Source organism: Geosporobacter ferrireducens, from assembly GCF_001750685.1.
In the GTDB taxonomy this organism is placed as follows: Bacteria; Bacillota; Clostridia; order Peptostreptococcales; family Thermotaleaceae; genus Geosporobacter; species Geosporobacter ferrireducens.
In genome coordinates this window covers 3,747,289-3,862,631 of record NZ_CP017269.1, presented here as the reverse complement: position 1 = coordinate 3,862,631, position 115,343 = coordinate 3,747,289, and the positions used below count along the sequence as shown (strand labels likewise).

General features: G+C 38.0%; 113 protein-coding genes (2 of these 113 only partly in view). 12 read left to right on the top strand and 101 right to left on the bottom strand.

Going from position 1 to position 115,343, the window contains the following annotated elements:
* The 3 genes from Gferi_RS18165 to Gferi_RS18155 form a co-directional block, all read right to left on the bottom strand.
* A protein-coding gene (locus Gferi_RS18165) for a 2-hydroxyacyl-CoA dehydratase subunit D (RefSeq protein ID WP_069978999.1) crosses the window boundary here: on the bottom strand, window positions 1-295 show its 5' end (the start). The gene continues 836 nt to the left of window position 1, outside the view; only the first 295 of its 1,131 coding nucleotides appear in the window; the start codon lies at window positions 293-295; its stop codon lies beyond the left edge, outside the window.
* Window positions 292-1,545, bottom strand: coding sequence for a 2-hydroxyacyl-CoA dehydratase subunit D (locus Gferi_RS18160; protein WP_069978997.1), 1,254 nt, complete (start codon window positions 1,543-1,545; stop codon window positions 292-294). The genes Gferi_RS18165 and Gferi_RS18160 overlap by 4 nt, the downstream gene beginning before the upstream one ends.
* Before the next feature lie 272 nt (window positions 1,546-1,817).
* Complete coding sequence (locus tag Gferi_RS18155; RefSeq protein WP_069978995.1) at window positions 1,818-3,215, bottom strand: sigma-54 interaction domain-containing protein; 1,398 nt, start codon at window positions 3,213-3,215, stop codon at window positions 1,818-1,820.
* Between the two features lie 206 nt (window positions 3,216-3,421).
* Between Gferi_RS18155 and Gferi_RS18150 the strand changes: the two genes are divergently transcribed.
* Window positions 3,422-4,195 (top strand): acyl-CoA dehydratase activase, encoded by a 774-nt coding sequence (locus Gferi_RS18150; RefSeq protein ID WP_069978993.1) that lies wholly within the window; start codon window positions 3,422-3,424, stop codon window positions 4,193-4,195.
* Window positions 4,196-4,350: 155 nt separating this feature from the next.
* Here the strand turns inward: Gferi_RS18150 and Gferi_RS18145 are convergent, their stop codons facing one another.
* Window positions 4,351-5,310: an alpha/beta hydrolase gene (locus tag Gferi_RS18145; RefSeq protein WP_069978991.1), complete on the bottom strand. Its 960-nt coding sequence runs from the start codon at window positions 5,308-5,310 to the stop codon at window positions 4,351-4,353.
* Window positions 5,311-5,811: 501 nt separating this feature from the next.
* On the opposite strand from Gferi_RS18145, the gene Gferi_RS18140 reads away from it, so the two are divergent.
* From Gferi_RS18140 to Gferi_RS18130, 3 genes are all read left to right on the top strand, one after another.
* Entirely contained in the window at window positions 5,812-6,396 is a 585-nt protein-coding gene (locus tag Gferi_RS18140; protein WP_069978989.1) for a TetR/AcrR family transcriptional regulator, read from the top strand.
* Window positions 6,383-7,048 (top strand): CatA-like O-acetyltransferase, encoded by a 666-nt coding sequence (locus Gferi_RS18135; protein WP_069978987.1) that lies wholly within the window; start codon window positions 6,383-6,385, stop codon window positions 7,046-7,048. Before Gferi_RS18140 ends, Gferi_RS18135 begins: the two co-directional genes overlap by 14 nt.
* Window positions 7,049-7,642: 594 nt before the next feature.
* Window positions 7,643-8,002 (top strand): RNA polymerase sigma factor, encoded by a 360-nt coding sequence (locus Gferi_RS18130; RefSeq protein WP_083273628.1) that lies wholly within the window; start codon window positions 7,643-7,645, stop codon window positions 8,000-8,002.
* 275 nt (window positions 8,003-8,277) lie between these two features.
* Here Gferi_RS18130 and Gferi_RS18125 read toward each other — a convergent pair whose 3' ends face one another.
* Window positions 8,278-8,907 (bottom strand): CatA-like O-acetyltransferase, encoded by a 630-nt coding sequence (locus Gferi_RS18125; RefSeq protein ID WP_069978985.1) that lies wholly within the window; start codon window positions 8,905-8,907, stop codon window positions 8,278-8,280.
* A gap of 438 nt (window positions 8,908-9,345) precedes the next feature.
* On the opposite strand from Gferi_RS18125, the gene Gferi_RS28630 reads away from it, so the two are divergent.
* Complete coding sequence (locus Gferi_RS28630; RefSeq protein WP_069978981.1) at window positions 9,346-10,875, top strand: recombinase family protein; 1,530 nt, start codon at window positions 9,346-9,348, stop codon at window positions 10,873-10,875.
* A 598-nt stretch (window positions 10,876-11,473) separates the two neighbouring features.
* On the opposite strand, the gene Gferi_RS18110 is transcribed toward Gferi_RS28630, so the two are convergent.
* From Gferi_RS18110 to Gferi_RS18030, 17 genes are all read right to left on the bottom strand, one after another.
* The gene (locus Gferi_RS18110) at window positions 11,474-12,661 is read right to left on the bottom strand and encodes an IS91 family transposase (RefSeq protein WP_069978979.1); all 1,188 of its coding nucleotides are present in this window, start codon (window positions 12,659-12,661) and stop codon (window positions 11,474-11,476) included.
* Window positions 12,654-13,166, bottom strand: coding sequence for a tyrosine-type recombinase/integrase (locus tag Gferi_RS18105; RefSeq protein ID WP_069978978.1), 513 nt, complete (start codon window positions 13,164-13,166; stop codon window positions 12,654-12,656). Before Gferi_RS18105 ends, Gferi_RS18110 begins: the two co-directional genes overlap by 8 nt.
* Before the next feature lie 216 nt (window positions 13,167-13,382).
* Complete coding sequence (locus Gferi_RS18100) at window positions 13,383-13,775, bottom strand: GNAT family N-acetyltransferase (protein WP_069978976.1); 393 nt, start codon at window positions 13,773-13,775, stop codon at window positions 13,383-13,385.
* 143 nt (window positions 13,776-13,918) lie between these two features.
* The gene (locus Gferi_RS18095; RefSeq protein WP_069978974.1) at window positions 13,919-14,365 is read right to left on the bottom strand and encodes a hypothetical protein; all 447 of its coding nucleotides are present in this window, start codon (window positions 14,363-14,365) and stop codon (window positions 13,919-13,921) included.
* A 174-nt stretch (window positions 14,366-14,539) separates the two neighbouring features.
* Window positions 14,540-16,129, bottom strand: coding sequence for an NAD(P)/FAD-dependent oxidoreductase (locus Gferi_RS18090; RefSeq protein WP_069981503.1), 1,590 nt, complete (start codon window positions 16,127-16,129; stop codon window positions 14,540-14,542).
* A gap of 112 nt (window positions 16,130-16,241) precedes the next feature.
* Window positions 16,242-17,594 carry a sodium-dependent transporter gene (locus Gferi_RS18085; RefSeq protein WP_069978972.1) on the bottom strand — a complete coding sequence of 451 codons (1,353 nt, stop codon included), beginning with the start codon at window positions 17,592-17,594 and terminating at the stop codon, window positions 16,242-16,244.
* A 217-nt stretch (window positions 17,595-17,811) separates the two neighbouring features.
* Window positions 17,812-18,624, bottom strand: coding sequence for a TPM domain-containing protein (locus Gferi_RS18080; protein ID WP_069978970.1), 813 nt, complete (start codon window positions 18,622-18,624; stop codon window positions 17,812-17,814).
* A gap of 130 nt (window positions 18,625-18,754) precedes the next feature.
* A complete protein-coding gene (locus Gferi_RS18075) occupies window positions 18,755-19,318 on the bottom strand; it encodes a LemA family protein (protein ID WP_069978968.1) in 564 nt (187 codons plus the stop codon).
* A gap of 166 nt (window positions 19,319-19,484) precedes the next feature.
* On the bottom strand, window positions 19,485-19,934 hold the full coding sequence (locus Gferi_RS18070; RefSeq protein WP_069978967.1) for an RpiB/LacA/LacB family sugar-phosphate isomerase: 450 nt from the start codon (window positions 19,932-19,934) through the stop codon (window positions 19,485-19,487).
* A 15-nt stretch (window positions 19,935-19,949) separates the two neighbouring features.
* Complete coding sequence (gene tpiA, locus Gferi_RS18065) at window positions 19,950-20,723, bottom strand: triose-phosphate isomerase (RefSeq protein ID WP_069978966.1); 774 nt, start codon at window positions 20,721-20,723, stop codon at window positions 19,950-19,952.
* Between the two features lie 66 nt (window positions 20,724-20,789).
* Window positions 20,790-21,434, bottom strand: a complete 645-nt coding sequence (gene dhaL, locus Gferi_RS18060) for a dihydroxyacetone kinase subunit DhaL (protein ID WP_069978965.1) — start codon at window positions 21,432-21,434, stop codon at window positions 20,790-20,792.
* A gap of 44 nt (window positions 21,435-21,478) precedes the next feature.
* Window positions 21,479-22,474, bottom strand: coding sequence for a dihydroxyacetone kinase subunit DhaK (locus Gferi_RS18055; RefSeq protein WP_069978963.1), 996 nt, complete (start codon window positions 22,472-22,474; stop codon window positions 21,479-21,481).
* Between the two features lie 117 nt (window positions 22,475-22,591).
* The gene (locus tag Gferi_RS18050; protein ID WP_069978961.1) at window positions 22,592-22,927 is read right to left on the bottom strand and encodes a Lin0368 family putative glycerol transporter subunit; all 336 of its coding nucleotides are present in this window, start codon (window positions 22,925-22,927) and stop codon (window positions 22,592-22,594) included.
* 41 nt (window positions 22,928-22,968) lie between these two features.
* Window positions 22,969-23,343 carry a Lin0368 family putative glycerol transporter subunit gene (locus Gferi_RS18045; RefSeq protein ID WP_069978959.1) on the bottom strand — a complete coding sequence of 125 codons (375 nt, stop codon included), beginning with the start codon at window positions 23,341-23,343 and terminating at the stop codon, window positions 22,969-22,971.
* A gap of 254 nt (window positions 23,344-23,597) precedes the next feature.
* Window positions 23,598-23,843 (bottom strand): HPr family phosphocarrier protein, encoded by a 246-nt coding sequence (locus Gferi_RS18040; RefSeq protein ID WP_069978957.1) that lies wholly within the window; start codon window positions 23,841-23,843, stop codon window positions 23,598-23,600.
* A 24-nt stretch (window positions 23,844-23,867) separates the two neighbouring features.
* Entirely contained in the window at window positions 23,868-24,260 is a 393-nt protein-coding gene (gene dhaM / locus Gferi_RS18035; protein WP_069978955.1) for a dihydroxyacetone kinase phosphoryl donor subunit DhaM, read from the bottom strand.
* Between the two features lie 138 nt (window positions 24,261-24,398).
* Window positions 24,399-26,435, bottom strand: coding sequence for a sigma 54-interacting transcriptional regulator (locus Gferi_RS18030; RefSeq protein WP_069978953.1), 2,037 nt, complete (start codon window positions 26,433-26,435; stop codon window positions 24,399-24,401).
* 178 nt (window positions 26,436-26,613) lie between these two features.
* On the opposite strand from Gferi_RS18030, the gene Gferi_RS18025 reads away from it, so the two are divergent.
* On the top strand, window positions 26,614-26,793 hold the full coding sequence (locus Gferi_RS18025) for an H-type small acid-soluble spore protein (protein WP_069978952.1): 180 nt from the start codon (window positions 26,614-26,616) through the stop codon (window positions 26,791-26,793).
* A gap of 180 nt (window positions 26,794-26,973) precedes the next feature.
* Here the strand turns inward: Gferi_RS18025 and larB are convergent, their stop codons facing one another.
* The 46 genes from larB to Gferi_RS17790 all read right to left on the bottom strand — a co-directional run bounded on the left by larB (window position 26,974) and on the right by Gferi_RS17790 (window position 70,407).
* Complete coding sequence (gene larB / locus Gferi_RS18020) at window positions 26,974-27,651, bottom strand: nickel pincer cofactor biosynthesis protein LarB (protein WP_456297979.1); 678 nt, start codon at window positions 27,649-27,651, stop codon at window positions 26,974-26,976.
* 72 nt (window positions 27,652-27,723) lie between these two features.
* Window positions 27,724-28,524 carry an ATP-dependent sacrificial sulfur transferase LarE gene (gene larE / locus Gferi_RS18015; protein ID WP_069978948.1) on the bottom strand — a complete coding sequence of 267 codons (801 nt, stop codon included), beginning with the start codon at window positions 28,522-28,524 and terminating at the stop codon, window positions 27,724-27,726.
* A gap of 370 nt (window positions 28,525-28,894) precedes the next feature.
* Entirely contained in the window at window positions 28,895-29,698 is an 804-nt protein-coding gene (gene larC, locus Gferi_RS18010) for a nickel pincer cofactor biosynthesis protein LarC (RefSeq protein ID WP_069978946.1), read from the bottom strand.
* 134 nt (window positions 29,699-29,832) lie between these two features.
* Window positions 29,833-30,939, bottom strand: a complete 1,107-nt coding sequence (locus tag Gferi_RS18005) for a M24 family metallopeptidase (protein WP_069978944.1) — start codon at window positions 30,937-30,939, stop codon at window positions 29,833-29,835.
* Between the two features lie 15 nt (window positions 30,940-30,954).
* The gene (gene nadD / locus Gferi_RS18000; protein WP_069978942.1) at window positions 30,955-31,590 is read right to left on the bottom strand and encodes a nicotinate-nucleotide adenylyltransferase; all 636 of its coding nucleotides are present in this window, start codon (window positions 31,588-31,590) and stop codon (window positions 30,955-30,957) included.
* Window positions 31,591-31,695: 105 nt separating this feature from the next.
* Window positions 31,696-32,940, bottom strand: a complete 1,245-nt coding sequence (locus tag Gferi_RS17995) for a benzoate/H(+) symporter BenE family transporter (RefSeq protein WP_069978940.1) — start codon at window positions 32,938-32,940, stop codon at window positions 31,696-31,698.
* Between the two features lie 17 nt (window positions 32,941-32,957).
* On the bottom strand, window positions 32,958-34,418 hold the full coding sequence (locus tag Gferi_RS17990; RefSeq protein WP_330389381.1) for a hypothetical protein: 1,461 nt from the start codon (window positions 34,416-34,418) through the stop codon (window positions 32,958-32,960).
* Entirely contained in the window at window positions 34,408-35,046 is a 639-nt protein-coding gene (locus tag Gferi_RS17985) for a (2Fe-2S)-binding protein (RefSeq protein ID WP_069978938.1), read from the bottom strand. Before Gferi_RS17985 ends, Gferi_RS17990 begins: the two co-directional genes overlap by 11 nt.
* 175 nt (window positions 35,047-35,221) lie before the next feature.
* Window positions 35,222-36,229 carry a 4-hydroxy-2-oxovalerate aldolase gene (dmpG, locus tag Gferi_RS17980; RefSeq protein ID WP_069978936.1) on the bottom strand — a complete coding sequence of 336 codons (1,008 nt, stop codon included), beginning with the start codon at window positions 36,227-36,229 and terminating at the stop codon, window positions 35,222-35,224.
* Window positions 36,230-36,232: 3 nt separating this feature from the next.
* The gene (locus Gferi_RS17975) at window positions 36,233-37,102 is read right to left on the bottom strand and encodes an acetaldehyde dehydrogenase (acetylating) (protein WP_069978934.1); all 870 of its coding nucleotides are present in this window, start codon (window positions 37,100-37,102) and stop codon (window positions 36,233-36,235) included.
* 44 nt (window positions 37,103-37,146) lie between these two features.
* Window positions 37,147-37,920, bottom strand: a complete 774-nt coding sequence (locus tag Gferi_RS17970; protein ID WP_069978933.1) for a 2-keto-4-pentenoate hydratase — start codon at window positions 37,918-37,920, stop codon at window positions 37,147-37,149.
* Between the two features lie 29 nt (window positions 37,921-37,949).
* Window positions 37,950-38,873: a molybdopterin-binding protein gene (locus Gferi_RS17965; RefSeq protein WP_069978931.1), complete on the bottom strand. Its 924-nt coding sequence runs from the start codon at window positions 38,871-38,873 to the stop codon at window positions 37,950-37,952.
* Between the two features lie 23 nt (window positions 38,874-38,896).
* Window positions 38,897-39,691, bottom strand: coding sequence for a quinolinate phosphoribosyl transferase (locus Gferi_RS17960; RefSeq protein ID WP_069978929.1), 795 nt, complete (start codon window positions 39,689-39,691; stop codon window positions 38,897-38,899).
* Window positions 39,692-39,793: 102 nt separating this feature from the next.
* The gene (locus tag Gferi_RS17955; protein WP_069978926.1) at window positions 39,794-40,570 is read right to left on the bottom strand and encodes an IclR family transcriptional regulator; all 777 of its coding nucleotides are present in this window, start codon (window positions 40,568-40,570) and stop codon (window positions 39,794-39,796) included.
* 154 nt (window positions 40,571-40,724) lie between these two features.
* On the bottom strand, window positions 40,725-41,537 hold the full coding sequence (gene yqeB, locus Gferi_RS17950) for a selenium-dependent molybdenum cofactor biosynthesis protein YqeB (protein ID WP_069978925.1): 813 nt from the start codon (window positions 41,535-41,537) through the stop codon (window positions 40,725-40,727).
* Between the two features lie 182 nt (window positions 41,538-41,719).
* The gene (locus Gferi_RS17945; protein WP_069978923.1) at window positions 41,720-42,745 is read right to left on the bottom strand and encodes a molybdopterin-binding protein; all 1,026 of its coding nucleotides are present in this window, start codon (window positions 42,743-42,745) and stop codon (window positions 41,720-41,722) included.
* Window positions 42,746-42,784: 39 nt separating this feature from the next.
* Entirely contained in the window at window positions 42,785-43,534 is a 750-nt protein-coding gene (gene yqeC / locus Gferi_RS17940; protein ID WP_069978921.1) for a selenium cofactor biosynthesis protein YqeC, read from the bottom strand.
* A 132-nt stretch (window positions 43,535-43,666) separates the two neighbouring features.
* Window positions 43,667-44,716: a uroporphyrinogen decarboxylase/cobalamine-independent methonine synthase family protein gene (locus Gferi_RS17935; protein ID WP_069978919.1), complete on the bottom strand. Its 1,050-nt coding sequence runs from the start codon at window positions 44,714-44,716 to the stop codon at window positions 43,667-43,669.
* Between the two features lie 31 nt (window positions 44,717-44,747).
* Window positions 44,748-45,377 (bottom strand): SGNH/GDSL hydrolase family protein, encoded by a 630-nt coding sequence (locus tag Gferi_RS17930; protein WP_069978917.1) that lies wholly within the window; start codon window positions 45,375-45,377, stop codon window positions 44,748-44,750.
* Between the two features lie 37 nt (window positions 45,378-45,414).
* The gene (locus Gferi_RS17925; RefSeq protein WP_069978915.1) at window positions 45,415-46,545 is read right to left on the bottom strand and encodes a uroporphyrinogen decarboxylase family protein; all 1,131 of its coding nucleotides are present in this window, start codon (window positions 46,543-46,545) and stop codon (window positions 45,415-45,417) included.
* 212 nt (window positions 46,546-46,757) lie between these two features.
* Window positions 46,758-47,903: a uroporphyrinogen decarboxylase family protein gene (locus Gferi_RS17920; protein WP_069978913.1), complete on the bottom strand. Its 1,146-nt coding sequence runs from the start codon at window positions 47,901-47,903 to the stop codon at window positions 46,758-46,760.
* A 41-nt stretch (window positions 47,904-47,944) separates the two neighbouring features.
* Entirely contained in the window at window positions 47,945-49,240 is a 1,296-nt protein-coding gene (locus Gferi_RS17915; RefSeq protein ID WP_069978912.1) for a TRAP transporter large permease, read from the bottom strand.
* Window positions 49,237-49,695, bottom strand: coding sequence for a TRAP transporter small permease (locus Gferi_RS17910; RefSeq protein WP_069978910.1), 459 nt, complete (start codon window positions 49,693-49,695; stop codon window positions 49,237-49,239). Before Gferi_RS17910 ends, Gferi_RS17915 begins: the two co-directional genes overlap by 4 nt.
* Window positions 49,696-49,796: 101 nt before the next feature.
* Entirely contained in the window at window positions 49,797-50,834 is a 1,038-nt protein-coding gene (locus Gferi_RS17905; protein ID WP_069978908.1) for a TRAP transporter substrate-binding protein, read from the bottom strand.
* Between the two features lie 173 nt (window positions 50,835-51,007).
* Complete coding sequence (locus Gferi_RS17900) at window positions 51,008-52,561, bottom strand: response regulator transcription factor (RefSeq protein ID WP_069978906.1); 1,554 nt, start codon at window positions 52,559-52,561, stop codon at window positions 51,008-51,010.
* Complete coding sequence (locus Gferi_RS17895) at window positions 52,554-54,041, bottom strand: sensor histidine kinase (protein WP_069978905.1); 1,488 nt, start codon at window positions 54,039-54,041, stop codon at window positions 52,554-52,556. The genes Gferi_RS17900 and Gferi_RS17895 overlap by 8 nt, the downstream gene beginning before the upstream one ends.
* A 162-nt stretch (window positions 54,042-54,203) precedes the next feature.
* Window positions 54,204-54,527, bottom strand: coding sequence for a cupin domain-containing protein (locus Gferi_RS17890; protein WP_069978903.1), 324 nt, complete (start codon window positions 54,525-54,527; stop codon window positions 54,204-54,206).
* Window positions 54,528-54,678: 151 nt separating this feature from the next.
* Window positions 54,679-55,065: a VOC family protein gene (locus Gferi_RS17885; RefSeq protein ID WP_069978901.1), complete on the bottom strand. Its 387-nt coding sequence runs from the start codon at window positions 55,063-55,065 to the stop codon at window positions 54,679-54,681.
* Window positions 55,066-55,091: 26 nt separating this feature from the next.
* Window positions 55,092-56,114, bottom strand: a complete 1,023-nt coding sequence (locus Gferi_RS17880; protein WP_069978900.1) for a sugar kinase — start codon at window positions 56,112-56,114, stop codon at window positions 55,092-55,094.
* A gap of 14 nt (window positions 56,115-56,128) precedes the next feature.
* Complete coding sequence (locus tag Gferi_RS17875; protein ID WP_069978898.1) at window positions 56,129-56,773, bottom strand: bifunctional 4-hydroxy-2-oxoglutarate aldolase/2-dehydro-3-deoxy-phosphogluconate aldolase; 645 nt, start codon at window positions 56,771-56,773, stop codon at window positions 56,129-56,131.
* A gap of 160 nt (window positions 56,774-56,933) precedes the next feature.
* Complete coding sequence (locus tag Gferi_RS17870; protein ID WP_069978896.1) at window positions 56,934-57,617, bottom strand: FadR/GntR family transcriptional regulator; 684 nt, start codon at window positions 57,615-57,617, stop codon at window positions 56,934-56,936.
* A gap of 172 nt (window positions 57,618-57,789) precedes the next feature.
* Complete coding sequence (locus Gferi_RS17865; RefSeq protein ID WP_083273625.1) at window positions 57,790-58,320, bottom strand: flavin reductase family protein; 531 nt, start codon at window positions 58,318-58,320, stop codon at window positions 57,790-57,792.
* A 124-nt stretch (window positions 58,321-58,444) separates the two neighbouring features.
* The gene (locus Gferi_RS17860) at window positions 58,445-58,768 is read right to left on the bottom strand and encodes a TMEM165/GDT1 family protein (RefSeq protein ID WP_069978894.1); all 324 of its coding nucleotides are present in this window, start codon (window positions 58,766-58,768) and stop codon (window positions 58,445-58,447) included.
* Between the two features lie 265 nt (window positions 58,769-59,033).
* A complete protein-coding gene (locus Gferi_RS17855) occupies window positions 59,034-59,252 on the bottom strand; it encodes a DUF1450 domain-containing protein (RefSeq protein WP_169833014.1) in 219 nt (72 codons plus the stop codon).
* A gap of 257 nt (window positions 59,253-59,509) precedes the next feature.
* Entirely contained in the window at window positions 59,510-59,863 is a 354-nt protein-coding gene (locus Gferi_RS17850) for a putative signal transducing protein (RefSeq protein WP_069978890.1), read from the bottom strand.
* A gap of 147 nt (window positions 59,864-60,010) precedes the next feature.
* A complete protein-coding gene (locus Gferi_RS17845; RefSeq protein WP_069978888.1) occupies window positions 60,011-61,120 on the bottom strand; it encodes an amidase domain-containing protein in 1,110 nt (369 codons plus the stop codon).
* A 95-nt stretch (window positions 61,121-61,215) separates the two neighbouring features.
* A complete protein-coding gene (locus Gferi_RS17840; RefSeq protein WP_069978886.1) occupies window positions 61,216-61,980 on the bottom strand; it encodes a L,D-transpeptidase family protein in 765 nt (254 codons plus the stop codon).
* Window positions 61,981-62,264: 284 nt separating this feature from the next.
* Entirely contained in the window at window positions 62,265-62,468 is a 204-nt protein-coding gene (locus tag Gferi_RS17835) for a hypothetical protein (protein WP_069978884.1), read from the bottom strand.
* A gap of 364 nt (window positions 62,469-62,832) precedes the next feature.
* On the bottom strand, window positions 62,833-63,228 hold the full coding sequence (locus Gferi_RS17830; RefSeq protein WP_069978882.1) for a hypothetical protein: 396 nt from the start codon (window positions 63,226-63,228) through the stop codon (window positions 62,833-62,835).
* Window positions 63,229-63,548: 320 nt separating this feature from the next.
* A complete protein-coding gene (locus Gferi_RS17825) occupies window positions 63,549-64,007 on the bottom strand; it encodes a GNAT family N-acetyltransferase (RefSeq protein WP_069978880.1) in 459 nt (152 codons plus the stop codon).
* A gap of 288 nt (window positions 64,008-64,295) precedes the next feature.
* Window positions 64,296-65,672: a hypothetical protein gene (locus Gferi_RS17820; RefSeq protein ID WP_083273624.1), complete on the bottom strand. Its 1,377-nt coding sequence runs from the start codon at window positions 65,670-65,672 to the stop codon at window positions 64,296-64,298.
* Between the two features lie 339 nt (window positions 65,673-66,011).
* Window positions 66,012-66,389: an aspartyl protease family protein gene (locus Gferi_RS17815; RefSeq protein ID WP_069978878.1), complete on the bottom strand. Its 378-nt coding sequence runs from the start codon at window positions 66,387-66,389 to the stop codon at window positions 66,012-66,014.
* A 160-nt stretch (window positions 66,390-66,549) separates the two neighbouring features.
* Complete coding sequence (locus Gferi_RS17810) at window positions 66,550-66,792, bottom strand: hypothetical protein (RefSeq protein WP_069978877.1); 243 nt, start codon at window positions 66,790-66,792, stop codon at window positions 66,550-66,552.
* Between the two features lie 614 nt (window positions 66,793-67,406).
* Complete coding sequence (locus Gferi_RS17805) at window positions 67,407-68,594, bottom strand: IS91 family transposase (RefSeq protein ID WP_069974525.1); 1,188 nt, start codon at window positions 68,592-68,594, stop codon at window positions 67,407-67,409.
* A complete protein-coding gene (xerA, locus tag Gferi_RS17800; protein ID WP_069974526.1) occupies window positions 68,587-69,435 on the bottom strand; it encodes a site-specific tyrosine recombinase/integron integrase in 849 nt (282 codons plus the stop codon). Before xerA ends, Gferi_RS17805 begins: the two co-directional genes overlap by 8 nt.
* A 570-nt stretch (window positions 69,436-70,005) precedes the next feature.
* Window positions 70,006-70,407, bottom strand: coding sequence for an FMN-binding protein (locus Gferi_RS17790; RefSeq protein WP_069978869.1), 402 nt, complete (start codon window positions 70,405-70,407; stop codon window positions 70,006-70,008).
* Between the two features lie 593 nt (window positions 70,408-71,000).
* Between Gferi_RS17790 and Gferi_RS17785 the strand changes: the two genes are divergently transcribed.
* On the top strand, window positions 71,001-71,294 hold the full coding sequence (locus tag Gferi_RS17785; protein WP_069978867.1) for a hypothetical protein: 294 nt from the start codon (window positions 71,001-71,003) through the stop codon (window positions 71,292-71,294).
* 193 nt (window positions 71,295-71,487) lie between these two features.
* Here the strand turns inward: Gferi_RS17785 and Gferi_RS17780 are convergent, their stop codons facing one another.
* The 10 genes from Gferi_RS17780 to Gferi_RS17735 all read right to left on the bottom strand — a co-directional run bounded on the left by Gferi_RS17780 (window position 71,488) and on the right by Gferi_RS17735 (window position 82,162).
* Window positions 71,488-72,033 (bottom strand): GNAT family N-acetyltransferase, encoded by a 546-nt coding sequence (locus Gferi_RS17780; RefSeq protein WP_069978866.1) that lies wholly within the window; start codon window positions 72,031-72,033, stop codon window positions 71,488-71,490.
* A gap of 99 nt (window positions 72,034-72,132) precedes the next feature.
* Window positions 72,133-72,966: a PHP domain-containing protein gene (locus tag Gferi_RS17775; protein ID WP_069978863.1), complete on the bottom strand. Its 834-nt coding sequence runs from the start codon at window positions 72,964-72,966 to the stop codon at window positions 72,133-72,135.
* A 379-nt stretch (window positions 72,967-73,345) separates the two neighbouring features.
* A complete protein-coding gene (locus Gferi_RS17770) occupies window positions 73,346-73,870 on the bottom strand; it encodes a hypothetical protein (RefSeq protein ID WP_069978861.1) in 525 nt (174 codons plus the stop codon).
* A gap of 1 nt (window position 73,871) precedes the next feature.
* Window positions 73,872-74,507: a hypothetical protein gene (locus Gferi_RS17765; protein WP_069978859.1), complete on the bottom strand. Its 636-nt coding sequence runs from the start codon at window positions 74,505-74,507 to the stop codon at window positions 73,872-73,874.
* A 302-nt stretch (window positions 74,508-74,809) separates the two neighbouring features.
* Window positions 74,810-76,165 carry a nuclease-related domain-containing protein gene (locus Gferi_RS17760; RefSeq protein ID WP_069978857.1) on the bottom strand — a complete coding sequence of 452 codons (1,356 nt, stop codon included), beginning with the start codon at window positions 76,163-76,165 and terminating at the stop codon, window positions 74,810-74,812.
* Between the two features lie 781 nt (window positions 76,166-76,946).
* A complete protein-coding gene (locus tag Gferi_RS17755; protein ID WP_069978855.1) occupies window positions 76,947-77,654 on the bottom strand; it encodes a hypothetical protein in 708 nt (235 codons plus the stop codon).
* A 636-nt stretch (window positions 77,655-78,290) separates the two neighbouring features.
* Window positions 78,291-79,469 (bottom strand): MFS transporter, encoded by a 1,179-nt coding sequence (locus Gferi_RS17750; RefSeq protein ID WP_069978853.1) that lies wholly within the window; start codon window positions 79,467-79,469, stop codon window positions 78,291-78,293.
* A 186-nt stretch (window positions 79,470-79,655) separates the two neighbouring features.
* The gene (locus Gferi_RS17745; protein ID WP_069978851.1) at window positions 79,656-80,633 is read right to left on the bottom strand and encodes a uroporphyrinogen decarboxylase family protein; all 978 of its coding nucleotides are present in this window, start codon (window positions 80,631-80,633) and stop codon (window positions 79,656-79,658) included.
* 33 nt (window positions 80,634-80,666) lie between these two features.
* Complete coding sequence (locus tag Gferi_RS17740; protein ID WP_330389373.1) at window positions 80,667-81,314, bottom strand: corrinoid protein; 648 nt, start codon at window positions 81,312-81,314, stop codon at window positions 80,667-80,669.
* A gap of 44 nt (window positions 81,315-81,358) precedes the next feature.
* Entirely contained in the window at window positions 81,359-82,162 is an 804-nt protein-coding gene (locus tag Gferi_RS17735) for a methyltetrahydrofolate cobalamin methyltransferase (protein ID WP_069978847.1), read from the bottom strand.
* Window positions 82,163-82,478: 316 nt separating this feature from the next.
* Here Gferi_RS17735 and Gferi_RS17730 point away from each other — a divergent pair, with 316 nt between their 5' ends.
* Window positions 82,479-83,741 (top strand): PucR family transcriptional regulator, encoded by a 1,263-nt coding sequence (locus Gferi_RS17730; RefSeq protein ID WP_069978845.1) that lies wholly within the window; start codon window positions 82,479-82,481, stop codon window positions 83,739-83,741.
* Between the two features lie 49 nt (window positions 83,742-83,790).
* Here the strand turns inward: Gferi_RS17730 and Gferi_RS17725 are convergent, their stop codons facing one another.
* The 13 genes from Gferi_RS17725 to Gferi_RS17675 all read right to left on the bottom strand — a co-directional run bounded on the left by Gferi_RS17725 (window position 83,791) and on the right by Gferi_RS17675 (window position 96,734).
* On the bottom strand, window positions 83,791-84,378 hold the full coding sequence (locus Gferi_RS17725) for a hypothetical protein (RefSeq protein ID WP_069978843.1): 588 nt from the start codon (window positions 84,376-84,378) through the stop codon (window positions 83,791-83,793).
* Between the two features lie 160 nt (window positions 84,379-84,538).
* Window positions 84,539-85,096: a GNAT family N-acetyltransferase gene (locus Gferi_RS17720; protein ID WP_069978841.1), complete on the bottom strand. Its 558-nt coding sequence runs from the start codon at window positions 85,094-85,096 to the stop codon at window positions 84,539-84,541.
* A gap of 109 nt (window positions 85,097-85,205) precedes the next feature.
* Window positions 85,206-85,340, bottom strand: coding sequence for a hypothetical protein (locus tag Gferi_RS29040; protein ID WP_257785946.1), 135 nt, complete (start codon window positions 85,338-85,340; stop codon window positions 85,206-85,208).
* 29 nt (window positions 85,341-85,369) lie between these two features.
* Window positions 85,370-85,507, bottom strand: coding sequence for a GNAT family protein (locus Gferi_RS29505; RefSeq protein ID WP_408607512.1), 138 nt, complete (start codon window positions 85,505-85,507; stop codon window positions 85,370-85,372).
* 98 nt (window positions 85,508-85,605) lie between these two features.
* Complete coding sequence (locus Gferi_RS27695; protein WP_083273622.1) at window positions 85,606-86,814, bottom strand: GNAT family N-acetyltransferase; 1,209 nt, start codon at window positions 86,812-86,814, stop codon at window positions 85,606-85,608.
* Between the two features lie 132 nt (window positions 86,815-86,946).
* The gene (locus Gferi_RS17710; protein ID WP_069978839.1) at window positions 86,947-87,702 is read right to left on the bottom strand and encodes a nitroreductase family protein; all 756 of its coding nucleotides are present in this window, start codon (window positions 87,700-87,702) and stop codon (window positions 86,947-86,949) included.
* A gap of 321 nt (window positions 87,703-88,023) precedes the next feature.
* On the bottom strand, window positions 88,024-88,662 hold the full coding sequence (locus Gferi_RS17705) for an HAD family hydrolase (RefSeq protein ID WP_069978837.1): 639 nt from the start codon (window positions 88,660-88,662) through the stop codon (window positions 88,024-88,026).
* On the bottom strand, window positions 88,646-90,301 hold the full coding sequence (locus tag Gferi_RS17700; RefSeq protein ID WP_069978835.1) for an amidohydrolase: 1,656 nt from the start codon (window positions 90,299-90,301) through the stop codon (window positions 88,646-88,648). Before Gferi_RS17700 ends, Gferi_RS17705 begins: the two co-directional genes overlap by 17 nt.
* 59 nt (window positions 90,302-90,360) lie before the next feature.
* Complete coding sequence (locus Gferi_RS17695) at window positions 90,361-92,841, bottom strand: MASE3 domain-containing protein (protein ID WP_069978833.1); 2,481 nt, start codon at window positions 92,839-92,841, stop codon at window positions 90,361-90,363.
* Window positions 92,842-93,045: 204 nt separating this feature from the next.
* On the bottom strand, window positions 93,046-93,513 hold the full coding sequence (locus tag Gferi_RS17690) for a hypothetical protein (protein ID WP_069978831.1): 468 nt from the start codon (window positions 93,511-93,513) through the stop codon (window positions 93,046-93,048).
* Window positions 93,501-93,839, bottom strand: coding sequence for a YtrH family sporulation protein (locus Gferi_RS17685; protein ID WP_069978829.1), 339 nt, complete (start codon window positions 93,837-93,839; stop codon window positions 93,501-93,503). The genes Gferi_RS17690 and Gferi_RS17685 overlap by 13 nt, the downstream gene beginning before the upstream one ends.
* Window positions 93,840-93,936: 97 nt before the next feature.
* Complete coding sequence (locus tag Gferi_RS17680) at window positions 93,937-95,325, bottom strand: VanW family protein (RefSeq protein ID WP_169833013.1); 1,389 nt, start codon at window positions 95,323-95,325, stop codon at window positions 93,937-93,939.
* A gap of 701 nt (window positions 95,326-96,026) precedes the next feature.
* On the bottom strand, window positions 96,027-96,734 hold the full coding sequence (locus tag Gferi_RS17675) for a response regulator transcription factor (protein WP_069978825.1): 708 nt from the start codon (window positions 96,732-96,734) through the stop codon (window positions 96,027-96,029).
* A 202-nt stretch (window positions 96,735-96,936) separates the two neighbouring features.
* Here Gferi_RS17675 and Gferi_RS17670 point away from each other — a divergent pair, with 202 nt between their 5' ends.
* The 3 genes from Gferi_RS17670 (at window position 96,937) to Gferi_RS17660 (ending at window position 101,395) form a co-directional block, all read left to right on the top strand.
* The gene (locus Gferi_RS17670) at window positions 96,937-98,259 is read left to right on the top strand and encodes a YjiH family protein (RefSeq protein ID WP_069978823.1); all 1,323 of its coding nucleotides are present in this window, start codon (window positions 96,937-96,939) and stop codon (window positions 98,257-98,259) included.
* A gap of 125 nt (window positions 98,260-98,384) precedes the next feature.
* Window positions 98,385-100,301, top strand: a complete 1,917-nt coding sequence (locus tag Gferi_RS17665; RefSeq protein ID WP_169833012.1) for a sensor histidine kinase — start codon at window positions 98,385-98,387, stop codon at window positions 100,299-100,301.
* Between the two features lie 101 nt (window positions 100,302-100,402).
* On the top strand, window positions 100,403-101,395 hold the full coding sequence (locus Gferi_RS17660; protein ID WP_069978819.1) for a lipoate--protein ligase: 993 nt from the start codon (window positions 100,403-100,405) through the stop codon (window positions 101,393-101,395).
* 309 nt (window positions 101,396-101,704) lie between these two features.
* On the opposite strand, the gene Gferi_RS17655 is transcribed toward Gferi_RS17660, so the two are convergent.
* The 3 genes from Gferi_RS17655 to Gferi_RS17645 all read right to left on the bottom strand — a co-directional run bounded on the left by Gferi_RS17655 (window position 101,705) and on the right by Gferi_RS17645 (window position 105,488).
* Window positions 101,705-103,552, bottom strand: a complete 1,848-nt coding sequence (locus Gferi_RS17655) for a 5'-nucleotidase C-terminal domain-containing protein (RefSeq protein WP_069978816.1) — start codon at window positions 103,550-103,552, stop codon at window positions 101,705-101,707.
* Window positions 103,553-103,853: 301 nt separating this feature from the next.
* Window positions 103,854-105,011, bottom strand: a complete 1,158-nt coding sequence (locus tag Gferi_RS17650; protein ID WP_069978814.1) for an amidohydrolase — start codon at window positions 105,009-105,011, stop codon at window positions 103,854-103,856.
* 51 nt (window positions 105,012-105,062) lie between these two features.
* Window positions 105,063-105,488 (bottom strand): PPC domain-containing DNA-binding protein, encoded by a 426-nt coding sequence (locus tag Gferi_RS17645; protein WP_069978812.1) that lies wholly within the window; start codon window positions 105,486-105,488, stop codon window positions 105,063-105,065.
* 277 nt (window positions 105,489-105,765) lie between these two features.
* Here Gferi_RS17645 and Gferi_RS17640 point away from each other — a divergent pair, with 277 nt between their 5' ends.
* Window positions 105,766-109,200: a pyruvate carboxylase gene (locus Gferi_RS17640; RefSeq protein ID WP_069981498.1), complete on the top strand. Its 3,435-nt coding sequence runs from the start codon at window positions 105,766-105,768 to the stop codon at window positions 109,198-109,200.
* Window positions 109,201-109,269: 69 nt separating this feature from the next.
* On the opposite strand, the gene Gferi_RS28215 is transcribed toward Gferi_RS17640, so the two are convergent.
* From Gferi_RS28215 to Gferi_RS17610, 7 genes are all read right to left on the bottom strand, one after another.
* A complete protein-coding gene (locus Gferi_RS28215; RefSeq protein WP_156782427.1) occupies window positions 109,270-109,446 on the bottom strand; it encodes a hypothetical protein in 177 nt (58 codons plus the stop codon).
* 81 nt (window positions 109,447-109,527) lie between these two features.
* Window positions 109,528-110,517, bottom strand: a complete 990-nt coding sequence (gene amrS / locus Gferi_RS17635; RefSeq protein WP_069978810.1) for an AmmeMemoRadiSam system radical SAM enzyme — start codon at window positions 110,515-110,517, stop codon at window positions 109,528-109,530.
* Between the two features lie 254 nt (window positions 110,518-110,771).
* Window positions 110,772-112,181 carry an AmmeMemoRadiSam system protein A gene (amrA, locus tag Gferi_RS17630; protein WP_069978807.1) on the bottom strand — a complete coding sequence of 470 codons (1,410 nt, stop codon included), beginning with the start codon at window positions 112,179-112,181 and terminating at the stop codon, window positions 110,772-110,774.
* Window positions 112,182-112,396: 215 nt separating this feature from the next.
* The gene (gene cwlD, locus Gferi_RS17625) at window positions 112,397-113,116 is read right to left on the bottom strand and encodes an N-acetylmuramoyl-L-alanine amidase CwlD (protein ID WP_236932621.1); all 720 of its coding nucleotides are present in this window, start codon (window positions 113,114-113,116) and stop codon (window positions 112,397-112,399) included.
* Window positions 113,117-113,213: 97 nt separating this feature from the next.
* On the bottom strand, window positions 113,214-114,344 hold the full coding sequence (locus Gferi_RS17620; protein WP_069978805.1) for a gluzincin family metallopeptidase: 1,131 nt from the start codon (window positions 114,342-114,344) through the stop codon (window positions 113,214-113,216).
* A gap of 100 nt (window positions 114,345-114,444) precedes the next feature.
* Window positions 114,445-114,786, bottom strand: a complete 342-nt coding sequence (locus Gferi_RS17615; RefSeq protein ID WP_069978803.1) for a MazG-like family protein — start codon at window positions 114,784-114,786, stop codon at window positions 114,445-114,447.
* A 95-nt stretch (window positions 114,787-114,881) separates the two neighbouring features.
* Window positions 114,882-115,343: the 3' end of a PocR ligand-binding domain-containing protein gene (locus tag Gferi_RS17610; protein WP_169833011.1), read on the bottom strand. It continues 816 nt past the right edge of the window; only the last 462 of its 1,278 coding nucleotides appear in the window; the start codon falls outside the window, past its right edge; its stop codon occupies window positions 114,882-114,884.

Here is a 115,343-nt window from a genome sequence, read left to right as displayed (position 1 = left end):
TCGGTACAAGTAATGCATCCAAATCCTTATAAGTACCTCTTTCGGCATATTCCATAACCGCCTGCATGATGGAGCAGGCAAACGGCGGAAGGTATTTTGCTGCCATCGAAATATTGGTAGATCCGCCCCAGCATCCGACAGGAAACATTCCAGCTGCGTGAACCAACTCCTCAGGAGCATAAATTGGCAATACTCCAACCACTTTCTTGCCTGAATGCTTCTTATCGCTGACAACTTTATCTACATTTTCGGTAACATAGATCATCTGTTTCAGCAAATCATCTACTCTGCTCATTGTGCCAACCCCTCCTTATTTCCTTTCATGTTTTCCACCAGCGCTTCTACCCGTGTCTCAAACTGAGCCTCTGAAAAATTCTTGGGATCACTCTGATCGCCGTCAAAAGATACAAAAGGAATATTCGTTATTTCGGAAATTTGGCGGCGCATTTCCGGCTGCATGAAGTCCATGACCTTACAGCTTCGGTTCATATGATAGATAACGCCATCGCATTTGCAGGAACGCTGTATGACAGCGCGGATATCCCGCTGATCTGCCAGATTTCTGTTATTGCCGATCCCTGCATAAATACTGGCAAGCTCATCCATGTTTCCAACCTCATAAACGATTTCCCATGCCTTTGGATAGGTAGATCCCGATATGACCACACCATTCTTCAGCATGCTTGTGTAATTGTGCTTGAGATAAGGCCAGCAAGCGATTCCATCCCACATAATACGGTATTTTTGCTCACCGGGAAACTGGCTTTTTCCCGCTTTGATGTTTTCCTCCATCTCAGCAGCGATCATCTCATAAAGCATCGCTGATTCTTTTTTTCCGCGAAGACATACCATCATCGCCATGTAGTTGAACATGTTGAATCCATCCAAGGGCGTCGGCATCATAGAAGCATAATTCATCGCTTTGCTCCATGCTTTGGCGGTACGGTTAGAAATTGTCATGACCTCTTTAAATTTTTCGTAATCAAATTTTTTGCCGCAGATATCCTCAAGAAATTTAATGAATTCTTCAAACTGTGCTTTCACATAATCAATTCGATCCTGGGGAATCGGATTGAAAGTGGATGTTTCCTCATTGACTCCGCAGTTTTCATGGTTAAACGGCACGTCAATCAAGAAAAAAGGCACTTTAAAATGCTTCGCTAGGGATTCATACCATTTAATCAGCACATTGCAGATATTGTTTGTACAAACAACAAAATTAGGTTTGGGAAGCGGCGGAATTTCATTTGTCTTCATTGCTGCATATGCCAGATTGATGCGGGCATATGAGCAAATATCATTGGAATAGCCCATTTTTTCGGCTTGATCAATGTATGGCAGAGCCCCCTTTTTCGCAGCTATAGCAGCCGAATGATTTTCCGGGTATGCAACTGCAATATTCATGACCTCCATGAATTCTTGAGGCACAATAGAGGATGCCCAAGCTACTTTACGGCCGTTGTATCTGGCTTTATTAAGATCCAGATAATAGTCAAGCTGCAGTTTTTGCAAGAGCTGCTTTGATGTGATTCTTCTTTCGGACATAATTTGTAAATCTCTCCTTTCTTCTTTAATTTACATTACAGATATAGCGACAGTGTCGGTCGCTATGCAAATAGATACGCAATTCACATGCCAACTTATAATTGTTGATTTTCCAGCCATTGTGTCCAGCGTCCAACTTTTTTGAACCATAAAGTACTCACACCCAGCCGCTTTGCATATGCAAAAAATAGAGAAGTGTTCCAATTAAGTGAAACACTCCTCTATTTTTATCCGATCCTATGCTGCTGTCTGGTTTGATGTATTTACTTAACTCAATCAGTAGTGATCCCATACTTTTTTAGCTTACGAATAACAGTTGTCTGAGATACGTTTAAAAGCTTTGCAATTTCTCTGCTGGTCTTTTTCATCCTATATGCCTTTTTAAATAATTGCTTCTCTGTTTCCTCTATTATATCATCCAGCCTTGCGATTTGTTTTACAGACACATTCTCTGTAATTATTCTGTTTTGAATAGACATATCGTCGTTGATGATGGATAAAAAAATATTCTGATCCAAAGTACCGTTTTCTGAAAGAAGGACCAATTGCTCCATGATATTTCTCAATTCTCTCACATTGCCAGGCCAATCATATAATAGAAACTGTTCTAAAAGCTGATCCGGAAACACTTTTTTTGCCGCAGTATGATGATATTTCCGGCTAAACAGATTATGAAAATATTTTGAGAGAGCGACAATATCTTTCGGGCGCTCTCTCAACGGTGGAACCGTTATTCTGATTACGTTCAGCCGATAGTAGAGATCCCTCCTGAACTTTCCTTCTTTTACAAGCTGAGGCAGTGCACAATTGGTAGCAGCTATGATCCGAACATCCACAGAGATGTCTTTCTCTGAGCCAACACGTCTGATAACTTTGTTTTCCATGACTCTCAATAGTTTAACCTGCATTTCCAAGGGCATATCTCCTATCTCATCCAATAATAAAGTGCCTGTATTGGCTGCTTCAAAGATTCCCTTTTTTCCCGTTTTATTTGCACCGGTGAATGCGCCTGGAGCATAGCCGAACAATTCGGATTCGATTAAAGTTCCGGGGATCGCACCACAATTAATCGACACGAAAGGTTTTTCGCTCCGATTACTGTTGTTGTGAATAAAGTTAGCGACAATCTCCTTACCGGAACCGGATTCCCCCATGATCAGTACCGTTGCATCTGTAGCGCTTATCGCAAGACATTTCTGATAAATTTTTTGCATTTTAGGGTCTGCCTGGATTGGATTTAAATCCGCGTTTGTCTGAGATTTAGAGTACTCAATATATAATTCTTTGATTCGACTGAAATTTTCAACCTGGTTTCTCAGGTGAAAAATATCGCTGATATCGTTTACCTTGACAACAAAATAGATTATCTTTCCGCTGTTATCAGTAATCGGTTTTCCTGACGAGAAGATCACTCTATCCTCAAATGGTGCATAGACCTTGGAATATGAAGTCTTATTCTTAACAATATATTCCGCAACCGAGAAATAATTTATATATTCTTTGAATTCGAATACATGTGTCCCTATTACGTTCTTATCGAAATCAAGAACATTTGTGCACAGCTGTATCCATGCCTTATTTACAGTAATTACAGTCCCTTTGGCATCCATAATCAAAAACCCTTCGTTTGATTGTTCGAGCACCTCATATAATAGATTTTTTTCAGTCAAATCTTATTACACCCCTTTCATTAAAGGTAATTCATGTATCATAATCACACCTTGAACCTTTGAAGGTTCAATTTGAAACGGGATTGGTTCAGCAAACAGCTCGCCTCACGGTTTTTGATTTGTTTTTCAATGAATTTATAATGGCATATTTTTTGCTTCAATATATTCGTGTTCTTTAAAATACTATCAAGAAAGGAATCTATACTATGTTTTTTTTAGGAATTGATATTGGTTCGTCTGCAACAAAGTTAGTCGTAATTGATAAAAACAAGAACATCGTCGGTCGAAGTGTCGTTCAATTGGGAACAGGTACGTCCGGAGTCGAAAATGCTGTTTCAAACCTATATATCTCACATGACTTTAATCCGAATGACATCACAGGATCTGTCGTAACCGGGTATGGCAGAAAGCAATTCAGAAGTGCGGACACCGAGATCAGCGAAATCTCATGCCATGCAAAAGGTGTCAGTCATCTATGTCCTTCTGTCAGAACCATAATAGATATTGGGGGTCAAGACACTAAAATAATACGAATCGATGAAAAGGGTAAAATACAAGACTTTACAATGAACGATAAATGTGCAGCCGGAACCGGTCGTTTCATCAGTGTAATGAGCAAGGTACTTGATGTCGATATTGCTGATATGGGATCCATTGATAAGGAAGCGACAGAGATTATTTCAATTAGCAATACCTGTGCCGTCTTTGCGGAATCTGAGGTGATTTCAAAGCTATCTTCAGGATTTTCGATACCCAATATCGTAGCAGGAATCCATCAGTCAGTAGCGCGGCGGGTCGCCGGGCTTGCTTATCGGAACAGAATTGAACCGGTTCTTGCACTAACTGGTGGTGTTGCCCAAAATATGGGAATGATACGTGCGTTAGAACAAGAACTTAACAATCAACTGATAATTCCCTATGAGCCTCAGCTAACTGGAGCCCTTGGAGCTGCACTTTTCGCTTTGGAAAATAATCGATAATGTAGGTTAGTTTAGGTAGATAATACACTTTTAGCATTATTTTTTCATCCATAGGTTATCGCTACTAGGCTTTTTTAAAGTGTAAAAAGGAGGGTCTCTGCATGGAATTAAATTCTGTTTTGAGACCCTCTTTTTTCCCTGGATATTTTTTTGTGTTATTTTGTAAACACCCTATAAAGTGCATCTAAAATCATTTTTTCCGCTTCTTTAAATTGCTCCTCACGACGCACTACAAAAGCATGGCTGCTGTTGAGCATTCTTCTGGCCGTAACCATCACACCTGCCTCCAATAGTCGGTAGGCATACTTTTCCCCTTCTTCTCCAAGATAATCGTCTGCACAAGTGAGAATTATTGCTTCAGGTAATCCAACCAGCATTTCATCTGGTGCAAAAAGGGGTGATGCCGTCGGATCAAGACTGGAATCCTCATCAATATAAGCGCTGTTATACAGCTGGGCAACACGGGAAGACACCGTGGGATCAAGCCTGCATTCTTCGTCAACATAAGCGCTGTTATACAGACGGGCAATGTGGAGTGGAACTTTCTGCGGATTTTTATAAGCATTGCGCTTAAGCTGCGGCGGCGTATACAAATCAAGAACTGGATAATCAAGTATTTGCAGCGCAATATTAAAATCATGCCTTACATTGTTCATAAGGGTAATGGCAGCCACAAGATTCCCGCCGGCGCTGTGCCCACATAATGCTATTTTTGCCGGGTCAATTTGCAATAATTCACTGTTCCTACTTGCCCACTTAACAACATCATAACACTGATGCAGTGCATAAGGATATTTTTGTTCGGGAGCCGGTGTATAATCAATATCTATTACTACGTAATTTGCACGACTGCAAATATTCTTTGAAAATACAGTATCTTGTTCTCTGTGCCCTTTGATAAAACCTCCGCCATGGATGTTGATAAAAAGGGGATGTGGAACTTGACCGGAATCAGGATAATGTATGTAAACATGGGTTTCTCCGTCACGGGTCGGAATCATCATATCATCAGTTTTTCTTACGTGGTACATATTCATTAATTCTTCGCTGACGGTATTGCCGGCACCTGTATTCCGTAAAAAGTTTATAAGCTCTTCTTGCTCCTTAGATAACATAATTTCCTCCTTTCTTCGCTTGCAAGACTTTTCACAATTTAAGCTTGTTGTTGTTTGACTTATTCTCCATACCGTTTAAAGTAGCTTGCTCGCTGTATAATTGTTTATTATGATGAAATTATATTTTCAAATTCATCATAAGTCAAATAACATACCACTTATAAGCATTATAACTAAAACTCTATAACATATATTCTTAGCGTTAAAATACCGGAGCAGAAGATTATTTTTTCATGACTAGTAATCATGCTCAAGTCTATCAGGCTGAAGTCAAAACTTGTCCCAATGGGCAGGGTGCATAAGGAAGCAAGTTGTTAGTATGAAAATAACGTGATAGACAGCCAACAGAGGAAATGTATTTAAAGAACAGTCGTTTCACTTGTTAGAAGAAACCGTTCTTAATCTTTTGTGCAAAACCAAATTGACAAAGCGACACATGTGTCGTATAATTTGAAAAGAGACAGTTGTGTCGCTATCCATATAGCGAGAAAGGAGAAAAATATGCCGACAAAGGGTGATAATACAAAGCAGCTTATCAAAGATACGGCCAAGCATTTATTTTCCAACAAGGGATATGCCAGCGTTACTATGAAAGATATTTGTGACGCTTGTAACCTAAGTCGAGGCGGGCTATATCGGCATTATAGTTCAACTAAGGAAATTATGCTTGAAATACTGACAGATGATAAAGAGGAAATGAAAAAATTATTGGAATGCTCTTTTCAAAAGAAAGTTCCTGCCGTACAGCTATTTGATGGCTTTTTAAATATGATACGGGCCGATATACAGAACGGCGCGAATCGGTTTTATTTTGTAATCCATGAGTTCGCTTTCGTTGAATCTGAACAGAATGAATATATGGAAAACCGATTTAACAGTGCAGTTCAAATGCTTTCTATGCTGTTAAACTATGGAAAGAGAACATTGGAATTTAAAGAATTTGAAACCAATGCTATTGCTACTCACATTGCATTTTTCAGAGATAGTATTGTAACATCATCTATCTCATTGCATTTATCCAATGATCTCATTGACCAGCAGTTAAAATTAATTAAGGATATGGTGATAAGAAATGAATCCGAATAACTTTACGCCGATTGATTTACAAACATGGCCTTTGGCCCAAATGTTTTACTACTACACCCAAATGGCCCCTACAACTTATACTGTAAACGTTTCTATGGACGTTACGATACTAAGAAAAACCTTAAAAGACAAAGAAATGAAATTTTTCCCGGCTTACTTATATCTTGTTACAAAAGCCATTGAAAAACAGCCAGAGTTGCGTATATCAAAGCAAGATGATATACTTGGGCATTGGGATTTCCTTACTCCTGCATACCCCCAATTCCATGATGATGATAAAACAACATCTTTATTGTGGACAGAATATTGCAATGATTTTATGACATTCTATAGCAATTATATTGATGATACTAAGAGGTATGGGGATAGCCATGGAATCTTATCCGCCAAAGGTATTCCTCCTGCAAGTGCCTATATCATCTCTTGTATTCCGTGGTTCACATTTAATAGTTTTTCTCTCCATAATCATGGAATTAAGGATTACTATGTCCCTTCCTTAGAAGCAGGAGCTTTTTATGAAAACAATGGGAAGATTTTAATGCCGCTATCTATTACAGTACACCATGCAACAACCGACGGATACAGCCTAAAAGTTTTCTTTGAGGAGTTACAGCAATCAATGGATAATCCCGAAGAATGGCTGGCACTATAATGCACATATAAAATAGCCACCAGCAACAACGGAAATAAAAAAAACCGTTGTAATGGTGGCAGGATAATTGTGCGCCAAATAGGAATACATCTAGCAAAGCAGCGGTTTTGAATAACATCAAAGCCGCTGTTCTCTATTTATTAGAGGGCTTGGTAATATGCGCCCTTTTTGGGTCAAGCGGCTTTGGGAATGGAGGTTTCCATGTATCCGAAGTCGCTTTCCTGTATTCATGAGGAGCCGTCACCGCATAGTGACGGCTTAGCATAGCTGATGTTCTAAGGCTATATAATTTTAAAAAATCATATCAAAAAATAGGCGGCTACTGTGCCCATTTTTCATACGACACCGTTCGAGTATTTTCTCGGATAGGTGTTTTTTTATTTGTTGGTCTTGTGGACAAACTTCCTCGCAACTTCGGGCCAAGTTGGCCCGAAGTGCCATATTGCCCTGGCTGTCGTTCGCCGCCTTGCTCCATTCAATTCTGGAAGCCCGTAAACCTAAAAATTGAATGGAGGATTAACCGTGATAACTGTAAATTTGAAAGACCTTTACTACTGGTGAAAGGAAGATGTTTTCGTAGAAATTACGGAAGAAATGCTGGAAGCCATGAAAGCCGCTGACCGTCAGGAATCCGCATACAAGCGGCGTACCTATTACCACCGGGCGCACTATACATTAGACATGGGGGACGGTATTGCGAATGAGTGCGTTACCAAACCCGAAACGCCAGAGGAAATTTACATCAAGGAAGAAACGACACAGGAAATCGAAGATGCCATTGAAAATCTGACCGAAGCACAAAAACGCCGTTTAAGACAGCGGTATTTTGAGGGCATGAAAATTCAGCAGATTGCAGACATGGAGGGAGTAAACCACTCGACCATATGCTATTCGCTCCGTGCTTCACTCAAGAGCCTCAAAAAACAAACACAGATAAAGCGTTTTAGGGAATAGCACCTTGTCCCCGCACCGCCGCTTCTGCGCATAGCGGATCGGCGGCGCACCACGAAAAAGCGGAGTGTGGCCACAAGCCACGCCCCGCTTTTTCTCAGCCTGTTGGAGATGGGGTTGCGCGAGCAAGACCGTTTCCATCAGGCCGGAACCCGCCCGCAGGCGGCGTTCCCCCTTGGAGAGCCCACGGGACACTTTGCCGCGAAGCGGAAAGTGTCAGAGTGGGTCATATACTTCACAGAAGTATATGACCGTGCCTTGAATTTGATGTTCGAAGCCTATATCTTGTTCAAATAATCTTGTAACGAATCTACTAGTTTTCCAATATGTATCCCGTCTACAAAAGAATGGTGTACCTGAACGGAAAAAGGAAGTATCTTCTTCCCGTCTCTGTCAAAATATTTCCCCCAATCAAATAATGGAGTAGAGTTATCTTTTTTACCGGAATTTGTGTGTGAAATATGAGTATATGATACCCATGGCATAGGCGAAAATTGAAATACATCATTGCCCAATGGTCCCGTGAAATAGTCTTTTTGATTTGTAGCTTTTTGGGCCGCTACAGAAATATAACTTGCTAGAGTGTCCTGCATGTCAACATTAACAACTTTGAAAAGCTCAGTATTCTTATCCAAGTAGGTAAATGCTGTATTAATCCTATCGTAAAGCACAATTTGGCCATCGAGGAAACGATATCGAAATTCTTCTATGTTATTCGCACATTTTGAAACTGCAAAGATAAGGGACAAAGTAAAGGAAATTTTTTCTGCCCGGACTTTTTCCAAGAAATTTGTAATATCTAATTCAAAGGTAACACAATAGGAGGGTTCTATACTGTTTCTGAATATTTGACAGTGTAAAGCCCTTTTCCATTTGCTTTCATCAATTATCTCATACGTATTTCCCATAATATTTGTCTCCCTTCCTTGATACCTGATATATAAATAATGCACATAAAATTTATATTATATATAATACAACATTTCCCTCAATTTCACAATCCCAACCCACTTCGGGCCAAGTTGGCCCGAAGTCACCGAAAGGAGTTTTTTATACAGAAAATCATTAAAAATGGAAATATCGATACTGTCGCTATTCAGATGGAAGAACATACTACCACCCGCAAAATCGGCAATACGACTTTCCTTGTGTCCTCCCGCTTCAAAGAGGGCAAGGAGGGCGATATTGTATCCACCTTTGCCCGTTTGGTTCAATATGACGCTGACAGGCCGGACAAGGTTTGAAACAGAGAATTTACCCCCGCGACAACCATGACAACAGGCGGCAAAGGCGGTATAATTAGAGTATACATTACCGTCTGTTGGCTGTCGGAAAGAGAGGTCACTATGAAAAGACAGCCTGACAAAAAGATTTATTTATACGGCAGGTTAAGCCATGAGGACGAATTGCAGGGCGATTCCAACAGTATTATTAATCAGCGGAAAATCCTCACCAAATACGCCGAGGAAAACGGCTTTACCCCTTACGAGTTCATTTATGATGACGGTTTTTCGGGAGCCGATTTTGAAAGACCGAGCTTCACAAAAATGATTGAGGAAGTGGAAGCCGGGAATGTGGCAACGGTCATAGTGAAAGATATGAGCCGCTTCGGGCGCGATTATCTGAAAGTCGGCTTCTATACGGAAATCCTGTTTTCAGAAAAAGACGTTCGGCTGATTGCGGTCAATGACAATGTAGATATCGGGCGCGGGGAAAACGATTTTACCTCTATGATGAACCTGTTTAACGAGTGGTATGTTAAAAATACCAGCAAAAAAATCCGTGCCGTATGGCAGGCTAAAGGGAAAAGCGGTGAACGCCTTGCCGTTATCCCGCCCTATGGCTACCGCAAAGACCCGGACAACCCGAAACAGCTTGTCATTGACGAGGAAAGCGCCGCCAATGTACGCCGGATATTCCGACTTTCCGTGGATGGCTATGGCCCCGCGCAGATTGCCAGTTTGCTGAATGATGAACATATCCTCAATCCCAGCGGCTACAAATACGAACATGACATTGTGAAGAAAGCCCGCCCTTGCAAAGACCCGTATTTCTGGAATACCACAACGGTACATAAGCCGGAATACCTGGGGCTGACCATCAATTTCAAGACATGGTCGAAGTCCTACAAGGACAACCGCCCCCGGCTGAACCCGCCCGAAAAACAGCTTGTATTTGAGGACACCCACCCGGCTATCATAGACCCGGAAACATGGGATATTGTCCGCAGTATGCGCCAACACAAACGCCGTGCCCCGCGCTATGGCAAGTCTGGCCTGTTCTCCGGCGTGGCCTATTGTGCCGATTGCGGCGCGAAGCTGTACTTCTATACCCGGTCTATCAAGAATAAGTGGGGAACGCGCTATGAGGGTTCGTATAGCTGTTCGGAATACCGTAAGGACGTTCAGTATCAGGGCAAGCGGAAATGCACCTGTCACTTTATCCGGGAGAGCCAGTTGGAACAGCTTGTGTTAGAGGAATTGCGGGATTTGCTCCGCTACATTCCGAAGCATGAAAAGCAGTTTGCAAGGGTTGTTATGGACAGGAGCGCACAGGAATACAAGCGGGAAACAGCGGCGAAGAAGCGAACCGCCGAGAAGCACCGCTGCCGCATTGCCGAGCTTGATACTCTCATTGAACGGCTCTATGTGGACAACGTTTCCGGGAAAATCACAGACGAACGGTACGAGAAAATGTCCGGGAAGTTTGAAACGGAACAAGAGGAATTGACCCCGGCAATCGTCCATGAATTTATTGACCGTATTATTGTCCATGAGCCGGAACAAGCCAGAGGTGACCGCCGTCAAAAGGTAGAAACCATCTACAACAACATAGGCGCGGTTGACCGCCTTTCCCTGATGGGCTTAGGGACGTAAAACAACTGAATATTGGGCATTGTGCCGTTACTTTAACGCCGCCGCCCGCCATGAGTTTATGCTTCCTTTAGGATACTGTCCTAAATGGCAGGATTTTTCGGTTTCCAAAAGGGAATAATAAACAACATATCAAGTACTACAATAGAGGTAATCAATTATGATTAATAAACAAGATTGGACTAAAAGAGTTCAAGAACTATCATTATTTTAGACCAGTTTTTATATCAAATGGTAAATTTATATTTTAAAAATGTTGTATTATCAAGTTTTCAAGATGTAATGTTTCATTCTATATTTCTAATACTTGTTTCGTAATATGAATAGCATTGTATTCGGAAGTTGAGCCTATTAAAACCAACACCCTTAATCAAGATTAAAAGTGTTGGTAGAATTTACAATTGCTCAATTTCCGAAACATAATATAGAACGAAGCCGCGTCACCACTGCCTATGGGATTTCAATATTTTTCATCCTCCATAAAGGACCAATTTTCATATTTTCGTAGTAGAAACTTATTAGTTTCAGCCTTACTATATTAATATTTTACACTATTTTCCTATAAAAGGGTATAGTTCCCCCCTCCCCCAGAAATATTGATTTATGCCGTTTTGATTTCTCTTTCTGGCGGTGAACAATTTTTAGGAATTGGCTTTTCTTTTGTAAGCATTTTTCCCTTTTCACAGCAAGGACATCTAGTAATATCTACACCTGTTAATTTTAAAAGTAGCTCTGCTACACTTAGCTTAACTACGGCGTTATCATCTTTCCTTAAAACGACACCCATCATTACCTTGCACTTCGTAATCTTTATCTTTCGATTTCGATTGCTTAAAATCCCATAATGTCTAATTTTTACAAATCTACTGGGTAGAATATGGATTAAAAACCTACGGATGAACTCCTCAACAGTAAGAGTCATAAGTTTTTTCTTGTTTCCATCACGATAGTTCCTCCAACGGAATGTAACCTGTCCATTATCAAGCTTTACAATTCGATGATTTGAAATGGCTACCCGATGGGTATAGCGTCCAAGGTACTCAAGTACGTGCTCCGCACTCTGAAAAGGAGGTTTGCAATATACCACCCATTCCCTTTTGTACAATTTACCAATGAAGTATTTAAACTCCCCTACATTCTTAAGAATTTTAATATTTCCTACAAGCTTCAACTTTTTCTCAGAATAAATACGTTTAAGATAATACAGGAACTTACCACGAAACTTTCTTGATAAAACCTTTACTGGAATGAAAAAATCTTTTCTCGCACTGATCCACCGACTACCGTCATGGGACAGTCCACCCCCAGGAACAATACAATGAATATGAGGATGATCCATTAAATTTTGTCCCCATGTATGGAGAATAGAGATAAATCCAATCTCACCACCCAAATATTTTGCATCTCTACCTAGTTCCAGAAGGGTTTCCGATACTGCTTTAAAAAGAATGGAATATATTTCTCTTTGGTTCAATAGGGTCATGAAATTTAATTCTTCAGGCATGGTAAATACTACATGAAAATACCCTACGGGTAACAAGTCCTTCTTTCTGTTTTCAATCCATCTTTCCTTTGTGAGAGTCTGACACTTAGGACAATGCCTATTCCGGCAGGAATTATATGAAACCCTTATGTGACCACAGCTATCGCACTCATCAACATGCCCGCCAAGGGTATGGGTTCTACAGGACGCAATGGCAGACATCGCCTTTAATATATGATTGGGCAATCTATGTTTTTCCCTATAGCCCTGTCCATATTGATTGAATATATCTTGTAGCTCAACCATTATTTACACCTGTTAAAGAGTCTAGGGGACTTACTATATTTAACAAATCCATTCTTCTTAAGTGCAAGTAAATGGTTGTGGTATTGATGGAAGTATGACCAAGAAGTCTTTGAATGTAGCAAATGTCGGTTCCTGCCTCCAAAAGATGGGTAGCAAAACTATGTCTTAGGGTATGTACAGAAGCATTTTTCTTAATCCCAGCTTTTTCTTTAGCCTCCTCAAATATCCTTTGAATGGTACGTGCAGTAATTGGACTTTTGCCATCTGCGCCCATAAACAGATAATCACCAGGGTGATATCGCATCCAATATTCTCGTAGAATATCAAGATTGGTTTTGGACAAAAGTGTATATCTGTCTTTTTTGCCTTTTCCACAGCGAACAGAAATTTGCATGTTCTTACTATCAATATCAGAAACCTTAAGTTTTGCAGCTTCGCTGACTGTAAGACCTGCAGCATAAATAGTCATAAGGATTGCTAAGTGTTGATATGAATAAAGTGGCATCTTTTATCAAGATACCACTTTATTTTTATATTCTCAGTAGACTTAAAGGGGCCAGCAACCACCGCGGTCAGCGGTTTAGTTCTTTTCTCATATTATGTCATGCATTTTTCATGCAAATAGGTCTCAGGACAATTCTCACATCTAGAATACCTTTGCAAATAAACGAAAAAGGATGACTTTATCATCCCCTTCATCTATTATCATAATTTTTCTCCCTTACCCCTGTCGCTTATACACCAAAGCTATCGAGCCATCTTCGAAGCCTAATCTTCTGTAGAAGCCCTCATTCCTCGTATCTCCTCTTAACATATATGTAACCTGGTTACTATGCTCTAATATCTTATTGATTAAAGCCTTCTCAATACCTTTTCTTCTATATTCTGCATCAACCACTACATTATTGATTTGCCCGTTAAATACATAATCTGTTGTACATCTGGCAGATCCAACCATAACGTCTTCATCCCATGCGGTAACTACGATTTGAGAATTATCTACCATTGCTTTTAATCTATCCCTATCATTCGTTTTATCCCTCCAGCCTACCTGATTAAATAAGTCTATTAATCTATTGTAATCAACTTTCTTATCCCTATGATATTTAATCATCTTAAAGACTCCCCCTTTCATTTATTGCTGTCTAGCAAATCATTATCTTTTTTCTATTCTGCTCTTTAAAAATATGGTGTTGATTTATCCAATCATGCCATAGGAGGATTGGATCAGCATAATATACTGACTCTACAAATTTATTACTCCTGATTATCTTCAGCTGCACCATCTATACTTTGCGTTGCTTGTGGAGCGGTTCTAATAAGCCCCTCATGGACATTCCATATCAATTTTTCTCTATTCTTGTCTTTAAAATAAACATTTTCGATGTGGGTGGTATCTACTGCTATCCTTATATAAAAATCACCCCAACGGTTTATAAACCCTAACAGTGTATTATGCTTTACGCCTACATAAAGACTTCTATCCTCAACCACATAAATATGCCCTACGTAAGCTGATGCACTGCTTGTTGTTCCTCCCTTAATGCGAAGGATGTCATTCTCAACAGAAACCATTTCAGCATAAAGGGAACTTGGAGAATCACACATAGAAAAGCCAAATACCCTCCATCCATGTCTCGACAAAGTAAATAACAATATACCTGAAATAAAACCAATTCCAACTATTTTAAAGAACTTCTTCATTTTTTTACTCCTCTACCAAGAATAGTGGACCCATAGACCACAGTTTTCTAAAGAATATGATAATTATCTTCTAGTCTATTCTTATTATAATATAGTTCTCAATAAAATTCCATTTTTAGAACATCCTGTGACAAAAAAAAGTAATGGGGCTTTTGATATTCCCATTACTCTTTTTTACACCCTATATTTTTGGATAATTTTTTCTGCTGCCTTGATCCCGTCTACCGCCGCAGACACAATCCCCCCTGCATACCCGCCACCTTCACCTACGGGATAGAGACCTTTCACATTTAAGCTCTCCAGAGTTTCTTCAAAGCGCTCGATCCGTACCGGAGCTGAACTCCGTGTTTCCACTCCAGTCATCAGAGCATCTGCCAAGGCAAATCCCTTTAGCTTTTTATCCATTTCCGGAATTGCCTCTTTCATCGCTTCTATTACAAAATCTGGCAGGCATTTCCTAAGATCTGTGGGTGTTACACCTGGTAAGTAAGATGGCTTTACCATCCCAATTCTCTTACTCGGCACACCTTCAAGAAAATCCTCTACACGCTGCACAGGTGCATGGTAGTTACTTCCACCCAATTTAAAAGCTTCTCTCTCCCAGATCCGTTGAAACTCCATACCCTGAAGGGGGTGACTGCCGCCAAAATCTTCCGTGTTTACCTGAACCAAAAGGGCACTATTGGCATTTTCTCTATCCCTGCTATATTCACTCATTCCATTGGTTACGACCATCGCTTCTTCTGAATTTGCCGCAACCACCATTCCCCCTGGACACATGCAGAAGGTATATACCGCTCTCTCCTTTGTACTTTGGTAGGTTAACCGGTAGTCTGCAGCACCTAATCGAGAATGCCCTGAAAACTTTTTATATTGGGATTGGTCAATCAATTCTTGAGGATGTTCAATACGCACTCCGATAGAAAAGGGTTTTTGGCGGAGCTGTACACCTCGTTGATAAAGCATTTCATAAGTATCCCTTGCGCTATGGCCTATGGCTAAAACTACGTTTTCTGTTCTTATCCATTCCTGACAATTCACTTCAACTGCTTTGATTTTTCCCCCCTCAATCAATAGGTCGGTCACCTTGCTATCAAAGCGAATATCTCCACCTAGTTTTTTCATCTCTTTCCTAATGTTTTTAACCACGTCCTTTAAAATATCTGTTCCGATATGAGGCTTATAGGAATATAAGATTTCCTCCGGCGCTCCTGCTTCTACAAATTCCTCCAGTACCTTCCTTACGCGCACATCCTTGATTCTTGTCGTTAACTTTCCATCAGAAAAGGTTCCGGCACCCCCTTCTCCAAACTGTACATTGGACTCCTTTTGAAACTGCCCCCTTAACCAGAAATCCTCCACATCTTTACTTCTGGCATCTACATCCCTTCCCCGTTCCAGCAGTATCGGCTTATAACCTCGCTGTGCTAATATCAGTCCAGCAAACATACCTGCCGGACCCGTACCGATTACGACGGGCCGATCATTCATCGGGATTTTTCCGCTTGGTATTTCTTTATAGCTGTAAGAAGGTGTTTTTATAAGGTTTTTATGCTTTTTTAAAACTTTCCCTTCATCCTTCAGAGAAACATCTACTGTATACACAAAAAAAATCTCATCACCTTTTCTTGCATCGATAGATTCCTTATAGATTTGATAAGATAAAAGTTCCTGGGGTTGTATTCTGAGCTTTTTTATAATTTTTTCTTTTATATTATTTAAGTCTTCTTCAATGGATAGCTTAATTTCATTTACGCGAATCATCTCTATTCTTCCCTTCTTGTTGTCATCCTCCATATTATACCACAAGCTGAAACAAAAAAATCTGCTTAGAAAATAGAAGAGCAGTCTGGATCATTCCAGACTGCTCGGATAATTACATGATAGACCGGATAAATACAATTAGGATCGCTACCGGTGCCACAAATCGAACTAAGAAGCTCCAGATAGGCGCTAATCCAAAACGAATCCGTCCGTTATTGGTAGCCTCAAAAACGGCTTTATCAATTCCCCAGAACCAGCCTACAACAAGACACAGCATCAGACCGCCTAATGGCAGGAAGATATTGCTGGCAATAAAGTCATAGGTATCGAAGAAACCCCGCTCTCCCAAAATTTGAATATGGGCCCAAGGTCCGTTGGATAGCGATGCCGGAATACCCATCAGGAAGATAACAGCACCTAATGTCATCGTTGTAATCTTCCGGTTCCATTTCCATTCGTCTACTACATAGGCCACGCACACTTCCAATAGAGAAATCGATGAGGTGAGGGCTGCAAATAATACCAATGTAAAGAAAATGAGTTCAAAAATTCTTCCAAGGGGCATTTGTGCGAAAACCGCCGGCAGCGTTACGAACATGAGTCCGGGTCCTTGTCCAGGTTCAAATCCGAAAGCAAATACAGCGGGCAGAATCGCCAATCCTGCTAATAATGCAACCCCTGTATCCACCAATGGGATAACGATTGCACTTTGGGGAATGTTTTCCTCTTTGCTAAGGTAACTTCCATAGGTAATCATACAGCCCATTCCTAAGCTTAAAGAGAAGAATACTTGTCCTAATGCATCGAGAACTACGCCTCTATTGATTGCAGAAAAGTCAGGAGCCAGAAGGAAGCGTACGCCTTCGGATGCACCTTCAAAGGTCAGAGATCTGATCGCAAGGATAATCATCATAATAAATAAAGCAGGCATCATGATTTTACTTGCTTTCTCTATTCCTCCACTAATTCCGCCAAATACAATAGCCAATGTTAAAACCATAAAGATTCCATGATACAGTATCGGTTCTACTGTGCCCCCTACCAATTGACCAAACATGTCTCCCAGCGCACCGGTATCTGTTGTATGAAGTGCACCGGTGGCTGATTTTACCACATAATTAATTACCCAACCGCCAACTACACTATAGAAGGATAAAATTAAAAAGCCCGCTAATACCCCCAGTACACCAACCCAGGTAAAAGCTTTGCTGATTTTTCGATAAGCTCCAATAGCATTTAATTGAGTGTGTCTGCCCAATACCAATTCTGCCATCATCAAAGTAAATCCAACCAGGAACAAAATGACAAAATAAACTAAAACAAAGGCGCCCCCTCCGTTTTTTCCTGCCATATAGGGAAACTTCCACAAGTTACCCAATCCTACCGCTGATCCTGCGGCTGCAAGGATAAAGCCTATTTTGGATCCCCATTGCTCTCTCTGGCCGTTTGCTTGATTAGAATTCATCCAATTGACCTCCTTTTTCTTTTTTATTGTAGTATAAATGCTAGTGTGTTCTGATATAATATCATAAAATTCTCATAATTCCTATATATTTTTTGAAAACTATATGCAAAAAATGTATTGTTTATATAAATTATTTTACACATGTAAAAAGCAGGCTTTGATTAAGCACTGCTTTTTCGCATATAATCTAATCCTATCATTTATCGTGAAGCTGTATTTAAAATCCTCTGCCGGCACCTCCGCCACCAGAACGGCCGCCACCTCCGGAACTTCCTCCTCCAAAGCCTCCGCCGCCAAAACCGCCGCCGCCACGGCCACCTCTTCCACCATAAAGGAACATTCTGAAAAACATGCCCATGATGAAACCGCCGAGAAATCGATAGTCCAACCACAGCAAAAACAGGATAAATAAGATTCCTAAAATACGAAAGATAGAAGGAATCCCTCTGCTCTCAGGAATCGTCTGACTTATAGGCCGTTGATTGATTTCTTCAGGCCGATAGTTTCCTAGAATTGCTGCATTTTCATAACCATATTCTCTGTTTGTCTCCTGGCTCAGCAGGTAGAAGGCCCTGAGCAATCCATCGGAATAGCTGCCCTGAGACAGGGCTGGTACAGCAGCATCCAGGATTTCTCCTGCCTTGCCGTCGGGAATGGCACCTTCTAAGCCATAACCCACTTCAATCCACACGCGGCGCTCTTCCAAAGCCAGAAGCAGTAGAACCCCGTTATCATAATCTTTATTTCCAATTTTCCATTTTTCAAAAAGTTCAACCGCGTACTGATTAATGTCCAGCCCTTGAAGATTTGGTACTGTGGCCACTACGATCTGAGGCTTTTCCTTCGTCTTTTCATAATTCAGATTGGCATTCAAAACGGCATTTCTTGTCTCTTGGGACAATACCCCGGCAAAATCGGCTACATAAAACTCCCTTGTAGGCTCCGGATATACTACGTCTGCAAAACTACTGATCCCGCTAAAAGAAATCAGAATCGCGAGAAAAAGACTAATCCACTTGAATTTTTTCATTGATTCACCGCCTTTCGGGGGTTATATGTCTAGTAAAGCTGACATTCAGCGGGACGACGCAAGGCCGTCCTCTACACATGCTATAAAAATGAACTGCAGTATAGCTAAATGAACTTATTTTTATTGTTTCTTAGAAATTTACCCTCGGTGCTTCTTGGGCGCCTTCTGCAGCCTCAAAATAATGTCTTGTTTCAAAGCCCATCATTCCTGCAAATAAATTTCTTGGAAAAGTTTTGATTGCTAGATTATAGGTTCTCACCGCCTCATTATATCTGTTTCGTTCCACATTAATACGGTTTTCCGTACCTGCAAGTTCATCCATCAGCCGGTTGACTGTACCGATCGACTGTAGCTGGGGATAATTTTCCATTACCACCAACAGTCTTCCTAAAGCACTTTCCAGCTCGTTAGATGCAGCTACCCGCTCATCCACAGTGCCGGCTCCTGCCATTCTTGCCCGTGCATCCGCAATGCGGCCAAATACCTCTTGTTCTTGTGCCATGGCACCTTTTACAGATTCTACCAGGTTGGGTATTAAGTCAAATCTTCGCTGCAAGCTGCTTTCAACAATAGCCCATTGGGCATCGACCTGTTCTGACCTTGTAACCAGTGTATTATAGGTACTGCCATATAGTCCTCCTAATACCAAAAGGATTACTGCGATTACTATGATAACTTTCAATGTTCCCTTCAAGTTCATCCCTCCTAAAACAAATTTACTACTACTCATTTTTTAGAATACCCATAATATTATTCTACTAGACTTCAATTTATTCATCAACCCCGGCCCATACAATCTGCAAGTTCTATAAAAAAGGCACAGATGGAATTTCATCTGTGCCTTTTTAAAGTTTTCTTAATTATTTTCTGTACCGTTCATCGATTTCACACATTAATTCTACCTTAGGTGCAGATCCTCCGCCTTGAAACTCTGAAGCCAACCATACATCTACCAGTTTTTTAGCTAATGCAGCTCCCACGATCTCAGCGCCCATGGTCATAATTTGGGCGTTATTGCTTTTTCTTGCTCTTTCTGCAGAATACACATCATGACAAACTGCTGCCCTTATGCCGGGAACCTTATTGGCTGTAATAGCCATACCAATTCCAGTACCGCAAAGAATGATTGCTCTTTCATAAGTGCCTTTGGAGACTTCTTCTGCGATTTTCAGAGCAACATTTGGATAAAGTACACTTTCCCCTTCATGACTGCCAAAATCTTCATAGTTAATTCCCATACTATCAAGATGCTTCATGATTTCGACCTTTAGCCCATAAGCATTTTGATCGCATCCGACTGCTAACTTCATATTTACCAACCTCCTCTAGATAGACTTATTTTCTATGGTCGTTTTGACAATCTGACTGAAATCCTCTGGATTTAGGCCAAATCTCCCTACAAATAATCCGTCAACATTTTCCTGTTTTGTCAACAGGTTTGTATTGTCTCGATTTACTGAACCTCCATAAATGATGCGAATGGCTTGGGCTACATCTCTTCCATATTCCTTTTCTATGATAGATCGAACATATCCGTGGATATTTTCTACATATTCCGCCCCTGCAGCTTCTGCTTTTCCGATAGCCCATACAGGTTCGTAGGCTAGAATAACTTTCTTCATTTCTTCAATCGGCAATCCATTTAATGCCCATAAGACCTGGGTATGAAGCCGCACATTCCCTACATGCTCCCGTTTATCCTCTTCTGTTTCTCCGATGCAAACTACGGGGATCATATCGTACTCCAGCGAAAGCCTCACTTTTTTATGGACGTCCTTATCGGTTTCACCAAACGTTGCACGCCTTTCTGCATGACCAATCTCGATATAGCTGCATCCAAGTTCCTTTAAAATCAGTGGTGGAACCTCTCCGGTGTATGCACCCTTATCCATCATACATATATTTTGTGCTCCCCATTTGATATTTCCTGTTTCCAATTTCTTTGCAATCATAGGAATCATCGGATAAGTCGGAAGGATAAACATTTCAACTTCTTTGACGTATCCAACTGATCGGTAAATGCCTTCTACCAGTTTCTCTCCTTCTTTCATAGAGTGAATGTGCATTTTCCAGCTGGTACCCACAATTATTTTTCTCATGAAACCTTCCCCTTTACTGGAACAATCACTGACCCAAAGACCAGTGATTGCTCCATGATGAACATTTTATTGTGGCATATTTTTATAAAACATTTCTAAAATGATACAGCTTGAAGCAGATCCTGGATCTACATGTCCAATGGCTCTTTCACCTAGCCGCATTGCCCTACCCTTCTTAGCAATCAGTGGAATGGTAGATTCTCTCCCGGCTTTAGCACTATCCAACATTTTTTCAAAGGCAATCTTCGGCGCTACACCATCTTCTACCGCTTTTGTTAAAGCATCCAAGGCAGGTCTTAGGGCATCTACCATGGTCTTTTCGCCTACAACAGCTTTTCCCCGCATTTCAACAGCTTCTATCCCAGCCTTCAGCATATTGCAGAATTCATTGAAATCTACAACATCTTTACCACCGGCCGGCTCTCCCATTTTCATAAACAAGCTGCCGTATAAAGGACCAGCAGATCCGCCCACTTTTCCAAGCAGTGCCATACCAATCTTTTTAAAAAGGATGGTAAGGTTTTCCTTCTGCCATTCGCTAAGATTTTTGCTTACTTCCCTAAAGCCAATACTTAAGTTCAAGCCGTGATCCCCATCTCCTATAGCAGAATCCAATCCTGTCAAATAATCTCTCTGCTCTTCTACTATGGCAGCCAGATCTTCAATGACCTTTACAAAATATGCTTTGTCCAGTACATAGCTTTCATACATTGACAGTCCCTCCTTTGCTGTGTTTTATTACTTCTTGAAGCCGTTTATTTTTGTACAAAATAGGGTGTGTCACAAGGATAATCCAACAACTGCTTTAACTCCTCATCTAATTTCATTAATGTAACAGACATACCGGCCATATCCATAGAAGTTGCAAATGGACCTACAAAAGACTTATGAACCTTAATTCCTTTTTCCTCCAATATTTGAGCAACCCTTCTATAGCAAATGTGTAAATCCAATATCGGTGTAGCACCCAAGCTGTTTATCAATACGCTCACTTCATCGCCGGATGCATAGGGCAGATCCGGAAGGATGTGTTCCATGATTTGATCAATCACTTTATCGGCAGGTTCAATCTTTCCTCTTCTTACTCCTGGTTCTCCGTGAATACCCATTCCGATTTCCATATCTTCTTCGCCCATCTCGAAAATTGGCTTTCCTGTAGAGGGTAGTGTAGCAGAGGATAATGCAACTCCCATAGATCTTGTATTATCATTTGCTTTTTCAGCAGCAGCCTTTACCTCATCTAAATCTGCTCCCAAAGCAGCTTTTGCAGCAGCAATCTTGAATACGTAGAAATCTCCTGCAACACCTCTTCTATCTTTGATTTCTGTGGAAGATACCACGTCATCAGTAATCAATACGGTTTCAACGCGAATACCATCCATAGCAGCCATTTCTGCGCCCATATCAAAATTCAAAACATCTCCAGCATAATTTCCGTACATATATAAGCAGCCTTTTCCTGCGTCAACTGCTTTTACAGCATTATAACATGGTTCTGGAGATGGGGAAGTATTGATGTTACCGATTACAGCAGCATCTGCGAATCCTTCTCCCACATAACCCAGGAACAATGGCTCGTGTCCGGAGCCTCCACCGATAATAATTCCTACTTTATTTTCAACAGGAGCTTTTTTGCTAACAACCACTCGGCCATCATGCTCCAATAGTTTCACATATTTTTCATGGGCTTTTACATACCCTTCCAACATTTCCTCTACCACATCGTATGGATCATTAATTAATCTTTTCATTCTTTTTCCCCCTTTTTCTTATTTTACAGAGTTTTCCTTTGAAGCTAAGCCTGATGAAGAAATAGCTTATTACAACTATAACCAGTTTACTTTTAATTTGGTTATAGTTTGTAGCGTTTATAAGACAAAGGATAAGATTAGAGCACCTAATGTACCGCCAAGTACTGCAGAAATAATGGTAGGCATTGCCTTGCTAAGGCTAGCCCCTGAATATACGGCTCCCGCCAATAATCCAAAAGCAGCTGCCCATGCCATATCAATCCAAGCTTCTCCTGATTGGTAAATCAATCCTACGCCATGGTTAAGTGTCCAAGTTGTTCCAACAATAAAAGCTGCTGCAAACCACCCACCTGCTGGACCAAAGGCTTCTACCAACCGCCCCCAGCACATGCTGATCATAAATGGAAATATAAAACCACCAACAAAGGTTGCTATCATTAATCCAGGTGTCATTGATTAACCCCCTTTCACTTTCTTAATAATACATAATTGGTCTACGCTTCTTGCTTTGATTCCTCAGCTTGCTTCGCTAAATCTTTTTGGAACATAACTGCTACAATACCACCTGTCATACCCCCTAGAACCACGATCACCAGCGTTGGTATGGATTCTATTAATGGTGTAACAGATCCTGCTAGGAACACATCTCTCATTGTACCGCAGATTGCAATACCCATAGCCATGTCTACAAATGCACCTGGGTTATCGATAATACCAATAAAGTGATTCAAAAACCACATGATACTAATAATCACAAAGGCTGCAAACCATCCACCGATAAATCCATACGCACCTGCCAAAGCTCCCCATACACTCATAACAAACATTCCCGCAATGGCAAATCCTACAATTGATCTAAACATTCTCATCTTGTCCCCTCCCTTCATTTATAATTATTTTTTAGATTGGCACTTCATGCTTTTTTATTTAAAAAATTTGATATTTATTAGTGCATGCAATCATTATGCCAATAATCTAGATTTGTCTGCTTACGATCTGCAGGGAGCTTTCCTATATTTTCTGTAATTCAAGCAAATAATCTTAGGGGAATTTTTCCCCGTGGGGAATTTTTCCTCGTGGGGAATTTTTCCCAAAATCAAATTTCCCAACATTTCTCCCCGATTTATAGTATTCCTAGCAATTCCTCAAGCGCCTGTTCTTCATCCTCTCCATCAATGGATAAAGCCAACTTCTCGCCTTTACCTAAAGCCAGGCTCATTAGATTTAGAATACTCTTTCCAGATATTAATTTTTCGTTTCTCTTAATATAAATCGTACTTCTGTACTTGTTAGCAATCTTCACAAACTCACTTGCCGGTCTGGCATGAAATCCATCTTCTCTTTGAATTGTAACTTCCATCTCAATCATGCAGGAATTCCTCCTCAACGGCTGTTATATTTTATTTAAGTCTTTGCTTGCTATTGCAGTCTGTATAATATCCTCTACATCATCTGTAATTGTAGCTTGTATAACCGCTGCAATTACACCTTCCACCAGAGGAGCGTTTACGATGGTAATTTGTTTTTTGATTTGATCATCCACCAAATCTATAGCTAATTCGGCATTCATAATAGCACTTCCCAGGTCTGCAAAGATAAGTACAGGCCCCTGGTCATAAGCCGCTTCAATAGCAGCTTGTATTTTCAAAGGATTCGTTCCAATTCTGCCTTCATCAGCGCCCCCAGCCTCGATGATTCTGACCATTCCATTATTCATTTGTTCCGCAATATCCTTTATTCCTTGAGCAACCTTTTCACTGTGAGAAACGATAACAAGACCCAACACGATCAGCACCTCCTTTATTTATCATATTTATGATTTCTAAATTTCCTTTTACCCCTAGGCTAAATAAATGCAAACATCATGCCATCAAATTCCGTATAAGCAAATTCCTATAAAAAAAGCCCGGTTTCGCTCCGGGCTTTAAATCAGGTTATACTTTCTGGCTTTTGCTGCAACTGTTTTATGAGTAATTCCTAATGCTTTTCCTGCACTATGAAAGCTCTTGTGCTTTTTTAGAGCTAAAGCTAATAATGCTTTTTCTACTTCTTCCAAGGTTGGAATTTCATCGTCTTCTTCTTTGACCGCAACAGCTGTTTCTCTAAAACTTTTTTCTTCTTTATCCACCCCTATATAAGCAGGCAGATCTCTTACTGTAATAATCTCTTCTCTAGAAAGGGTTAATATTCTTTCAATAACATTTTCTAGTTCTCGAACATTACCGGGCCATCCGTAGGCTTCCATGTAAGATAGTACTTCCTTTCCAATTCGTTTTTTCTGCATTCCGTATTTGCTGCATATCTTCTCAATAAAATGCTCCACAATAATCGGGATATCTCCCTTGCGCTGTCGCAGCGGCGGGAGCATTACCGGTATTACATTCAGCCGATAGTACAGATCGTTACGAAAGGCTCCCTGTTCAACCATTTCCTCCAAATTACGGTTCGTAGCCGCTATCACCCGTACTGATATGGGAATTGTTTTAGTTCCACCAACCCGTTCAAGCTCTCTCTCTTGAAGTACGCGTAGCAGTTTTGCTTGCATTTCCTTGTCCATATCTCCAATTTCATCTAAAAAAATTGTTCCCTCATCTGCTAACTCAAATTTACCTAGTTTTTGTTTCACTGCACCGGTAAAAGCCCCTTTTTCATATCCAAACAATTCACTTTCTAGAAGATTATGGGGAATTGCTGAGCAATTGACCCGGATAAAGGGTTTATTTTTTCTATTGCTGGCATAATGTATCCCTTTTGCTACTAGTTCCTTTCCTGTTCCACTTTCTCCTCGTATCAACACCGTAGCATCGGTTTCAGAAGCCTTAGAGGCAACAGCCAATGCCTCTAAAAGCACCCCGCTTTTTCCTACAATAATATCAAAAGATTTGTTAATTTCGTGTTTCTTACTTAACTCTTCCTGTAGATATTTCGTTTTAGCTGACAGTTCTTCTATTTTTTCAGCCAATCTTTTGATCTCCGTTATTTCTTTGGATACGGACACCACCCCATTCATTTCACCATCAATGATGATGGGACTTACATTAGCAATGATTTCTGTCCCATTTCCTTTTCGTATGATTCTACCAAATTGAGGTGTTTTTTCTTTTAAAACTTGCATTCGAATACCTGCTGGAGATATTTCACCGATATTCTTATTCACCACTTCTTCTTGTTGAATCTTCATGATCCTTTCATAAGCAGGATTCACATAGGTAATCGTGCCATATTTGTCTAGCATGCAAATGGCATCATCTACGTTTTCTAATATGTGCTGAAATCTCTGCTGCAAGTCCTGTACACTTCGTAATTCTGAAGATAGGTTTTCCAACTCAGAAATATCCTGAAAGGTAGCAACTGCACCGATAATCTTTCCATCAGCAATGATAGGCGTTCGATTGGTCACAATGGTACTGTTGCCGATCTTTTGTTTAAAAGCGATTTGCTCTCTGCCTGTTTTCAATACCTCATACAGTTTTGAAGTATCAATGATATCATTCGCTTCCTTGCCTAGAGCCTCCTTGGCACCTATCCCTGTAATCCGCTCCGCTGCTTTATTAAATACGCTAATTACGTTATTGTGATCTACAACAATCAGTCCATTTACAATACTGTCAAAGACTTTTTCACTGGCAAGGGTATTATTCTGAATAATATTATCAATCTCATCTAAATTACACTGTTCCAATAAAAAGGCTCCCCCTAAGAAGCGTGAAAATTCATCAACTGCTTCTGAGGTGTGATCGCTGTCGCTAAATACGTGAATGGTTTCTCCCTCAACAATCTTCATGGAGACCAAAGCCAGCATGCTGTTTCCTGGTATAACACTATTATCTCTATCTCTTTTAATAAACAACTTACATTGATATTTTCTCATAAGATCTTGACACTTCTGTACAATCATTGCCGCAACGCGTGTATGAATACCCTTTTTATATGTAATTTTTACCTGGATTTCTTTTCTCATGATAATCTCCCCCAATTAAAGCTAAGTCCCTTTTGTTTAAATATTCTATCTTTTGATTTATTCTCCTTGTTCATCGACTTTTTTTAATCCTATATTCTGTTCGTGAATACAATTTTAGCAGTTTAGGCATGCTATTTATTAGATAACATTTAGGAGATAATGAAAAGGAGATGAAATCATGCAGTATGACCGTGCACAACAAATATTGAACTCTGAAAAAACGATTCCTGTATTTTATGAAGGCAAATCTATTTGGATAGAAAAATTAAATGCGCAAGACCAAACAGCCATAGTAACTTCAGACTCCGGTCAAACAACTGTTCCAGTGATAAAATTAGAAGAAGGACATCTGTCTTAAAGATTGTCTGTAATTTTATAGATTTACACTTCTAAAAATAAATGTACGTAGCGGAGGACCTAGTATCCTCCTGTCCATCAAGCGGACAGACACACAGGTCTGTCCCTACGACAAAAAATAAGTCATATTTAAAAGAATCACATAAATGAGAAAAGACACTGATCGACTCAGTGTTTTTTCTTATAGTTTATTAATCATACTAGCCATATATCCGGCTCCGAAACCATTGTCTATGTTCATTACAGATACCCCGCTGGCACAACTGTTCAGCATACACAAGAGTGCAGATAATCCATTAAAACTGGCACCATAACCTATGCTCGTAGGAACGGCCAACACAGGTTTGTCGACCAACCCGCCAACTACACTGGCCAATGCACCTTCCATGCCTGCCACGGCAATGATCACCCTTGCGCCTGTTATCCGTTCCAAATTTCCAAATAGTCTATGTATCCCAGCAACGCCCACATCGTAGACACGCTCAACCCGATTACCTAAAAACTCTGCAGTTACCGCAGCTTCCTCTGCTACTGGTATGTCGGAGGTTCCTCCCGTAACTACAGAAATATAGGTTTTAGGCAATTGGATTTTCTTACGCTCAATTGTAATAATTCTAGCAAGCTTATGATACACTGCGGTTTCACATACTTCTTTCACTGCTTCATATACTTCTGGGTTGGCTCTTGTCGCTAATATGTTGTTGCTTTTTTTGAGCATTTCTTCGATAATATACTGGATATGTTCCAGCTGTTTTCCTTCACAATAAATGACTTCCGGGTAGCCGTTTCGCAGTTCCCGATGATGATCAATTTTTGCGATTCCAATATCCTTATAAGGAAGCTCCTTTAATGCAGCCATTGCCTCCTCAACACTTAGCTTTCCCTCTTGCACATGTTCTAAAAGACTCTTTATTTCTTGCATAATAAAGCTTCACCCCTCTATCTCATCATTCATTTTTCCCATTCTATAACCTTCCAAATCTAAGGATGTGTATTGAAAACCTAAATCTCTAAACCTTTGATTGATTTGTTCCAGCTTTTCAAGATGAAGTATTTCAGGGAACTCTTCCTTGGCGATTTCTATACGTCCCATATTCCCATGCAATCTTACCCGTACTTGACGAAAACCCAAATCCATTAGATAAGACTCTGCATCATCAATCCTGCGTAAATCTTCTTCTTTGATTTCCTGTCCATAAGGAATTCTTGTCAGCAAACAGGCATAGGGCGGTTTATTCCAAGTACTTAATCCCATTGCCTCCGATAGTTTTCTTATATCCCCTTTGGTCATTCCTGCTTCCAGCAATGGACTTCTTACATTTAATTCTTTCAAGGCTTGCATACCAGGCCGATAATCTGCAGTATCATCCTGATTGGTTCCGTCGACTACCCATTTATATCCATTATTTACAGCATACTGCTGTATATCACCAAAAACCTCTTTCTTACAAAGATAACATCGATTGACTGGATTATTTCTCAGTGCTTCGTTTTCTAAGCGCTTAGGTAACATAATATGCTTGACACCCATTCGAGCTGCCAATTCCTTTGCTTCTGCTTCTTCCCATTTTGCATGAAAGGGTGAAGTAACCGTAATTGCAATAGCCCGGTCACCAAGCGTATCTTGTGCTGCTTTTAGCAGAAAAGTACTATCTACACCTCCGGAGAAAGCCACCACTACACTTTTCATTTCTTTAAGAATTTCAACCAATTGATCATATTTATTCTGCATATAAACTGCTCCCTCTCACTTCTTTACGTCAATTTTCAAATTTGATTAAGCGATTCGATCTTTATCAACAAAACTCTATAATGATTCTCTAAAATAATATTTATAATTCTATCATACATTTACGAGTTTTCAAGAAAAAAACTGCTAGCAATGTAAATATACCGTTAATCCCTTACCATGAAATTAAACGCCTTTTTGCCGTAATAAACATATTTAATTCTTTTTAAAATATAACATGTAAAATTCATCGAACTTCTTACTTTCTTCTTTCTGTTTACAATGTCTGTATTTCTTTTTTTAGAAAAATTGAAACTGGCCAAGAAAATTTTACTCCCTAACCAGCTTCTTTTTAGCTTTCTAACATCTTATATTATACCCTATGAAAGCTATTTTTTGGTGTCCTCTCAATCAAATAAGCCCGCAAAATATTGGCATTTTTGAAATCCTTTTTTCCTGCTCCAATACCCACTTTCTCGATGGTATAACTTTCAGGTAAATTTCTTGTTGTCACAATTGCCGCTGCAATTGCAGCCCCTGTTGGTGTAATCATTTCTCCTCTGTTTTCAGTAAGCCTGACTGTAAGTTTACTCTCCTGCAAAATATTCACAACTGCCGGAACAGGAACCGGCATCAGGCCATGCTGGCATTTCACATATCCATTTCCCTCAAACAACTCAGAGACAATGACTTCTTCAATCTCCAGATTATCTAAACAGATTGCTGTAGCAATAATGTCAACGATAGAATCAATTGCCCCTACTTCGTGAAAATGTACCTTCTCTACTTCGATCCCATGGGCTTTTGCCTCTGCCCAGGCTGCAATGTTAAATATTTTTCCAGACAGTTTTTTAGCCTCTTCTGTAAGATCTCCGGCGTCTATAATGTTGAAGATATCTTCAATATTTCTATGTTCATAAGAATGATGGTGCTCATGATCTTGCTCTTTTTCATGATGGTGGTGATGATGACCATCCTTTAAGATTACATCAAAATTAAAGGCGTCTATGCCACGTTTGCTTACTCTGCCCATTTTGATTTCAAAACCATCTACAGGAAGGCTTTCCAATCCTTTTAGTAACACCTCTTTATCTGCACCTAAATCCAATAATGCTGCAACAGTCATATCCCCGCTGATCCCTGAATAGCATTCCAAATACAATGTTTTTTTGCTCATCTTTTTCTACCACCAATCTGTTAATCTATTAATTATTACCATTTTATTAAACTAAACTAGTTTCCTTTTTCGTGTACTTTCACCAATCTTCAATTTTTTCAAGTAATATATTCAAACCATAAACATAGAAAGTTCTATCTAAAGATTGGTGTCCTATCGAAATCTGTGAGAAACTTGCATCCATTTTCTCTTACTAAAATTGTATCTGTAATTCTTGGCCCACCTGCTTTAGGCTTATACAGTGTAGGAAGTAAAACATCCACTACCATATTCGCTTCTATAATATGATCTATATTCTTTCCTAGAATAGGATAAAATTCTGACTGGCGAATTCCTACACCATAGCCAATATAATCTATAAACATTTTTCCATAACCTTGTTCCTCTATATATTTATATACATTACCATACACCTCTGCTGATTTTACTCCTGGTATCAAACTATCTATTGCTACTTTTTGAGCCTCAATTAAAGTTGTATATATCTTCAGGCTTTCTTCTCCTACATCTCCTAAAAAAACCGTTCTGCACATTTTAGCTGTATATCCCTTGTAAGATGCGCCTAGATGAATAACTACCGGCTGATTGTTCTCAATGAGATAATCTCCTGCATAGGGATGAACCAATTGTTGCCTGTCGTGACGAAGCACCTGCATCCTAAAGCTGGCTCCCTCTGATCCTGCTTTTTTCATCGCATAATCTGCTTCTGCCAAAATATCCGTTTCCTTTACATCCGGTTTTACGGCTTCTACTGCAGCCTTCATACCATAAGCTACAAATTCCGATGCCTTGGTTATGTATTCAATTTCTTTTTCTGTTTTAATCGATCTAATCTTATAGCAGGCTTGCCCAATATCTCCAACTTCAATTCCCGGAACGGCTTGCTGAAGACATTGAAAGTCTTTTAAGCTGATAAAGTATCTGGTAAAACCGATTTTCGGTTTGCTTATACCCATACCGGCTATATATTCAGCTGTTTTTTGGCTCACATTTTCCTGCGGGAAAATATAAGGCACTACATTCCTAATGCCACTTACTTCTTTCATATGCACGGCTTCTAACCACAAACAAAATAATGTAACCTCTCCATCAACTGGGATCACTAGAGATCCCCCTTCTAAATCCTCAACACCAGCAAAATAGATTAGATTCTCCCTGTCCATAATAATGGCCGCATCCAATCCCAAAGAACGAATTTCCTCTTGCAAGCTCCTTATCCGTTGGATAATCTGTTCTTTCATGGTCCTCCCCCTTCACTATCCACATATGGCATCTATCCTATTTTCATTCTGATTCTTGTAAAGATGATTCTTTTCTATATATTCATATACTTTTGAATGGAGCATATCCGATACATCTGCTCCCTGTTTTATTTTCATCCGTATCTCAGTAGAAGACACCGGCAAAATCTCTGCAGTGCATATCTTCGTTTTTGCTCCATAACTTTGCAGTTTCTTTTCCATAGCCATCAATCCTTCCATCTCTCCGTGATCTCGGGGAATGCTGCATATAGTGGCTATTTTTATAATCTCTTTAAACCCAATCCATTCTGAAAAGCACATAAACATATCAGAGCCTAAAAGCAAATAGAATTCACTTTCTTTTTCTCTTTCCAACAGCGCTTCTAAGGTTTTAAAAGTATAGTTCTTCCCTTGATTTCTAATTTCAATATCATCTGTCACTAGAACCGGATTTTCGTGACTTGCCAAAGAGCACATTTCATATCTTGCTTTAGCATCCAAGAGAAGATAATTCTTTTTATGGGGCGGTATATTGGTAGGTATAACCAAAACCTTGTCTAGTTCCAGCTGCTTTGAAAACTGCACCGCAGCATGGATATGCCCTTTATGAATAGGATTAAAGCTTCCTCCATATACACCGATTCGCTTCAATAAAATTCTCCTCTTCTATAGTATTTTAAAAATAGCAGGATGGATTTGCACATCATTCAAGCTGCCGTTTCAAATACATCCTGCTTCATATTCTTTAAAATTTATCTAGTTTTGCTCATCAAAATCTTTTCTTTCTGCCACTAGAGAAACAACAACACCTCCAACGAGTGCCCAGAAAGCTGAACCAATATGAATGATCGTAATACCGCTCATCGCAATAACCAATGCTGTGAAAGCACCCATTCTGAATTTATTCAATCCAAATCCTTCTTTGAAAGCATTCGTCAATACATTGATCATGGCAAGGCCAGCAAGGATATTAATCAGTGCAGATGGCAGAGTGGTTACAAATGCGATTGCAATACTGGCAATCAATCCGAAGCTGGCAAAAAGGATTCCGTTTAAGACCGTTGCTGCATATCGCCCTTCTTTTGCTCCTGATTCCTCAGATGAACAGATTGCGGTCATAGGTCCGGCAATATTGGCATTATGTGCCCCAAATAAACCTGAAACAATTCCTCCAATTCCACTAATAATCGTCATTGCATTTACAGGTGTTTTATAGCCTTGCGCAAAGAGCACCCCTATGGCCTGAGCATTCTCTGCACCGACTACTAAAGCTGCCAGCGGAACAGAAACAGAGAGGATTGTGCTTACATTGAAGCTTGGTACAACCAGTTGCGGCGCAATAAACGAGAATTCTGTTGTAGCAAAGTTTACTTGGCCTGTAACTACTGCTGTAATCAATCCAAGTATCATGCCGCCTAGAACCGGAGGGAATTTTTTCATCGCCTTTGGAATGAAAAAAAAGCCTATAAGCGTTGCAAACCCTATAATTGGTGCTGCCACCGTTGAATTGACGATATTGGTTCCAAAACGAACCATTGCACCGCCTATCATTCCCATTACAATGGGAAGCGGAAGCCATTTCATGACTTTTCCCATAAGCCCGGACAGTCCAAGCAGCAGGACAAGAAGACCCGCGATCATGAATGCTCCTGCTGCTTCATTAAAACTAAAACCTACTAATGCTGCACCCAGCATGGATGCTCCTGGAATTGAATAGGCGCCTGTAATAGGCATTTTATAGTATAATCCCATGATCAAACTGATCAATCCGCCAAAGACATAGATTCCAAAGAGCCAGGATACAGTTTGAGCTTCCGTATATCCAGCATCAGTTGCGGCTTTAATTGTAACCAAAGCTGGCCCCGTAACCCCAAAGATGGCCGCTACAACTCCAGTAGTAATTGTTTTGCTGTTAAGATGCTTTCTCAAGTCCTTTAAACCGGACTGAATGCCTGGGCCACTCTCAATAAGTGATGTGGTTTTTTTCTCTGCCATCTCCATAAAACTCACCCTCCTAATTATTTATGGTTTTTTCTAAGTTCATCCAGGATAGAAATATCCACACCTCTTTGCTTCAACCATTTAGGAAGCAATACATTGTCAACTTTTTCGCTGACAAGAGGTGCTTTTTCAATGAGTAATTTTGCCAGTGACTCGCTGACATTCATTCCTGCCATAGCACCGTCAAAGATGATTACCTTATCTGTTCCTGTGGTCCGATAAGCAAAGTTCATCGCTGCATCTAACGTCTTAACGGTTACGGCATAATCCATATATTTCATGTTTAGAGGATCTGTATCAAATAAATCAGCCTGTTTTTGACCGACCACTACTGTAGGCATATATTCGGAGAAGAAAGCAGATGGATAGCCCAACCAAGCATAATTATGGACACACATTTTAATTGCTGGATTGATTGGCGCAATTTCTTCCAGCATGGGCTTGCCGTTCTTGCCGTAGAAGGCTTCAGTATACCAAGTATAGGGCGGAAGCGGTGTTTCCATATCATAAAGGTCGGTATTGGCCCCTACAAAATTTGCGTATATGACGCCCGCTGAGAATACATAGGGTACCGGGCATGGAAAGTCAAGTACAGCAATACACTCATCGATTTCACCGAATAAGGTCATGATCTTTCCGTAGTGCTGGCATCCAATAAAGGTGGCTCTGTCATTTAATGCATATAGATCATTGTCAGAATCCACACCTATAATTCCATGAGGCCCTACGTCTAAAAAAGATGCAAAGGCAAACTTGCCCTGTACAAATTCAGATTCAAAAATCGCTCTTGCAACAAAATTGGCTGCACGAGGACCTAGGTTTTGATGATAAGTACTTCTTGTCTCGATACGCGCATAGGACATACCAAAGGGTTTCACTGCCTTATCAACCTGTCTGTGGAAATGCACTTCACGGACGTCGGTATGATGGGCATGGATGATCCAATCTGCATCATAGATTCTCTTTAATCCATAGAGAGTACCGATTTCGGTTTCGATGGCAATCCCCTCATCAACAGGTGCTAGTCCCATGGTTTTGCCATTATAATAAGTATCCAGGCCATAACGTACAATGTATTCCTCGGTTTCACGGAATCTCATACCAACCCCTGCGCGAAGACGTATATTTGTAGATCCTGTACGCTCTTCTACAACATCCTTTATCGCTTTAAGCAGTTCAGCATAAGGTTCACCGCCCAGGAGGGTAAATCCATGGTGGGAAGCAAGAACATTGACAGAGTGCTCAGGCTTGATCATGCTCATATCAACCTTCATTAGCGACTCTACCGCTGCTTTTCTTACATTTTGAATAGCATCTTCTCCTGCAGGATAAATTACCTCTGGAAGATCTGGAAACAAATCCTTCAATATAAGGGATACCATATTGGGCAGTTCAGCTGCACGTTTTGTAACAAGAGAAGGGTCAATACCATATTGGGATGCCTTTGCAGAAATTGGGATAATGGGTTTACGCATCATGTTTTTGTCCTCCTTTACCTTTACAACCTGTATGGGTTTTTACCACCCGATCCAGAAGCTCTTTATCTTCTTCAAAATAGAAACCCCTGCTATTATATTTTGCTTTTACTTCTTCTGGAATTGTCCATGCTGTTGCAGTTGTTCCATACCACTGCCAACCGCCTTCTACCGGTTTGAGCTGGTGTCCGCCAGCTTCCATCAGCCTAAGAACCGGCTGAATACATTCAATGGTACATCCCGTTCTAACACCGGTCATAGAAGAAACTACCTCGGGAGTCGTTGCTCCATTCAAAATAGCCGCCGCAACCTCTTCTGCCCTTGTTCCTACACAATAACAAATAATTTGCTCTGGATTTAGATTTGCTTTTTCACAAATTTCCCTGATTTTGTTTTGCTCGAACTTTGAAACATCCACCCCAACTTCAAGAGGCGTTTCCCTCTTCACCATTTCCACAGCATGAAAAGGGCAGCGCTGTTCACAATTTGCACAGGCCCGGCAGGCTTCATTCTTTACGACTGCTTTTTTGTCTACTACTGAAATGGCAAGGACAGGGCAAACCTTTTCACAGACTTTACAGCCTTTGCACTTTTCTTGGTCTACCTTCGCTAAAAGTGTTACTTTTTTCATAAAATAAATCCCCCTTTACTTTATTTTTTGCGCTGGTTGGATGTAGATTTACATGGTTGAAAGGCTTTCAGGGTCTGTTATACAATGCTATAGACAGCTCCTTGGCCTTCCACACCAGCAACCTAAATCGTCCCGCACAATAAATCACTTGATAATCATTCTCCGTGTTATCATCTTATTTTTTCTGAGACAAGGCAAATGCCACATCCACGATCATATCCTCTTGTCCCCCTACCATTTTTCGTTTACCTAGTTCCACAAGAATATCTCTTGGATTTAGATTAAACCTTTCCGCCGCTTTGTAGGTATGTAACAAGAAACTGGAGTACACACCTGCATATCCTAACATCAAAGGAGCTGTTTTAATTACCTGTGGTCTATACATAATCGGTTCAACAATATCCTCCGCAACATCCATTGCACCATAAATATCCATGCCTGTATTGTAGCCCATTCTATCCAGTACGGCGGATAAAACCTCAAGTTGTGTATTTCCTGCTCCTGCACCCAGTCCCCGGCAGCTTGCATCAATATAGGTTGCACCTTCCCCGACTGCAGCAATGGAGTTGGCCACCGCTAAACTAAGGTTGTTATGGGCGTGAAAGCCTATTGGAATATTGATCGAGTTCTTCAATAAGCTGATTCTAGCTCTAACATCATCGGGGGTCATATACCCTGCTGAATCCGCAATATTGATATAATCCGCACCGCTTTCAACAAAAATTCTGGCCTGCTCAACAATCTGCTCTGGGGTCCCCATATGGGCCATCATCAAAAAGCCTACTGCCATCATTCCTATTTTTTTTGCGTATTCAATATGCTGTATACCCACATCAGCTTCAGAATAGTGGGTTGCCACTCGAACGACTTCCGCTCCGTTCTCACGGCCTTCCTCTAAATCCTCAATTGTTCCAATACCAGGCAAGAGAAGAACAGCAAGCTTGGCACTACTCATTTTGTTTTTTGCAGCTTTAATTAGTTCCATTTCATGGGTTTTAGAAAATCCATAATTAATTGAAGATCCAGCAATTCCATCTCCGTGGCTGATTTCAATGATATCTACTCCTACTTTATCTAGTCCTCCTGCGATGGCTTCAGTTTGTTCTACCGTAAAACCATGGCTTACCGCATGACTGCCATCACGAAGGGTCGTATCGACAATGTTGATTTTTTGCTTGAACATTAGTTAAACCGCCTTTCCTAGCATTTTATGTGCTAATTTATCTGCTACTGCTACTGCAGCTGCATTGATAATATCAAGATTGCCGGAATATTTCGGCAGGAAGTCTCCTGCACCTTCAACTTCAATAATAACGGTAACCTTGTTTCCCTCTATAATTGGCGGTACACGGAGCTTGTATCCCGGCACATAAGCCTGCACCTGTTTTACAATATCCTTTACTGCATCAACGATTTTCTGTTCATCCGGATTTTTTACAATCGAGTAAATGGTATTGGACATCATTAAGGGAGGCTCAGCAGGATTTAATACGATAATTGCTTTCCCTCTATCCGCACCGCCTACTTTTTCTAAGGCGCTTGCGGTTGTCTGTGTAAATTCATCAATACTGGCTCTTGTACCAGGTCCTGCACTTTTGGAAGAAATACAGGAGACAATTTCCGTGTATTTGGAGTCAGCCACCTTGTTGATGGCATAAGTAATAGGAACGGTCGCTTGTCCCCCACAGGTTACCATGTTGAAATTATCTACATCAGATAATTGATCAAGGTTTACACAGGGCACTACATAAGGTCCTACAGCTGCCGGCGTCATATCAATGACAATTTTTCCCGCTTCTTTCAGAAGTGGTGCATGTATCTGATGGGCTTTGGCACTAGTTGCATCAAATACAATTTTCACCTCCGAATCCTTAAGAATTGCTTCAACACCTTCAATGGACGTTTTAAACCCCAGGCCTTCTGCCCTCTTGATTCCTTCTGATTCACTGATGCCTGTCATCATATACATTTGAAGATTTTCACTTCTCATAACCTTATACATAAGATCTGAACCGATATTTCCTGGACCAATGATACCTACTTTGATTTTTTCCATAAATCTGTCCCCTTTCAAAACCTCTGCGATAAACGGCGGTTTGTCTATTCAAATTTTACTGTTACACTACCCATGCCTTGAAAGCTCACTGTAAAAATATCGCCTGCTTTAGCCGCCTCGGCAGCCGTTACTGCTCCGGATAGAATGATATCTCCTTCTTTTAGCTCTATATCAAACTGGGAAAGTTTATTTGCAAGCCATGCAACAGCAGCAGCTGGATTGCCCCAAACTGCGGCACCTGTTCCAGTGCTTACAATCTCACCGTTCTTCTCCAAGTTCATTCCAACCAACCGCATATCTACATTACCGATTGGTGTCATCGTGCTGCCCAAAACCAGCTTTGCACTGGAACCGTTATCTGCAATTGTATCTACTAGCTTGATTTTCCAATCCTTGATACGGCTGTCTACAATTTCTATTGCAGGAACCACCCAACCAGTGGCATTATAAACATCTGCAATGGTCACTCCTGGCCCCTTTAATGTCTTTTTAAGGCAAAATGCCAGCTCTCCTTCAACCTTTGGCTGAATAAGTTCCTTCATTGGGCATTTATCCCCCTCTAATAGAAGCATTTTATCGGTAAGGTGCCCGTAATCAGGTTCATCTACCCCCAGGAGCTTTTGCATTGCCTTACTGGTCAAGCCTACCTTTACTCCAATGATTTTTTCACCTTCTGCAACCCGCTTCGCTACATTTTCAAGCTGAATTGCATAGGCATCCGCTATCGTCATATCCGGATTTGCCGTACTAATTGTTTCAATTTGATAAGCCTCTTTCTCTGCTTTATAAAGGTCTGCCGCTACTTTTTTACAATCCATTTTCATTCCTCCCACCTTATTTTATCTTTTCATTGCTTATCTACATGATGATGCTGATGCTTTATTTCATGATGAAATTTCTTTTTCATCAGTTTTTCTGCTAATGCAGCAGCTATCCGCTGTGCGATTTCAGCCTTGCCATGGCCGTTTTTTAAGCACTCTATTAAAATTTCAGAAGCAATTTGCACCTCATCATTTGGACCAGGCAAAGAAACAATATAGCTAGGCCCAATATTCCCAACGGCAATCCTCACACCATCCTTCACATGACGCCCTGTACCCTGCTTAAATTTCACTATGTAGGGCGTCGCCGCTTGAGGGTCAATCCTTAAAACCCCTTCTACGGTTTTATCCTTGTCCTCTGCACCTACCCCCCCTGTAGTAATGACAAGTCCGTATGCTCTAGATACCGCATCGGAAAGTTTGTACTCCATATCCTCCAGCGTGTCGTCAATGATATCTCCAACCGTTACCTTAAAGCCCTCTTGTTCTAAAAGCTTTTTTAGATAGGGAGTATTCGTATCCTCTATTAATTTTTGCTTTAACTCAAACCCTGTTGGAAAAATAATAGCACGTTTAGCAATTTTCTCTCTCATTTCATTGGCCATTGTAGCAATCGTGCTCATCATTTCCTTTGGATTCTCTGTTTCTAAACAAATCATTCCGAGAATACCATTGGAGTGAATATAGGTATCATCGCTAATGATAACTCCCTCTAATTTAGAGATTGCCTCTAATATAGCCCTTTCTTTCCCTATGATATTTTCCTCTAGAACCTCCTTCTCTAAAATATCTAGGGTAATATGCTGCGGCCGTACATCTACGACTAGCACCTTCTGCCTTTCAATCTCTAGAGTTTTAGCTACTATTTCTGCCAAATGCGTGAGATTGGCATTCTTTAAGGTTATATTATTGATCCATAATTCTGTTTTCTCCAGTAGATTTAATCCCATCTCCTCACCTCTCTACCAAATTTTCAAACTACATCGAGTCTTATATCCAGCAATAAAGCATCCACAATCTCTTTGCCTATATCAAGGACATCTATATCCAGCTCTGTAAATTCTTTGATTTTATCTATTTTAACGCCTCCAGCAAAGGCAATCTTTGCCTGTTTCCTTAGCCCCATTGCCTTGACAGTATTAGAGCAGCGAATTACGTCCTCTACATTTCCTGTATCTACCATCAACAGTCCACAACCGTTTTCCATCGCTTGCCTCGTTTCCTCTTCGATGGTAAACTGTTTTCCTTTAATCTGAACTACCTTGATAAAATCAGTAAACTCCTTTACCGTCTCCAAAGCGGCCGGAATAGACCCAAGCATTTTAATATAATTTTTATCCAAATAAATCATTTTGTTGCTGGTGATTCTAAAAGAGGCTCCCCCAGCAATAATTGCAGTTCTAACTCCATCCTTCATAGTAGGAGGCATTTTCTTCCAAGAGCCTGACACAATCTCAACTTTTCCATTAGCAAGCTCTACTGCCCTTTTTGCGGCTGTTGCAATCCCCGAAAACTTAGCCAAGTTACCAATGATCTTCTCTTCCGCCAATGCTATATTCTTGGGAGTAGCCGTTACCATTCCAATAGGTTTCTCCTTGGTAATCCAGTCCCCCTCCTTATTGTAAAGGGCAAGTTCTACTCCAATCTCTTCCGCTTGTTTTATTGCATCGGCAACCCCTGCAATGCAACCATCTCTTTCAGGTATTAGAACTGCTTGAAATTTCTGGTCAATAATGTTTTTAAAAATAACATCCCTGATATCCTTCATAATCTTCCTCCTTTTTCGTTATTAACGAACGTCGTTCGGTTATTGTATTAAATTTTTGGAGAAAATTTAATATTTTCCCCAAAGTGTAATATTTTCTATCGCTTATTTATTTGAATATCCCAATCTTTCTGAAATCTGCTGCACATAAGATTGAACATCCTTTGCAACCTCTTTCATAAACTCATCATTCATTTTTCTATAAGGTCCTGATACACTAATCGCTGCCACAGGATAACCTTTATGATTAAAAATAGGAGCAGCCACACATCTTAATCCAATTTCAATTTCCTCATCATCTATTGCATATCCTCTTTCTTTAATTATTTGCAACTCTTCAAGAAGTTTTTGAGGATTTATGATTGTGTTTTCAGTCATTTTATTGAGTGGCTTATTTAATACATAATTTTCTATATATTCAGTGTCTAAATAGGCAAGAATTGCTTTCCCTACACCGGTACAATGCATAGGTGCTCTTTTACCCACTTGAGAATAAGCAATCACAGAATCAGGAATGTCTACTTTATCAATATAAATAATTTCACCTTCATAATGAGCCGCCAGATGAATTGTATTTCTATATTTTTCAGCAAGTATTTCACAAAAAACTTTTGCTTCATTCCTTAAGTCCATACGTTTTTGAACTAAATTTCCAAATTCAAATAATTTGATACCCAAGCGATATTTTTTGCTTTGTTGACTTTGCTCTAAGTATCCTTTTACTACTAATGTATTTACCAAACCATAAACCGTACTTTTGCTCAACTCCATTGCATCAGCAATCTCAGAAATACCTAACTCTATCGTATTCCCGCTAAAGCACTGCAGTATCTCTAAAGCCCTTGCTACAGACTGAACAATAACACCTTTTGTCTTCTCCATTTTATATGCACCCTATCTATCTCTTGGCTGTTATTTTTATTCGAAGAATATATCTTATATTTGATTTTAATTGAGTATGCCTAAATTGTCAATATTTTTCTACAATACAGAATACTTTTCGTTCATGCCGAATGTTTTTGTGAATTTGATGCAGTTATCTTTTTTTCTGTAAATTTGTGGTTTTTATCAAAATACCCTCTAATACACCACCTGCAATATTTCTTGCCTTATCCGATATTTTATCGAGATATTCAATATTTCCTCTAGGATCAATATCGCCTATTTTCAGGCCTGCTTTCACAAATAAACCGTCATGGATCAATCCACGGATGATACCGTCAATTTCAGCCCGGAGTGGTTGGTTTCCTACAAAAGAAACCGCCTCCGAATACTGAACGAAATCCCCGATATTTTTCACATGTCGGATAAATCCCTCCACAGGCGCCCGAAGTACGCGTTCCTTCGTATACCCGCCTATATTCCCCGGAATCCCTGTATCAGCTTCAGCACCCCCCTCAAAATAGATTCTTCCCAGATTATGTCCTCTATTGGTTTCAATTACCATATCTACATCTACCCCTGCCCTAAATCCAGGGCCAAGACCAATAACGACAGCTGCATCGTTCTTCTTGGTTCCGATATTTTTCTTTGCAAGTACGGCATCCACTAAATAGGGGGCCTTTATGCGTTCCTGAATTTTACAGGAAGGATCAATGATAACCGGGATTTTTCCACTTTTCATAACCTGTATCATATCCTCAAAGGAATCTGCAGCTTCAGCACTAATACCTTCTACGGCCCATCGTTTTTCATAAATCGCATTGGCAAAGGATACCTGTCTTCGTACACAGGTAGGCTGCGGAATCTCTGTCATAATCACAGAAAAACCACACCGGAATAGCTTGTGTCCTACAGCCGTTGCTAAATCTCCTGCCCCTTTTATAATAACCAAGTCTTTTGCAACCATGCTCACAACTCCTAACGCTAACTGCCCTTTTTCATATATTTTAGTTTTCCACTATGTTTGATCAACTAAATTTCTACATTATTTAGAGGTAGATCCCTCAATCGTGGTAATTGTTAGTAACGCTGCTTTTTTATGGACTCTCACAGCATCAGTAATTTTTCCGAAAAACCGAAACTCCATATTTATCCTCTTCCAAAAGAACAATTTGGATAATGGCAGGATTCACATCTCCTGCACAGTCCCCCATTAGCAAGTCTAATAATATCTTCTTTACGAATCCTCTCTCCCACTGCTACCCTCGGATAGATCAGATCCAGTATGGTCACTTTTGCGTACATCCCACAGGCAGGTATCCCAATGACAGCTGTATCGTCATTCATATAAGCCATAAGAAACATCGCGCCAGGCAACACCGGAGAACCATATTTGATTACCTCTGCCACAGAGGCGATGGCTTTTGGCGTCACATCGTCAGCATCCACAGCCATACCCCCTGAGACGAGCACCACGTCACATACTGCCGCTGCCTCAAGAATTTTGTTCTTAATCATTTCCTCATCATCAGGAACATAACTTACATGAGCCACACTGCCGCCCAATTTTTCTACCTTTTCTGTCAGCACGGGACGAAATGCATCCTTGATCAAGCCTTTATACACTTCTGTCCCGGTAATAACCATTCCAGCCTTTAATGCTTTAAAAGGCAGTACCGATACGATTTCTCCAGCTTCTTTTCTAATCTTGCCAGCCTCTTTTAATATTTGTCCCTTCACTACCAAGGGTGTAACCTTTGTGCCAGCTATCATCTCGCCCTTACGCACAATGGTGTAATTGGATAAGGTAGATGCAACCACATCTTCTAAAGTATTTAATGCCATTAATGCATCCACGTTTACCTTTAGCAGTCCATCAGCTGCAGCAAACAAATTTACTCTACTCTCTGAAGGCTCTGATACTTCAACATTTTTTCCCGACAATATCTTACCCAGGAAAATCCCAGCCTCATCCTCATGGACATCATCAGGGTCCATATCAACTACTTGAAGATGATTTTTTCCCAGCCTTCTTAGTTTGTCTATGTCTTCACTTGTAATTTTGTGTCCTTTTTTAAAGGCCCTACCCTTTTTTTCTCCAGGTACAATTTCTGTGATATCATGACATAATATCGTTCCAATAGCATCTTCAACTTTTACTTTTTTACTTCTCACAGGATTACTCCTTTCATTCGCATTTCTTCATGCTTATACTTACTTTCTATACTCATAAATCATGGGTTTTTCGAAAGTATTTCCTATCAAAACTCCATCTAACTGCTCAGCAGCCTTCTCTAGCAATAAATCCGCAATCATTCTTGCCTGCTCTAATGTTGCTTCGGTTACCTTGTTCAAAAAAAGCACTTTTTTGATTTCCTTAGGAATCTTCGTAATTAATCCTTTGCTATGAAACAAAATATCTATTCTGTCCTGTAATGTATAAAATTTCTTGTTTGGAAAAAACCTTTGAAACAAATCGTAGCGATGCATCTTTTCTTCAATCCTGCAGCAAGTAAAAGCGTCCATTCCAGTTAAAATGACAACCCTATCCGTTTCTGGCGGCAGACAAGGTTCATTTTCTCTATAAATTTTAATAGATTGTCCCCGGCAACCGTCCGCCTCTATAAGCATGCAGTATCCTGGAAATTCCTGTAGAAGCGTATTAAACCACTTCACGGGAAACCCTAAGAGCTTACTCTCACCTGAATCTATAGCATATGCGGCTGTAACCAGTGAATCCCCTACGCTTTTAATCCCTTCTATCAATTCTTGTATATCGCTGCCAAGAATGAACTTCCTCTCCTTAGGTGGATATATCTTAGTAGTTGTTGTATGTATCACAGGCAGATTGAAATTCTCCGCTTCTGTTATAATCCCTTCGATTAAGGAGGTTTTTCCGCCGCATCCTACAAAAGCAGTCATTTGACCTTTTTTAAGCGGGAAAAAGTCAATAAATCTATGCAAAATTATATTTCACTTCCTTTTTTTTGACGTTCTTTCTCTTATTATATCTTTTTTTGATTGAAAATGAAATCTTCAATCAAAATTAATATAAAAAGAATAGGTCACAGATTCCCGTGACCTACTCTTTTTATATTAAACTAGAGGGGAGATGTTTTTGCAGCAACTAAGAAAATTCCTTACTTGCTCATCTTTTACAAGGCTATCAATACCCACACAGGAAATGGAAAGCAGATTGAACGGCTTTCCTAGCTCAATCATCCTATGAATCTCCTGATATAATTCATCCCCTTGGACATCCTTCAGCTTTACGGGACTATAGCGTAGATTGAGATGGATATCCGGAAGGTGTTTTCGAACATAGCCAATATCAGAAAATGCTCCAACCTCTGCAAATTTTAGGTTCTTTATATTCTTATATCCTTCTACCACATGCTCCATGGTTTGGCCGCAGTGGTGAATACCAAAGGAACCAAATGCTTCTGCCAGCAGTTGGTCATATTCTGCTAAAAAAGTGTTATAGGTATCCAGGGAAATCATCTCCACCGTACAATTGGATGTGAGGTACATATCCGGTACAGTTTGCTTAACGATCGCTGTTACCCCTGCAGACAGGTTGTTTGAATAACGCTTAAACCATCTGCCAATAGCGATCGACAGTTGTGTGCATAATCCCAATAGATGATGGGCTAGCTCTGGATTCAAATAATAATCCATTAACAAATTTTGTCCCCTTAGATCCATAGCAATATTTTGTATACCCATTAGATTCATATGGGTTTCAACAAACCCAAATTTCTCATAAAGATATTTTCCCTGTTCTTCAATATTCTTCCATAACTCAATTTTTTCAAGTTCCGGCAATCGTAAATTCATCACAGCTTCATCAGATAAATTTGTACAAATGACCTCCGGCGGATTTTCTTCTTGATACCGAACCTCACAGCCCATGATTTCTGAATGCAGAAATCCTGATGCAATCAAATCACTGCCTAATAAAGGCCTAGGCTGAGGTTTTTTTTCACCAAGTCCAAAATCCCCAAATTTCTCATGCAAAACCTTTCTCATCTGTATATCCGCTTCTATCCTATACTCCGGATCAGTAAAAAACTCTCTTTTGAAGGAAACACCTGCATGTTTATACCACCAAGAAGGGTGAAAGGTAACATCAAAAGGGATTTTCATCACAGCACCTCCATATTTAGTCTACGCATTGTTATAGTACAATGTATTCAGATTGCAACAGTAGACGGATATTCTCAGCAATAAAAGCTCCTTGCAGTGCTCTTATTTCTTCTCTATAATGAACATGATCGTAATAGAGCTGGTTACCCAATCCTATTGTATAGCCATATAAGTCTATAATGGGAATCTTATACTGTCCCATAATATTTTCTGCAATCTTATTGTACTGCTTTATATCTTCGTTGTATCTTCTAAAAGTTTTTTCATATTTTGCATGCTGTGCATCGTCCACAGGAGTCGTACTGATCCAGATTGTTTTTTTTGTTGAACAGCTGCAAAGTTCCATAATGTTTTCCAGGTTATTTCGATAAACCTCTTGAGGCACCTGTTTCTCTTTTGTATCTATGTTGGTTCTAATATCATGCAAGCCGCAATTTAACAGCAAGATGTCATAGTGAATTTTCATTTCAGTTTGCTCACGCAGATACTCTAAGACGCAGTTGCTATCTCCTCCATTCGCTCCTACCGGTTGATTCAAATCTATCAGTGCTTCTTCTCCACGCTTGCGGTCGTAATCAAACTGCTTTCCAAGGCATTCTCGAAGATATGGCCCGTATTCTATGGATATACTATCCCCTAAAACAAATATTTTTCTTTTCATTCCACATTCACTCCATTAATCCTAAATGATCTTCTGGCTAGCGGCATATTTCATGAATTCTCTCATAAGCTTTTTCCTGTTCTTCCGGTGTATCACAGTAGGTAGCAACGATTAGCTTCATATCCGGCCGCCATAATTTTTTTACTTGTTCTGCCACTCGCTCTGCATTTCCAACAATTCGTGCATTGAGTACAGCGCCTGTACCTTTGTATGCTTCACTAAACAGGTCCGGTAAATTGGCATCTGGATCTGTCTCTTGAGAAAAAGCACCATCCGCCATCACTAAGTTTTTATAATTCTTAACTACCGGTATTTTTCTTGTCCAGTTTCCACAGGAATGAAAAGCTGTTCCTCCAAAATTCGCTCCTACTTGCTCTGCATAAGGTAGAGCAAATTCTTCATAAATAGCATCGGAGAGCATCAACATGATATCGTCACTCATACCCAATCCCTGAAAAGCGCGGCTGCTGGAAAAACCATGGCCTGGGCTTGCTAAAGCATCCCCAATATAGGTATGCTGCTTTTTTGTGAAATCTATCAGAAGCTTTGTAATAATCCCAAACAATTCTTTTACCCCCTCAGGATTATCATAGATTTCTAAAAAAAAGCTGTTGATATCCACTAGGGCTGAAGCAATATTCAGTGGTGACTGGGTATCTGTAAAGGACATGGGGATTTTTCCCTTTGTCTTATCCAAAAAGTATTCGATCATCTCCAAGGTATGTCTGCCGATTTCAGTTTCTTCCACTGGCTTTTGTTCAGCCTGGAGTACTTCTTCTATGCTTTTAAAGGGTGTTCTGGTAGCAGGTGCTTGATTATCATGCCATTCATAGTTTAATCCAAAAGCACTAACAACCGTACCAATCCCATACCAAGGTTCAAGAAAGTTCGGTATATCTGCCTTATATTTCATACTTTCCTGCAAAGCTGCCAATTGCAGAGCTAGCGATGTTTTCAGATCTTTACTGCCATAAGAAAACACTTCCGGTACTCTAAATCGTCGATATACTGCAACCCCATTCTTTTTCTCCCAAAATATGCGGCACTTATCTAATAGGTCAGCTTCATAGGCACAATATCCCTCAATATCAAACTGCTCTGGTGCTATAGGTGCTACATAAGTACCTTGGGCATCAGCGATTTTATAGTTAAATGTTTTTTCTTGCACGTAGAGTCCTCCTTTATTAAATTCCAGTCCTATAGATGTGTGATTTAAAAGTCTGGTATTCTGCGGAACGGTGAGGGCACCATTCCCTAAGTAAACCTAGAACAGAGATGCAGGGATCGACTTCCTCGTCGATCCGCATACAAATTAAAATTCTCAATCACACCTCTATATAATACATGACTATTACAGTCATATAATCAATAGCAATTATGTTATTCGTATTTTCCTTCACGGATAGCCACTTCAATGGCTTTTTTGATATTTTCAATGGGTGTGTTTTTTTCCAAAAAATCAGAAGCAGCAAAAATGTATCTTCCCCCAGGCTTGCCGATCGCCATCATATCCACTACACTTCGTTCAACTTCTGCCAGCGAGGCCTGTTTTAGGAAATTTACTTGATCAAGATTCCCTGCTAATGTAATTCGATTGCCGACTAATTTTTTTGCTTCCCGCAGCGTATTATCTCCCACTGGTGCTTCTGCTACTGTTTCCCAAACATCCAATCCCATTTCAACATAGCTTTCCTGCAGGATTTTCGCTTTACCACAATTATGGTACAATGTATAGGTTCCGTTTTCCTTTATGGCTGAGACAAGTCTCTTTTCATAAGGCAGTATGTATTCATTAAAGAATTGATCTCCTACCATGGCAGAATTGGCAATGTTCCCCTGAAGTCCAATACAATCTAAGGCAGTGTCTGCCAGGGCGCGATTGTATTCTACCATCAATTCTGTAAGCTTTTCCATATAGGCTTCGTAAAAATCTCTATTAATGTAGGCGTCCATCAATAAGTTTTGCACATCCCGGTACCCTGCCGCTTGATTGAAAACCCCAGACCATCCCCAGGGTGAAGCCATCCCTTGTTCTCCTAGAAGTTTTTGTATATATTCTCCATACGCCTTCATTGCAGTAATTGTTTCCTGATCAATGGCGGGTACATATTGTGAAAAAATTTCAAAGTCTCTTTCATCCTTGATCAAATATTCATGGGTAGCCATGTGTACACCTGCACCGGTTTTTTCATTATAGGGACCTACCTCGACTTGTTTTAAAATCCCTTTCGGTGTTGTGATCTCAGTAATATGCAGTATATTGTTCCCATCTCTTTGATACTTATGGTTCAAATCCCAGTTTAGGAAACTTTTCTTCATAAAGTGCGGATGTTCAAATTCACGTCCTCTGGGCATAATATCCAGTCCTAGCTCAATTCCACAGGCAACTGCATCCTTTACACGATCTACCTTATCCTTGTCTGGGTAATAATAGGACAAAAACTCCTCTTGTAAAAAGAAGCTAACGGGTACACGATCAGGTATTTCTCCGCTTATGGTACTGAGTATTCTCTCTCTTCCAGTCATTTTATTTCTCCTCTCTTAATATTGAAGTATCTTCTGAAAAGTTAATTGCGCATCAATTTGGGAACGAATAGAACGACCTCTGGAATATACGTAATAATTAACAGCACGATTACCATTACAACGTAGAAAGGGATCATAGCCCTAGCTAACTTTTCAATTTTAATACCTGCAATAGCACTTCCGATGAAAAGTGTACTTCCTACCGGCGGAGTGATCAGTCCAACACCCAGATTGAGAATCATCATTACGCCAAAATGAACGGGATCTAAACCAATCTGCATAGCAATCGGGTATAAGATCGGTGTTACAATCAGTATAATCGATGCCATGTCCATGATCATGCCTAAGAAGAGCAGTAAAACATTAATAATCAGCATCAGCACATACTTATTGCTTGAAATCGCTAATATCTTACTTGTAATAAAGGCAGGAATCTTCAAATAGGCAATCAGCCATCCAAAGGCGCTGGCACAACCTACCAAAATCATAACAATGGAAAGGGTTTTTATGCTTCTGCCCAGCATACCGCTAAATTCAGACAGCGGTACTTCACGATAAATAAAGAAAGTGACAATAAAGGAATACACTACTGCAATGGCAGCTGATTCTGTTGCCGTAAATATACCGGATATTACACCGCCAACAACGATGAACACTGTCCCTAAACCAAGACTGGCACTTAAGGTTGTTTTCAAAGCAGCTCTCAAATTAAATTTTTCACCGATTGGATAGTTGCGGATTGTGGATATGATATAGCAGTAAATCATCAGTGCAACGCCTAAAAGTACTCCGGGAACTAAGCCGCCCATGAAAAGCTCACCAATAGAAACCCCTCCAACTACCATGGCATAAAGTACCATATTATGACTTGGAGGTATCAAAATACCTTGCACTGAACTGGTCATGGTAACAGCGGTAGAGAATTCACCGTCATAACCGGCATCTTTCATCATCGGGATCATAACGGATCCAATAGAAGACGTATCTGCAGCCGATGACCCAGATATACCGCCAAAGAACATACTTGCAACAATGTTTACCATGGCAAGACCACCCCTAAGCCATCCCACCAATGCATTGGATAACTCGATTAGTCGTCTGGAGATTCCTCCAGTTCCCATAATTTCTCCTGCAAGGATGAAAAAAGGTACCGCCATGAGTGCATATACATTGATTCCTTTTACCAGGTTCTGTGCAACGGTCATCAACGGTATACCGATATACGTAGTGGTGATCACCGAGGCAACGCCTATAGCAATGGCAATCGGTGTACCGAAAAAAATCAGCCCGAACATAACGCCTAGTAGAATAGCAACAGCCGTTGGATCTGTAATCATATCATCTTCCTCACTTTCCCTAACAATGCAATTACCATAAATACTCCTGCAACCGGTACTGCGCCGAATAGCCATGATGTGCGGATATATAATCCAGGCAAAACACTCATAGATGCTAATACAGATACCTTATATCCTTGAATAATCATAAAGATTGAAAAAACAAAAATAATTAAATAGTTAACCTTTTCCAAAACTTTCAATCCTTTTTCCGGAAGGATCATATCGATAATATTCATACGAATATGGGCATCATCTCTTATTGCTATTGCTGTACTTAATAGGGAATACCACACCATCAGCAGGAGTACTGTCGGCTCACCCCATGCAGGTGTCTTATTTAAAATAAATCTTCCATATACTACATAGGATACAACGATTACTTGTATGAGCAATAATAGTTTACATAAGTTATGTAAAGCTTTATTTATTTTTTCAGCAATTTTATTCAGCATCCTGCACCTCCTCAGTTTAAATTCTTTTTTATTTATTCATCCTGGAAAAACTTCTGGGACCAAACCGATAGGTGGTCATTGGCCCCAGAATTCTATCAATTCTATTTTGTATTCTGAATGCGTTCGATTACACTCAGATATTCTTTACCATATTTTTCATATAGCGGCTTTACAGCATCTACCCATTCTTGTTGATTTTCAACTTCTAAGATCTTTACGCCTGCAGCTTTCATATCCGCTATCGCTTCTTCGTCTTTTTGTGAGGAAAGATTACGCATGAATTTTTCGCTTTCTCTAAATGCATCACTTAACAATTTTTGATCTTCAGTACTTAGCTTATTCCAAGTTAACTCAGAGAATATGATTACACTTGGTGCTAGCTCATGTCCATCTATTGTATAGTTTGGTGCTACTTCAAAAAACTTATTGGTATGATATCCTGTTAACGGATTCTCTGCACCATCCACTACACCTGTTTGCAATGCACTATACAATTCCGAATAAGCGATTGGTGTTGGTGATGCTCCAAAAGCCTGTACTACGTCCAAGTACATCTGACTTTCAGGTACTCTAATTTTGAGACCTTTCATATCACTAATTTTTGTAACTTCCTTTTTTGTGAAAAAGAAGTTTCTTGGACTTTCTGCATAATATCCGAATCCGGTCATCTTCGTACCAGAATTATCTACAAGCTTTAGGAACTCCTCGCCAATCGGTCCGTTTAAAACATCCCAACAATGATCCACATCTCTGAATAAATAAGGCAGATGATATACGTTCATTTGCTTCATCCCTAAGTCTGCTAAAAAGGAAGGGTTTGTTCTGTAGATATCGAGAGCACCCATTTGAAGTGATTGAATCATTGTCTGTTGATCGCCTAATTGACCGGAAGGGAATACTTCTACTTCTATACGACCTTCACTCTTTTCTTTAACGACCCTTGCAAACTCCCGAATTGCAATGGTCATAACATGAGTATCAGGATTCAACTCACCAAATTTTAAAATGATCTTTTCCTGTGGTACTTCTGGTGCTGCTTCTGGTGCTGCTGGTTTTTGACCAGCACATCCTGCCAGTGAAAAAACTAGTGTCAAAATCAATAATAACGAAGTCATTTTGAAAACGTTTTTTCTTTGCATAAAACTTCCCCCTCTAAATTATTTTTTGAACATTCACAATTAAATGATAACATTCCACCTGTTGCTTAACCATGGAATTCGTTGCCAATGTTTGTACTTTCTTGGCCTCAATTTATTTTTCTTTATAAAAAAAAGATATCCTAACTGATAAAAGACAGGATATCTTTATGTTTTTATCGATCCATAAACTTCGTAGGAGAAATACCTACATATTTTTTAAAAGCTTTGCTAAAATAGCTTGGATCCGGATAGCCTACTTCATAAGCTGCTTCCTGTACAGTTTTGTTTTCTTCCCGCATTAAATATTTTGCCTTTTTCATTCTCACTTTGATCAAGTACTCTTTAAAATTTATTCCCTCTTCTTTTTTAAAGCATTTGCTAAGATAGTAAGAACTGATGCCAATAAAATCTGCAGCCTGCTTTAAAGAAATATTTTCCTTATAATTTTCTTCAATATACCCCTTTACGCTTTCTATCATTTTTTGATTCCGATCCTGCTTATGATGGGCTATGATATCGATCATATCTTGGACTAGCTTTTCCATATATCGCTGAATATCATGAAATTCTTGTGTATTATCAATAGCCTTATGAACATTTTCGAGCTTTTCTAACTGGAACGTATTACCAAAAAATTGAATGATATTTCTTTCAAGTAAGACATAGAGCTGCTTAAAGTAGCTTTTTGAGCCTTCCAAATTGGCGTTCTCAAAATGTGTAGAAAGATAATTGCTTATATCCCGTATGATCTGAATCGTACCTAAAGCATCTTCATTAATGATCTTCTCACATAGCATGACTTCCTTTTCATAGGGATATTGGAAGCTTTCTGTTTTATTTCTGGCCTCAACCTTTTCCAGACTTGCTAACTTTCTTATCTTTTTTTTCGCTTCACTGTAGGCCGTTTTAATATTAATCATATCTCGGTAATTCCTGCTTTTTCCAATATAGCACAAGCCCCTAGCAATTGCTTCTATATCACATTGTACCTCTTTCAGAGTACTGGCAATCCCCTCACTAGTCTGCTGATCCTCTAAGTTCTCTCCAAATATGAATAATACCAATTCCTTAACAAGCACATAACCCACTGCTTGTAGTGAACTTTTCTTAAACTTTCCTTTTACTGTCTCTAATAAGGCTCCGTCCAGTATGTTTTCCAAATCTACTCTTATATTAATGCATAGGAAAGTATTGTATGAGATGTCTAATAATTGTTTGTAATTCTCCAATTGATCTATCGATAGTCTCGTACCATGAACCAATTGGATAACGATTTCTTTTTCTAAAAACACACCCAAGCGTTGTATGTGCTGCTGCATCATATACCGCTGATTCAGCTGATTCTCCCTGTCCCTAATTTTTTCAATCGCCTTCTCTACAGCTACATTGAATTTATTGTTAGAGAAGGGTTTCACTAAATAATCTACAATACCAATGGGGATTGCCCTTTGCGCATATTCAAAATAACTGTATGCCGTAAGGATTATGATTTCAACCTCTTTCAATTCTTTTTTAATTTCTTCTGCAGTTTTTAGTCCATCCATTCCTGGCATGTGTATGTCCATTAGAATAATTTGAGGTTGTAATTCCAAAGCTTTTTCCAATCCTTCACTTCCGTCCGCTGCTTCATATACAATCTCTATTTGATCTCCAAAAAATTTTTCTAATAAATAGCATAAGGACTTTCGTTCTATCAGCTCATCTTCTACGATCATCAGCTTAATCATTTCCCATCGCCTCCTTCATAGGAAGATAGATTGTAACAGTTGTTCCTATCCCCGGTTGGCTTTGAATAGCTATTAAATTTTCTCTTTTATAATTCAAAGCTAATCTTTTCTTTACATTGCTAATGCCCATACTTGTTTTTTGTCCAGTTTCTGCAGCATCCATTGCGCTAGATAGAATACCTTTTAACTTATTTTCTTCAATACCTTTTCCATTATCCCCCATGATGATTTTTAAATAACTTCTTTCTCTTTCAATTGTAATGAATACTTTTCCGCCTCTCTTTTTATCTTCTAAACCATGAATAATTGAATTTTCAACAATGGGCTGTAAAATCATAGGCGGGATACAAACGCCCTGTAAATCTGCTGTACACTTGAATTCAAAGTGCATTCTTTCTTGAAATCTCATTTGTTGAATAAAAGTATAGGCTCGGAGAGCGCTTATTTCCTTTTCTATCGGAACCATTTTCCCTTTGCTCTCTAAGTTATATCTAAGAATTTCAGATATTGATTCTATCAGCAGCACCGTATTATCTGTATCCTCCAGCATAGCCGTTCTTCCAATCATGTTTAAGGTATTAAATAAAAAATGTGGATTCATCTGCATTTGAAGTGCAAGCAGCTGGGATTCTTGTAGGAGCTTATCCTTTTCTACATTCATTAACTTTTCATGGCTTAATTGAATCTCTACCTCAGCCTTTGCATTCAATTCTTCAATATATCGCTTGATATTCTTTTTCATATTGTTGAAGGCGTCTGCTACCATATTTAATTCTGAGAACGGGTTTGTTTTTATGTCAGGAATTTCCCATTGCGCACTAGATAATTGTGTTGCAGTAACGCAAATCTCATCCATTGTACGAAATATCCCTTTAGAAAGGGCAACCGCAAATCCTATACTGATCAATCCAAAAACCGTAACAATCATATACATGTTTTTCTCTATATCTTTTGAACTATATAGGAGTTTTGCATACTCAGCTGTACTATAATCTAAATAGGAAAAAGTAAGCATCTGGGCTTCTCTATTCATGTATGTATATAAATTTCTTAGATAGGAAAACTGTATATAGACTTTTATATCTAAGACCTCACTGCAAAAAATTTCTTCTGCTGCCTCCTGCTGATAGGCCTGCATATTTCTTAATGCTCTAAAATACATAGAACTATTTCGATCATTGATAATATCATAGCGTATAGATTCAAGAATGCCTTCAATTTCCTTGTTTACTAAGTAATACTCCACCAATACGTTAGGATCCCTGCCCCTTAGATATTGTTCAAAATTCTGTGCGCTCTGATTTATTTTTACAGGCAGCGCACTTAAATTCGTATTATTGCGTGCAAAGTGATCATACTCCCGGATAATTTTATTTTGATTGGAAACAGAAGCGATCAATCCAATGAACATCGTTATGATAATAAGCACATATATACTCATGATCCTAAATCGAATCGACTTCCTTGCAAGTATCCCCATATGTTCACTTCACACCCCTGCTTATAAAGAAATTTCTATATATTCACTTAAATTCGACAAAAGCTGTAGAATCCCTTCCTTCATGCTTTTTCCCCTTTGTTATTAACACATAATTATTTATAAAAAAACCTTAGAGATACTCCAAGGTTTTCTATAAATCTTTTACTTTTTAAAATCTTCCCGCTGCGGTGTAAAAGCATCTACTACCACTGCATCTTCCAGCGCAGTCACACAGTGTGGTATATTACTAGGTATGTAAATACTGTCTCCCTGCTTAACTACTTTGGTCTCTTCTCCTAATGTAAATTGAAAGCTTCCTTTCGCGATATAGCTAATTTGCTCATGTACATGTGTATGGGGCGGCAAGCTGATACCCTTGTTAAAAGTTACTTCTGTCATCATCAAGCCGCCACCATAGCTGACTACCTTTAAAACAACACCCTCAGCGGGATTTTTAACCAAGGCTTCTTCATTTTTAAAAAACATTTTTTATCCTCCTTCTTATATAGAATATAGGGTAAATATACCAGACTTTTGACCTTTTGCAAAGGCCGATTTATATGATAAAGTCCCCTCCAGTATATGGAGGGGACATATGGGAAGGAGCATGAGGTAGGTGGAAAACGCTCCTTGTTCCTTATTTATAAAGGGGCTCTGGCCTCTGGATAAAGTGAAGGATGTTGCCTTCGATATCTCTAAAGAACACAGTACTTACACCTTTAGGATTTGTTTTTAGTTCTTCAATAATTTCAACCTGATGGTTTTGAAGGTTTTGGTATTCTTTTTCTATATTATCTGTACCAAAGGCCAAATGTCTGATCCCTTGATCCTTATTGTTTCCCTGATCCGTTGGATTCTCAGCAGGATAGATTTCGATCATGCTTTGATCCTCCATCAGCAGGAAGAAGGTTGGCATTTCTTTTTTATTATCATATACAATTTTAAAGTCAAATACTTTTACATACCAATCCTTTAATTTCACAGTATCCTTTGCACAGATACCCACATGCTCTAAAGTTAACATTCTCTCATCCCTCTTCCGATAAATTCTTATCGCTGTACTCTTCCGGAAGCATCACCTTTCATTAAGGTTTCCACTTCTTCTATAGACACAAGGTTGAAGTCTCCTTCGATCGTATGCTTTAAGCAAGAAGCTGCTACTGCATACTCTAGTGCATCCTGATTGCTCATGCCTGAAGATAAGCCATGAATTAGACCAGCTCCGAAAGAATCTCCTCCACCTACACGATCTACAATGCGAATGTCATATCTCTTTGATTTATAGAATTCTTTCGTGTCATAAAGCATAGCTGACCAACCATTATCAGAAGCAGAGAAGCTTTCTCTCAGAGTGATGGCAACATATTTTAATCCAAAACGATCTACTAATTCCTGGGCAACTTTTTTATATCCTTCATCACTTAAATGACCGCTTGTGATATCTGTTTCCTCTGCTTTAATGCCAAATACTTTTTCAGCATCCTCTTCATTTGCAATAACTACATCACAATATTTTACAATCTCTCCCATTACTCTTCCTGCTTTTTCGGTAGACCAAAGCTTCTTTCTGAAGTTTAAGTCAACACTTACAGTCACGCCGGCTTCTTTTGCTGCTTTTACTGCCTCAAGGGTGATTTCTGCACAATTGTCGGATAAAGCTGGTGTAATTCCTGTAAAATGGAACCACTCTGCCCCTTCAAAAATTTCTTTCCAATTAAAATCTTCTTTTTTCGCTTCAGCAATTGCAGAATGTGCTCTATCATAAATTACTTTAGAAGGTCTCTGGGATGCTCCCTTTTCACAGAAGTAAATTCCTACTCTATCTCCACCTCTTGTAATCAATGATGTATCTACGCCATATCTTCTCAGTTCATTCACTGCGGATTGTCCAATTTCATGTTTTGGCAGCTTCGTTACAAAGTATGCATCTTTACCATAATTCGCTAAAGACACGGCAACATTTGCCTCTCCTCCACCATAAACTACACCAAACTCTTTAGATTGCACAAATCTATCATATCCTAGTGGTGCCAATCTTAGCATGATCTCTCCAAAAGTAACAAATTTACCCATGTTCGTTTCTCCTCCTATTTAGCTCTCGCTTTTCTTACTTCTTCCACAAATTTGGCAGCTGTTTCTGTTACTAATTCATAATTACCTGTTTTAGCTCCCTTTGTCAGGTCTCCGCCAGTACCAACTGCTACTGCGCCTGCCTTAATCCAGTCTTTTACATTATCAAGATTCACGCCACCAGTAGGCATAAAATTGCCTTGTGGAAGCGGTCCTTTGAAAGCACTAATAATGGATGGTCCAAAGGCACTACCTGGAAATACTTTTACGATCTCTGCACCTAACTCTAATGCTTCGATTGCTTCTTTCACTGTCATGATTCCAGGCATTACCGGTACTCGATAACGGTTGCATAATTTAACCGTTTCAGGATTTAGGCTTGGACTTACGATATATTCTGCTCCTGCTAAGATACAAGCTCTCGCAGTTTCAGGATCCAGCACTGTACCTGCTCCAATAATTACATCTTCATTCTTATAAGCTTGTGATAGTTCCTTGATGATATCTACTGCTCCAGGTACTGTCATGGTGATTTCCAATGCTTTAATTCCACCATTTTTCACTGCTTCTACGATTTTTATTCCTTCTTCTTTCGATTCAGCTCTGATTACGGCAACTACACCGGATTCAGCTATTTTTTTGATTGTTTCAATTCTTTTCACTTTATGCACCTCCGCACTTATGTTGTACGTCGTCAGACAACTTTATTTTTATTATATACGTTTTCCTATGTAAAAAGCAATACTTTATTAAAGAATTATTGTCAAAATATTAGAATTTATACTTAACGATATTGTTACACAGGCAAACAAAAGAACTCCTCTAGCAGTTCTTTTTCATAGAAATCTGAGTCATACCTTGTTTGATATGTTCTCTCATATAATTTCTGGCAGCCTCAGCATCTTGATTTTTAATAGCATCTAAAACTTTTTCATGATATGCAAGGACCTTTTCATTACTTTCCGGAAGGTCTTTTGTTTCAAGATATCCTTCAATGATAGAGTCATTGATAATTGGAACAATTCTTTGAATAATAGGGTTTTGTGTACTTTTAGCAATAATATTATGAAAAGTTATATCTGCTTTTGTGTGATTTCTCCCTTCTGTTATGTCCATTTTCAGCTTTAAAAAGACTTCTTCCAATACCCGTATATTTTTTTCCGAGGCCCGTCCGGCAGCTAAAGCTGCCATCTCCGGTTCGATAATTAATCTGGTTTCGAACAGGTACAATAATAGGTCCTTTTTATTCATAAAGGTAACACCTAATGGGTCTGTCGCAATACCAGGCTTTTCACATACAAAAGTTCCCTTTCCCCTACGGATCTCCAAAATATTCATAGAAATAAGAATTTTAATAGCCTCTCGAATCGTAGACCGACTAACATTAAGCTTTTCCGCCAAATCTATTTCATTGGGCAGTTTATCTCCCGGTTTTAATTCATGATCAACAATCAATTTTTTTATATTATTCGCTACTTTTTCTGATAGTAGTACTTTCTCAAACATGCCTTTCTACACTCCCTGCATCATTTACTCTATAGGTAGTATATCATAAATTGACAATTCTGCATTCATTTCTTTCACACAATTCCTATAAGCAGTCCTTTTCTGCCTTCCTGTAAAAAAAGAACCGCAGTGCTTTTTTCTTACCTGCACTGCAGTCTTGTGTAGACGGTTTTTATTTTGATATGTCTCCATACATTTCAAGAATTTCTCCATAATACAAGGTATGATAAGTTTTTTCTGCCACATTTTCATCATAGTAGGCTTCTCGAATAGAAGGATCCAAAGCTGCGGAATTCATTGCTTGCTTATAGACAACTTTACATTCGATGTGTAAAAAAGCTTCTTCAACAATAGGTGAATCTACACTTTTTGACTTAATCGGCGTTAAGTTTGTTTCCTTAAATTTGTCAAACTCGCGGCCCGATTTGCTGCCACAGAAACCCATGGCTTTGCTGTAGCCCTTATCAAAAAAGTTTACTGTAAAATTGTTTCCTTCCTCTAACAGCCTGTAGGTATGTCTAGAGTCTCTAACCATAGCTACAAAGATAGGCTTGTTCCAGGCAAACATAATGCTTCCCCATGCAATCGTCATGGGATTGGGCTTTTCTTCATGACCCTGTGCCACCAGCAGTACCCTTCCGCTTTTTAAAATCTCTAACATTTTTTCTGCATACTGTGGAAACTCAATATTTTTCTTTTCCAAAATCCCTCAACTCCTTTATATTCACAGGATAAGTCCTGTATTTTTTAACAAAATAGCCAGATGAAACACTTTATCTGCCAAATAATCATTTTTTATTTCTACCCAAAATTCCATAAGATATAACTCAGTTTATTCTCCTCCATAAGAACTTTTTTCCGTAAGTCGTCCAAAAAACCGGCAAGGCTTCCTTCAGTACAAATATACCCATACCTAAAAATAATAACCCTGCTATTGTATGAAGAATAGGAATCGGTACATATCTAGTAATGTAATTACCGAAATAAGCGGCTATAAATGTTACTAAGGTTAATGCCAGAGATGCACCTATAAAAATCGGTAAAGGCTGCTTATGCTGGGTCGTCAGTGTAAACACCGCCAACTGCGTCTTATCTCCCAGTTCTGCTAAAAAAAGCATCGTAAAGGCTACAAAAGAAAGCTTCCAGTTCACGAAACATACCCCCAGTTTTGTTGAATCCTTCCAAAAACCATATTTATATCAAAGGTACAATAAAAGACCCTTAACCTGAGCCAAAAATAATGCGCTCACGTTAAAGGTCTCGCATCCATTAGGTGGGATAAAGCCAGGCACGTTGCCAGTATGTTGACTTTATCTAGTGAAAATCACTTGCTACTCCCCTTTATACGTCTAATCGCTTGTATTATATCACAGGGCTATTTATTTTGCAACGTATACTTGTTGTATGTAGTTGTCTTTATAATGTATCCAATAAAATGTCATACAATTCCTCCGGAGTATCGGCTTGAACCATTTCATCATGAATAAAAACATATGGCCCGGAAGCACACTCATCACAATATCCCCAGCAGGAGGCTACTTCAACCTCAACCTCGGGTTTTTCACCTTTAATTTTTTCAATCACTTCATTGGTACCATAACCATAGTTGTTTTCACATACCTTAATAACAGCCAACTTCATTTCTCCTTTCTGAGAAACTTATTCTATAAATATTATTGTGTTCGAAACAGTTATTATACAAAATTCATGTTTAACCTTATTGTATTTATCTTTGCTTTTTGAAAAACAGTATACTTTATATCTTGTCCATGAAGTTATTTCCTTTACTTTTCATGTAATTACTTAAAGAAATATAAAAAGATACTGGTTCAAAAGCTTACATCAAAAGTGGCTGCTTTTAAACCAATATCTTTTTTTCTGCTGTATTCAGGCTATGCTTCAGGTTCTACAGGATTTAACATTACCTGGATCAACTCCTGTGCTTTACAGAATTCTTCTTCCGGCACATATATTTCTACATTGTTCGCTATTCCTGTTATGATTTGTAGATAGGAGTCAATTCCACGCTGTTTTGTCAAAATAGGTATATTGTTGTCCCTCAATAGGTTACTCATCAAGCTTGCTTCTATACCCTGGGCTGTAGCCAGCAAAAGCCAGCCGGTCTTTTTAGCAACTGTTATCGCTTTTTTCTGTATTGGTTTCTCCGCTACCAATACTACCCCGCAATCACGGCAATGATTATACCCCTCTCGGTATTCAGTACTACAATTCGGACACCACGGCATACCTATATTCCTCCTTTTCTTTTAGTAAACATATGGCATGTCCCAGCGCTAGCAGGGAGTTCTATCTACACGATCTGAACTCCCGTTTTTTTATATCTACCCAAACCCATCATTTTCAATCTTAAAGGAAACATCTTCTGATTGCCATTAGAAGTGTACATGCACCAGCCAGAATTTGATTCCCTTATCGCTCCACCCCAAATCCCAAGGCACTCTATAGCGGTCTGTATTATGTGAATTTACCAGCACATACCCCTTGCTATCCGCTCCTGTTATTACAGAGATATGTACTACCTTCCCGCCTTTTTCATATGCTACAAAATCCCCAGGCTGCAGCTTATAAGCCGCTTTATGTACCTTCTCGTAGGTGCCATTGGCAACAAGGGAAGCTCTTCCGCTATAAAGCATGTAGTTCTTAAATGCCTCCGCGTTGACCCAAGCCTTGCTGCCACCTTTCTCATAATTCCACGTGGATGTCTTTCTAAATTTGCCGCCTTCATGCAGAATCTGGGAAGCATAGTTGGCACAGTCACCGCCATAGGGATTATAATTTTTATATTTTTTATTGTACCCAAAATCACTTTCCTTTGCTGCCCCCACATGCTGATCTGCATAAGCTATAGCGTTTGCTCTTCTTTCCAGCAGCGGTGCCGGATCTGGCCTTTGGGCAAGAATATATTCACGGATATTTTCCTTTTTTTCCTGCTCTAAATATAAAGAATTAGAAAAGGGATCAGAGTACCATTCCTTTCTAACCAGCCATTGTTGCTCTTCTGTTTTTATCATATCTAGAGAATGATAGGTTCCAAGCCTAAAGGTATTAATGGTCAGTGGATCATCCTCATAAACATACTGATAGGTAGTAGATACCAGTAGGTTGCACTTGTATATAAATTCTTTTTCTTTGACACTCCTAAGCACCGTCTTTGATCCAATATTAACAAACCTCACGCCTTGTTTTCCTGCCCAATCATGGAGATATTTCATTTTTTTCTTTTCGAATTCTAATGCCCATACACCTAACTTAGTCTCCTGATCGTATAGAGTTTCTAATGCCGCTTGGTCTTTTTGGAGCATAGCTTGGCTTCTTCGGATGAAAATTTGCATAATCACATCTGCCAGTTCTTCCTCTACTTCCACTGACACAGTTTGTGAGAGGCTATTAAGATAATATACACTAGCTGTCAGCACTGCCATGGCCGTAATGATGAGTAATAGCTTTCGTAAAGGCTTTTTTCGAAATATAGATAAATACACTGTATTCCCTCCTTTGAATCCCTATAAGATTATATGTAGAGAAAAGCTTAGCTAGGATAAAAAATAAAAGTTTCTGTGGAGATTTACAGAAACTTTTATTCAAAGAGTTCAATACCTAGGCTTTTATAAAATTCTTCATCAATATCATAGCTTTCAGTTAATTTGTTATCTTTTCGAAATTTTATTACTTGATCTTTCATATGTTCTCCGTAAATCCCATCTACATCCTTGGAATAATACCCTTTCAGCTGCATCTGTTTTTGTACAGCATATACATCTGCCCCCCGATCACCAGGCTTTATTGTACGAAATCCATTGTCGAAGGGGCCAAATACACCGCCATGAATGAATACGGCAGTTCCTACCTTTACCATACTGTACAATTCTTCTACGTCTGCGTTGCCCATTTGTATACAGCCGCTGGCAATTACAATACCGTCATCCATTTGATTTGTGAGACCGTGTATTCCATAATTACCCCAGGGTACATTTAGTCCCATCCATCTGGGTCCAAAACCTTCACGCCATTTTCCTTTTGCCTCTACTTGCCATGTTCCGATCGGCAGTGCAGCGGAATTGCTGTCAATGGCTATATCGTATTCTCTTAAGATCTCGTTTTTCTCATAGTCAAATAAGGTTAGCGTGTTTTCATAAATATCTACGAAAATTGCTAGAGCATTATAGTCAGGATTATCACGTATAATCTGTTCTTCCCAAGCTACATATTCATTTTCTTGAGAGATCCGGATAGGAATGTTCAGCTTTACCTTATTTCCTGTATATGTGAAAAATTTACCGCTGTATAATAACAATGTTACACAGGTCAGGCAAATCATTGTCCATAAGAACCACTTTTTCAATTGAATCCCTCCTCTGCATATTTCATTATATGCAAAGGAATTCAACTGCTATTACTATGAATTCTATACGGTCAGGCATATGCTCTCTATTTGGTAGATTTACCATGCAGTTGGATACACTTTGAAGTTAACATCATATATCCATTGGACTCTTGATATTAGGCTAGTTTACAGTTGTTTCATATAATAGAATGGCAGTTTATGCAGTTAGAAAAAGTAAATAATACGCCATCATATTTATTATTCTGTCCTGTAACTGCAACATTTAATGGGAAGAATGCACATTAATTTTCTCTGATTTTATCTATATCCTCAATATACAAAGATATTTCTCCGCACTTAGTACAAATTGCAACTTTAGGCTCTTCCTCTATTCTATCCGCAAATATTCCCGTACCTTTAGCAATTTTAATTCCGTAAGCTGCCCCTTTAACTCTAAGATTAAATCCTTCAATCATTTCACTCTGACACTGTCTGCAAACTCTCATGCTAATTCCCCCCATTTAGTATTATTCAATAATCTTTATTATATTTTGTTCTACTGTTGTGACCCAATGTAAGAATAATGCGTTTTATTTAACTATTGTAAATTGGAACTTTTTCACTCCAGAGGTGCAACTTTGAATATTAAATTACCTTCTAAATCAAATCCATATAAATAGTCAGTCTTTAAAGCATCTCTTGTCAATACTAACACTCTATTTTCTCCTGAAAAAACAATTACGGTTTCAACTTCTCCGAATTTGTACTCTTCATTGCAACCTTTAACAGTATTAAAATTATTAGCTCCTGTTGAAAAATGAAACCTATCATCTATTTTAACGACTACGACACATTATGAGAACGTTTTGATCAATCCATAAAAACATTGTAAAGCTTATCTAGATCAACTCTTCCTTCTATAATCTTATACTTGCGATTATTTATAACTAAATAATCGTTGTCTATCAAAGTAATTACTGAACTGTCTTTTTTCTCAATATCAACTCTATAAGAATAACTTTTAGGCATCTCCCCATCATATATTTTTATCGTGTATCTCGATAGCTTTGCTATAAAATCATCTATAAGATACTGATTGCCTGTTCCTGCTTCTATGTGTTTGTCGTTTACTGTAATTGACTTATAATTATTTTGAACTAGATCAACTACTTCAGAAACATTTATCTCTTTTGGAGTAATCAGCCATGAAATTCCACCAAAAAGAACAATGACACCAATAATAGATATAAATATTTTCTTTTTCATAGTAAATTCCCCCACATAATTCAATTCGTAGTATTCTACATATATGTCTTAACCCTTCTTCATTATAGTCTATATCTGAGGAAAATTCCAGCATATGGAATAACTTTGCTGCTAACTAAAAAAGGATGACCCACGTCATCCTCTTCTTATTTGGCAGATAGTTATCATTTTCCTATTGTAAAATAGCCTCAAACCTTTGGATTCAAGGGATAGTGAGTAACGTATTCTTGTCGGCAGATACCCCACTCTGCACTTGGAATATTTTCCTGCATTTCATGATATTATTTTGCAAGAGATTATCAATTATTAATGTCATTAGATTATTCAACTATTAATTTTCTCCGCTCCAGATAAGTTTCAAAATTAAAGTTTTGCCAAAATGCCCTGGCTTCCGTATTATCTAATGCAGTATAAAGTTCTATTTCCTTAATATTCTGCGCTTCATACCATTTTAAGAGTTTATTTAAGAGCTCCTTTGCCACACCTTTTCTTTTATACTCAGGTAAAACTGCTAGAAAAGGAATATACCCAATTTTATTTGGAAGAAGTGTTCTAGCATTATCGTCTATTGCACCGATTATTAAACCCATAACTTTATCATTATCTTTAGCTATAAAAGCCAATTTACAATCATCCGTCTCTATATTTTTGATATAGTCGGCAAAAATCGTCCAATAATTTGGATTGAAAGCTAAACTCTTATGTACTGCAACATACGCTTCTATTATTGGCTGTAATAAGTCTGTATTATTGAAATCTAGCTCTTGTATACTAAACACCCTGCTGAGCCCCCCATCTTAGCTGTAATAGCTAAATATTACCATTTTTTGTATCTGTTTTCAATAATAATATAGTACAATCAAAGCAGTTATTAAAATGTATTTAAATTTTGAGCTTGCTGATAAACCCCTCCCAAGATCCTCCCGGCTCCGCGACAAGGCCACTTTTATTGAAGGAAACCATTGAAAAAAGTAGCCTCGTCAAAGTCTTTTGCGTTTGGGAAGCTTAGGAGGGGTTTATCTTAAAATATGACTTTGTCAACAGCCTATTTTCTTTCATTCAGAATCCTATTCTGAAAAAATATTTTGAGAATAGTCGGTTGAATCCGGTTTGTGCCATGTAATTCCTGCACTAATGGGAACACCGTCTTTATAATTAATTTGAATCTCCTCCTGAGGAATCTCAGTGGTATTAATATATATCTTCACATTGTCTGCCGTACCTGTATAAAAGGTAATCCCTCTAATTTGATCTATGATTGGTACAAAAAATCCTCTTTGCGGATCGTTGATTCCTTTTATATATATGTCTATATCTGTGTCTGCTTGAAATGCTTCATATTCGATAAACTGATGGCAGCGGTTGTATTCAAGTAGTCGTGAAGTTCTTGCTACTAAGATCTTTCCTTCATCTTGGTACTTTTTTAATCTTGTAAATGCTTCAATTGCAGAATAGGGCAGCGTTCTATCGTCAATAGAGTTTCCCATATGGTTTGCTATGATAGAATACCAATTTTGATCTACAATTTTATCAAGATGCTCTTTAGATAATTGATTGTGTAAATTATATATATCCCATTGCCATAGATATTTGTCATCCTTTATTTTATGTGTGTATCGCTTAAAGCCCCAGATTTTTTGCCCATCTTTTAATGTTACAGGAAAAATCATTGAGTTATGCCCAATTTTATTATCTCCCTTAGAATCCCATAAAAATTCGATTCCATAAGGAATAGTAAGGTCTGTATGGTATCCAGCTGTATTTGGCACATCGCCTTGTTGATACTCCGTGGATTTATATCGTCCTCCAAAGTTTTGAACATTAGCCGCATTGCCATGATTAATCCAAACCTTTATCTTTATATCTTCTTTTTCTAATTCTTCAACTGCCTTTACTGCATGTTCTCTTTTAAATTGGATGTCCTTATAATTGTTTCTTGAGAAGTCTCCAAAAGAGTGAATAGAATCTATCCATCCGGCATTAATAAAATGCTTTATCTCTTTTGAAAAATAAGGGGTATTCCAATCGCCACCTTTAAAATAGCTTATTTGTTCTTGCCATGACAGTGTGTTATTTGCATCTATATATCCTTTTTTGTTATTTACATTATACATCCAAAAAGAATCACTAATGTCTAGACCCAATCCGTACCCCATTGTGGTATGCTGAGTAGTGTTTAAAAATCTGTGAATTTCAATAAAATCTTGATAGGCTGTGCCATCAATATCGTTTGCTACTGCAAGTATAGATTCAAAAGGGTGTGGAAATTTACGAAGACTTAGTGAAACTGGAACTTTAAGCTTAACCTCAGGAGTAATTTCTTTTACTTCTTCGAAGGTCGGAATTTGATTTTCTAAGGATGCCTCCGTCTTTAAGGAACAGGCAGAAGAAAACAATAGAGTCATTGCTATAAATATAAAAATAAAACTTTTTCTATAAACCATAAAAGCCTCCTTCGAAATAAGCATATATAAGTTAATTATAAGGGTTTACAGATGGATAAACAATCAAATGTGGAATAATTTGCAAAACAAATCGCAAAAGGATGATCTAGCCCTCCCCCTATTTGCCTTAACTCATCTGTTTGCGTGTAAACAATTGATTCGCTTTCTTATAGTAGCATCTACTTGTCTCTATTTTATTATTGATAATTTTAATAAACCTTTGAATCATCATTTGATTTTTTCATTCTCTCACTCAATGGACAGTCTATGTAGTGGTTTATAAATCGAAAATAAAAAAAGATGACAGAGCCATCCTTTTCATTCCAAACTATCAATTCATTAGAGAATTTTAAATTCTTTTAAGTCAATTACCGCTTCTACCTTAACTAAAATATCCAATCCCAATAACCCGTTTATTTTTCCTTTTGGGTCAATGATCCCAAAGTCCAGTTCAACATCTTTGAGCAGAAATGACCCTACTCTTACTGTTTTTACTTTTTTTACGAATGAGTGATGTTCACTGTCCCCAACACCTACAAAGGTCACGATTTCATCATCTTCCTCCGGATAAATCTCTATTTCATCTACAATGTCTGGGGATATAATCGATTCTGCTGCACCTGTATCTATTACAATGCTGTCAATTACCTTTCGTTTTCCCCTATATTCTATCTCAATTGATGTAAATAATAAGCCATCCCTATAATCTATGTTCATTATACCAATCCTCTATAGATGTGTGACTGAGAAAGCTTACTTATCCATCCAAGACCGTAGGGGCAGGCCTTGTGTCTGCCCGCTGCATTTTCGGGAGGACCACAGATCCTCCCCTACCAGGATCTAGGTCTTAAATCGGGTTGAATGTTAAATGTCCCAGTCACACATCTATATAAGCTCTGATGTTTTTAACCTTTACCACTATTTCTTCATTTTTCGTGTGATATACTAAGTCATCTGCTTCTCCATTGACCAAGAGCTTTGTTGCTTCCTTTGGGTCTTCTATAGGCTTGACTACTGCAACATCATCAATATATCTTTTATCATCTATCGTATGATATTTTAAGACTTTTAGTAGCACAAACTGATTTGGATACAGTTCTCGAACAGACTTCCATTTCATAAATTTCTCCTCCTATATTAGAAGATTATTATCTATATTATACCATAGTTTGCCTCTCTCAACGCTTTCATTCCATCACAGACAAAATACTTCTCTTATTTAGTTTCTTTATGAAATGATAAAAAGGATGACCCAGTCATCCTCATTCTGTTTGGCAGATAGCTATCATTTTTCTATTGTAAGAAAGCCTCAACCCCTTGTGCTCAAGGGGTATAGGGTAACGTATTCTTGTTGGTAGATACCCCACTCTACATTTAGTGATATTTTTCCACATTTTATGATATTATTTTGTATGGTACTGTCTATTTTTATTCTATTATCATGTTCGTATAATGAATAGCATTGTATTCGGAAGTTGAGCCTATTAAAACCAACACCCTTAATCAAGATTAAAAGTGTTGGTAGAATTTACAATTGCTCAATTTCCGAAACATAATATAGAACGAAGCCGCGTCACCACTACCTATGGGATTTCAATATTTTTCATCCTCCATAAAGGACCAATTTTCATATTTTCGTAGTAGAAACTTATTAGTTTCAGCCTTACTATATTAATATTTTACACTATTTTCCTATAAAAGGGTATAGTTCCCCCCTCCCCCAGAAATATTGATTTATGCCGTTTTGATTTCTCTTTCTGGCGGTGAACAATTTTTAGGAATTGGCTTTTCTTTTGTAAGCATTTTTCCCTTTTCACAGCAAGGACATCTAGTAATATCTACACCTGTTAATTTTAAAAGTAGCTCTGCTACACTTAGCTTAACTACGGCGTTATCATCTTTCCTTAAAACGACACCCATCATTACCTTGCACTTCGTAATCTTTATCTTTCGATTTCGATTGCTTAAAATCCCATAATGTCTAATTTTTACAAATCTACTGGGTAGAATATGGATTAAAAACCTACGGATGAACTCCTCAACAGTAAGAGTCATAAGTTTTTTCTTGTTTCCATCACGATAGTTCCTCCAACGGAATGTAACCTGTCCATTATCAAGCTTTACAATTCGATGATTTGAAATGGCTACCCGATGGGTATAGCGTCCAAGGTACTCAAGTACGTGCTCCGCACTCTGAAAAGGAGGTTTGCAATATACCACCCATTCTTTTTTGTACAATTTGCCAACGAAGTATTTAAAATCCACTTCATTCTTAAGAATCTTAACATCTCCTACAAGCTTCAACTTTTTTTCAGAATAAATACGTTTAAGATAATACAGGAACTTACCACGAAACTTTCTTGATAAAACCTTTACTGGAATGAAAAAATTTTTTCTCGCACTGATCCACCGACTACCGTCATGGGACAGTCCACCCCCAGGAACAATACAATGAATATGAGGATGATCCATTAAATTTTGTCCCCATGTATGGAGAATAGAGATAAATCCAATCTCACCACCCAAATATTTTGCATCTCTACCTAGTTCCAGAAGGGTTTCCGATACTGCTTTAAAAAGAATGGAATATATTTCTCTTTGGTTCAATAGGGTCATGAAATTTAATTCTTCAGGCATGGTAAATACCACATGAAAATACCCTACGGGTAACAAGTCCTTCTTTCTGTTTTCAATCCATCTTTCTTTTGTAAGGGTCTGACACTTAGGACAATGCCTATTCCGGCAGGAATTATATGAAACCCTTATGTGACCACAGCTATCGCACTCATCAACATGCCCGCCAAGGGTATGGGTTCTACAGGACGCAATGGCAGACATCGCCTTTAATATATGATTGGGCAATCTATGTTTTTCCCTATAGCCCTGTCCATATTGATTGAATATATCTTGTAGCTCAACCATTATTTACACCTGTTAAAGAGTCTAGGGGACTTACTATATTTAGCAAATCCATTCTTCTTAAATGCAAGTAAATGGTTGTGGTATTGATGGAAGTATGACCAAGAAGTCTCTGAATGTAGCAAATGTCGGTTCCTGCCTCCAAAAGATGGGTAGCAAAACTATGTCTTAGGGTATGTACAGAAGCATTCTTCTTAATTCCGACCCTATCTTTGGCATCTTCAAATACTCTTTGAATGGTACGTGCAGTAATGGGACTTTTACCATCTGCGCCCATAAACAGATAATCACTAGGATGATATCGCATCCAATATTCTCGTAAAATATCAAGATTGGTCTTAGACAAAAGTGTATATCTGTCTTTTTTACCTTTTCCACAGCGAACAGAAATTTGCATGTTCTTACTATCAATATCAGAAACCTTAAGTTTTGCAGCTTCGCTGACCCTAAGACCTGCAGCATAAATAGTCATAAGGATTGCTTTATGTTTAAGATTAGATACTGCATCAAGAATGGATTTTACCTCAGACTGAGACAAAACAACAGGCAGTTTCTTAGGCTCTTTAATTCTTGAAAGTTTTTCTACATTCCATTCTCTCGTAAGAGTTTTAGAAAAGAAGAACTTCAGAGCACTATGAATCGTATTGACAGTTCCTTCACTCAAACCTTTATTTATGATACAATGGTGTAAATATTGACGAATTTCATCTTCACCTAATAGATCTGGGGACTTACCAAAATACTTGGCAAAACGGCTCACATGAGCTACATAGTACTTTACAGTAATTGGACTATACCCCCTAAGCTCCATGTCCGTTTGCATTCTTAATCTTAATTCAGACATACTAACACTTCCTCTCTATTTTTCTCGGGATAGTTAAATATTAAAGGAAGTGTTGATATGAATAAAGTGGCATCTTTAATCAAGATACCACTTTATTTTTATATTCTAAGTAGGTTTAAAGGGGTCAGCAGCCACCGCGATAGCGGTTTAGTTCTCTCCTTGAATTGCGACACAAACCTTATATTTAGTCCAACTTACATTTTCTCGATATTAAATCCACGACTTTGAAATTTATCCTTGCAAATAGATAGATGCGTTTTTGTCATTGATCGATCACCAGAAGGTGGAATTTCAACCAATGCTTTTTCATTATCCTTTTGAAGAATGATTGTTTTCGAGTATCTTATGCAATCATTAAATGCATCAATGAAATTTTCAAAACTTGTATTATGAGTAATTTTGTACAAGTGCTTCTTCAATCTATCTCACTCCTACTAATTGTAAATTTAACGCACAAAAATACCGTAAGATTCAGTTCTGAATAATACGGTATTTTTGTGATAAATCAATTCTTAGCTTTATTCCTATTAACAATAAGAATACATGCCACTAGAGATCCAATTTGTTGAACTATATCTTTGGACTAGATTTCAGTGCGTTTTCTACTGCTTTAAGTAAGGCTTTACTCGTAGTGGTTGCCCCTGATACTACATCCACATCCAGAGATTGCTCTTCTAAAATTCTACTAATGACACCTTCTGCCTTTTTTGCATGTGATGAATCTCTATTACTAATGACATCAATTTTTTCAAGCTTATGTTCTATTACACTTACCTCTACCTTGTAAGTGTGTGAGCCGTAGCTGAAATCGCCCTTATATACTCCATCATTTATCTTATTCAAATCTACATTTTCTATTGGCATATTTCTAATAACATCTAGATTTTTTTCATTTGGCAATATGAAAAAAAGATATATGCCTAATGTGATTAATAATATTGCAGATGTAGCAGCAATCAATACTTTCTTCATAATAATTTCAAACCTCCTTTTTCTTTTACAACTATATAAACGTTTGTTGTAATAAAAAGTCTGCAATTATTTATGTAGATAAAAAATACCGTATTATTTAGTTTTCAAGGTTCATTATTCACATCTTTGTTCCTAATACTTGTTACGTATAAAAATACAAATGTGTACTATACCTTCTTCATTATAGTATATTTTATCTCAGCATCCCAGTATATGGAATCCCATATTAGTCCAATAAAAAAAAGGATGTCCTATGTCACCCTCTGTTATCCGGCGGATAGTTATCATTTTTCTATTGTGATAGCCTCAAACCCTTGCAGCCAAAGCTAGGGGTTAACGTATTCTTGTCGGTAGATACACTACTCTACATTCGTAAATTTTTCCATATTTTGTGATATAATTTTACATGGGATTGCCTATTTTTATCCTATATAGAATGTTCGTATCATCCTTGTAATGCATCATATCTCCATCTCTCTTCCTAATATAGATATTCCATAACACTGTAAATAACTATGCATTCCTACTTTGGAATTAATTTGAAAGATAGAATATAATATACTGTAATTAGTATTTAATCAGGAGGATATATAATGGATAAGAAAAAAATGGAGCTATTTAAGAGGGTAAATAGACTATATCGGTTACTTAGAATTCTAAATTGTATATTTTTTCTTTTAGGAGCTATATCCATATCTTTTTTCCTTCCTATATTCCCATATGGAGGCGTTAAACATGGTCTTGCGCCTGTGTTTTCCTTTATGTTTGCTCTCGAGTATCCAAAGTTCTTCTTCTTTTTTGGAATTGGAAATTTTATCTTTTTAATAATTGGCCTTTTTATCCAAGTAAAACTAAAAAATAAGTATAAGGATATTATTATGGATTAGAAAAGTAATTTTTCTGCGGCATTTCAATAGGATATTATGAAATATTTACACATAAATTGCATTACTATATGATTTTTTGCACACTCTTCTTATCTAATAAAACTAATGGGACTACAGTGGTCCTATTAAAATAGCATAAAAACAACAGCATTCTTAAACATAATCTTAATTAAAAGAAGGTAACTTAGTTTATCTACAGGTTATTATCATAATCTTTATCTAGAATTATCCAATATCTTTGTGTAATTCTATTTTCTTCTGGTATTTCATTTTCTAATATGCCCCCATTATTTATTATAGTCCTTGCCGATGCAACATTATCTTTGTCGCAAGTGATGAGAACTTTTTTAATATTTAATTTTGCACATTCTGATAAAGCTAATCCTAACATCTCAGTTGCATATCCTTGCTGTCTTTCTGATTTTCTTATACTGTAACCTATATGTCCTCCGAAATTTAACAAATAATCATCTAAGCGATGTCTAATATCAATCATGCCAATTAAACGACCGTCAGCTGTAGAAATAGCCATATATGTTGTTGCTGGAACTAATCCGTCTCTTACAGTTTCTTCTCTTAGATTATCACAAAATCCACTATACCACTCTTCAAAAGTTTCAGCTTTTCTCAAACCCGCAGTACCATCCAGACTATCTCCATTTTCAATAAATTCTCTTTTATAATCCATAAGTTTCTCTTTATACGCTGGTGTTGGTAAAACTAATTTCAATCTTTTCATCTTTTTCCCCCAATTATATAAATAATCCTTATTGCGTTTCTATGTACAATTACACCTATTTATATAGAGATTATAGCATAATTACTATAGTCTTTTACATCAGTAAATAATATCATCAAGTCTAAGCTTTTCAATTGGTATATTCATTTCTCCGATTTCTGAATCTTCAAATTCACCATGACAATCAGAGCCACAGGTTATAAGTAAGTTTCTGTCTTTACAAATTTCAATGCATAGATTTGTAATCTCCCTTGTATGTGATGGATAATAGCATTCAATACCATCTATACCTGAGTTAACAATTCTCAATATTTCATTCTTAAAGTCGTCTATGTTAGCTTCTTTGATAACTTTACCTGGATGTGCTAAAATTGCTTTACCTCCAGCGCTATGAATATATTTACAAACTTGTTCTATAGATGGAAATTGTACACAGTTATAGGAATGTTCATGCTTTGAATACAGCATAAATCCTTCCAGTAAACTTTTCGTTAGACCTTTCTCAATGAAATAATGTAATGCTTTCCAGCCGCCCTTTCTTTTATCATACTTGAAGTCTGTATAATCTGATAATGTTACACAGTCATAATCATGTTCCATTTTTTCAATTAGCTTTATATTAACTTCCTCTAAGAGATTACGGTTTTGTTTAATGAACTGACTGAACTCTTCATTAGCCAAATTTATACCATATCCTAAAATATGATAATTAACTCCATTGTCGACTGCGTCTACCTCAACACCCGGGATACATTTTATATCATAACTGTTGCAGAGCTTCATTAATTCCATCGAACCATCAAGTATATCATGGTCTGTTATTGCTAATAGACCTACCCCTTTATTAGATGCTGCTATTATAATTTCTTCTGGAGACATTGTTCCATCTGAGTAGAAGGAATGAATGTGCAAATCTGCAATTTTTCTAAACATTATATTCCCCCTTAAGTTCAATATAATTTGACCTTTCTTCGTTTTGCTCTACTGCTATGGTACAATATAAGAATGATGCGTCACAACAGGGTCGCGGACGACCACAGGGAGTGTTCCATGCATCACATACCGACAGGCTGTTATTTCCTGTAGGGGAGAACATTGTTCTCCCGATGCATATCATTAGCGGGCGCACACTGTGCTCCCCTACATTGTCTCCAACATAAGGATAGCGGCAGGGGCAGACCTGTGCGTCTGCCCAAAGAGACAGCAAAATTAACGGGTGGACACATAGGTCCACACTCCACCAATATGTCGCATTTAAATACTATGACATAATATCACCACAATGTGTCACAACTACTATTGCTACTTATCTCTATTTTATAATAAAATCAGTCATTTTCGTTTCTTCCCATTCGATTCCTTTGGGAGAAATATTAGAATATAAAGTTATTAAATCATTTTCACCAATAATAGCTTTTAAATGAAAATTCATTTCCTTTGGTTGCAAGTATTCATCGTATAACTGTTGATAGTTTTTATTTCCACTTTCCTTCGCCTCTTTAATATATCCGACCGTATCTGGGTCTCTATCATAATTTTTATGTATCAGCTTATATGAAAAAATAGCTTCAACATTCCCATTCACAACTTCTTCCTGATAATCTGATATTTGAAAATCTAGCAACTCATAGTATGGAGAGAAAGCTTTTCTACATTCTTCTTTCATATATGCACTTACTTTATCATAGTTTGTGTCATCAGTTGTTTCTTCTGTATCAACGGAAGCCTTATTGTCATTTGTTATACTACCAATTTCTTTTTGTGTAGTTATATCATTACATGCAGAGACTCCAAATGCTACAAGTATTGCTAATAAAATCATTATAATTTTTTTCATCTTATACCCCCTCTGGTAATTTAGTTTCATCAGTAAAAATCAGTGTTACTGCTTGGACCAAGTCCATTTCTTCAAATCTTGAAGGTGAAAAGAAATCTTCCATAGTATAGCTTCTCATACTGGTACCACTGTCATAAGTCATAATAGCAACAGGTATTTCTTTATTGATTTCAATCCTTTGAAAATCTGTCAGAAACCCTTTTGAAGATGCTACAATTTCAGAATCGACATCCAGAGTATCAGTTTGATATGATGCCCTTCCCATTGTGTTGATATTGAAATCTATTGCATAGTTGTCTTTAATCATCATCGCAAACGTACCTTCTAATCTATCATCTGGATTGGCATCCTGCCCTAATGACACCTGCCCACCTCCCATAACATTCCAAGTGTCGTTATCATTCAAAACATAAACATTTACTTTAAGGCTTCTTGCAGTTTTAGGAGCTTTAAAAGATATGATATTTGTATCCTTTTCAAGTCCTAACGACTGCAGAAGATATGTATCACTTTCTGACAACTCATAGGGTGCAACACCTTCCTTACTGAGTAATTTCGGTGTACCTGTGTTGTTTGAACAAGCAGAAAACACCATTATAATAACAATAATTAAAAATATTGTAAAAAATCTTCTCATTCTAATTGCCTCCTTGTTGCCGTGTTTTCATGAATATCTACAAAATTGCTAGTGCATCATAATCAGGATTTTCACGGATGATTTGCTCCTCCCATGCCACATATTTATTTTCTTGAGATATTCTTATAGGCATATTCTGACGTCCATCCACTCAGGTATATCTGAAGAAAATCCATTATTAGATATTTCATCGCGTTAACTTATCCATAAACGATTATAACTTCTCCAAAGGGTGGCTTTCATATTCAAGAAAACTATCCAAACTATACCAGTAAAAAATGTAATTGATCCTATCAGAAACTCTACTCAACTATTTCATTTGTAATAAAATTATATTTAAAATATTTTTGATGTTTTTGTTTTTTATTTAGGTGATAGACTGATGTATAACTATTACCGACTTCAACTTTTACTATATCGTCTTCAAAATGAATTATTTTTTCGCTTTTGTCAGGAAAATATATCTTTACGATCTTATCTTCATAGAAATGAATTACAGTACCTTTTATATATATATCACTCATTAGAGTACTATTGCCATCTTCTAATGATATATTCGTATGCTTAGTATCGACGATAAACTCCATTCCCGGATATATTTCATGGAATGGTTCGGCCTGAGACGTGAAATAATTTTTCGCATGTTCAGTCTTTATAAGGTCATTTATTTTATCAATACCGTATAATAGAGCAAATAGAATCATTCCAAGTACTACTGTTCTTCTAAGTATAATCGGAAATAATGACTTATGCTCTTTTATTAAAACTCTTTCATTATTACTGTGATCAACAGAATTTATTTTCAAAGCGAATTCTTTTTCTAAATGATTCTCTATGGTAAATTGATATGTATTATCATCATTTTTTTCATTGAAGGGTGAAACTTCATAGCCTTTTTTCTTGTATATTTGGCGAACCTCTTCAGCAACACCTAAGGATCCATTTATGGTTATCGTTCTGATATCCTCAAAATCATAATGATTGTGCATCCATGTCCAATGTTCAAGTGGCTTTGAATGTTTAATCAAACCTATAATCTTTGATATTAAATCAATTGGAATATTTTCACCTAATGTATTATTAATATGCGTAGCGGCTGCGATACCACTATCTTGAATTATCATTGTTGGATCACACTCATTTATTCTTACTATACCCTTTTTCAAAACCAACATTGGACAAACAAATTTTTCGGTTTTCTGGTATTCTAATTCATTTAAATTGTCTTTTAACCATGTCTTAAGCAAATTGACATGTCTTACATTCTCATCAATAGAATTTGTTGAGCAATCCAGGGTTTTGCAGTCACCTTTCTGTTTCCAGCCTATTGTAAACAAATCAAACTCGCCATTCCAAGCTTTAGTTTCAATAACAAAAATACCTTTACTAGACAATACCAGATGGTCAATCTGAATAAAATCGTTAGGATTTACTTCAAGTACAATATCGTTCATCAATATATGGTTGCTGCTAAGATAGAAAAAAAGAGCTGTCTTAACAGAAAGCTTACCGTGAAAACCTTGTATTTGCTTTCTGTGCTGAATTTCTAAATCCTTTTGACAAGGTTGACTTACTTGCCCCCTATCATTTGATTCAACTATTCTCCGGTAAAACAAATCTTTTATTTCTCTATTCTGAATCACAATTTTTGCCGGCATCTCGGCTCACCTCACTAGGATGATGTTCATGCATTATATACTTCATTCTAATACTTAGAAGGATGATAGTATGTCAAAACCTGTCGAGCAAACAAAAAAGTGCCGGATAGCATACTTTCCCAAAAGCCGTCCGGCTTAACTTAATGTTGTACTATTCCTATTGATGCAGCAGTAGTTAAAACATATTTTACCTTTCTTTTTTTCTACTTTCTTCACAGTCTCTGACGAAACTCTTCTCTATATTATTCAAATTTATTTCCTAACACAATCTCACTAGCTTACTCTGACACATCATGAAACTACAATGGCCCAATATAAGAATGATGTGGCATATTGGTAGGGTGTGGACCTATGTGTCCACCCGTTGGTTTTGCCGTCTCTTCGGGCAGACATATGCCTGCCCCTACCTCTATCCTTATGTTGGAGACAATGTAGGGGAGCACAGTGTGCGCCCGCTAATGATATGCATCGGGAGAACAATGTGCTCCCCTACAGGAAATAACAGCCTGTCGGTATGTGATGCATGGAACACTCCCTGTATGTCGCATTTTTCTGCAGATATGTCCCAACCTTTCTTCATTATAGCCTATATCTGTGGAAAATACCAGTATATGGAATATCCTTGCAGCTAAATCAAAAAAGGATGATCCTAGTCGTCCTCTTAATATTTGGCAGATAGTTATCATTTTTCTATTGTAAAAAAACTAAAACCATTGAATTCAATAGACAGAGGTACTCGTTGTGGTTTCGTTTTTATAATAAATTTTGACTTAATCTGCAATCATTCTACTTTTGGTATCTCTTTTTCCCAAAAATACTTCGAAATAACTAATCCTATAATTAGAATAATAAATATGAATACATTAAGCATAAATAATTCTGCTTTTCCAACCCCACCACTGGGAACATCATTAAAATCATTCCATAATTCTTCAGATATATCGGTTCCATTTGCATCATATATTTTGACCGTTGGGAATTTATTTTCATTATCTACTTCATATATGTTTAAAAAAGTACTACCATCAACATTGCCATTAAACAATTCTACTGCATCTTCTATCAAAAACCCTGAAAAAACCTTATATGATGCTATCCTTCTGCTATAACCACTGCCTCCAACAGCTACATAATTACCTTTTGAAGTTTTAAAACCATAACCTACAATATAAAAATTGCCACCACCATAATTAGTATTTCTTATCTGGTATTTCCCATTTATACCTCTATGTAATGGAGTGAATCCAAAGAGACCTTCTACATCTCTATCTCCATAAAATACCAAAAGCTTATTGTCCACCCTTATTCTGTCTATGATAACTGGATTTTTAACCCCACGGTTATTTTCAAAAGGTGTGGTGAACTCCATAATAGCTTTCTCTATCTCAACCTCATTATCTCTTATGCTATATTCATCATTATACAACTGGTATGCTGCAAATATGGTTAACAGCATTACAATACCTGCGATTATTCTATTTTTCTTCATTAGACAATTTCTCCCTTTTGATTATTTACAGATACTACAATATAAACCATTCACATAACGCATAATGAATAAAACTTGAAAAATAAGGACATTTAATACGCTCCTTATTTATGTCAAATTATATTTTATACGAAGCAGGACTAAGCTAGAATCTCTAAATATCTTTCTCAGTGATTGACTCTAAACAACTAGATAGTTCCTCTAAAACGCTTTTATCTCCATTGCTGATTCTGTATTCAATTCGTATTCGTTTTGTATTAGAAATAGCAACTTTATTATCGGAGTAAACAATTAGATCTTGTTCCCTATAATGATTTTCAGGGGTACGATAAATTATAAAATATTTATTCTTTTCGATAACATGCATTATTCAAGGAATATAGCTTAACCTTTTTTCATTATAGTACATATGCCAGGAGAATTCCAGCACGTGAAATAACCCATAAATCAGATAAGAAAAGGATGATCCAGCCATCCTTTTCTTATCTGACAGAGGTTTATCAGTTTTTTCAGTATGCTATAAAAATACCGTATCATTTGTACGCTGAATCGCAGTGATTTTTGCCGGCTATTCGGCTTTGCAATTATGATGCAGCATAGAAAGAATGTGCTATCGGACGGGTTGTAGAACCCCTTTTAGTTTAAACCTATATTTTCTTGCGTTTTACTAACCCTAGAATTAACCAGTAAAGATACTCCTGCTAGCACCACTAATGAAATTGCCGCTATCAAAAATCTGAGACCTATATCTTCGTAATGAAGGCTGTTTGAAATCCGGTTTATAATAAAAGGTGAAACAAACATACCAACATTTGAAGCACTGGTTGTTAAAGCTATGGCGGTAGCACTAAGCTCTGGTTTTACAGAGGATGAAACATTAAATATTGCTGTAGGCATTATCGTAGACAATCCAAAGCCTGCACAACCGGCTGCTACAAAAACAGAAATGAGGTTTCCAACGGCAAAAACCATTAACATCCCAAAAGCTGTTACTATAATGCCTACCGATATCAGATAGCTTTTGAAAATTCTTTTAATATGCCCGTATGCAAACCCCGTAAACGCTCCAATTGCAACCATAAATGAATTGGCTAATCCGCCGGAGGTTGCATTTCCTAAGCTATTCGTAGCAATAACAAGAGATACATTGGATTGGAAAACAAACAGGAAACAAGCATAGCAAAATACCAGGAAGCAGGTAGAATATACTACATAATTTAATTTACTCTTCTCTTTTGCAGTGCTAGCAACTTCTTTGATTGGAGCCTCCTTTGGTAAACCTTTTATTACAAGCAGTAAAACAGGGATAAAAATAACGTAAATGAGGTAGGATGACCTCCAATCCATTCCAGCTAAGACTCCGGATATTAGCAGTATCACCATACCGCCAAGATTAACAAAAGCTGACTGTAAGCCCATAAGTGTACTGCATTCTTCTCCCTGGAAGTAATCTGATATAAGGGCCATTGACAGGGTGGAGTTTATTCCTTGACCCACTCCAATGAATGCACTAGCAATAAGAAGTACATAAATACTGATGCCCCCCATCAGGAAAGCCAATGCCCCACCAAAAAAACCGCACAAAAGTCCAAAAATCACAATATTCTTTTTGGAAATTCTTGTAGAAAGGGGACCAGAAACTAATGCAAACACCATTCCCAACAAAGCTGGTAAAGTCAAAACCATCTGGATAATAGACTGCCCTACTTTAGGATAATAATTTAAAATATCAGCTAATATTGCCGAAATCGTCATCGATGCCATTAGAACAGATGAAATTGCTAATATGGCAACCTTTATCTTTTTTTTATCCACTTATAAAACACCCCTTTTTCATAATTATGATAGTTTTTTGACTGACTTGTTTAACCTTTAAAGATCCCCCTCGCACCCTCCTGGATAATTTATATGCAACAAATAATCTACTAAGAAAAAAGAAGCCTCCAAAGACGAACTTCGAAGGCTTTATATTTGCATGGTTCATTATTTTATATGCAAAATCTAGAACATTTCTTTGCTCATTCTATCAATCTCTTTATTGAGGGTCTCATATACCCCTTCAAATGATTCAATAGGTAAACCTGAAGTCTGGCATGGAATAAAGTATTTGCTGCCATTGGCTTTGCAAGCCTGTGCCACATGTTCAGCAACAATCTCAGGTGTCCAGCTTGGGAAGTCTACTAACCCGCTGTGAATGCCTCCCATAAAGGAAATTTTTCCACCGTATTCCTTAATTAGTTCAGGTATGTTGTTGGTGTTCATAACTCCCTGCCAAATATCTACACCCATTTCGATCATATAAGGAACCAGATTAGCGGCATAAGAATCACTGTGATGAACAATAAGTTCTACCCCATTGGCTTTATAAAATCCATAAATTTTCTTGTATGCAGGCAAGAAGAATTCTTCAAACATTTCAGGGGATATGAAGGAGCTTAATTGGCTGCCCCAGTCATCATGGTGCAAAATAGCATCGGGACGGATCTTTTCAATGCAAACTTTAGCAAAATCCAGTTCATACTGAGTGAGGGCCTCAATCAGTTCATGCATGGCTTCAGGCTCTTCATATAACGCCATTAATGCATTTTCCATACCCATTAGGTGATGAGTCATCTCAAAGATACCAGGTGCAAAAAATGCAGCCACAAATTCTTCATTGCGGTCAATAGCATTTGCCCGTACAATCGCTGCAGCCCATGCTTCATCTGAGGTTTCGATAGTAGGAATGGTCACATATTTTTTCCACTCAGTGATATCTTTTATTACTGTATGTTCCTTATCATGTACAGGAAACATGCCAAGCTGCCCTTCTGGCCATTGCCATGTGATACCCCAATGACATTTCCATGTCTGGCCATAATTGAACTCAACCCCTAATGGAGCTTCCATGATAAGGTTCATAAACTCATACTGCTTAACAAATCTATCGGGATTTCCGCCTTTAATCGTTTCCAATAAATTCTGTCTTTTTGTTAACATATATCATTACCCCCCTTATATTTACGGTATGGCTTAAGCTGTTGCCATAACTGCTACTAATTCTTTTGCTTTGATCGCAGCACTACCTGCATCCGGAGAATAGCCATCGGCCCCGATCTCTGCTGCATACTCAGGAGTTACGGGGGCACCGCCAACCATGACCCTAAAGCCTGTTAAGCCGCTGTTTTTGATAGCTGCGACAGTTTCTTTCAATGCTGGCATTGTGGTGGTAAGCAAGCCAGAACAGGCTACTATTTTTACATTGTCATTTTCTTTAATTGCATCCACAAATTTTTGTACAGGTACATCTACCCCAAGGTCAACTACATTAAATCCTGCACTTTCAATCATCATAGAAACTAGATTTTTACCAATATCATGCAAATCCCCTGCAACTGTACCGATAACACATGTGCCTAAAGAAGAAGTACCGGCACCTGCCAGATGAGGTTTAAGCACTTCTACCCCCTTAGCCATCGCTTTTGCTGCTACAAGCATTTCTGGTACAAATATTTCTCCAGTTGAGAACTTTTCCCCTACAACTCCCATTCCTTCGACCATCGCATTAAGGACGTCTGTTGCTGAACATCCCTCACTTAATGCTTCTTGCACCAATCCAGGAACCAATTTTGTTTTACCTGCCTCCACCTGAGCTTTTACTTCTTGAAGTTTTGACATCATAAATTCCTCCCTCTTAAATTATCTATTTTATTTATGATTAAGAACTACTTTTGTGGACCAAATATACCTTCTCTATATGCACCAATGTACTCCATACAGTATTCGTCCATACCCAACAATGCTTCTGTAGCATAAATCATGCCCATCATATCCCTGCTTAATGGATCCATAATCACACTGTCCATGCCTGCATTCATTGCAAGAACCACAAAGGCTTGGTTTACGATTTTTCGAACCGGCAGATTGAAGGATACATTACTTGCAGCCCCTGTCACATGAATGGTTGGATACTGTGCTTTTATTTCTTTGATCACATCAACAACAGTCTTGACACCGTCTTCTGATGTACAAAGCATCTCTACCAGTGGATCTATGTGCAAACGGGATGGGTCAATGTTATATTCTTTAGCTTTTTTCATAATGCCTGCAAATACTTCCATGCGTTTTTCAGCAGTTTGAGGGATACCTGTATCGTCACACAAGAGAGCAGCGCACTGCCATTTGGTATCCGCTATAATAGGAAATATTACATCAATTTTATCTCCTTCCAGTGATACTGAATTTACAAGACCAGGCTTGTTGCAAAACTTTATTGCTTCTGCACAGACTCCGGCACTAGGACTGTCAACAGCAATCGGCGTATCTGTAACCTCCTGTACCAAGTCAATAAGCCACTTCATTGTTCCAACCTCAATGGTTTCGTCTACGGAGGCACACACATCAATAAATGCAACCCCTGCTGCGGATTGAAGTTTAGCAAGATTCTTAATAAAGTCTGCATCCTTCTCGGCAATTGCTTTTGCTACGGAAGGAATAGAACCGTTGATTTTTTCACCAATTATGATCACATCTTCTCCCCCTTTTCCTCTTTAAATTCATATAAGTTAATGCTTATACTGTCTTTCCAAATGCCTTTTGTCTTTCTGCATAAAACATCTGCAAAGTACACCAAAATATTCTCACTAAAAATCTTATCGTAATCGTTTTCCTAATTGTTATAAAATAAATAAATACCCCCTTTTTGTTTGCTAGGCATTCTGATAAAATTTAAAGTGAATTTATTGAAAATTTCGTTTTTAAATGCCATAGTCCTTTGTATGTCTGTCTGATATAATAAAGAACATTTTGTTCACATTGCACAACACCCTTGGGGAGGTCTTGGAAATGGAAAGTTTAGCTGCAAATTTAAGTAAGCAATCTTCTCTGGCACAAAGTTCTCTAAAGCTAATGGATGCGCTCGCAGGGGAAGGTGACTTAAACCGGTTAGTCGAAATAGGGTATGAGATGCTAGGAAACTCAATTTTGATTATCAATATGAGTTTTAAAAGAATTGCCTATTTAAACCACTCTAAAATAAATGACGATCCCGTGTGGAATGAATTCGCCACAGCGGGTTATGCGTCATTTGGTTTAATAAATCATTATACCGCTAATAAGCTCATGCAAATCGTTAATCAAAGTCAATCCTCTTTTATTTGGAGTGATCCTTACTCAAAATATCCCCGGATTATGAGCAAAGTAGCAATCAACAGTAAACAAATCGCTGTTTTAAGTATTATTGCACATGAAAAGCCCTTCCAAGAAATAGATCTTGAACTGGCTGATCTTTTGTCTAAAGCTATATCTATTGCACTGCAAAAGAATAAATTCATTCACTATTCCCGTGAGTTAATGCATGAGGAATTTATTATAGACCTATTATATGGAAAGAAAAAGGACAGAAAAACAATTGAGGAAAGGATTAAAGCACTAAATATCAAATTTAAGAAGAATTTGTATACGCTCACGCTGGATATCAGCAGTTTCGATAAAAGTAAAACCACCTTGCTTTATTTGAAAGATAAGCTTGAGCAAAGCATATCCAACAGTAAAACAGTCGTTTATGATGATAATATTGTTTTAATAGTCAGTTGTGATAACAGCAGGCAATTCTTTAAATCCGAGATGCAGAAGCTAAAAGCTTTTTTAAAAAACCACCAGTTATATGCTGGCATAAGTCGTTGTTATTATGGATTGGAAGAAGTGCAGGAGCATTATTTACAAGCTTTGAACGCTTTAAGATTAGGTATGTCCCTTAATAAAGAAGAATACTTTTTCTCCTATGAGGAATACGCCCTTTATCATTTTGTGGAATCATGCTCCAATATTGAAAATCTCAAGAAAGCATGCCATCCTTCTCTGTTGAAACTAATAGAGTACGACAGGGAGAATAAAACGAATTATACCCGTAGTCTATATGCCTTTATTCTTCATTCCCAAAGAATTACTGAATCTGCCAAAGATTTGAATATTCACCGCAATACAATGTTCTACCGGCTTGAGAAAATTCAAGACATTATAGATATCGATATAAATAACCAGAATACATCTCTTCATTTACATTTATCTTTTAAAATTCTAGAGTTGTTGAAAATTGATTTACCCTAAGGGCAATTCCCCAAATATAAATGAAGAGGATGGAAAAATTTTACTGACTCTATCTATAAGACACGTTATGTGTTTCCATATTGAAAGTATATTGTCCGTTAAAATACTCACAATCTTCCTTACTCCAACGAACATCTACAACTACTGTTTCTTCATTTTCCCATCCAGCTATGCTGAAATACGGGTCAGGTCTGTTTTCCTGCGGTTTCACGCTTTCACCATAATAAGAAGCAATATCAGTCAGTACGGGTAAAGATATTAATTTTTTATATTTTGTATCAAAAACAATACTTTCTCCATAAGTTCGTGCTTCATAATAAATCCCTACATACCGGCCATCAGGCGACCATGCAAAATCCACAGTGTAATATCCGGGTTCCATTTTCCAGATAATTTCATCATTATCTACTTGCAACACACGGATACCCTCATAGGGATAAAGCCCCCCTGCAGTGATCGTAGTAACTGTACCGTATGCTTCAGCACGATATTCACCAGTGGGAGAAAGACAAGTTTTGGTTTGATTTTTAGGATTTGTATCCGGTATTATACTTTCTATGTTTGATTGCTTTTCTTTTTCAACACATCCTACGCAGAGGATAATAAAAGCAAAAAATATTATAAACACTTTTTTCATAATTTTACCTCACAAAATGTGAATAATCCCTTTACATAAAATTCCGCGATTGCGGCGTAATTGGAGAAGAATACCTTCGAATGCGGGCGAACACTGTGCGGCCCCTACATTTTGCATTGCTTCAGGAAGGTATCCCTGTTATTCCGAAGGCTGTGAAGGATCAGGATATACTTCTGACACCTTTCCACTGACTAGCCAGCATACCATAAATAACATGATTGACATAATGGTCATAAAGCCATTCTGTTTCCCTCGAAATTCCTTCGTTAGTAAACCCTAATCTTTCCGGAATCGCCCTGCTCTTATAGTTTTTTTCAGCACATCTGATCTCTACCCTATTTAGATTTAATTCTGTTAATGCATATTCTACAAATGCCTTAGTTGCTCTTATCATTATGCCGTTTCCCTGATAATCTTTTCCCAGCCAATAACCTATACTTGTTGATTTATTCGCCCAATCCACCTTGTGATAACCTATTACTCCAGCTAAATTTTGCTTGTACCATATTCCTGCCTGAAATCCATGATTGGATGCAAATTGTTTTTTAGTCATTTCTATAAATGCTTTTGTATCTTCAACACTCTTGGTATCATCCACCCACGGAAGCCATTTCCTCAGGTATAGCCTACATGCGTCAGTTAAATCATATAACGCCTCCGCATGATTAATATCCAGCATTTTTAGTTCAAGATCCTTATCTACTATGTATTTAAACATGTTCTATCCCCTCCTTTATCATCCTATCATTTACAAAAAATACTCTGGTTTTACTACGCATAATCTCTCTGTTGAGGTTAAGAAAGATATCTATAAGAAAATCGCATTTCTAAAGGATTTTCTCTTCTTTCAATTCTCTTATTGCATTTTTCACTGCTAACTTTACTACAAAATACAATATTAAAGCAGGAACAGCAAAGTACAATGGAAGTAGAATAATTCCAAAAGTAGCAAGTCTCATCATTAACCCAACTCCTTCCTAGCCGGAAATAATTACACAATTTTCCCGTAAACATACGTTAACTCTTCTTCATTATTAAGTACCTCTGTTGCAAAGCCTTGTCCCCAGTATTTTTTACCTACACAATATCCAACGTCTCCACACAGGTCGTTTTCATTCACTACAAACAGTCCAATCGCCCCTATAGGTTGCTTATTTCCTTTTAATGCAATTGCCCATTGATAAAAGGATAGAATGTTTTTAAAGCTTCTTTCCCCTAATATAATACTTATATTGCATCATCAGACTTGAAAAAGTCCTCTTTAATTTCATCTTCCAGGTCCCAAATCGACCATGCAGCTTCAAGAAAATTACCTTCATTGTCTCTAAAATAAAAATACTTGGCCTCTCCATTGCCTAAAACATTGATATTTTCAACTTCCACACCATTTTCCTTTAGTATGTTATGGGTATATTCTATATCAGGGCAGGCCATTGCCATTATTGGAAATTTGATACCATTTCGAATAATTGTAAGGGGTTTATGATTTTCTGTTTCAACGAGTACTACCGCAATAGCATTTTTATGCGGATAATGCAAAACGCCAATGAATGACCCACGATCTTCAAATTTATCGACTAACTTTAGCCCTAAATACTTTGTGTACCAATTAATCGATTCTTCTATGCTGGTAGTTGGCAAATATGAATATCCAACTCTAGTAAATAAAATTGGATTTTTCAATCTACTCACTCCTTCCTCCAGTTTATGCATCTCTATATTTACAGCTCTGCTATGAACCTTAAAGCCTAACTTTTTATATAATTTGATTGCTCTGATATTTTCTTGAGCAACAAATAATTGCAATCTGAAATTTGCATAGTCTCTAAGGAGCGTCTCTAATAATTTTGTTCCGATCCCCAAATCCCGTTTATCAGGTATTACATAGAAGTTAGACAGGATTAATAAATCTTTATACACGCGCTCTACACAAATATTTGCAATCGCCTGTTCTCCATCGTATACACAAATCCACTCCATGTTGTTAGGATTAAATTCTGTAAATTCCTTATTATAGCTATCTTTATATATTTTAGATATCCTCTCCCACTCATTTCTATCAATTTTTTTATATTCAATAGCCTTATTCCCTGTAGACAAACGGCCTGATTCATACACCATGATAAGATAGTAGGAAATAGAATCTGTTTTAATCGATTTTATAAAGTCTTCCATTTCGTTTTCTATGAAATTTTCCTCCAGATCATAGAAATTATATTCTTTATAGTATTGATTAAACCATCTCTTACGAAATGTTTTATCTCCCCTTAAAGTAACTGCTTGACTCTCTTCCCAGAATGCGGCCAAACTACTAATCTGTTTGCTAGGATTGTACTCAATCTCATATTTAAAATCAGCCACTTTATTTACCAGTCCCCGTATAATATAAGCATTCAGATACTCATTTTTTATTAAGTAATCCAATATTTCTTGCAACAGAATCCCTCCATATCCTCTATTATAAATCAGATAAAGTTTTACACAGCATTTTTTTGCAATACCCTCTGATCTGGCGAATATTTAAGCTCAGAGAAATTCTGTGAACACAAGACTTTCGTTGACTTTTTGCTATTGCACTTCCACAGTGACTATATAATCATACCCCTTCGGTGCATGATCCTCTGCTTCTTTATTACATATCAGCTGAATATCTTTGCCAAAATGCTTTGCAGCCAGCCAAATATGACATATCGCAATACCCATATCAATCTTATTGATTTTTTCATATAAAATGGCTTTAAGTATATTTGATTTTATGCAATAGGCATGAATCATGCTTTCTCCTCCTGCAAAAAACCAAGGTTGACTATTTATTCCAGAAGGAGCCAGTCGGGCAGCTTCCAGCAGTTCATTCATACCAGAGGTGTTGCTGATATCTTCTAACGACTTTCTCTTAAATTCTATCAAACTCTCTCTATGAAGCGGCTCCATTGGCTTTCCAAAAGCCAATGCGATGACAAATTCAAGCGATTTGTTCGTTGACATCTCTTTTGCAGGTTTTGCCATTCCTACCCAGCAGCTTCCCATACCGTTAGCGGAGAGATATAAATCCACCTGCTGCAGCAGAAATCCTGCATTCTCTAAATAACCATCTTTCACTTCCGAATATATCAAAACATAATGAGGTGCTTTTATTGGCCGCAGGCTCTTAATATCTTTCAGTGGCACAATCTTCATCTCTGTTTTAATATCCTCATACATTGGTTTTAAAGTACCTAAATAGAATGAGATTTCATCCAGCTTATTCTCCTCTATTGGCGTAGTTTCATATTTTCTGATCGATTTTCTCTTAAAAATTATATTATAGTAACCTGTTGGTTTCATTATTTAACCTCATTTCATATAAATGCTTGTAAATTATTTATATTCGCCTATTCAAACTGACATATTCTTTAAAGAAGCTTTCAGCCCATAACTTTACGCCGCAGATTTACTTCTAAAACCTTTATCCTATAATTATTTACAGCACTTTGTTTCCATTATCATAAACGATTTGTCTCTTATCCTTATAATATATTTTTTATAATACATGTATAGGTTACGGATATTTGGACAAAATACTACTAATGAGAATATAGTGATACGGCATTTTAGTCCCCCTTTAGTGCCAATAAATCACTCTATTCTCATTTTTCATTCAACAGCTTAAGCTATATACTGTAATATATCCTTTAGGTCCTCCGTTCTAATATATACGTCAGCTTTACCAATCAAACTTTCAGAATAATTGATTGCTATTGATTTTCCACTATGCTCAAATACATCCAAATCAGAATCACCATCGCCTACAGTGATGCAATCTTTTAAGGATATATTTTTGTTTCTACAGTAGGAAAATAAGCTTTTTAGTTTTCCACCTTCTCCAAAATGTTCTAAAATCCTTCCTGTAAAAACATTGTTATCAACCTCATAATAACTTCCATAGACCTGATCAAAACCAAATCGTTCTCCAACAAGGGCTGCAACCTGAATCGGTCCTGCTGTAACCAGAATACATTGTATGCCAAGTTTCTTTAAATGCTTAATCACAAAATCAATATTATGAATAAACTGAATATGTTGTTGAAAACCATCCACTACTTGATCCATACGCAAACCCTTCATGTAGGCTGCCTTTAAATAATCTGCTTCTATCCATGAAAACTGACCCTGATCCTCTTTTTCTTCAATCTCTAAAACATCTTTTTCCCGTCCATTCAACACACATAAATACCTTACAGAATTCGTATTTCTAATCAATGTACCATCCATATCGAAACAAAATAATCTAAAACCTACCTTCATAATCAAATATCCCTAAATCTTTTTTATACATAATCCTACCGTCTATAACCGTCATCAATACCTTTACATCTTTGAGCTTATCGGACTCAATGGTAAAGATATCTTCTGACAGTACTGCAAAGTCTGCAGCTTTTCCTACAGCAATAGAACCTTTAAAATTCTCCTCAAAGGAAGCATACGCAGCTCCTAGTGTAAATCCATAGAGGGCTTGTTGGACAGTCAATCGCTGCTCCGGCATCCATCCTCCTGGGGGATGTCCCTTTAAATCTTTCCGTGTCACTGCTGCATATATACCCGGCATTACATCAAAGGGCTCTACCGGACAATCCGATCCGCAAGCCACATGAACGCCTTTTTCCATCATGGTTCTCCAATTATATGAAGTTTTGGCCCGTTCCTTTCCTACTCTCTGTTCTACAATGTGAAGATCATAGTCAATAAAAATTGGTTGAATATGGGCAATAACATCTAGTTCTTTATATCTATTTAATAATGTCTCATCGGTTATCTGACAGTGGATGATTCCATGGCGCGCGTTTTCTCTAAATTTTCCCTGTTGGGCTTTCTCAATACTGTCAAAAGCCATATCCATAACCTTGTCTCCAATACAATGTATTGCCAGCTGCATACCGGCATTATGGGCAATAGCTACTAAACGGTCTAACACCTCTTGTGTATATATACTGATTCCATAATTTGTTGGATCATCCGCATAGGGTTCCCACAGATAAGCAGTTCTCGCTCCTAATGAACCGTCACACAACAGCTTGAGGGGTCCAATTTTAAAAAATTCATCACCTTGCCCTGTATAATAACCTAAATTCAGAAATCTCTCCAATCTCTCAACAGTAGGGAGTAAACACTGCTCATACACTCTTATAGGGAGCGCTCTGCTTGTTTGCAGCTCTTGATAGGCGCGAATAATGATTTCAAAGTCCTTTACAGGCAGCGCTTCAAAATCATCGGTTTGAACAGAAGTAATCCCTTGCCGCAGCGCAAGGACTGAGGCATCTAAAATCATTTGCTTTATGTCCTCCAGTTTTGGCTCTGGTATATGTTCATAAATCAGTTTCAATGCCTTCTCTCTAAAGATACCTAAGGGTTCTCCTGATTCATCCACATCAAAATGGCCTCCATGGATTTGAGGTGTATGCTTAACAACATCCATGACCTCCAGCGCTTTACTGTTTACAACAGCCACATGCCCACAGGCTCTAGCAAGACATATAGGATAATCCGTAGTTATTTGGTCTAAATCGTATCTTGTAGGGAAGTTATTATCTATGAAAAAATCTTGATTCCAGCCCCTTCCTTCCATCCATTTGACGGAATTAAAGATTTTCCCCTCTGCAAAAGTCCTACATCGATGGATCATCTCCTGGACGGAAGTTACTCCTGTTAAATCTACTTGTTGCAAACTGGCTCCATAGTGAAGCAGATGCATATGACTATCATGAAAACCGGGTACCATCGTTCTATTCTCTAAATCGATCATCACTGTATCTTGATTCTGCAAGCTTTTTATCTCTTGATTTTCTCCAAGGTTTACAATCCTTCCACCTTTAACAGCCACTGCTTCTGCTTTTGGATTTTTTTCATCCATCGTTATGATATTCCCATTAAAATAAATCACATCCATTTCTGTACCCCCTATCGTTGATCTCCTTGTACTCTTATCATACCTGCACCATTAAAGATTTACAAGGTGTAGATGTCAGAGAATTCTATATTTATCCTTTCTACATTGACCTCTTTTGTCGCTGCTACTTCTGCTTCATGATGGTCATCATCTCTTTCCATAAGTACCACTGGAAGTTCAATGATAAATTCGCTTCCTTCCCTTATATCACTCTCTACGAAGATCCTTCCCCTATGAAGCTCTACCAACGACTTTACAAGAGACAAGCCGATTCCGCTTCCTTCTTTTTCACGCCGTAGCGAGGAATCTACTTGTCGGAATCGCTCAAATATAATATTCTTCTTATCTGGAGGAATTCCTATCCCTGTATCCCTCACCGAAATAGCCGTCCAATCTCCTTTATCATAAACACTAACCTCAATTTGACCTCCCTGAGGTGTAAATTTGATTGCATTTGATAGTAGGTTTAGCATTACTCTTTCTAATTTTTCACCATCACAGGCCATAATTTTTTCTTCAATTTCTGTATCAAAAACCAGAGAAATTCCTTTCGTTTCTACAAAATCTGCAATCGATAGTGTAATATCTTCCACAATTCTAACAATGTTGCTGTTCTTAGCGTTTAGCCGCATAAACCCTGAATCTATACGGGTAATGTCAATGAGATTGTTGATAAGCTTGAGCAATCGATAGCAATTCTGCATCATAATTCGTGTGTATTTATCTAAGGGTACATGGCAATTACACCCTGAATCTGTGGATTTTTTCATTTTAAGCAGTTGAACACTGCCTAATATAACATTGAGCGGCGTTTTTAATTCATGAGAAATATTAGAAAAAAATTCGGTTTTTAGCCGATCATATTCTGTAACTTCATCTAACAATTTATCCTTTTCTAACATTGCCCTTTGCAGTTTTTCGGTTTTTTTCCGTTCACTGATATCCCTAACCACACTGATGATATACATCTCACCTTCTTGAAGGAAGGAAGTTCCCCCTATTTCTACATCAATGACACTTCCATCACGAAGTATCATCTTTTCTTCCACAAAACCTACTGTTGTTTCCATAGAAGTTAATTTTTTTAACCGTTCACTGGCCCGGTATTTATAATCCGGATGAAGATTAAACAACAGCTTGATTTTTATGTCTTCAGCCTTATTGCAATTCATTAGCCTTAATGCAGCTGTATTGGCCGCTATGGGCTCTTCTCCCTTATGTAAGAACACAGCATCCGGCAAAAGCTCAATCAGCTTTCGATGATGAACTTCACTCTCCCTTAAACCCTTTTCTGCATTTTCCTTCTCTGTAATATCTCGATAAGCCCATACCTTTCCATAGAAAATTCCATCTAAGATTAAGGGGCTTGATACCCTCTCGATGATCCTGCCATCTCTCATTTCTAAATAATCGGTGTATTCGTTTGGCATTTTCTGAATCTGCTCTGTTGTCTTTTCAAATTCATCCGGATCAACAAACTTGTCCTTTCCTATTTCTATCAGATGTATGCCATTATCCAGATCTAAATGTTGAGGCAAATCGAACATTTCATAAAATAGATTATTTGAGTGGATAAGTTGTCCGGCATTATCCGTGACGAGAATTCCATCCCCGACTGCATTTAAAATTCCCTGCAATTCCTCCTTTTCCTTTCTCAACTCTGTTTCAGCTCTTTGCCTTATAACTACTTCTGAAAATAGTTTCTGATTTGATTGATGTAAAAGTTCATAGGGTTTTCTCATGCTGGATTCCACCAATGCCTTATACATAAAATATATAGCTATTATCTTGAAAATGTGCCCCAGCAGATGGGAAAAATCGCCGATTTGTTGGGAGAATAAAAAAGAAATTTGACAGGCAAAAGCAGCGCAAAAGTATCTCGTCATATATGTAAAGATCTTTACAGGGATGTGTGCCTTGTTCTTTATAAATAATAAAAAGGCAAAAACAGAAATGCCTAATAATATGTACTCAATCATATATTGAAGAGGTGTAAAACCTATCCCAGCCACATAACTTTTAGGCAAATCTCTCCAAAAGTATAGAATCAGTAACACTCCAAATGAAGCTATCAAATAGCTCAAAAATACTTTTGCAAAGTCAATTCTGTGCTTTAGATAATTCAAACATACCAATAAAGATATATATTCCATACCGCTGCTGATTATCCAAAATTGTACAGAAGTATTATGAACATATGCATAAAAATAAGTGGACTCCATAAAAGTAATGATATGTAGAAGGAGAAATCCAGCGATAAATCCTTGTGCAATTCCTAAAAAAATCAGCCAGTTATTTTCATTGATATGATAGGTATTAAAGGCAATAGTTGCCATAATAAAAGAGACTACTACACCAGTCAATTCTATGACGCTGTGAAAGAACCTGTAGTCTCGCATGCTTAATCCAATGAGACACCCTACCAATAAGATTAATGAGATGATTTTTATGGTCTCTACTTTTTTGTCAATCTGTTGTTCAAGGTAATTAAATGGATGATCTTTTCTTTGAAAGCTTTTTTTCTTTTCTGCCATCTCCATAATTTGATCACCTTTCCTCGTAGTCATTATTGAGACTAATATTTTTATACATTATTGGAAGAATTCAACAAATTACATTTTTCTCCTTCTTTGTAATAAATTAATTAAACAAAGAATCATTTTTAGTTATTTTTCTATAAAAAAATGATACCCTCTGCTCATCTTGCGCAAGCGGATATCAACCTGATCCTTTTGTAATAATCCTTATTCTAAGGATCTAACTTCTATCCATATTCTAAGAACATCCGTTAAGTGGATCTTATTTACAAGTAATTGATGTTCTTTTCCATTTACTTTCATAATCCTGCGATCAATAATCTCTTCTATCAGATCAACATCAATACTTTTCACTTCTTTTCCCAAAAGCGTTGCGTATTTCTCTTTTACATGTTTTTGTAATGTAATCTCATCAATCTCATTTCCTCCAAAAAGTAGTTCTACTTTTATTTCCTTTAATATAATTTTTTGTTTATTGATAGACTCTTCCAGTTTTTCCAACCGTGTATCTTTATCTTCAATGGTATGCTGCAGTTCGGCAATCTTCTCATAATCTTGATCCAGCCGGTAGCTAATCAACGTACTGATGCTTAAAATCCCTATTAAACCTCCGAGGATCATCCCCGTGATAAAAACCATAAAAAGTTGGGTTCCCTTCCCCTTTATTCTCCCCATAACCTTGCACACTCTCTAAGCAGTTTGACAAGCAAACATCCTAAGTTTGCACCTGTTAAAGCAGTGAAAATATAAATAATCTGTTTGATCACCGACTTCATTTCTCCTTTTATAATGCCTTGCTCAATCACCTCAAAGGAAGGAAAAGTTCCGCCTAAGGCTACCGCCACCGCCCAGATCTTGATAGAACGTGATACTTCTATCATCGTATTGAGGGGCGGATGATTATTGAGCACAGCACTAAGGCCTGCAAATACACTGGCTCCTATAATGACACCAAAGGCAATAAGAAAGTTATACATAAGATTGGCGGTAAAATGAAACATTTCAGCCCCTGCCTCTCTTCAAGATTCCTTTGTATAACATATGACAATCAGAATGATCTTATCACAATACTTATACCTAGAAGAAAAAAACCGGAATTTATTCCGGTTTTACTTGTTCAACCTCCTTGATTCCCTTTTTTATAACCTTTGGTACAGCCAAGTAGCGATCTACGGATACCACTTCTGAACTGATTACTTTTCCGTCTTGATATACTGTTTTTACTAACTGGGATCGATAACCGATCTGTCCCTTTTCTTTGACAACTTCTTTTCCAACTTCAAGGGCAGCATCTTCTTCATATTTTATTGTCGGATCTATTTTGCCCAAAACCGTTGAAGTCAATTTTACTTCTTTCCCTGTCTTTGTGCTGAACAAATCAAAAGTAACACTATTTTTTCCCGCCGCTGCCCGTATATAGATATAGGCATCTGTATTATTTTTGAACTTCAGATCCTTGCTTCCCCAATCAATAGCAGCATCGCGGCTAAGGGGTACATAAGGTACCGTCAGGCTGTGACTGCTTCTCTCCACTATTTCTAAGTCTGTTAGCAACACAGCATTATACAGCGTCGTTGATACTTGGCAAATACCTCCACCTATACCTGTATCCAGTCTTCCATTTACATAAATCCCTGCTTCTTTAAATCCACGGGCTGCTGTTCTCCTGCCTACTACTTCATTAAAAGAAAACACTTCGCCTGGAGCAAGTATCTTTCCATCAATAAAACTTGTTGCTAATCGTATATTGGAAGAGCGTTCTAGCTTTCCTCCATCAAAGGTAGTTGTAAAACTAGCAACCTTTTCTTTGATACCTTGCTGTCGCAGTACATCTCCAGATACCTGCGGCAAAACTTCTTTTAGTGTTAAATAAAATGTATCGCTTTCTTCTTTTAGTGCATTTTCTATTAGATCTGCAGCTAGCGTCTCCTGATCAAATGCTTGACCGTTTGAACCTTCTTGAATAATAATCTCCCCCGCTTGATATAAGAATCGGGCATCTTTAGGTTCTGCTAAAGCCGAATCATCAAATGCCTTCATCGTTTCTTTAAAAATATCTTCATCAAAGCTATAACTGATAATAAACCGTTCACCCTTCTCCTCAATGCTTCTATACTGACTAAATTTACTCAAGAATCCCATATCATTATCTAAGATTAACCTTACTTGCTCCTTAATACTCTCTTTATCAAAGGTAAATCCTAGCTGTTCCAGTGTAAACTCCTGCTGTTGGTTCTCTGGTGCTCCTTCAAATATAATTACGATCTTTTTGTTTAGCTGTGTCTCTACGATTTCATCAATGGCTTTTTCTACATCCTCTAGTCTCATCCCTCCCAGATGTACTTCCTCTACCCATACATTTTTCGGTAAAACCGTATTCATCTTACCAATAGTTTCTATGCTATAGCCATAAACGGGAATCGCCAAACTTGCACATAGAATCAATATAAATAGAAAAACATTTTTTTTATTGATAAGCTTTATCATAATCTTGTGCCCCTTTCCTATATTTTTTTCTTCGATTCTAATCCGCACTTGTACTTCCTGTCCTATCATATATATTGCACTTGCATCCATGAATATGAATCTTTTGTTATAAATCCTTCTATTGTTTTTATACCCACTATTTATTAGACGAAAGAATGTAATCATTATTACAGATTTTATACAAAAAATTTATGTGAATTTTTTCATGTTTTTCAAATCTCTGTTAAATCATTGCTTTTGAATTTGTTTTGCATTTAATTATCCCGGCTGTTTCTTGCCCAGTGTAAAAGGATACACCATAGACCGATGAACACTGTTTGCTCCAACAAATGCAGCAATCTGTGCCGGAGCAGCGGACCTCCTCCGGCTATTTAGAAGTTGCAATATCCGGGTAGATTGAGCCAAACACTCAAACAATCCTTGCCGTTAGATTCAAGAATCATAAAAAAATATATTTTTCGTAGGGGAGAACAGTGTTCTCCCGACACATATATCCATCAAATATGAAACCTAGATTTTATAATAACCATATCCTTTACATATCCAGCTTCAATAAAAAAAGCCTTTTTTATCCCTTCGGAAATTGTATATATCCGATGGTAAAAAGGCTTTTTACAAAATTTTATTTTATATGATGCTTTGCGTCAAATTTCCCGGGAAATTATTTCTTCTTTCAGCATTTTTAAACACTATACACCATGTTACCCCTTTTCAAAGGTCAAATCCGCATCAAACAGATATCCTACACCCCGTAAGGACTTAATATACTGCGGTTCCTCCTGATGATCAGAGAGCTTCGTCCGAAGACGTTTTACATAAGTCGTCACGGTGTTATCATCATAATGCTCGCTTTCCCACACATGCTTGAGAATTTCTTTTCTACTCAACGCTCTATGGGCATTTTCTGCAAAAAATAACAGTAGTTTAAATTCTTTAGAAGATAAAAAAATTTCATCTTTTCCTTTTATAACTTTATGGGCATTTTTTTGGATCATGATATCGTCAAAACGAATGATAATGTTTGCACTGCTTTTTACACTAGGATTATAATCTTGAGCCCTCCTAATATGTGCTTTGACTCTAGCCGCAAGTTCCAAAGGATCAAAGGGTTTGGTAATGTAGTCATCTGCTCCTACACTTAATCCCAATACCTTATCATACTGCGTTCCATTTCCACTTAAAAAAATAATCGGAATTCTACTGTTCTCTCTGATTTTCTGACAAGCTTCTATTCCATCGATTGTATCCATATTAATATCCAAAAGTATTAATTCAATTGTATCATCCAACTTTTCCAGGGCTTCTCTTCCACTATAAGCAGGTACTACTTTTATTCCTTGAAGCTCCAGAAAGGCAGTGATCATTGCAACGATTTTCTTTTCATCATCTACTACCATGATTTTGTTCATATTTTAAACGCTCCTCAACCCATTATTTATTATGTTAACATAGCTAAAGACTGAAATCTATCATCTTATAAAGATAAAAAGATTATTTTTCCAAGATGATGACAGAATGATGACAACTAGAAATCAATATTGTGAATTTTTAAAATATATTTATAGTCAATGCTATAATAAACTTACATTTATGAAAAGGAGGTATTCTGTTATGGAAAAAATGTCTGTTTCTAAAAATGAAAATCATTACGCTTCACAAAACCTGCTGAAATTTTTACTTTTCAGTGCCATTGGTATTTTTATGTTCTTCATCCCTGTTACGATCGATGGTAAATCAACAATCCCCTTAGATCATCTGGTTACTGCGATCCGAAATACCCTCCCTTCTATGGCTCCTATCTATGCACTTATCGTTATTATTCTTGGAGGGATAAGACCCTTCTATTTGAAAACCTGGAATAAAGATAAAGTAACCGTTGTGTTTTCGTTATTGAAGCTTTTAGGAATTGTAGTTGCCTTTATGGCATACTTCAAGCTTGGTCCCGCTGCCCTTCATACACCTGATATGATTCCATTTTTATATGATAAACTGGTTATTCCGGTAGGTATGATTGTTCCGATAGGCTCAGTGTTCCTTGCATTTCTTGTGGGATACGGGTTGTTAGAATTTATCGGTGTATTGATGCGCCCTGTTATGAGGCCCATTTGGAAAACCCCCGGAAGATCGGCAGTTGATGCTGTAGCGTCCTTTGTAGGGAGTTATTCCATAGGTCTTTTAATTACCAACAGGGTATTTAAAGAAGGCAAATATACAGTAAAAGAAGCGTGCATTATCGCCACTGGATTTTCAACAGTATCTGCCACTTTTATGATCGTTGTGGCAAAGACTCTTGGATTAATGGAGATATGGAATGTATACTTCTGGTCCACTTTGGCAATTACCTTTATCGTTACAGCTATAACTGTACGTATCAAACCTTTAAGCAGCAAAAGCGACAGCTACTTTACAGGGGAAGGTGATCCAGAAAAAGAATTAAAGGGAAATATTGTTCACAATGCGCTAAATGAGGGATTAAAGGCAGTATCTGTATCTGCACCTCTAGGAAAAAATATAGTAGAGAACCTAAAAGACGGTTTTATTATGACCATGGGGATCCTGCCCTCTATTTTATCAGTAGGCCTGCTGGGATTGGTTTTAGCAGAATATACTCCGGTATTTGATGTTATAGGCTATATCTTCTATCCCTTCACATTGCTTTTAAGAATTCCTGAACCTATGCTGGCAGCGAAAGCCTCTGCCCTAGAAATTGCAGAAATGTTCTTACCGGCTCTGCTAGCAGCCAATGCCCCTATGGTTACAAAATTTGTGATTGGCGTAGTATCCGTTTCTTCGGTCCTATTCTTTTCAGCCTCGATCCCATGTATCCTTTCTACGGATATTCCAATCACACTGCCAGAGATTTTAATTATTTGGATTGAACGAACCATATTGACCCTTTTATTAGCGGCACCCCTTGCATTCCTGATCTTATAGATTGCAAAATTATTTTAAGCTCAGAATGATCTATGATACAATGAAGGTGTATAGTGCTTGAACCTTTTAGGCTAAGCAATTATACATCTTCTTTTTTTCTATTAAAAATGAATTGAGTGATGACCTTGAGCCTGCGGAGAAGAATTACGCTTACGATTTGTAGCATCATCATTTTTTTATTGATCCTGCTAAGCGGATTTATTTATACAAAATCAGCCTCGATTTTGAATCAAGATGCAGAAACCTATATGCAATCTCAATTGGAACGTGCACAAGAGAGTATTGATTTACGGATTCGTATTCATCAATTAGAAACAGAAAAGCTTGCCCTAGATGCACGAGTCCTTGAATTTCTTAAAGGATATGTTAGCACTAGTAAAATGAATACCTATCTCACTACATTGATGCAAAAAAAGAACGTGCAAAATAAACAGTATATGGATTTTTTTATCCTCAATACAGAAGGCATTATTACTACCTCTACGATGCCTGAAGCAATGTATTTAGATTTATCCACCAGAGAGTACTTTCGCCAATCGGTTCTCACTGGTCAAACTATTACCAGTGATATTCTAATTGCCCGCTCTGATGAATCTTTGATCGTAATCACCGTAAGTCCTATTTGTAATAATTTAGGAGAGGTCATTGCTTATGCTGGGACTGCCATTCACGCTGAGTTTCTTTCCGATACAGTAAAGGATTTGAAATTAGGTAAAACAGGATATTTTATTATCGTTGATTCTAACAACCTTATTCTTTCCCACCCGGACAAAAGTCTCATTGCCACGGATGCAACCAATACAGTATTCGCACTTCCGGAAAGACTGTTATCGAAGGAACAATGGCTCCAATCAGATGCTGCAAAGAAGCGGATTATAACCAATCAGAACGGCTTTCAGGAACTTCAGCTGTATAAAAAGATGAAAAGCAATCGTTGGGTATTAATTGCCATGCTCCCTAAATATGAAGTCCACGAAAAGTCTGTGGATTTATTAGGTTATGTAATCCTTATAGGTGCTTCGGTTACCTTAGGGGCTATGCTGATTGGAATCTATATTTCCAATAGGATTTCAACACCCATTGTTGCTATTACTGAGTATATGAATCGTGCAGTAAAGAGTAATTTGATGCTTCGCCAATCAGTATCTGACTCCATTAAAAACTTAACAGAAGAGGATAATTTATTAAATCATGAAACCTCGCCTTTGCTTCATCCTAGTGATGAAATCGGAAATTTAAGCCGATCTTTAAAGAATCTAAAGGACCATTTTGTTTCAACCATTAGCAGATTTGAGCGAGAAAGTGAAGAACTGATTAAAAGCTCACAGGAATTATCTTCTACGATTGAGGATAACTCCTATCGCACGGGAAATTTTATTTCTACCCTATCTCACGATCTGAAAACTTCCATTACACTCATCAAAGGATATGTAAAAGGTATTTCCTCTGACATCATTGAAGACCCTGCTATGCAAAAACATTTTTTACAGGAGATCTATAACAGTACAATTGATATAGAAAAAATAACCTGTGATATTCTCGATTCAGCCTACGAAGCCCAATGGTCTCAAAAACTCCATCTTGAGGCTGTTGATGCTGTAGGTTTTGCAGAACAGCTCTTTGAAGCCGCAAATCACTATATCAATCATTCAGAAAGATCTTTCAAAGGGTCCTTCCAATGTAATTCTGGCTGCCTGTTAATTGATACCATTAAGATCAAACGCGTATGGAATAACCTTTTAAACAATGCTGTCAAATTCTCTAAGAAAGGAAGTCTTATTCAAGTAATGATAGCGCAGCATGAAGAGGCACTAACATTTAAAATTATCGATACAGGTATAGGTATTCCCGATGAGGAAAAGGAAAAAATATTCGATATGTTTTATCGTGGTCAAAATTTGAAAACAAAAGGTTATGGTCTTGGCCTATTTATTTCTCGATCGATATTGGAGGCCCATAATGTTTCATTAAATTTTTATTCCGAATACCAGAAGGGATCAACCTTTTGGTTCTCTCTTCCAATAAATAGGGAGGATCTGTAAAGTATTCGTTGTTCCCTAAATGAGTCTATTATATAATAGAACTAATATCGTACGGTTTAAAGGGGCCGTTATAAATTTATTCATTGGGAGTGGTGGAATCTATGCTTTATATTGAAAACAAATCCTCAAAACCTCATTTTAATCTGGCTCTTGAAGAATATGTTATTCGACATCTCGACCTGGGGCAAAATGTTTTTATGTTATGGCAAAACGAACCTTCTGTTATCGTAGGCCGCAATCAAAATACTATCGAGGAGATTAATGCAAAATACATAAAAGAAAACCACATTAATGTGGTTCGCCGACTCTCAGGCGGCGGTGCAGTATATCATGATTCTGGAAATTTGAACTTTACATTTATCATGCAAGATCAAAAAGACGAAGTGAGTAATTTTAGAAAGTTCACCGAACCTGTGATCAAAGTGCTGAATTCCTTGGGAATCCCTGCAGAATTCAGTGGACGCAATGACATTACCATTGAAGGCAAAAAATTCTCCGGCAATGCGCAATATGCCTGCAACAATCGTTTGCTCCATCATGGTACTATCCTGTTTAATTCCGATTTATCTGTAGTACAAAATGCATTAAATGTAAGAATCGATAAGATTGAATCAAAGGGCATTAAATCTGTTCGCAGCCGGGTAACCAATATTGCTCCCTATCTAAAGGAACCCTTATCCATAGATGCTTTTAAAAATATCCTCATCCAATCTATCCTTAACACGAAGGATATCAGCACCATGACCTACCGGCTTACAGAACAAGACCTTCAGAAGATTACGGAGATCATGGAAAAGAGATATCTCACATGGGATTGGAATTATGGTGAATCTCCCGCCTTTGATATGCAAAAAACACGTAAATACGAAGGTGGTATCTTAGATTTACGCTTGCAAGCAGATAATGGGAAAATTGTGGGCTGCAAAATCTATGGTGATTTCTTTGGAAAATACGAGGTTTCTGAATTAGAACAAGCACTCATCCACGTTCAATATGCAGAAGAAGCTGTACGTAGTATTTTAGAAACCATTGATCTTCAAAAGTATATGCATAATATTACAGCAGATGATTTTATAGACTGTATGTTCTACTAGTCATGCAAAAAATATCCTGTAGGGGTGGCCCCTATCTTATTCCATTCATCAATCAAAACGCAATATACAGGCCCTAGTTTTTTCTTCTCTATATTCTATGATTCTGTAAAAAGAGCGTCTACGACGCTTTCGCTAGGGAACCCTAGGTTCCCTTCGACGACTGCTATCGCAGTCTGAGCACCCTCCTTAGTACAGCAGGGGATTTCATCCCCTACAACCCCTATTTTTTATATAATAGAAAAGTAGAACTTTCCTATTATATAAAAAAGCTGCAGAAATAATATTCTGCAGCTTTTTGTTTCCTTATTTTTATTGAACCGGAACGATCAGCTTTTGTCCTGGAAAAATTAGATGAGGATTCTTTAAACTGTTCATTTCCTGAAGCTTTTCCCATGTAGTACCGAATTGCTTTGCAATTCTCCAGAGTACATCTCCCGGTTTTACTTCATAGGCCTTCGTTTGTGAAGCAGGCATCTCTACAGTTTTTTGTTCTACAGGAACTGTAGGCGCTGCAACTTGGGTTTTCGTATCCGCAGCGGCACCAATGCCAGTAGATTCCTGGGGTACTGTAGGTACTGCAACACTTTCTACAGGAGCTGCTTCTGCCTTTGGTGCTTCATTAATCACAGTGATTCTGCCTTCAACAGCACCTTCAATAGTTTCTGCTCCGCGAATGTAGCTGATTAAGGCTTCATCCAATGCAGCAAAATCATTGCCTATCGGCTTGTTTGCAAGCATGGTATATCCATCTCCGCCAGCTGCCATGAAGTCATTGGTCGCCAATAAATATTCTTTTTCCAGATCTATTAGCTGCCCTTTTACCATTAAATCTGATACTCTTTCACCAGCAGGCTTGCTTGCATCAATTACAAAGCTTATGCCCGCTACATGTGGGAACCCGCCATTGGATTCGGGATAAACCTTTACACCATGCTCCAATGCAGCTTTAATATCAGCACCCTTTACAGTTCTTGTAACGATAATATTTCCAAAAGGCAATACAGTTACAACACTCTTTAGCGTGATGTCTCCTGCTTCAATCGAGGCACGGATTCCTCCACCATTTGTTAGGGCAACATCTGCTTTGGATACCTCTAACATGGCATTGGTAATCAGATTTCCAAGATTGGTTTCCCCCACTCTAACTTTTTCTCTTGCCCCTTCTAGTTTTTGAGCAGCTTTTCCGATCACTTCCGACAATGCCTGATCCTGCTCCGTTTTTATAGCACCAATCAAGTCTTCTACTTCCTGATCCCCTTCCGTTGCTTCAAGGGCTTTAAAATCTACTAAGCTGGCTTTCTTTGCTACTACTTTTCCTTCCGCAAAAGACAGTTCAACTTTTCCAAAGTATTTCGCATATTCCCCGGCACTGGCAATCAACGTGTCTCCTACCATTTCGCCTTCTTGTAATACATGATGGCTGTGGCCGTCAATAATCAAATCAATCCCTTCAACGGCAGCTGCAACCTTCTTACTTGTATCTATACTGGATTCATCTAGTCCAAGATGAGATAGGAAAATAATCATATCCGCTTTTTCTTTAAGCTCTGAAACAATTGTTTTTGCTTCTGTTACAGGATCTTCAAAAACTAATCCCTCTACATTTTTAGGATGGGTTTTATAAGTGGTTTCAGGCGTTGCTAAACCAAAGATACCTATTTTGATGCCATCTACTTCTTTGATAATATATGGTGTCAATAAAGAAGTCCCATCTGCTTTTTTCACATTTGCACCCATTACCGGGAATTTAGTCATTTGATCTAGCTCTAATAATCTTTCATAGCCATAGTTAAAATCGTGATTGCCTGCTGTCATGGCATCATAGCCAATCATGTTCATGACTTTCGCCATGCTTTCTCCCTTATCAATGGTTACAATAGGCAATCCATGAAAAATGTCCCCTGCATCCAATACGAGTGTATTTGGATTTTCTTCTTTTTGTTGTTTTACCCATGCACTAAATTTGGCCAAACCCATTACTGCTTGGTTATCGCTCTCAATACGGCCATGGATGTCATTTGTATGTAAAATGACAATGTTCTTTGCCGTACTCTCCTGTGTGTCGGCAAAGCCTGTCCCGAACATGGACAGAACCATGCTCAATACCAGCAAGCACGCAAAGAGTTTTCTTCCTGAAAAATATCCCTTCTTTCTCATCTTATCCCCCACTTTTTTTTATTTTTCAACATAGCATCATCCCCTACCTATGGCTGAAGGAGATAATACTACGGTGAAAGCACGCCAATAGCTTAAACACTTTATTAATGTAAAATAATTTTACTTATTTTTCTTGTTTTGCTAATTCTATGTTAATTTTTAGCTTGGGCTTTGTCAATTCTTTTCCTGTAAAAAGGAATTTTTCCAATATCCTTATACCCTAAAATGGATGTTTACTAACATATGGTATAAATTTATTAAAACTACATAAAGAAAACAGTAAAAAGCTATTTTTTTCTTCTTACTCTTTTTTGTATATAATCATCCCGTCAATGATCGTCATATATACTTTACTATGAATATCAAAGGGTTTTCCTTCGAATATTGCAATATCTGCATCATATCCCGGCTCCAGTTTGCCTACCTGCTCATCACATTCTAAAATCTCTGCGGGATGTACTGTAAGACACTTTACAGCCTCCATAATATCCATTCCCTCGGATACAGCAATGGCTGCCGTTGTTCTTAATTGATCAATGGTATTATATGGATGGTCTGTCATCAGCGCAACCTTAATTCCTGCTTCCACCAATTCTAAAGCACATTTGTAGTTTCGTTTTTTTAATTCTAATTTGCTTCTGGGTGTGGTCATGGGACCATAAGCTACAGGAATTTTTCTTTCGGCCAGATATTCTTTAATCAGATTTGCCTCTGTTCCATGCTCAATCACTAGTTTCTTAATATTGAACTCATCTGCAATTCGAATGGCTGTAACAATATCATCAGCCCGGTGGGCGTGGGCCCGCAAGGATATATCTCCCTTTAGCAATGGAATCACTGCCTCAAGCCGGATATTCCGCTCTGTAACCTTTCCTCTCTTCTTCTGGTCTATATAATCTTGTGTTCTCATAAACAATTCTCGAATCAGCGCTGCTGTACCCATTCTCGTTACGGGTGCTTTACTTTTTATACCGTAGATTGCAATAGGATTCTCTCCCAATGCAATTTTTAACCCTACTGGATTTCTCAAAATCATCTTGTCCAGCACATCGCCATAGGTTTTTAGAGCTGCACTGAGCCCGCCTACCGCATTATTGCTGCCAGGTCCGCTCATTACCACCGTAATTCCTGATTTTACTGCATCTCCAAAAGCCAAATCATAAGGATTAATCGCGTCAATAGCACGCATATGAGGTGTCACCGGATCAGAGGTTTCATTATTGTCTATACCGATTTTCCCTACGGCTTCTTCAATAATTCCCACATGGGTATGGCAATCAATCATACCGGGAAGTATATACTTTTCTTCTAAATCCATGACTTCCGTATTTATGCCTTTTCGTTCAATCCGGTCTGAAACCTCTTTTATTTTTCCCTTAGAGATCCATATATCCTTTTGAATAATATTTCTTTGCTCTATATCCAGTATAAATCCATTTTTCAATAGTAGGTCTTTCATTCCATCACCTCATTTTTATTATGGATGTGACGGAATGAAAAAATACATCCTCTAGTCCGGTATATTCAATAGATTCAATCCTACATTTGAATCAAAAATCCGGTCCATCTTTCCTTCTATTTTATCAATGATAATCTCACAGGTTCCACTAATCCAGGCTTCGTTCAGATGCCCTCCAAAAGTATGATACCTGCTATCCGACAGATTAATATGAAGATGCAAATAGGGCTCTCCATTCATCTCTGAAATGTTGCCCAACAGACTGGTGATTTCATACTCTCCTTTCAGTTCTTTAGAAACATATTTCTTTGTCTCTGTTTCAAAAAGCCCTATAGTAATTCGGTTAGCCGCTCCAATACCGCTTAATCCGCCTAAAAGAATATGCTGCTCCCTACAAAGCTTTTTCACAGTTTCCACTACTTCTTCACCCTTATCGACTCGAAGTACAATCTTATTTCCAAACGCTTGAAATTTCATCTAAACACTCCTTCCTCTATCTTTTCCACAGTAATTTTTACCCTCAAAGGACATAAGATAACAGGCTTTTTAAGATTTTTTGCCCATTCACTACCCGAACATATGTATACTCATACACACAAACGTTTTCCGGATATAAAAAATTTTATTTGTGCGTATAGGAAAATTCTTTTGTATTGCTAGAAATTCAATTTAAATATATAATCTCATTATACCTTTTTATGCGCTTTTTAAGGTATTTTTATTCAAGGAGGGAGATGCAATGGTGGATACTTATATGATAAAGAAATTCAAAAGAATATTGGTTGCAAACCGTGGGGAAATTGCAATAAGAATATTTAGAGCCTGCCACGAATTAGGGATCCGAACCGTGGCCATCTATTCTAATGAGGATAAATGTTCTTTGTTTCGAACAAAAGCAGATGAATCCTATCTAATTGGGAAAAATAAAGGCCCTATCGAAGCCTATTTAGCCATTGATGAAATCATCAATATTGCATTAAAGAAGGGTGTCGATGCCATTCATCCTGGATACGGCTTTTTATCGGAAAACCCTGAATTCGCAAGAAAATGTGAAGAAGCCGGTATAGTTTTCATCGGTCCTCACTATTCGATGATGGAAAAGCTGGGTGATAAAATTCAATCTAAACTGGTAGCTAAATCTGTTGGTGTTCCTACAATCCCTGGTATTGAAAAGCCCATCGCCTCCGAAGCAGAAGCTATTGAATTTGCAGCCTACTGTGGTTATCCTATAATCTTAAAAGCTGCTGCTGGAGGCGGCGGCAGAGGAATGCGGATTGTGCGGAAAAAAGATGATTTGCTCAAGGAGTTTTATAGTGCCAAGAGCGAAGCTAAAAAAGCCTTTGGAATTGATGATATCTTTATAGAAAAATATCTGGAAAAACCAAAGCATATTGAAGTACAGATTCTAGGTGATAATCACGGAAATCTCGTTCATCTTTTTGAAAGGGACTGTTCTATTCAGAGACGCCACCAGAAAATTATTGAATTTACACCTGCCCTTACACTGTCCGAAGAAAAACGGCAAGCGATCTGTAATGACGCCTTGAAAATCGCCCAGTCTGTAAACTATCGCAGTGCGGGTACCGTGGAATTCTTGACAGATATTCATGGAAATCATTATTTTATTGAAATGAATCCTAGAATACAGGTAGAACATACCGTAACAGAAATGGTTACTGGTATCGATATTGTCCAAAGTCAGATTTTAGTTGCGGAGGGATATCCGCTTCATGCTCCTGAGATCGGCATTTCCAGTCAAGCAGATATTAACCCCAGAGGCTATTCTATACAATGCAGGGTGACAACAGAAGATCCTTCAAAGGACTTTGCTCCCGATACAGGCAGAATTGATGTCTATCGCACCGGCTCCGGTTTTGGCATCCGCCTGGATGGCGGCAATGGATTTACCGGTTCAAACATCAGTCCCTACTATGATAGCCTTTTAGTAAAAACTACATCCTGGTCTAGAACCTTTCAGGATGCTGCCCGAAAAGCAGTTCGCTCTATCAAAGAATTAAAAATTAGCGGTGTGCGAACAAATTCAGCCTTTTTAATCAATGTACTTAATCATGAAATCTTCCTTAAGGGAGAATGTGATACAGGTTTTATTGCCGATAATCCCGAGTTATTTGATATAATCCCGAAAGCTGACAAAGAGTTGAAGGTGCTGAAATTCATTGGTGAAAAGGTGGTCAACGAAACCAAAGGTAACAAAAAGGACTTTGATGTTCCCGTTGTACCGAAAGTTTCGCTCCCCAATGAACTAACAGGAACAAAGCAAATCTTTGATCAGCAAGGTCCTGAAGGTTTGGTTCAGTGGATTAAAGACCAAAAGAAGCTGCTGTTGACAGATACGACGATGCGTGATGCACATCAATCCCTAATGGCTACGCGGGTTCGAACCAGAGATATGTTAAAAATAGGAAAAGCTACCAGTGTATTTGCAAAAGACCTATTTTCATTAGAAATGTGGGGTGGCGCAACCTTTGATGTTTCCTATCGTTTCTTAAAGGAATCTCCATGGGTTCGATTAGAAGAATTGCGCAAAAAAATTCCTAATATCCTCTTTCAGATGTTGTTAAGAGGTTCTAACGCAGTAGGCTATCGTAATTATCCTGATAATGTAATCCGCGAATTTATTCGTGAATCTGCATCTGCTGGAATTGATTTATTCCGAATCTTTGATTCTCTTAACTGGCTAAAGGGAATGGAAGTTTCTATTGATGAAGTGCTGCGTAATGGAAAAATTGCTGAAGTAACGATGTGCTATACGGGAGATATTCTTGATGATCGTAAAGATAAATATACCTTACAATACTATTTGAATTTGGCTAAAGAGATCGAAAAAGCAGGCGCCCATATACTTGCAATCAAGGATATGTCCAGCCTATTAAAACCCTATGCTGCCTTTAAGCTGATTTCTGCACTGAAGGAGGAAATCTCTATTCCCATTCACTTGCACACCCATGATACCAGCGGCAATGGCGTTGCCACAATTCTAATGGCAGCAGAAGCAGGGGTTGATATCGTCGATACAGCGTTTAACAGCATGTCTGGCATTACTAGCCAACCAGCCCTGAATTCCGTCGTGGCAGCTCTAGAAAATACACATCGGGATACAGCAATTAATCTAGACGATATTCAAAAATTATCTAATTATTGGGCTGCTGTTCGACAAGTATACAGTCACTATGAATCAGATCTAAAATCCGGCACTACAGAAATTTATAAATATGAGATACCAGGAGGCCAGTATTCTAATTTAAAGCCTCAAGTTGAAAGCTTTGGTTTAGGTCATCGATTCGATGAAGTAAAGGAAACCTATAAAAAAGCAAATGAAATGCTCGGCGATATTGTAAAGGTTACACCTACTTCTAAGGTAGTAGGTGATTTGGCAATTTTTATGGTACAAAATGATTTAACTCCAGAAAACATCTATCAGAAAGCAAAAGATATGGCTTTCCCCGACTCTGTAGTGGATTATTTTAAGGGTCTAATTGGGCAGCCGATGGGTGGTTTTCCTGAAAAACTTCAAAAACTTGTGTTAAAAGATGAGCCACCTATTACCTGCAGACCTGGCGAATTGCTTCCATCTGAGGATTTCCTGAAGATTGAAGCATACTTAAAGGAAAAATACCGCTTTAATCCCAGCCGCCAAGATTTAGTTGCCCATGCACTTTATCCAAAGGTCTTTGAGGATTATCTAAAATATATAGATGAAAATGGAGATTTTAGCCGCATGGGAAGTGATGTATTTTTCCACGGACTTTATGTAGGCGAAACATGCGAAGTGGAAATTGCAGAAGGTAAAGTTCTCATGGTGAAGCTTGTAGAGATCGGAAAAACAGATCCGGAAGGAAATCGAACGCTTATCTTTGAAGTCAATGGCAACCGCCGCGAAATACAGATTTTTGATAAAGCCAGCAATGTTAAAAGTGCCACAAGTACAATAACGTTGGCTGATCCTGAAAATCCCTTTGATGTTGGTGCCAGCATTCCTGGCACAGTCATTAACATCTTGGTCAAAGCTGGAGATTCTATTCAGGAAGGTCAGTCCCTGCTTATTGTAGAAGCCATGAAGATGGAGACGAATATTACTGCTCCTGTCACAGGTATTATAGAAAACATCCTAGTAAAACAGGGGCAGCAAGTTAAATCTGGAGAACTACTCCTAAAATTAAAATCATAATTTCTAAAACAGCTTAGAAGATATTCTTCAGGCTGTTTTTTTACAAAAAAATACACTGTTTCCAGTGTATTATCCTTTACTTTTCTTAGCTAATGGTTCTTGATCCAGGTAATCATCCTGTTGCATCTGGCTAATGAAACTATGTGCTTTCAGTGTTCTTCCAGGATATCGAAAAAAAGTCCCGATATACAGCAGTACGGAAATGCAAATGATGCAAATAACTGTCCACAATATCCATTTATTCACATCCATCCCCCCTCGCATAATTCATTATATGCAAGAGAAGCATATTTGTATACCGTGAATCCCTATTTGTATTAGTGGATCCTATAGAATGATTGCAATTTTTTCTCCACATCTATTGCATTGATTGTCTGCCAGATGCTCCACCTTCACATGCGTCTCTCGATCAACAATGATCTCTTTACATCGGGGACAATAGGTGTTTCTGTCTGCCCCTGGCACATTCCCTACATATACATAGCGAAGATACTGTTCTGCTATTTCTTTGGCCTCATATATTCGAGATATAGGTGTTGCCTCACGATCCATCTGATAGTTTGGATAGTACCTGCTTAAATGAAGCGGAATCTCTGCGCCAATCTCACTGATCCATTTAGCCATTGCTTCAATTTCTTCCCTGCTGTCATTCAGGCCATGGACCAACAGTGAGGTAATTTCAATATGGCAGGCATTATATGCTTTTTTTATCGTTTCAAGTACAGGGTTTCTTTCACCGCCACAAACCTGACGGTAAAAGCTGTCACTGAAGCTTTTTAGATCTATATTCATGGCATCTACATAAGGCAACAGTGCTTTCAAGGATGGTTCATTCATGAATCCATTGGTAATGAGTACAGATTTTAACCCTGCAGTCTTTGCTTCTTGTGCAACTTCGAAAACAAATTCAAACCATACAGTAGGCTCATTATAAGTAAAGGCGATTCCTAAATTATTTTTTTCATTTTGTGCAATGTTTATGATATTTTCTGCCGTAGTATATATACCGTCGGGGTCTTTCTGCGCAATATGCCAGTTTTGACAAAATTGGCAAGTAAAGTTACAGCCTGTACTACCAATAGAAAATATTCTACTTCCTGGATAAAAATGATAGAGTGGCTTTTTCTCAATAGGATCCATACAATAGGCAGTAATCTTTCCATAGTTTAAACTGAACAGTCGTCCCTCTTCATTTTTTCGAATTCTACATCTACCTAGACTGTTTGCTGGTATTTTACAAGCATGAGGACATAAATCACATTGTACGCGTCCATCTTTTAACTGTCTATAAAATAATGCTTCCTTCTTGCTTTTCATGGAAATACAACACCCCCTTGTAATGATCCCTTGGCAATTATGTTAATGTGGATAAAACTTGTTGATAATCCACTTTGCTTTTTCTATGTATTTTTCTCTATTTTCCTACTTGCACCACTTCTTGTCCACATCAAAAGTTCCTGTGAAAACGAAACCTATGGATAACCTTGTGGATAACTCTATTATTCTCTAATCCTTACTTTCACTGCATCTCAAAGAATTTTCATAATATTATGCACAAATTATCCACAGCACTAATGATGTCGAAGAACCTCAAAGCGCTGGAGATTATATCCTTCATTGATTCGGATTCCCGCCTTCTGCAATGCAATGCGTACCTGTTCCTCAACCGTATCTACACCTTCCAGGTTCGGCAGCAATAGTCCGGATTTTTCTCCACTGCTAACAATAACACCATAGCGCTTAACATCCAGGTCTTCAAGAGATTGGATTGTCTCTGGCTCCATCAATACATCTACGGAATATACAAGCAGCTCTAGCTCCTCTTCCTCTACAGGATAGAAACGTGGGTCTGCAGTTCCTGCCTGAATGGCATTTCGAATAATCTCCTGTGCAAGGTTCGCTGTTGTGGAGCTAATTGTTCCAATACACCCTCTTAGTTCTCCATGCTTTTTTATAGAAACAAAAACACCTGCTTTTTTTTCTAACATTTCTTCCATTACATTTTGTGATGCTTTCAATTGTGTACCCTCTCTCACATATTTTTCCAATGCTTCTCTGGCTAATCTGACATAAGCATCTTCTTTACTCCGAATTGCCTGAAGTTGTTCATTTCGTTTTATTACTAAACGTTCATGGAATTGCCGTTCCCCACATTTCTCTCCTACGGCAATTTTAACTACCCCATAGCCTACACCAAAAGGTCCTTCATAAGAAAGTACTTTCACGTCAATCTCATAACCATCACAGGCCCCTAGCATAATATCCGCCGCCCGTAGTCCACATTCACCGGCTTCTTCTGAAAGCTTTCGCTCCAGTGCAAAGATTTCTTCAATATCCCCTTTCTCTAAAAGAGACAGAAATCTTTCATCGAATATTTTACCACTAGGATGAAATCCTGCCGGTGCATCCTTTGTCAATCGGTGTGATAGATCCCCACTGGCTATAATGACAACGTTTTCTTCAATATCGTCTATTGCTTCCTGTAGTATTCTTCCAAAAGCATATAAATCCTCTCTAGGAAGCAACCCATATGTGATATGTACCAATTTATAATGAATGTATTCTTGGTCAATAAAATACAGGGGTACCATAGTTCCATGATCAAGCTCTAAAGAAACATCATAATCTTTAGCCATATCTTGATTCACCATGCCGCAAGGGAAATCTCTTAATCTAGCAAACTGTAAGATTTTATTTGTAAGATCTAAATGGTTTTCTTTCGTGAATTTTACATGCGCAGCACCGAATTTTCCCATATTCCCTGCAAGTTCCGGCTTTACGGAAATCACTGCCGCATCACTAAACAGCGGGCCATGGGGCGTAATCAAAATAATAGCAGCTGGTTTCTTATCTTTTATATCTCTTGCTACTTCCTTCATAGCCTCTGCCGTATTTTGTATTTTTTTCTCCTCACCTTTTCCAATTTCTTTCATAATGATGGGTGGATGTGGCAGCAAATAAGTCCCTAGAATAAATCCCATCTATTCATTCCTCCTTTGTATTTAGTCTAGATAAGTTACAATAAAGCTATTACAACTTTATGTGAGATAGCGGAGTCATGAGGACGGTTCGTCTGGCACAGATGGTTTTTATGTGCCTGAGGAACTGTCCCCGTGGCGTAGCGGATGTAACACATTTATTGCAACTTATCTAGATGCTATATTAATATAAGTCAAAAAAATCTTTCTTATACACGTTACTGTTGTTGATCCTCTTCTTGAAAATAACGCAGAACGCCAATATAAATACTCCATGCTACTTTTTCTTGATAGGTTGGCTGCTGAAGCAGCCGCTCTTCCATAGGATTGGATAAAAACCCACACTCAACCAAAACTGTAGGTAAGTTTGTATTCTGCAACAAATACGTATCATTCTTTACCTTTGATACCCTGTGATTATCATTATTAAGTACCCGAAGCAATTCTTCTTGGACCAACTCCGCCAGCATTTTACTTTTTTCTGAATCCTTTGGGTAAAAGGTTTGCGCACCATAATACTGACTTTGAGGAAAAGAATTTAAGTGAATGGAAATAAAAATATCAGCTTCACTTTGATTAATCAGATCTTTGCGATTTCTAAGGTCTTCATTCTTTTTATTTCGAATGGTTCCTCTTTCTGAGTATAATCCTACATCAGCATCTCTTGTTAGAAGTACAATGGCCCCGCTCTGTTCCAATAACCGCCTTAATTTCAGTGCAATTTCTAGATTAATGTGACTTTCAAGTATGCCACTTCTACTCACCGCCCCTCCATCCATACCTCCATGGCCTGCGTCCACCACAATCACTCTATTGATTGTAGGAAGGGTGGAAGTTCTTATGGTTTTATGGAGAAAAAGATTCGTCAGCAACAGTCCTAAAGTTAGAAACGTGAACCCCACTATCCATTTTCTTTTTAACATAAAGATTCGCATCATTTTCTCTTCCTCCTTCTTTTTCTATTAAATCCTATTCAATTCCTTGAAATATATGAAAGAAGGAAAAGAAAAAAACAGGTTATCACCCGTTTCTTTTTTATATTCTTAAATTTTCTTGCCATGCTTGATCTAATTGCTCTACTGTAATCCCCAATACTTTGGACAGTACCTCTCTAAATCTAATAATAGCCCTCTGATTTATTTCTGCACCAGTACCTTCTTGATAGGGGTATTGTCCTAGCATCTTAATAATTTCTTTGACTTTCTCAAGTCCAAAACGCTCTACCATAAACTTAACAATCATACCGGCGCTATCATAGTAATTAGAGATTTCCCGCTCCTCTGCCAAGGTCTCCAAATTAATAGTTTCTAAAGCTTTTATTGTCCTAACATCTTCTCCGTAGTTTTCCAAGTACTCCTCTTTCGTATAACGTGATGCCGGTTCATTTGGCATATTGGAAAAAAATACAGCTAAGCCTTCAGAAAACCAATAAGGAAGGTTGTTATTGGATTCTTGGATAGTAAGTTTGTGAAGTAGTTCATGCTCTATAATCATTCGATAGGTTTCTTCATCCCTAAACTCTGTTGTTTTAATAGATTCAGGATATTCATACCAACCTGCAAATTGCCACTGAAAGGAAAGCTTTACTGATTGCCTCAAAAGCTCCCGATCTTGATAAATTTTTATGATGGTCTGATCGATCAGGTCATCTCCATATCTTTTTACGATGTTTTCCCTTGCTTCTTCACATACAGCAGCAATCATTACTGCATAATTTTGAGAAGGACTAAAATATTGTATATGAAAATTTTCTGTATCAAGCCTTTCAAAAAATAGGTCTCCATCTCGCCACTGTTGGCTCTCTTGTACAATCCGCAGTGGATATTGTACCTGATAACGCCCTCCATTATAGGAGTAGTCCTGTTGGATCTCTACCTTTGCCTCTTTTGCATTAATCATCCTAATACTTTTTACTCTTAGATGATAATCCTCTATATCGTTCAGTAGTATATCACGCATCCAACTTTTCTTTTCAGCCCTGTAAGTATCGTTTTGCAAAGTAATGGTGTCCATATAGCTTTCTAAATTTTTTCCCCGAACAGCCGCTTCTTGAATAGCAATAAGTTCTTCAATTTCTTTAGCGGCTCTTTGATTCTGATCCCTGCATCCGGATAACATCAAGACCATGACCAATAGTAGTATCCAATTAAAACTTTTTTTAATCATATTCTTTCTCCTTACACTTTTATAAAATATAGGAACGTATGCCTATATCTATATAGATTATGTAAGAAGTTACGCTTCTATATCAGAAATTAATATTTCATTATTTAATCTCACTATTTTCAAGTTTAATATACCCCTTCCGAATAAGCTTTTGTACGTGTTCTTCCACCTTCTCTTTGATATTGATATGATATTCTTCCTCTAACACAAACATCATAGAAACCGCTACCTGCGCAACATCCAGCAATTCTTTGCTAATCATATCTACAACCTCATGATCCTCCAGTTCTACCTTTTCTCCATTAAGGCCTCTAAATTTTCCAATGGCCTGTGCCAGTTCGCCTGCCTCCTCCATCAGCTTAAGGCAAGTAGACTCCAATCCAGGCTGTAGATTATTGAGCTTTGGGAGACTAATCTGTTTAAAAACTGTGTATTCTTTCAATATTTTTCCTCCTTTATGAAATTATATATAAAGCCCGTTAGGATAACCGTTCTCCTATCAGGCTCCAGGGATAACTTATCATACACTCATGTAGACTAAAACTGGTAATGATCACGATATTCTTTCGGTGTTGTTCCCGTAATCTTCTTAAATACCTTGGAATAGTAACTTTGATCTTCAAAGCCCACTGCCAATGCAATGTCTAAAATGGATAGATTAATATCTTTTAACAATTGTTTACTCTCCTGAATTCTTACCTTATTTAGATAAGTGGAGAATGGTACGCCGGTTTCCTTTTTAAAAATGGTTGAGAAATAGGAAGGATTTAGATAAACGATACCCGATACTTCCTCAAGGGTGATATTATTCATATAATTTTTATTGATATAAGATAATACGGTCTTAATAAGTTCAGCATTCTTAGAGTGGGCAAGACTAAAAACATTTTCCATAAAACGATCCAGCACTTTCAATATCCAATAAGATAAGTCTTCAATATTTTCAATCTTACTCAGTTGTCCAATAAACTTATAATTCAGACCAAATATTTTATCCAA

Excerpts from the sequence above, each read along its gene's own strand:
- Gferi_RS18160 (WP_069978997.1), bottom strand. The coding sequence starts at position 1,545 with ATGTCCGAAAGAAGAATCACATCAAAGCAGCTCTTGCAAAAACTGCAG.
- Gferi_RS18150 (WP_069978993.1), top strand. The coding sequence starts at position 3,422 with ATGTTTTTTTTAGGAATTGATATTGGTTCGTCTGCAACAAAGTTAGTC.
- Gferi_RS18145 (WP_069978991.1), bottom strand. The coding sequence starts at position 5,310 with ATGTTATCTAAGGAGCAAGAAGAGCTTATAAACTTTTTACGGAATACA.
- Gferi_RS18140 (WP_069978989.1), top strand. The coding sequence starts at position 5,812 with ATGCCGACAAAGGGTGATAATACAAAGCAGCTTATCAAAGATACGGCC.
- Gferi_RS18135 (WP_069978987.1), top strand. The coding sequence starts at position 6,383 with ATGAATCCGAATAACTTTACGCCGATTGATTTACAAACATGGCCTTTG.
- Gferi_RS18130 (WP_083273628.1), top strand. The coding sequence starts at position 7,643 with ATGCTGGAAGCCATGAAAGCCGCTGACCGTCAGGAATCCGCATACAAG.
- Gferi_RS18125 (WP_069978985.1), bottom strand. The coding sequence starts at position 8,907 with ATGGGAAATACGTATGAGATAATTGATGAAAGCAAATGGAAAAGGGCT.
- Gferi_RS28630 (WP_069978981.1), top strand. The coding sequence starts at position 9,346 with ATGAAAAGACAGCCTGACAAAAAGATTTATTTATACGGCAGGTTAAGC.
- Gferi_RS18110 (WP_069978979.1), bottom strand. The coding sequence starts at position 12,661 with ATGGTTGAGCTACAAGATATATTCAATCAATATGGACAGGGCTATAGG.
- Gferi_RS18105 (WP_069978978.1), bottom strand. The coding sequence starts at position 13,166 with ATGCCACTTTATTCATATCAACACTTAGCAATCCTTATGACTATTTAT.
- Gferi_RS18100 (WP_069978976.1), bottom strand. The coding sequence starts at position 13,775 with ATGATTAAATATCATAGGGATAAGAAAGTTGATTACAATAGATTAATA.
- Gferi_RS18095 (WP_069978974.1), bottom strand. The coding sequence starts at position 14,365 with ATGAAGAAGTTCTTTAAAATAGTTGGAATTGGTTTTATTTCAGGTATA.
- Gferi_RS18090 (WP_069981503.1), bottom strand. The coding sequence starts at position 16,129 with ATGATTCGCGTAAATGAAATTAAGCTATCCATTGAAGAAGACTTAAAT.
- Gferi_RS18085 (WP_069978972.1), bottom strand. The coding sequence starts at position 17,594 with ATGAATTCTAATCAAGCAAACGGCCAGAGAGAGCAATGGGGATCCAAA.
- Gferi_RS18080 (WP_069978970.1), bottom strand. The coding sequence starts at position 18,624 with ATGAAAAAATTCAAGTGGATTAGTCTTTTTCTCGCGATTCTGATTTCT.
- Gferi_RS18070 (WP_069978967.1), bottom strand. The coding sequence starts at position 19,934 with ATGAAGTTAGCAGTCGGATGCGATCAAAATGCTTATGGGCTAAAGGTC.
- tpiA (WP_069978966.1), bottom strand. The coding sequence starts at position 20,723 with ATGAGAAAAATAATTGTGGGTACCAGCTGGAAAATGCACATTCACTCT.
- dhaL (WP_069978965.1), bottom strand. The coding sequence starts at position 21,434 with ATGTATGAAAGCTATGTACTGGACAAAGCATATTTTGTAAAGGTCATT.
- Gferi_RS18055 (WP_069978963.1), bottom strand. The coding sequence starts at position 22,474 with ATGAAAAGATTAATTAATGATCCATACGATGTGGTAGAGGAAATGTTG.
- Gferi_RS18050 (WP_069978961.1), bottom strand. The coding sequence starts at position 22,927 with ATGACACCTGGATTAATGATAGCAACCTTTGTTGGTGGTTTTATATTT.
- Gferi_RS18045 (WP_069978959.1), bottom strand. The coding sequence starts at position 23,343 with ATGAGAATGTTTAGATCAATTGTAGGATTTGCCATTGCGGGAATGTTT.
- Gferi_RS18040 (WP_069978957.1), bottom strand. The coding sequence starts at position 23,843 with ATGATTGAGATGGAAGTTACAATTCAAAGAGAAGATGGATTTCATGCC.
- Gferi_RS18030 (WP_069978953.1), bottom strand. The coding sequence starts at position 26,435 with ATGAGAAAAGAAATCCAGGTAAAAATTACATATAAAAAGGGTATTCAT.
- Gferi_RS18025 (WP_069978952.1), top strand. The coding sequence starts at position 26,614 with ATGCAGTATGACCGTGCACAACAAATATTGAACTCTGAAAAAACGATT.
- larB (WP_456297979.1), bottom strand. The coding sequence starts at position 27,651 with ATGGCTGCATTAAAGGAGCTTCCTTATAAGGATATTGGAATCGCAAAA.
- larE (WP_069978948.1), bottom strand. The coding sequence starts at position 28,524 with ATGCAGAATAAATATGATCAATTGGTTGAAATTCTTAAAGAAATGAAA.
- larC (WP_069978946.1), bottom strand. The coding sequence starts at position 29,698 with ATGAGCAAAAAAACATTGTATTTGGAATGCTATTCAGGGATCAGCGGG.
- Gferi_RS18005 (WP_069978944.1), bottom strand. The coding sequence starts at position 30,939 with ATGAAAGAACAGATTATCCAACGGATAAGGAGCTTGCAAGAGGAAATT.
- Gferi_RS17995 (WP_069978940.1), bottom strand. The coding sequence starts at position 32,940 with ATGGAGATGGCAGAGAAAAAAACCACATCACTTATTGAGAGTGGCCCA.
- Gferi_RS17990 (WP_330389381.1), bottom strand. The coding sequence starts at position 34,418 with ATGATGCGTAAACCCATTATCCCAATTTCTGCAAAGGCATCCCAATAT.
- Gferi_RS17985 (WP_069978938.1), bottom strand. The coding sequence starts at position 35,046 with ATGAAAAAAGTAACACTTTTAGCGAAGGTAGACCAAGAAAAGTGCAAA.
- dmpG (WP_069978936.1), bottom strand. The coding sequence starts at position 36,229 with ATGTTCAAGCAAAAAATCAACATTGTCGATACGACCCTTCGTGATGGC.
- Gferi_RS17975 (WP_069978934.1), bottom strand. The coding sequence starts at position 37,102 with ATGGAAAAAATCAAAGTAGGTATCATTGGTCCAGGAAATATCGGTTCA.
- Gferi_RS17970 (WP_069978933.1), bottom strand. The coding sequence starts at position 37,920 with ATGGATTGTAAAAAAGTAGCGGCAGACCTTTATAAAGCAGAGAAAGAG.
- Gferi_RS17965 (WP_069978931.1), bottom strand. The coding sequence starts at position 38,873 with ATGGGATTAAATCTACTGGAGAAAACAGAATTATGGATCAATAATATA.
- Gferi_RS17960 (WP_069978929.1), bottom strand. The coding sequence starts at position 39,691 with ATGAAGGATATCAGGGATGTTATTTTTAAAAACATTATTGACCAGAAA.
- Gferi_RS17955 (WP_069978926.1), bottom strand. The coding sequence starts at position 40,570 with ATGGAGAAGACAAAAGGTGTTATTGTTCAGTCTGTAGCAAGGGCTTTA.
- yqeB (WP_069978925.1), bottom strand. The coding sequence starts at position 41,537 with ATGGTTGCAAAAGACTTGGTTATTATAAAAGGGGCAGGAGATTTAGCA.
- Gferi_RS17935 (WP_069978919.1), bottom strand. The coding sequence starts at position 44,716 with ATGAAAATCCCTTTTGATGTTACCTTTCACCCTTCTTGGTGGTATAAA.
- Gferi_RS17930 (WP_069978917.1), bottom strand. The coding sequence starts at position 45,377 with ATGAAAAGAAAAATATTTGTTTTAGGGGATAGTATATCCATAGAATAC.
- Gferi_RS17920 (WP_069978913.1), bottom strand. The coding sequence starts at position 47,903 with ATGACTGGAAGAGAGAGAATACTCAGTACCATAAGCGGAGAAATACCT.
- Gferi_RS17915 (WP_069978912.1), bottom strand. The coding sequence starts at position 49,240 with ATGATTACAGATCCAACGGCTGTTGCTATTCTACTAGGCGTTATGTTC.
- Gferi_RS17910 (WP_069978910.1), bottom strand. The coding sequence starts at position 49,695 with ATGCTGAATAAAATTGCTGAAAAAATAAATAAAGCTTTACATAACTTA.
- Gferi_RS17905 (WP_069978908.1), bottom strand. The coding sequence starts at position 50,834 with ATGCAAAGAAAAAACGTTTTCAAAATGACTTCGTTATTATTGATTTTG.
- Gferi_RS17900 (WP_069978906.1), bottom strand. The coding sequence starts at position 52,561 with ATGATTAAGCTGATGATCGTAGAAGATGAGCTGATAGAACGAAAGTCC.
- Gferi_RS17895 (WP_069978905.1), bottom strand. The coding sequence starts at position 54,041 with ATGGGGATACTTGCAAGGAAGTCGATTCGATTTAGGATCATGAGTATA.
- Gferi_RS17890 (WP_069978903.1), bottom strand. The coding sequence starts at position 54,527 with ATGTTTTTTAAAAATGAAGAAGCCTTGGTTAAAAATCCCGCTGAGGGT.
- Gferi_RS17885 (WP_069978901.1), bottom strand. The coding sequence starts at position 55,065 with ATGTTAACTTTAGAGCATGTGGGTATCTGTGCAAAGGATACTGTGAAA.
- Gferi_RS17880 (WP_069978900.1), bottom strand. The coding sequence starts at position 56,114 with ATGGGTAAATTTGTTACTTTTGGAGAGATCATGCTAAGATTGGCACCA.
- Gferi_RS17870 (WP_069978896.1), bottom strand. The coding sequence starts at position 57,617 with ATGTTTGAGAAAGTACTACTATCAGAAAAAGTAGCGAATAATATAAAA.
- Gferi_RS17850 (WP_069978890.1), bottom strand. The coding sequence starts at position 59,863 with ATGCCGTGGTGTCCGAATTGTAGTACTGAATACCGAGAGGGGTATAAT.
- Gferi_RS17835 (WP_069978884.1), bottom strand. The coding sequence starts at position 62,468 with ATGAGAGTTTGCAGACAGTGTCAGAGTGAAATGATTGAAGGATTTAAT.
- Gferi_RS17830 (WP_069978882.1), bottom strand. The coding sequence starts at position 63,228 with ATGAAAAAGAAAATATTTATATCTATTATTGGTGTCATTGTTCTTTTT.
- Gferi_RS17820 (WP_083273624.1), bottom strand. The coding sequence starts at position 65,672 with ATGGTTTATAGAAAAAGTTTTATTTTTATATTTATAGCAATGACTCTA.
- Gferi_RS17815 (WP_069978878.1), bottom strand. The coding sequence starts at position 66,389 with ATGAACATAGATTATAGGGATGGCTTATTATTTACATCAATTGAGATA.
- Gferi_RS17810 (WP_069978877.1), bottom strand. The coding sequence starts at position 66,792 with ATGAAATGGAAGTCTGTTCGAGAACTGTATCCAAATCAGTTTGTGCTA.
- Gferi_RS17805 (WP_069974525.1), bottom strand. The coding sequence starts at position 68,594 with ATGGTTGAGCTACAAGATATATTCAATCAATATGGACAGGGCTATAGG.
- xerA (WP_069974526.1), bottom strand. The coding sequence starts at position 69,435 with ATGTCTGAATTAAGATTAAGAATGCAAACGGACATGGAGCTTAGGGGG.
- Gferi_RS17790 (WP_069978869.1), bottom strand. The coding sequence starts at position 70,407 with ATGAAGAAAGTATTGATTGCTGCTACATCTGCAATATTATTAATCACA.
- Gferi_RS17785 (WP_069978867.1), top strand. The coding sequence starts at position 71,001 with ATGGATAAGAAAAAAATGGAGCTATTTAAGAGGGTAAATAGACTATAT.
- Gferi_RS17780 (WP_069978866.1), bottom strand. The coding sequence starts at position 72,033 with ATGAAAAGATTGAAATTAGTTTTACCAACACCAGCGTATAAAGAGAAA.
- Gferi_RS17775 (WP_069978863.1), bottom strand. The coding sequence starts at position 72,966 with ATGTTTAGAAAAATTGCAGATTTGCACATTCATTCCTTCTACTCAGAT.
- Gferi_RS17770 (WP_069978861.1), bottom strand. The coding sequence starts at position 73,870 with ATGAAAAAAATTATAATGATTTTATTAGCAATACTTGTAGCATTTGGA.
- Gferi_RS17765 (WP_069978859.1), bottom strand. The coding sequence starts at position 74,507 with ATGAGAAGATTTTTTACAATATTTTTAATTATTGTTATTATAATGGTG.
- Gferi_RS17760 (WP_069978857.1), bottom strand. The coding sequence starts at position 76,165 with ATGCCGGCAAAAATTGTGATTCAGAATAGAGAAATAAAAGATTTGTTT.
- Gferi_RS17755 (WP_069978855.1), bottom strand. The coding sequence starts at position 77,654 with ATGAAGAAAAATAGAATAATCGCAGGTATTGTAATGCTGTTAACCATA.
- Gferi_RS17745 (WP_069978851.1), bottom strand. The coding sequence starts at position 80,633 with ATGTTAACAAAAAGACAGAATTTATTGGAAACGATTAAAGGCGGAAAT.
- Gferi_RS17740 (WP_330389373.1), bottom strand. The coding sequence starts at position 81,314 with ATGATGTCAAAACTTCAAGAAGTAAAAGCTCAGGTGGAGGCAGGTAAA.
- Gferi_RS17730 (WP_069978845.1), top strand. The coding sequence starts at position 82,479 with ATGGAAAGTTTAGCTGCAAATTTAAGTAAGCAATCTTCTCTGGCACAA.
- Gferi_RS17725 (WP_069978843.1), bottom strand. The coding sequence starts at position 84,378 with ATGAAAAAAGTGTTTATAATATTTTTTGCTTTTATTATCCTCTGCGTA.
- Gferi_RS17720 (WP_069978841.1), bottom strand. The coding sequence starts at position 85,096 with ATGTTTAAATACATAGTAGATAAGGATCTTGAACTAAAAATGCTGGAT.
- Gferi_RS29040 (WP_257785946.1), bottom strand. The coding sequence starts at position 85,340 with ATGATGAGACTTGCTACTTTTGGAATTATTCTACTTCCATTGTACTTT.
- Gferi_RS17710 (WP_069978839.1), bottom strand. The coding sequence starts at position 87,702 with ATGAAACCAACAGGTTACTATAATATAATTTTTAAGAGAAAATCGATC.
- Gferi_RS17705 (WP_069978837.1), bottom strand. The coding sequence starts at position 88,662 with ATGAAGGTAGGTTTTAGATTATTTTGTTTCGATATGGATGGTACATTG.
- Gferi_RS17700 (WP_069978835.1), bottom strand. The coding sequence starts at position 90,301 with ATGGATGTGATTTATTTTAATGGGAATATCATAACGATGGATGAAAAA.
- Gferi_RS17695 (WP_069978833.1), bottom strand. The coding sequence starts at position 92,841 with ATGGAGATGGCAGAAAAGAAAAAAAGCTTTCAAAGAAAAGATCATCCA.
- Gferi_RS17690 (WP_069978831.1), bottom strand. The coding sequence starts at position 93,513 with ATGGGGAGAATAAAGGGGAAGGGAACCCAACTTTTTATGGTTTTTATC.
- Gferi_RS17685 (WP_069978829.1), bottom strand. The coding sequence starts at position 93,839 with ATGTTTCATTTTACCGCCAATCTTATGTATAACTTTCTTATTGCCTTT.
- Gferi_RS17680 (WP_169833013.1), bottom strand. The coding sequence starts at position 95,325 with ATGATAAAGCTTATCAATAAAAAAAATGTTTTTCTATTTATATTGATT.
- Gferi_RS17675 (WP_069978825.1), bottom strand. The coding sequence starts at position 96,734 with ATGAACAAAATCATGGTAGTAGATGATGAAAAGAAAATCGTTGCAATG.
- Gferi_RS17670 (WP_069978823.1), top strand. The coding sequence starts at position 96,937 with ATGGAAAAAATGTCTGTTTCTAAAAATGAAAATCATTACGCTTCACAA.
- Gferi_RS17660 (WP_069978819.1), top strand. The coding sequence starts at position 100,403 with ATGCTTTATATTGAAAACAAATCCTCAAAACCTCATTTTAATCTGGCT.
- Gferi_RS17655 (WP_069978816.1), bottom strand. The coding sequence starts at position 103,552 with ATGAGAAAGAAGGGATATTTTTCAGGAAGAAAACTCTTTGCGTGCTTG.
- Gferi_RS17650 (WP_069978814.1), bottom strand. The coding sequence starts at position 105,011 with ATGAAAGACCTACTATTGAAAAATGGATTTATACTGGATATAGAGCAA.
- Gferi_RS17645 (WP_069978812.1), bottom strand. The coding sequence starts at position 105,488 with ATGAAATTTCAAGCGTTTGGAAATAAGATTGTACTTCGAGTCGATAAG.
- Gferi_RS17640 (WP_069981498.1), top strand. The coding sequence starts at position 105,766 with ATGATAAAGAAATTCAAAAGAATATTGGTTGCAAACCGTGGGGAAATT.
- amrS (WP_069978810.1), bottom strand. The coding sequence starts at position 110,517 with ATGAAAAGCAAGAAGGAAGCATTATTTTATAGACAGTTAAAAGATGGA.
- amrA (WP_069978807.1), bottom strand. The coding sequence starts at position 112,181 with ATGGGATTTATTCTAGGGACTTATTTGCTGCCACATCCACCCATCATT.
- cwlD (WP_236932621.1), bottom strand. The coding sequence starts at position 113,116 with ATGATGCGAATCTTTATGTTAAAAAGAAAATGGATAGTGGGGTTCACG.
- Gferi_RS17620 (WP_069978805.1), bottom strand. The coding sequence starts at position 114,344 with ATGATTAAAAAAAGTTTTAATTGGATACTACTATTGGTCATGGTCTTG.